The organism is Bradyrhizobium sp. YCK136 (assembly GCF_044570075.1).
In the GTDB taxonomy this organism is placed as follows: domain Bacteria; phylum Pseudomonadota; class Alphaproteobacteria; order Rhizobiales; family Xanthobacteraceae; genus Bradyrhizobium; species Bradyrhizobium diazoefficiens.
This window is the reverse complement of record NZ_CP172424.1, coordinates 4435321-4541685: the sequence shown is the minus strand read 5'-3', so window position 1 is coordinate 4541685 and position 106365 is coordinate 4435321. Positions and strand designations below refer to the sequence as shown.

The 106365-nt window shown below is 64.6% G+C and carries 124 protein-coding genes, 1 tRNA gene and 3 pseudogenes (1 of these 128 only partly in view); 43 read left to right on the top strand and 85 right to left on the bottom strand.

Annotated elements, in window-relative coordinates:
• On the bottom strand, positions 1 to 275 hold the 5' end (the start) of the coding sequence (locus ACFLEY_RS21840) for a recombinase family protein (protein ID WP_049810452.1). Its footprint begins 1813 nt before the window's first position; only the first 275 of its 2088 coding nucleotides appear in the window; it begins with the start codon at positions 273 to 275; the stop codon falls past the left edge of the window.
• A gap of 588 nt (positions 276 to 863) precedes the next feature.
• Here ACFLEY_RS21840 and tnpC point away from each other — a divergent pair.
• Positions 864 to 2408 (top strand): IS66 family transposase, encoded by a 1545-nt coding sequence (gene tnpC / locus ACFLEY_RS21835; RefSeq protein ID WP_224517700.1) that lies wholly within the window; start codon positions 864 to 866, stop codon positions 2406 to 2408.
• Between the two features lie 503 nt (positions 2409 to 2911).
• On the opposite strand, the gene ACFLEY_RS21830 is transcribed toward tnpC, so the two are convergent.
• Positions 2912 to 3403: a hypothetical protein gene (locus ACFLEY_RS21830; protein WP_129557579.1), complete on the bottom strand. Its 492-nt coding sequence runs from the start codon at positions 3401 to 3403 to the stop codon at positions 2912 to 2914.
• A gap of 334 nt (positions 3404 to 3737) precedes the next feature.
• On the opposite strand from ACFLEY_RS21830, the gene ACFLEY_RS21825 reads away from it, so the two are divergent.
• Together ACFLEY_RS21825 and ACFLEY_RS21820 are read left to right on the top strand one after the other, a co-directional pair.
• Positions 3738 to 4190, top strand: coding sequence for a VOC family protein (locus ACFLEY_RS21825; RefSeq protein ID WP_060911933.1), 453 nt, complete (start codon positions 3738 to 3740; stop codon positions 4188 to 4190).
• Positions 4191 to 4479: 289 nt separating this feature from the next.
• Positions 4480 to 5118 carry a glutathione S-transferase family protein gene (locus tag ACFLEY_RS21820; protein ID WP_396604795.1) on the top strand — a complete coding sequence of 213 codons (639 nt, stop codon included), beginning with the start codon at positions 4480 to 4482 and terminating at the stop codon, positions 5116 to 5118.
• Positions 5119 to 5252: 134 nt separating this feature from the next.
• Here the strand turns inward: ACFLEY_RS21820 and ACFLEY_RS21815 are convergent, their stop codons facing one another.
• Genes ACFLEY_RS21815 through ACFLEY_RS21805 form a run of 3 tightly spaced genes read right to left on the bottom strand, consistent with a single transcriptional unit; the run spans position 5253 to position 5984 of the window.
• Complete coding sequence (locus ACFLEY_RS21815; protein ID WP_011087169.1) at positions 5253 to 5420, bottom strand: hypothetical protein; 168 nt, start codon at positions 5418 to 5420, stop codon at positions 5253 to 5255.
• A 6-nt stretch (positions 5421 to 5426) separates the two neighbouring features.
• Positions 5427 to 5672: a hypothetical protein gene (locus ACFLEY_RS21810; RefSeq protein WP_060911931.1), complete on the bottom strand. Its 246-nt coding sequence runs from the start codon at positions 5670 to 5672 to the stop codon at positions 5427 to 5429.
• 57 nt (positions 5673 to 5729) lie between these two features.
• A complete protein-coding gene (locus tag ACFLEY_RS21805) occupies positions 5730 to 5984 on the bottom strand; it encodes a PilZ domain-containing protein (protein WP_028171312.1) in 255 nt (84 codons plus the stop codon).
• Positions 5985 to 6209: 225 nt separating this feature from the next.
• Between ACFLEY_RS21805 and ACFLEY_RS21800 the strand changes: the two genes are divergently transcribed.
• The 5 genes from ACFLEY_RS21800 (at position 6210) to ACFLEY_RS21780 (ending at position 8614) form a co-directional block, all read left to right on the top strand.
• Positions 6210 to 6284: transfer RNA gene (locus tag ACFLEY_RS21800), tRNA-Glu, on the top strand.
• A gap of 119 nt (positions 6285 to 6403) precedes the next feature.
• The gene (locus tag ACFLEY_RS21795) at positions 6404 to 6622 is read left to right on the top strand and encodes a hypothetical protein (RefSeq protein WP_396604794.1); all 219 of its coding nucleotides are present in this window, start codon (positions 6404 to 6406) and stop codon (positions 6620 to 6622) included.
• Positions 6619 to 6873, top strand: a complete 255-nt coding sequence (locus ACFLEY_RS21790; RefSeq protein ID WP_396604793.1) for a hypothetical protein — start codon at positions 6619 to 6621, stop codon at positions 6871 to 6873. The genes ACFLEY_RS21795 and ACFLEY_RS21790 overlap by 4 nt, the downstream gene beginning before the upstream one ends.
• Positions 6874 to 7629: 756 nt before the next feature.
• Positions 7630 to 7992: a hypothetical protein gene (locus ACFLEY_RS21785; RefSeq protein ID WP_396604792.1), complete on the top strand. Its 363-nt coding sequence runs from the start codon at positions 7630 to 7632 to the stop codon at positions 7990 to 7992.
• 253 nt (positions 7993 to 8245) lie between these two features.
• Complete coding sequence (locus tag ACFLEY_RS21780) at positions 8246 to 8614, top strand: hypothetical protein (RefSeq protein ID WP_304553207.1); 369 nt, start codon at positions 8246 to 8248, stop codon at positions 8612 to 8614.
• 77 nt (positions 8615 to 8691) lie between these two features.
• Here ACFLEY_RS21780 and ACFLEY_RS21775 read toward each other — a convergent pair whose 3' ends face one another.
• The 8 genes from ACFLEY_RS21775 to ACFLEY_RS21740 all read right to left on the bottom strand — a co-directional run bounded on the left by ACFLEY_RS21775 (position 8692) and on the right by ACFLEY_RS21740 (position 12436).
• Positions 8692 to 9051 carry a septal ring lytic transglycosylase RlpA family protein gene (locus tag ACFLEY_RS21775; protein WP_396604791.1) on the bottom strand — a complete coding sequence of 120 codons (360 nt, stop codon included), beginning with the start codon at positions 9049 to 9051 and terminating at the stop codon, positions 8692 to 8694.
• Positions 9048 to 9413, bottom strand: a complete 366-nt coding sequence (locus ACFLEY_RS21770; RefSeq protein WP_028174106.1) for a DUF1515 family protein — start codon at positions 9411 to 9413, stop codon at positions 9048 to 9050. The genes ACFLEY_RS21775 and ACFLEY_RS21770 overlap by 4 nt, the downstream gene beginning before the upstream one ends.
• A 59-nt stretch (positions 9414 to 9472) precedes the next feature.
• Complete coding sequence (locus ACFLEY_RS21765; protein WP_396604790.1) at positions 9473 to 9763, bottom strand: hypothetical protein; 291 nt, start codon at positions 9761 to 9763, stop codon at positions 9473 to 9475.
• Positions 9760 to 10176, bottom strand: a complete 417-nt coding sequence (locus ACFLEY_RS21760; protein WP_396604789.1) for a hypothetical protein — start codon at positions 10174 to 10176, stop codon at positions 9760 to 9762. Before ACFLEY_RS21760 ends, ACFLEY_RS21765 begins: the two co-directional genes overlap by 4 nt.
• Before the next feature lie 9 nt (positions 10177 to 10185).
• On the bottom strand, positions 10186 to 10539 hold the full coding sequence (locus ACFLEY_RS21755) for a hypothetical protein (protein ID WP_060911922.1): 354 nt from the start codon (positions 10537 to 10539) through the stop codon (positions 10186 to 10188).
• A 63-nt stretch (positions 10540 to 10602) separates the two neighbouring features.
• On the bottom strand, positions 10603 to 10728 hold the full coding sequence (locus ACFLEY_RS21750; RefSeq protein ID WP_283815093.1) for a hypothetical protein: 126 nt from the start codon (positions 10726 to 10728) through the stop codon (positions 10603 to 10605).
• Entirely contained in the window at positions 10728 to 11501 is a 774-nt protein-coding gene (locus ACFLEY_RS21745; protein WP_396604788.1) for an N-acetylmuramoyl-L-alanine amidase, read from the bottom strand. Before ACFLEY_RS21745 ends, ACFLEY_RS21750 begins: the two co-directional genes overlap by 1 nt.
• A 32-nt stretch (positions 11502 to 11533) precedes the next feature.
• The gene (locus tag ACFLEY_RS21740; protein ID WP_396604787.1) at positions 11534 to 12436 is read right to left on the bottom strand and encodes a hypothetical protein; all 903 of its coding nucleotides are present in this window, start codon (positions 12434 to 12436) and stop codon (positions 11534 to 11536) included.
• A gap of 52 nt (positions 12437 to 12488) precedes the next feature.
• Here ACFLEY_RS21740 and ACFLEY_RS21735 point away from each other — a divergent pair, with 52 nt between their 5' ends.
• A complete protein-coding gene (locus ACFLEY_RS21735) occupies positions 12489 to 13298 on the top strand; it encodes a hypothetical protein (protein WP_396604786.1) in 810 nt (269 codons plus the stop codon).
• Here the strand turns inward: ACFLEY_RS21735 and ACFLEY_RS21730 are convergent.
• The 41 genes from ACFLEY_RS21730 to ACFLEY_RS21530 all read right to left on the bottom strand — a co-directional run bounded on the left by ACFLEY_RS21730 (position 13288) and on the right by ACFLEY_RS21530 (position 44664).
• Positions 13288 to 15435, bottom strand: coding sequence for a hypothetical protein (locus ACFLEY_RS21730; protein WP_396604785.1), 2148 nt, complete (start codon positions 15433 to 15435; stop codon positions 13288 to 13290). The two genes, ACFLEY_RS21735 and ACFLEY_RS21730, sit on opposite strands and share 11 nt — an antisense overlap.
• A 35-nt stretch (positions 15436 to 15470) precedes the next feature.
• Entirely contained in the window at positions 15471 to 16919 is a 1449-nt protein-coding gene (locus ACFLEY_RS21725) for a hypothetical protein (RefSeq protein WP_396604784.1), read from the bottom strand.
• 9 nt (positions 16920 to 16928) lie between these two features.
• Positions 16929 to 20708 carry a host specificity factor TipJ family phage tail protein gene (locus tag ACFLEY_RS21720; protein ID WP_396604783.1) on the bottom strand — a complete coding sequence of 1260 codons (3780 nt, stop codon included), beginning with the start codon at positions 20706 to 20708 and terminating at the stop codon, positions 16929 to 16931.
• On the bottom strand, positions 20705 to 21103 hold the full coding sequence (locus ACFLEY_RS21715) for an NlpC/P60 family protein (RefSeq protein WP_396604782.1): 399 nt from the start codon (positions 21101 to 21103) through the stop codon (positions 20705 to 20707). The genes ACFLEY_RS21720 and ACFLEY_RS21715 overlap by 4 nt, the downstream gene beginning before the upstream one ends.
• Positions 21104 to 21117: 14 nt before the next feature.
• On the bottom strand, positions 21118 to 21621 hold the full coding sequence (locus ACFLEY_RS21710) for a DUF1833 family protein (protein ID WP_396604781.1): 504 nt from the start codon (positions 21619 to 21621) through the stop codon (positions 21118 to 21120).
• The gene (locus ACFLEY_RS21705) at positions 21618 to 21917 is read right to left on the bottom strand and encodes a hypothetical protein (RefSeq protein ID WP_129557577.1); all 300 of its coding nucleotides are present in this window, start codon (positions 21915 to 21917) and stop codon (positions 21618 to 21620) included. Before ACFLEY_RS21705 ends, ACFLEY_RS21710 begins: the two co-directional genes overlap by 4 nt.
• A gap of 59 nt (positions 21918 to 21976) precedes the next feature.
• Entirely contained in the window at positions 21977 to 23896 is a 1920-nt protein-coding gene (locus tag ACFLEY_RS21700) for a hypothetical protein (protein ID WP_396604780.1), read from the bottom strand.
• Between the two features lie 64 nt (positions 23897 to 23960).
• Positions 23961 to 24146, bottom strand: coding sequence for a hypothetical protein (locus tag ACFLEY_RS21695; RefSeq protein ID WP_182871722.1), 186 nt, complete (start codon positions 24144 to 24146; stop codon positions 23961 to 23963).
• Positions 24143 to 24547 carry a gene transfer agent family protein gene (locus ACFLEY_RS21690; RefSeq protein ID WP_182871721.1) on the bottom strand — a complete coding sequence of 135 codons (405 nt, stop codon included), beginning with the start codon at positions 24545 to 24547 and terminating at the stop codon, positions 24143 to 24145. Before ACFLEY_RS21690 ends, ACFLEY_RS21695 begins: the two co-directional genes overlap by 4 nt.
• Positions 24544 to 24963 carry a phage tail tube protein gene (locus ACFLEY_RS21685; protein ID WP_060911911.1) on the bottom strand — a complete coding sequence of 140 codons (420 nt, stop codon included), beginning with the start codon at positions 24961 to 24963 and terminating at the stop codon, positions 24544 to 24546. The genes ACFLEY_RS21690 and ACFLEY_RS21685 overlap by 4 nt, the downstream gene beginning before the upstream one ends.
• 42 nt (positions 24964 to 25005) lie before the next feature.
• Complete coding sequence (locus ACFLEY_RS21680; RefSeq protein WP_060911910.1) at positions 25006 to 25473, bottom strand: hypothetical protein; 468 nt, start codon at positions 25471 to 25473, stop codon at positions 25006 to 25008.
• Between the two features lie 40 nt (positions 25474 to 25513).
• Positions 25514 to 26014: a hypothetical protein gene (locus ACFLEY_RS21675; RefSeq protein ID WP_396604779.1), complete on the bottom strand. Its 501-nt coding sequence runs from the start codon at positions 26012 to 26014 to the stop codon at positions 25514 to 25516.
• Between the two features lie 37 nt (positions 26015 to 26051).
• Positions 26052 to 26468, bottom strand: a complete 417-nt coding sequence (locus ACFLEY_RS21670) for a DUF3168 domain-containing protein (RefSeq protein WP_060911908.1) — start codon at positions 26466 to 26468, stop codon at positions 26052 to 26054.
• Positions 26468 to 26842, bottom strand: a complete 375-nt coding sequence (locus ACFLEY_RS21665; RefSeq protein WP_060911907.1) for a hypothetical protein — start codon at positions 26840 to 26842, stop codon at positions 26468 to 26470. The genes ACFLEY_RS21670 and ACFLEY_RS21665 overlap by 1 nt, the downstream gene beginning before the upstream one ends.
• A 4-nt stretch (positions 26843 to 26846) precedes the next feature.
• Complete coding sequence (locus ACFLEY_RS21660; protein ID WP_060911906.1) at positions 26847 to 27299, bottom strand: hypothetical protein; 453 nt, start codon at positions 27297 to 27299, stop codon at positions 26847 to 26849.
• Positions 27262 to 27573, bottom strand: a complete 312-nt coding sequence (locus ACFLEY_RS21655) for a hypothetical protein (protein ID WP_060911905.1) — start codon at positions 27571 to 27573, stop codon at positions 27262 to 27264. Before ACFLEY_RS21655 ends, ACFLEY_RS21660 begins: the two co-directional genes overlap by 38 nt.
• Entirely contained in the window at positions 27573 to 28193 is a 621-nt protein-coding gene (locus tag ACFLEY_RS21650; RefSeq protein WP_396604778.1) for a hypothetical protein, read from the bottom strand. Before ACFLEY_RS21650 ends, ACFLEY_RS21655 begins: the two co-directional genes overlap by 1 nt.
• Before the next feature lie 63 nt (positions 28194 to 28256).
• The gene (locus tag ACFLEY_RS21645; protein WP_060911903.1) at positions 28257 to 28706 is read right to left on the bottom strand and encodes a hypothetical protein; all 450 of its coding nucleotides are present in this window, start codon (positions 28704 to 28706) and stop codon (positions 28257 to 28259) included.
• Positions 28707 to 28833: 127 nt separating this feature from the next.
• Positions 28834 to 30150, bottom strand: coding sequence for a phage major capsid protein (locus tag ACFLEY_RS21640; RefSeq protein ID WP_396604777.1), 1317 nt, complete (start codon positions 30148 to 30150; stop codon positions 28834 to 28836).
• A 96-nt stretch (positions 30151 to 30246) separates the two neighbouring features.
• Positions 30247 to 31101, bottom strand: a complete 855-nt coding sequence (locus tag ACFLEY_RS21635; protein ID WP_396604776.1) for a S49 family peptidase — start codon at positions 31099 to 31101, stop codon at positions 30247 to 30249.
• Positions 31098 to 32435, bottom strand: coding sequence for a phage portal protein (locus tag ACFLEY_RS21630; protein WP_396604775.1), 1338 nt, complete (start codon positions 32433 to 32435; stop codon positions 31098 to 31100). The genes ACFLEY_RS21635 and ACFLEY_RS21630 overlap by 4 nt, the downstream gene beginning before the upstream one ends.
• On the bottom strand, positions 32435 to 34186 hold the full coding sequence (locus ACFLEY_RS21625) for a terminase TerL endonuclease subunit (RefSeq protein WP_396604774.1): 1752 nt from the start codon (positions 34184 to 34186) through the stop codon (positions 32435 to 32437). Before ACFLEY_RS21625 ends, ACFLEY_RS21630 begins: the two co-directional genes overlap by 1 nt.
• Complete coding sequence (locus ACFLEY_RS21620; RefSeq protein WP_396604773.1) at positions 34186 to 34677, bottom strand: hypothetical protein; 492 nt, start codon at positions 34675 to 34677, stop codon at positions 34186 to 34188. Before ACFLEY_RS21620 ends, ACFLEY_RS21625 begins: the two co-directional genes overlap by 1 nt.
• 79 nt (positions 34678 to 34756) lie before the next feature.
• Positions 34757 to 35065 (bottom strand): hypothetical protein, encoded by a 309-nt coding sequence (locus ACFLEY_RS21615; RefSeq protein ID WP_396604772.1) that lies wholly within the window; start codon positions 35063 to 35065, stop codon positions 34757 to 34759.
• Between the two features lie 35 nt (positions 35066 to 35100).
• Entirely contained in the window at positions 35101 to 35376 is a 276-nt protein-coding gene (locus ACFLEY_RS21610; RefSeq protein WP_028174135.1) for an HNH endonuclease, read from the bottom strand.
• 240 nt (positions 35377 to 35616) lie between these two features.
• Positions 35617 to 36276: a transcription termination/antitermination protein NusG gene (locus ACFLEY_RS21605; RefSeq protein WP_396604771.1), complete on the bottom strand. Its 660-nt coding sequence runs from the start codon at positions 36274 to 36276 to the stop codon at positions 35617 to 35619.
• A gap of 2 nt (positions 36277 to 36278) precedes the next feature.
• Positions 36279 to 37430 (bottom strand): helix-turn-helix domain-containing protein, encoded by a 1152-nt coding sequence (locus ACFLEY_RS21600; RefSeq protein WP_396604770.1) that lies wholly within the window; start codon positions 37428 to 37430, stop codon positions 36279 to 36281.
• A gap of 70 nt (positions 37431 to 37500) precedes the next feature.
• Positions 37501 to 37779: an ABC transporter substrate-binding protein gene (locus ACFLEY_RS21595; protein WP_396604769.1), complete on the bottom strand. Its 279-nt coding sequence runs from the start codon at positions 37777 to 37779 to the stop codon at positions 37501 to 37503.
• The gene (locus ACFLEY_RS21590) at positions 37772 to 38275 is read right to left on the bottom strand and encodes a hypothetical protein (protein WP_396604768.1); all 504 of its coding nucleotides are present in this window, start codon (positions 38273 to 38275) and stop codon (positions 37772 to 37774) included. Before ACFLEY_RS21590 ends, ACFLEY_RS21595 begins: the two co-directional genes overlap by 8 nt.
• On the bottom strand, positions 38272 to 38508 hold the full coding sequence (locus tag ACFLEY_RS21585) for a cytochrome C (protein ID WP_396604767.1): 237 nt from the start codon (positions 38506 to 38508) through the stop codon (positions 38272 to 38274). The genes ACFLEY_RS21590 and ACFLEY_RS21585 overlap by 4 nt, the downstream gene beginning before the upstream one ends.
• Positions 38505 to 40088: a DNA cytosine methyltransferase gene (locus ACFLEY_RS21580; RefSeq protein ID WP_396604766.1), complete on the bottom strand. Its 1584-nt coding sequence runs from the start codon at positions 40086 to 40088 to the stop codon at positions 38505 to 38507. Before ACFLEY_RS21580 ends, ACFLEY_RS21585 begins: the two co-directional genes overlap by 4 nt.
• Positions 40085 to 40282 (bottom strand): hypothetical protein, encoded by a 198-nt coding sequence (locus ACFLEY_RS21575; protein ID WP_396604765.1) that lies wholly within the window; start codon positions 40280 to 40282, stop codon positions 40085 to 40087. The genes ACFLEY_RS21580 and ACFLEY_RS21575 overlap by 4 nt, the downstream gene beginning before the upstream one ends.
• Positions 40279 to 40782 carry a hypothetical protein gene (locus ACFLEY_RS21570; protein WP_396604764.1) on the bottom strand — a complete coding sequence of 168 codons (504 nt, stop codon included), beginning with the start codon at positions 40780 to 40782 and terminating at the stop codon, positions 40279 to 40281. The genes ACFLEY_RS21575 and ACFLEY_RS21570 overlap by 4 nt, the downstream gene beginning before the upstream one ends.
• A 14-nt stretch (positions 40783 to 40796) precedes the next feature.
• Complete coding sequence (locus ACFLEY_RS21565) at positions 40797 to 42734, bottom strand: hypothetical protein (RefSeq protein ID WP_396604763.1); 1938 nt, start codon at positions 42732 to 42734, stop codon at positions 40797 to 40799.
• Positions 42727 to 43236 (bottom strand): HNH endonuclease, encoded by a 510-nt coding sequence (locus ACFLEY_RS21560; protein WP_396604762.1) that lies wholly within the window; start codon positions 43234 to 43236, stop codon positions 42727 to 42729. Before ACFLEY_RS21560 ends, ACFLEY_RS21565 begins: the two co-directional genes overlap by 8 nt.
• Positions 43236 to 43496: a DUF2312 domain-containing protein gene (locus tag ACFLEY_RS21555; protein WP_396604761.1), complete on the bottom strand. Its 261-nt coding sequence runs from the start codon at positions 43494 to 43496 to the stop codon at positions 43236 to 43238. Before ACFLEY_RS21555 ends, ACFLEY_RS21560 begins: the two co-directional genes overlap by 1 nt.
• Entirely contained in the window at positions 43493 to 43693 is a 201-nt protein-coding gene (locus ACFLEY_RS21550) for a hypothetical protein (RefSeq protein ID WP_396604760.1), read from the bottom strand. Before ACFLEY_RS21550 ends, ACFLEY_RS21555 begins: the two co-directional genes overlap by 4 nt.
• Entirely contained in the window at positions 43690 to 43884 is a 195-nt protein-coding gene (locus ACFLEY_RS21545; RefSeq protein WP_060911884.1) for a hypothetical protein, read from the bottom strand. The genes ACFLEY_RS21550 and ACFLEY_RS21545 overlap by 4 nt, the downstream gene beginning before the upstream one ends.
• The gene (locus ACFLEY_RS21540) at positions 43881 to 44102 is read right to left on the bottom strand and encodes a hypothetical protein (RefSeq protein WP_396604759.1); all 222 of its coding nucleotides are present in this window, start codon (positions 44100 to 44102) and stop codon (positions 43881 to 43883) included. Before ACFLEY_RS21540 ends, ACFLEY_RS21545 begins: the two co-directional genes overlap by 4 nt.
• Positions 44099 to 44266, bottom strand: a complete 168-nt coding sequence (locus ACFLEY_RS21535; RefSeq protein WP_396604758.1) for a hypothetical protein — start codon at positions 44264 to 44266, stop codon at positions 44099 to 44101. The genes ACFLEY_RS21540 and ACFLEY_RS21535 overlap by 4 nt, the downstream gene beginning before the upstream one ends.
• The gene (locus tag ACFLEY_RS21530) at positions 44263 to 44664 is read right to left on the bottom strand and encodes a hypothetical protein (protein ID WP_129557574.1); all 402 of its coding nucleotides are present in this window, start codon (positions 44662 to 44664) and stop codon (positions 44263 to 44265) included. Before ACFLEY_RS21530 ends, ACFLEY_RS21535 begins: the two co-directional genes overlap by 4 nt.
• Before the next feature lie 279 nt (positions 44665 to 44943).
• Between ACFLEY_RS21530 and ACFLEY_RS21525 the strand changes: the two genes are divergently transcribed.
• Together ACFLEY_RS21525 and ACFLEY_RS21520 are read left to right on the top strand one after the other, a co-directional pair.
• Positions 44944 to 45564 carry an XRE family transcriptional regulator gene (locus ACFLEY_RS21525; protein ID WP_396604757.1) on the top strand — a complete coding sequence of 207 codons (621 nt, stop codon included), beginning with the start codon at positions 44944 to 44946 and terminating at the stop codon, positions 45562 to 45564.
• 114 nt (positions 45565 to 45678) lie between these two features.
• Entirely contained in the window at positions 45679 to 46152 is a 474-nt protein-coding gene (locus tag ACFLEY_RS21520) for a phospholipase (RefSeq protein WP_396604756.1), read from the top strand.
• Positions 46153 to 46301: 149 nt separating this feature from the next.
• On the opposite strand, the gene ACFLEY_RS21515 is transcribed toward ACFLEY_RS21520, so the two are convergent.
• Complete coding sequence (locus ACFLEY_RS21515) at positions 46302 to 46607, bottom strand: hypothetical protein (protein WP_396604755.1); 306 nt, start codon at positions 46605 to 46607, stop codon at positions 46302 to 46304.
• 125 nt (positions 46608 to 46732) lie between these two features.
• Here ACFLEY_RS21515 and ACFLEY_RS21510 point away from each other — a divergent pair, with 125 nt between their 5' ends.
• Genes ACFLEY_RS21510 through xerC form a run of 4 tightly spaced genes read left to right on the top strand, consistent with a single transcriptional unit; the run spans position 46733 to position 48664 of the window.
• Positions 46733 to 46933 (top strand): hypothetical protein, encoded by a 201-nt coding sequence (locus ACFLEY_RS21510; RefSeq protein WP_396604754.1) that lies wholly within the window; start codon positions 46733 to 46735, stop codon positions 46931 to 46933.
• Positions 46930 to 47223: a hypothetical protein gene (locus ACFLEY_RS21505; RefSeq protein WP_396604753.1), complete on the top strand. Its 294-nt coding sequence runs from the start codon at positions 46930 to 46932 to the stop codon at positions 47221 to 47223. The genes ACFLEY_RS21510 and ACFLEY_RS21505 overlap by 4 nt, the downstream gene beginning before the upstream one ends.
• Positions 47220 to 47483: a hypothetical protein gene (locus ACFLEY_RS21500; protein ID WP_396604752.1), complete on the top strand. Its 264-nt coding sequence runs from the start codon at positions 47220 to 47222 to the stop codon at positions 47481 to 47483. Before ACFLEY_RS21505 ends, ACFLEY_RS21500 begins: the two co-directional genes overlap by 4 nt.
• 14 nt (positions 47484 to 47497) lie before the next feature.
• Positions 47498 to 48664, top strand: coding sequence for a tyrosine recombinase XerC (gene xerC / locus ACFLEY_RS21495; RefSeq protein ID WP_396604751.1), 1167 nt, complete (start codon positions 47498 to 47500; stop codon positions 48662 to 48664).
• On the opposite strand, the gene ACFLEY_RS21490 is transcribed toward xerC, so the two are convergent.
• Positions 48651 to 49247, bottom strand: coding sequence for a hypothetical protein (locus ACFLEY_RS21490; RefSeq protein ID WP_396604750.1), 597 nt, complete (start codon positions 49245 to 49247; stop codon positions 48651 to 48653). The genes xerC and ACFLEY_RS21490 overlap by 14 nt on opposite strands.
• Before the next feature lie 5 nt (positions 49248 to 49252).
• Positions 49253 to 50266 carry a hypothetical protein gene (locus tag ACFLEY_RS21485; protein WP_396604749.1) on the bottom strand — a complete coding sequence of 338 codons (1014 nt, stop codon included), beginning with the start codon at positions 50264 to 50266 and terminating at the stop codon, positions 49253 to 49255.
• Positions 50267 to 50570: 304 nt separating this feature from the next.
• Between ACFLEY_RS21485 and ACFLEY_RS21480 the strand changes: the two genes are divergently transcribed.
• The 8 genes from ACFLEY_RS21480 (at position 50571) to ACFLEY_RS21445 (ending at position 58321) form a co-directional block, all read left to right on the top strand.
• Positions 50571 to 51221 carry a hypothetical protein gene (locus tag ACFLEY_RS21480; protein ID WP_211434460.1) on the top strand — a complete coding sequence of 217 codons (651 nt, stop codon included), beginning with the start codon at positions 50571 to 50573 and terminating at the stop codon, positions 51219 to 51221.
• 206 nt (positions 51222 to 51427) lie between these two features.
• Positions 51428 to 52054: a pilus assembly protein PilZ gene (locus ACFLEY_RS21475; protein ID WP_060911875.1), complete on the top strand. Its 627-nt coding sequence runs from the start codon at positions 51428 to 51430 to the stop codon at positions 52052 to 52054.
• A gap of 122 nt (positions 52055 to 52176) precedes the next feature.
• Positions 52177 to 53181, top strand: a complete 1005-nt coding sequence (locus tag ACFLEY_RS21470) for an acyl-CoA desaturase (RefSeq protein WP_060911874.1) — start codon at positions 52177 to 52179, stop codon at positions 53179 to 53181.
• 134 nt (positions 53182 to 53315) lie between these two features.
• On the top strand, positions 53316 to 53558 hold the full coding sequence (locus tag ACFLEY_RS21465; RefSeq protein ID WP_038967122.1) for a hypothetical protein: 243 nt from the start codon (positions 53316 to 53318) through the stop codon (positions 53556 to 53558).
• Positions 53559 to 54194: 636 nt separating this feature from the next.
• On the top strand, positions 54195 to 55235 hold the full coding sequence (locus ACFLEY_RS21460; RefSeq protein ID WP_011087163.1) for a PrsW family glutamic-type intramembrane protease: 1041 nt from the start codon (positions 54195 to 54197) through the stop codon (positions 55233 to 55235).
• A gap of 77 nt (positions 55236 to 55312) precedes the next feature.
• Positions 55313 to 56377 (top strand): IS630-like element ISRj1 family transposase, encoded by a 1065-nt coding sequence (locus tag ACFLEY_RS21455; protein WP_026192128.1) that lies wholly within the window; start codon positions 55313 to 55315, stop codon positions 56375 to 56377.
• A 47-nt stretch (positions 56378 to 56424) separates the two neighbouring features.
• A complete protein-coding gene (locus ACFLEY_RS21450; RefSeq protein WP_011087162.1) occupies positions 56425 to 57003 on the top strand; it encodes an HdeD family acid-resistance protein in 579 nt (192 codons plus the stop codon).
• A gap of 232 nt (positions 57004 to 57235) precedes the next feature.
• Positions 57236 to 58321: a 3-deoxy-7-phosphoheptulonate synthase gene (locus ACFLEY_RS21445; protein ID WP_011087161.1), complete on the top strand. Its 1086-nt coding sequence runs from the start codon at positions 57236 to 57238 to the stop codon at positions 58319 to 58321.
• 56 nt (positions 58322 to 58377) lie between these two features.
• Here the strand turns inward: ACFLEY_RS21445 and ACFLEY_RS21440 are convergent, their stop codons facing one another.
• The 3 genes from ACFLEY_RS21440 to epmA are packed head-to-tail and all read right to left on the bottom strand — an operon-like array spanning position 58378 to position 60831.
• Positions 58378 to 58632, bottom strand: coding sequence for a hypothetical protein (locus ACFLEY_RS21440; protein ID WP_060911873.1), 255 nt, complete (start codon positions 58630 to 58632; stop codon positions 58378 to 58380).
• Positions 58633 to 58675: 43 nt separating this feature from the next.
• Positions 58676 to 59770, bottom strand: a complete 1095-nt coding sequence (locus ACFLEY_RS21435) for a lysine-2,3-aminomutase-like protein (RefSeq protein ID WP_060911872.1) — start codon at positions 59768 to 59770, stop codon at positions 58676 to 58678.
• On the bottom strand, positions 59767 to 60831 hold the full coding sequence (gene epmA, locus ACFLEY_RS21430) for an EF-P lysine aminoacylase EpmA (protein WP_060911871.1): 1065 nt from the start codon (positions 60829 to 60831) through the stop codon (positions 59767 to 59769). The genes ACFLEY_RS21435 and epmA overlap by 4 nt, the downstream gene beginning before the upstream one ends.
• A gap of 162 nt (positions 60832 to 60993) precedes the next feature.
• On the opposite strand from epmA, the gene efp reads away from it, so the two are divergent.
• From efp to ACFLEY_RS21415, 3 genes are all read left to right on the top strand, one after another.
• Positions 60994 to 61560 carry an elongation factor P gene (gene efp / locus ACFLEY_RS21425; RefSeq protein ID WP_011087158.1) on the top strand — a complete coding sequence of 189 codons (567 nt, stop codon included), beginning with the start codon at positions 60994 to 60996 and terminating at the stop codon, positions 61558 to 61560.
• A gap of 24 nt (positions 61561 to 61584) precedes the next feature.
• On the top strand, positions 61585 to 63207 hold the full coding sequence (locus ACFLEY_RS21420; RefSeq protein ID WP_011087157.1) for a peptidoglycan DD-metalloendopeptidase family protein: 1623 nt from the start codon (positions 61585 to 61587) through the stop codon (positions 63205 to 63207).
• A 168-nt stretch (positions 63208 to 63375) separates the two neighbouring features.
• Entirely contained in the window at positions 63376 to 64284 is a 909-nt protein-coding gene (locus tag ACFLEY_RS21415) for an amino acid ABC transporter substrate-binding protein (protein WP_011087156.1), read from the top strand.
• A gap of 106 nt (positions 64285 to 64390) precedes the next feature.
• Here the strand turns inward: ACFLEY_RS21415 and ACFLEY_RS21410 are convergent, their stop codons facing one another.
• Entirely contained in the window at positions 64391 to 64894 is a 504-nt protein-coding gene (locus tag ACFLEY_RS21410) for a cupin domain-containing protein (protein WP_028171302.1), read from the bottom strand.
• Positions 64895 to 64923: 29 nt separating this feature from the next.
• The gene (locus ACFLEY_RS21405) at positions 64924 to 65403 is read right to left on the bottom strand and encodes a carboxymuconolactone decarboxylase family protein (RefSeq protein WP_211434366.1); all 480 of its coding nucleotides are present in this window, start codon (positions 65401 to 65403) and stop codon (positions 64924 to 64926) included.
• Between the two features lie 54 nt (positions 65404 to 65457).
• On the opposite strand from ACFLEY_RS21405, the gene ACFLEY_RS21400 reads away from it, so the two are divergent.
• Positions 65458 to 65988: a MarR family winged helix-turn-helix transcriptional regulator gene (locus ACFLEY_RS21400; protein ID WP_211434365.1), complete on the top strand. Its 531-nt coding sequence runs from the start codon at positions 65458 to 65460 to the stop codon at positions 65986 to 65988.
• A gap of 25 nt (positions 65989 to 66013) precedes the next feature.
• Here ACFLEY_RS21400 and ACFLEY_RS21395 read toward each other — a convergent pair.
• Positions 66014 to 67053, bottom strand: a pseudogene (locus ACFLEY_RS21395) (IS630 family transposase).
• Entirely contained in the window at positions 67050 to 67238 is a 189-nt protein-coding gene (locus ACFLEY_RS21390; RefSeq protein WP_060913082.1) for a hypothetical protein, read from the bottom strand. The pseudogene ACFLEY_RS21395 and the gene ACFLEY_RS21390 overlap by 4 nt, the downstream one beginning before the upstream one ends.
• Positions 67239 to 67375: 137 nt before the next feature.
• On the opposite strand from ACFLEY_RS21390, the gene ACFLEY_RS21385 reads away from it, so the two are divergent.
• Positions 67376 to 68599: a lytic murein transglycosylase gene (locus ACFLEY_RS21385; protein ID WP_060911870.1), complete on the top strand. Its 1224-nt coding sequence runs from the start codon at positions 67376 to 67378 to the stop codon at positions 68597 to 68599.
• 122 nt (positions 68600 to 68721) lie between these two features.
• On the opposite strand, the gene ACFLEY_RS21380 is transcribed toward ACFLEY_RS21385, so the two are convergent.
• The 3 genes from ACFLEY_RS21380 to recJ form a co-directional block, all read right to left on the bottom strand.
• Positions 68722 to 69519, bottom strand: a complete 798-nt coding sequence (locus ACFLEY_RS21380; protein ID WP_211433958.1) for an aldolase — start codon at positions 69517 to 69519, stop codon at positions 68722 to 68724.
• A 108-nt stretch (positions 69520 to 69627) separates the two neighbouring features.
• Entirely contained in the window at positions 69628 to 70437 is an 810-nt protein-coding gene (locus tag ACFLEY_RS21375) for an SDR family NAD(P)-dependent oxidoreductase (RefSeq protein ID WP_060913081.1), read from the bottom strand.
• A gap of 31 nt (positions 70438 to 70468) precedes the next feature.
• Complete coding sequence (recJ, locus tag ACFLEY_RS21370; protein ID WP_396604978.1) at positions 70469 to 72310, bottom strand: single-stranded-DNA-specific exonuclease RecJ; 1842 nt, start codon at positions 72308 to 72310, stop codon at positions 70469 to 70471.
• 287 nt (positions 72311 to 72597) lie between these two features.
• Between recJ and ACFLEY_RS21365 the strand changes: the two genes are divergently transcribed.
• Complete coding sequence (locus ACFLEY_RS21365) at positions 72598 to 73674, top strand: methyl-accepting chemotaxis protein (RefSeq protein ID WP_060911867.1); 1077 nt, start codon at positions 72598 to 72600, stop codon at positions 73672 to 73674.
• Positions 73675 to 73868: 194 nt separating this feature from the next.
• On the opposite strand, the gene ACFLEY_RS21360 is transcribed toward ACFLEY_RS21365, so the two are convergent.
• The 7 genes and pseudogenes from ACFLEY_RS21360 to ACFLEY_RS21330 all read right to left on the bottom strand — a co-directional run bounded on the left by ACFLEY_RS21360 (position 73869) and on the right by ACFLEY_RS21330 (position 81282).
• Entirely contained in the window at positions 73869 to 74876 is a 1008-nt protein-coding gene (locus tag ACFLEY_RS21360; protein ID WP_060913080.1) for a L,D-transpeptidase family protein, read from the bottom strand.
• Between the two features lie 145 nt (positions 74877 to 75021).
• Complete coding sequence (locus ACFLEY_RS21355) at positions 75022 to 76026, bottom strand: 4-hydroxythreonine-4-phosphate dehydrogenase PdxA (protein WP_060911866.1); 1005 nt, start codon at positions 76024 to 76026, stop codon at positions 75022 to 75024.
• Complete coding sequence (locus ACFLEY_RS21350; RefSeq protein ID WP_060911865.1) at positions 76023 to 77564, bottom strand: tripartite tricarboxylate transporter permease; 1542 nt, start codon at positions 77562 to 77564, stop codon at positions 76023 to 76025. Before ACFLEY_RS21350 ends, ACFLEY_RS21355 begins: the two co-directional genes overlap by 4 nt.
• 11 nt (positions 77565 to 77575) lie before the next feature.
• Entirely contained in the window at positions 77576 to 78058 is a 483-nt protein-coding gene (locus tag ACFLEY_RS21345) for a tripartite tricarboxylate transporter TctB family protein (RefSeq protein ID WP_060911864.1), read from the bottom strand.
• Positions 78059 to 78178: 120 nt separating this feature from the next.
• A pseudogene (locus ACFLEY_RS21340) lies at positions 78179 to 79171 on the bottom strand (Bug family tripartite tricarboxylate transporter substrate binding protein).
• 48 nt (positions 79172 to 79219) lie between these two features.
• A pseudogene (locus ACFLEY_RS21335) lies at positions 79220 to 80478 on the bottom strand (CaiB/BaiF CoA transferase family protein).
• Between the two features lie 9 nt (positions 80479 to 80487).
• Positions 80488 to 81282, bottom strand: a complete 795-nt coding sequence (locus ACFLEY_RS21330) for an enoyl-CoA hydratase/isomerase family protein (protein WP_060911862.1) — start codon at positions 81280 to 81282, stop codon at positions 80488 to 80490.
• 117 nt (positions 81283 to 81399) lie between these two features.
• On the opposite strand from ACFLEY_RS21330, the gene ACFLEY_RS21325 reads away from it, so the two are divergent.
• From ACFLEY_RS21325 to ACFLEY_RS21305, 5 genes are all read left to right on the top strand, one after another.
• Positions 81400 to 82065, top strand: a complete 666-nt coding sequence (locus ACFLEY_RS21325; RefSeq protein ID WP_161535028.1) for a GntR family transcriptional regulator — start codon at positions 81400 to 81402, stop codon at positions 82063 to 82065.
• Positions 82066 to 82144: 79 nt separating this feature from the next.
• Positions 82145 to 82627, top strand: a complete 483-nt coding sequence (locus tag ACFLEY_RS21320; protein ID WP_074076982.1) for a VOC family protein — start codon at positions 82145 to 82147, stop codon at positions 82625 to 82627.
• A 298-nt stretch (positions 82628 to 82925) separates the two neighbouring features.
• Positions 82926 to 83897, top strand: a complete 972-nt coding sequence (locus tag ACFLEY_RS21315) for an MBL fold metallo-hydrolase (RefSeq protein ID WP_011087139.1) — start codon at positions 82926 to 82928, stop codon at positions 83895 to 83897.
• Positions 83898 to 84162: 265 nt separating this feature from the next.
• Complete coding sequence (locus ACFLEY_RS21310; RefSeq protein ID WP_011087138.1) at positions 84163 to 84906, top strand: SDR family oxidoreductase; 744 nt, start codon at positions 84163 to 84165, stop codon at positions 84904 to 84906.
• Between the two features lie 49 nt (positions 84907 to 84955).
• Positions 84956 to 85378: a cupin domain-containing protein gene (locus ACFLEY_RS21305; RefSeq protein ID WP_011087137.1), complete on the top strand. Its 423-nt coding sequence runs from the start codon at positions 84956 to 84958 to the stop codon at positions 85376 to 85378.
• 31 nt (positions 85379 to 85409) lie between these two features.
• Here ACFLEY_RS21305 and ACFLEY_RS21300 read toward each other — a convergent pair whose 3' ends face one another.
• From ACFLEY_RS21300 to ACFLEY_RS21280, 5 genes are all read right to left on the bottom strand, one after another.
• Positions 85410 to 86129: a haloacid dehalogenase type II gene (locus ACFLEY_RS21300; protein ID WP_028171285.1), complete on the bottom strand. Its 720-nt coding sequence runs from the start codon at positions 86127 to 86129 to the stop codon at positions 85410 to 85412.
• 145 nt (positions 86130 to 86274) lie between these two features.
• Positions 86275 to 87276 carry a class II fructose-bisphosphatase gene (gene glpX / locus ACFLEY_RS21295; protein WP_027542637.1) on the bottom strand — a complete coding sequence of 334 codons (1002 nt, stop codon included), beginning with the start codon at positions 87274 to 87276 and terminating at the stop codon, positions 86275 to 86277.
• Positions 87277 to 87436: 160 nt separating this feature from the next.
• Positions 87437 to 88753, bottom strand: a complete 1317-nt coding sequence (locus ACFLEY_RS21290) for a homoserine dehydrogenase (RefSeq protein WP_011087134.1) — start codon at positions 88751 to 88753, stop codon at positions 87437 to 87439.
• Positions 88754 to 88782: 29 nt separating this feature from the next.
• A complete protein-coding gene (locus ACFLEY_RS21285) occupies positions 88783 to 90003 on the bottom strand; it encodes an LL-diaminopimelate aminotransferase (RefSeq protein WP_028171284.1) in 1221 nt (406 codons plus the stop codon).
• A gap of 216 nt (positions 90004 to 90219) precedes the next feature.
• Complete coding sequence (locus ACFLEY_RS21280) at positions 90220 to 90495, bottom strand: hypothetical protein (protein WP_028171283.1); 276 nt, start codon at positions 90493 to 90495, stop codon at positions 90220 to 90222.
• Positions 90496 to 90749: 254 nt separating this feature from the next.
• Here ACFLEY_RS21280 and ACFLEY_RS21275 point away from each other — a divergent pair, with 254 nt between their 5' ends.
• The 3 genes from ACFLEY_RS21275 (at position 90750) to ACFLEY_RS21265 (ending at position 93443) form a co-directional block, all read left to right on the top strand.
• Entirely contained in the window at positions 90750 to 92558 is a 1809-nt protein-coding gene (locus ACFLEY_RS21275) for an alpha/beta hydrolase (RefSeq protein WP_060911860.1), read from the top strand.
• Between the two features lie 62 nt (positions 92559 to 92620).
• Positions 92621 to 93019 (top strand): MAPEG family protein, encoded by a 399-nt coding sequence (locus ACFLEY_RS21270; RefSeq protein WP_011087131.1) that lies wholly within the window; start codon positions 92621 to 92623, stop codon positions 93017 to 93019.
• A 79-nt stretch (positions 93020 to 93098) separates the two neighbouring features.
• A complete protein-coding gene (locus ACFLEY_RS21265) occupies positions 93099 to 93443 on the top strand; it encodes a hypothetical protein (RefSeq protein ID WP_038967113.1) in 345 nt (114 codons plus the stop codon).
• A 157-nt stretch (positions 93444 to 93600) separates the two neighbouring features.
• On the opposite strand, the gene argC is transcribed toward ACFLEY_RS21265, so the two are convergent.
• From argC to ACFLEY_RS21250, 3 genes are all read right to left on the bottom strand, one after another.
• A complete protein-coding gene (gene argC / locus ACFLEY_RS21260) occupies positions 93601 to 94584 on the bottom strand; it encodes an N-acetyl-gamma-glutamyl-phosphate reductase (protein ID WP_060911859.1) in 984 nt (327 codons plus the stop codon).
• A complete protein-coding gene (locus tag ACFLEY_RS21255) occupies positions 94581 to 95249 on the bottom strand; it encodes an FMN-binding negative transcriptional regulator (RefSeq protein ID WP_060911858.1) in 669 nt (222 codons plus the stop codon). Before ACFLEY_RS21255 ends, argC begins: the two co-directional genes overlap by 4 nt.
• Before the next feature lie 225 nt (positions 95250 to 95474).
• Positions 95475 to 96005, bottom strand: coding sequence for a DedA family protein (locus tag ACFLEY_RS21250; protein WP_011087128.1), 531 nt, complete (start codon positions 96003 to 96005; stop codon positions 95475 to 95477).
• Positions 96006 to 96278: 273 nt separating this feature from the next.
• Here ACFLEY_RS21250 and parE point away from each other — a divergent pair, with 273 nt between their 5' ends.
• The 4 genes from parE to ACFLEY_RS21230 all read left to right on the top strand — a co-directional run bounded on the left by parE (position 96279) and on the right by ACFLEY_RS21230 (position 100827).
• The gene (parE, locus tag ACFLEY_RS21245; RefSeq protein ID WP_060911857.1) at positions 96279 to 98324 is read left to right on the top strand and encodes a DNA topoisomerase IV subunit B; all 2046 of its coding nucleotides are present in this window, start codon (positions 96279 to 96281) and stop codon (positions 98322 to 98324) included.
• 416 nt (positions 98325 to 98740) lie between these two features.
• The gene (locus tag ACFLEY_RS21240) at positions 98741 to 99538 is read left to right on the top strand and encodes an outer membrane protein (protein WP_211433956.1); all 798 of its coding nucleotides are present in this window, start codon (positions 98741 to 98743) and stop codon (positions 99536 to 99538) included.
• A 311-nt stretch (positions 99539 to 99849) separates the two neighbouring features.
• A complete protein-coding gene (locus ACFLEY_RS21235) occupies positions 99850 to 100035 on the top strand; it encodes a hypothetical protein (RefSeq protein WP_027542625.1) in 186 nt (61 codons plus the stop codon).
• Between the two features lie 21 nt (positions 100036 to 100056).
• Positions 100057 to 100827 (top strand): SDR family NAD(P)-dependent oxidoreductase, encoded by a 771-nt coding sequence (locus ACFLEY_RS21230; RefSeq protein ID WP_060911855.1) that lies wholly within the window; start codon positions 100057 to 100059, stop codon positions 100825 to 100827.
• A gap of 96 nt (positions 100828 to 100923) precedes the next feature.
• On the opposite strand, the gene ACFLEY_RS21225 is transcribed toward ACFLEY_RS21230, so the two are convergent.
• The gene (locus ACFLEY_RS21225) at positions 100924 to 101685 is read right to left on the bottom strand and encodes an outer membrane protein (protein ID WP_060911854.1); all 762 of its coding nucleotides are present in this window, start codon (positions 101683 to 101685) and stop codon (positions 100924 to 100926) included.
• A gap of 179 nt (positions 101686 to 101864) precedes the next feature.
• Positions 101865 to 103040, bottom strand: a complete 1176-nt coding sequence (locus tag ACFLEY_RS21220; RefSeq protein ID WP_060911853.1) for an FAD-dependent oxidoreductase — start codon at positions 103038 to 103040, stop codon at positions 101865 to 101867.
• A 179-nt stretch (positions 103041 to 103219) separates the two neighbouring features.
• Here ACFLEY_RS21220 and ACFLEY_RS21215 point away from each other — a divergent pair, with 179 nt between their 5' ends.
• Positions 103220 to 103495 carry a hypothetical protein gene (locus tag ACFLEY_RS21215; protein ID WP_060913079.1) on the top strand — a complete coding sequence of 92 codons (276 nt, stop codon included), beginning with the start codon at positions 103220 to 103222 and terminating at the stop codon, positions 103493 to 103495.
• 28 nt (positions 103496 to 103523) lie between these two features.
• Here the strand turns inward: ACFLEY_RS21215 and ACFLEY_RS21210 are convergent, their stop codons facing one another.
• Entirely contained in the window at positions 103524 to 105038 is a 1515-nt protein-coding gene (locus tag ACFLEY_RS21210; RefSeq protein WP_028171273.1) for a caspase family protein, read from the bottom strand.
• Between the two features lie 206 nt (positions 105039 to 105244).
• Between ACFLEY_RS21210 and ACFLEY_RS21205 the strand changes: the two genes are divergently transcribed.
• The gene (locus ACFLEY_RS21205) at positions 105245 to 106225 is read left to right on the top strand and encodes a helix-turn-helix domain-containing protein (protein ID WP_060911852.1); all 981 of its coding nucleotides are present in this window, start codon (positions 105245 to 105247) and stop codon (positions 106223 to 106225) included.
• Positions 106226 to 106365: the final 140 nt, after the last annotated feature.

The window sequence follows — 106365 nt, the reverse complement described above, 5'->3', positions numbered from 1 at the left end:
ATCGACAGGATGAGTCCCACTTCACTCAGGCCAACACGGCCAACGAGTTCCTTGAAGCCGTTACGCTGTGCTATAGACGCGCCGCTCAACCCGAGATCGGCATCAATCACGTCGATGGCCGCCTCACGCCATCCGAGTTCGCGGGCGCGCTGGCGAAGCGCGTATTGAAGGCGCAGGCTCTCCTGATTGCTTACGACCTGATGGGGCGTCGACTGCCGGATGTAGACTACGGCTTTGCGCGCCAAGTGGCTTGGTGTGACCAGCTCGGACTTCATGAGGGATCTCCGCCAAAATTGCGGCGACGTCTTCGACGATCTGGCGTCGGAGCGCGGGCGTCAGCGTCGACCAAAGATCGGCTGGATCCATGCTCATGTGCGTCGGGACAATCCGCTGTCGATAAAAGCTCGAGTAGAGCCTCCATACTCAGCTTAATCTGATTTGCCTCTTGCTCATAATATTCGATTGCGGTTGCTTGAATCAGAAGACTGCTTCCTGCGCGATACTCAACTTCATACGAAGCGGGAATGCCTCGGCCTCGCTGACCGATCTTCCTAATCACTCGATATGAGCGCCCCCACAAAGGATGGTGGGGGTCCCGAACCTCGACCACCTCCGGAAATGATTCGTCAGACTCACTATCAGGGACATTCCTCAATCCCCTCGTTTGAAGGGCTGAACTGGAAGCGAGTGGGCGAACGGATTGTCGCGACGCCAGCTGCGGCGAACTGACTCAGACCCGACAACCTGTTTCGCGCGGGGCTTTGGGATGATAGCTTGCGGATGTGCCGCCGTCCCCCATTGATCCCGCCCGTCTTGCAGCGCTGCCCGCCGATTTGCGCGCGCTCTTCCGCGCGCAGGAAGCGATGATTGAAGCCGAGCGTCGTCGCGCAGACGATGAATGCTCGGCGCGCCTTCATGTCGAGAGTGAACTGGCTGCGTCCAAAGAGAGCGTCGAACGCCTCGAACTGCTCGTGAAGGAGTACGAGCGCGCACGTTTCGGTAAACGCTCGGAAAAGTTCAATCCCGATCAGATGCAACTGGTTCTCGAGGACATCGAGATTGCCATCGCCGAAGTCCAGGAACGCCAGGACGATCGTGCGCGCCGCGCCGGCACGGCGCCGTCCAGCCGCCGGACCAGGCGCGCTGCCCGTGCCTTTCCCGCGCACCTGCCGCGCATCGAGCAGGTGATCGAACCCGAGAACCTCGAGTGTCCCTGCGGCTGCGGCCGGATGGTCCAGATCGGCGAGGATCGCTCCCGCCGTCTCGATGTCATGGCCGCCCAGTATCGTGTGATCGAGACGGTGCGACCGCGCTACGCCTGCGCAAAGGGCTGCACCGGTGTTGCTCAGGCGCCGGCGCCCGCCCATCTCGTGGAGGGTGGCATCCCCACCGAGGCGCTGCTGGCGCAGGTGGCGGTCGCCAAGTTCAGCGAGCACATGCCACTCTATCGTCAGTCGCAGGTTCTGGCTCGGCATGGCATCTTCATCGATCGCGCCGTTCTGGCAGACTGGATGGGAACGGTCGCCTTCCACCTCGCGCCGCTGGTCGAGCGCATGAGCGTCGTGATGAAGCAATCGGGCCGCTTGTTCATAGACGAGACCAGGGCGCCTGTGCTCGATCCGGGCCGGGGCCGAACGAAGACCGGCTATCTGTGGGCTGTCCTGCGCGACGATCGCGGCCACGGCGGCGCTGATCCACCAATCGTGGTCTACCACTACGCGCCAGGACGCGGTGGTGACCATGCTGAGCGCATCCTCGAGGGCTTCGACGGCATCCTTCAGGTCGACGGATACCAGGGCTATCATCGGCTCGCACGGCCCAAGCGCAAAGGCGGCGTGCCGCTGCGGCTGGCCGCATGTTGGTCCCACTCAAGGCGCAAGATCATCGCAGCGACTCCGAAAGCCGGCTCACCCATCGCCGAAGCCGTTCTCGCGCGCATCGCCGCACTCTATGCGATCGAGAAGGAGATCCGTGGCGCCGACGCCCCGGCTCGGCAAACGACCCGTAACGAGCGATCACGGCCGCTCGTCGCTGAACTCGAGAGGTTTCTGCGCGAGCAAGCCGCTCGCCTGTCGCCGGGCAGCGAGATGGGCAAGGCGATCGCCTATCTCCTGAACCATTGGGATGGCCTCACCTTGTTTCTCGACGATGGTTGCGTTGAGATGGACACCAATCCCGTCGAAAATCAAATCAGGCCGCTGACTCTGACGCGTAAAAATAGTTTATTTGCTGGTCACGACGAAGGTGGTCGTTCATGGGCGCGCATAGCTTCGCTCATCGCCACCTGCAAAATCAACAGCGTGGAGCCCTACGTCTGGATGAAAGCGACGCTCAAAGCGATCGCAACCGGTCACCCGCAGTCCCGGATCGACGAGCTCCTGCCCTGGTCGTTCGGCCGCACCTCGTAATTCTCCGTCGTTGCCGCCTCCATACCCCCCGCCAACGATTTGCAAACACGTTGATCAACAGACTGCAATCCCCACGCCAAACCTTTGCGAATGGGACGCGAACGTCGCTTACGTTGGAACTGATTTCGATCAGCGAGGCGGCCCGGAAGTTCGGGGTCAACAAAGTCCAACCTGAACCGTCAGGTTGAGAGCGGCGCCGTCCGGTCGCGTGGCAGAAAAGTCGCGTTAACTGAAATAGTTACGGATCGCTCTGCTGCCGTCAATTGAGCGCGGCCCCACCGCGGGCCAGCCAAGCACGTCTCCGTTCCCCCGGAGGGGGCCTTGGGCGAGACCTCCGTTAAGATCAAGGCACTGTCGGCAGCGGCAAACCTATCGTAGTCATTTCTTGGCGCTCAGTATCAGTCAGCAGGCAACCATTCACCGCGGAGTTTGCCTTCAGCTTATCCCAGTTCACCGTGAGATAGCCCCAATAGAGGGCTCGCGCGTCCCACCGCGTGAACACCTTATAGAACATGTCGAGCATTCCGCTGCACATACTTCCTAGGTTGTTCGACAGTAGCACCAGCGATCGGCGTCGCCTCGGTACCCCCTGTGAAGAAATTCGTCAAAGCTGAGCCGACGTTAGTAAGGAAGTCGCTCTGCTTGACAGGTTGATTGGGCGTCTTCTGGAAGGCCGCTATCAGCTTCTGCGCGACAGGCTTAGTACAACCGGAAGAGTCGCACAGATCAAGCGTGATTATGAACGTACCGCCGGGCTGTTGACTTCCGAAAGCTTTTTCAAACAGCACGTTGTACCACTGCGCGCGCTTTTCCGGTGCACTTGTTCCAGCCCCGGTATAGCTGATCACCTTGAACGTCACCCTCCCGTAGTGCCAACCAGTTGAGTATTGTCCGGCCATTGGCTTTTCGGTGACCGCGGGCGTGTAAAACTGCTGCCCTTGTGCAAGGGTTGCTCCGAGCAAAGTTAGTGAAAACCCCAAACCGACAGATCGCATGAAAGCCCCCAAAATAAACGAAAAGGAAAATTTGATTTCAACCGTAGATTACAACCAATTACGATAGGTTGTCGCTCTCCGCAACTCAGATTTCATGCCTTCGACATGACTGCACGATCGCAAATGCCGGTAAGGCAGCCGCTCTCGTGGTAGACATCGATATTGGCTTTCTCACTTCGGCAAGCTCTGTAAGATCTCTTCGTGATGCAGCTCTCGGGCTGTTTTGCACTCACGCGCATGTGCACGCGCCCCCTGCCCCTCATCCCATTTTGCTGCTATTCATCGCTCCCGCCCGAAACCAAAAACCCTCCATCCGTTCAAGGGAGCAACAACCATGCGATACCTCCACACCATGCTGCGTGTGCGCAATCTCGATGTCGCGCTGAAGTTTTATCAGGATGCGCTGGGGCTGAAGGAGGTGCGGCGGATCGAGAACGACAAGGGGCGTTTCACGCTGGTGTTCCTGTGCTCGGCTGACGATCTCGAGGCGCTGAAGAAGCAGCCGCAGACGCGCGGCGCGCCGCTGGTCGAGCTCACCTACAATTGGGACGAGGAGAAATACGGCGAGGACCGTTTCTTCGGCCATCTCGCCTATGAGGTCGACGACATCTACGCCACTTGCGCGCAGCTGATGAAGGCCGGCGTCACCATCAACCGTCCGCCGCGCGACGGCAACATGGCCTTCGTCCGCTCGCCCGATCTGCACTCGATCGAGCTCTTGCAGAAGGGCGAGCCGAAAGCGCCGCAGGAGCCGTGGTCGTCGATGCCGAACACCGGCCACTGGTAGGGCCTTTTCCATAGGAACAAGCCCTCGCCGCGCACGTTCACTCCTCGACAAGATGATTGGAGGAGGACGCAATGGGACGAGGATTGTTGTTGTGGATGCTGGGCGTGCCGATCCCGGTAATCCTTCTGCTGTGGCTGTTCTTCGGCCACTGACGAGCTGGTTCAACCTGCAATGAAGGCTCTGCCGATGGCGGAGCTTTTTGCATGAGGGGCGCGCCGCAAACGCCGTCGTCCGGCACAGGAAATTCCGCTATCACCCGCACAATTGAAAACGCCGCGGGAGACGCTTCATGCCTGACACCAAGCTGACGATCTGGGGCCGCGCCAACTCGGTCAACGTGCAGAAGGTGCTGTGGTGCCTCACCGAGCTTGGCCTTCCCTACGAGCGCATCGATGCCGGCATGCAATACGGCAAGACCCGCGAGGCCGAGTATCTCGCGATGAACCCGAATGCGCGGATCCCGACGCTGGTCGAAGGCGACTTCGTGCTGTGGGAATCCAATTCCATCATGCGCTATCTCTGCCTCGCGCATGGACGCGGCACGCCGATCTATCCGGACGCGCCGAAGCAGCGAGCTTCGGTCGACCGCTGGCTCGACTGGACACTGTCGGCGGTGCAGCCGGTCGACCGCCCGGTGTTCTGGGGCGTCGTGCGCACGGCGCCCGCCGAGCGCGACATGATCCAGGTGCAGCGCGATGCCGATGCCGCCGTCGAGGTCTGGGCGATCGCCGATCGCCTGCTCTCGACGCGCCGCTTCATGGAGGGCGACCAGTTCACGCTCGCCGACATCGCTGTTGGATCCTATGCGCGGCGCTGGCTCGGCGTCGAGGGCATCACCCGGCCGGCGCAGCCGAACCTGACCCGCTGGCTCGCCGAGCTCGGCAAACGCCCCGGCTTTGCCCAGTTTGTCGCACCGCCGATGTCGTGAGCCGCTGGCGCGGCTTAAGCTGCGAAGAGCGCGCAAGGAATCGCCATTTTGGCGCACGCGGCCGGCGGCATCGCCGCACTTGACGGCTACTGTGCATGGGGTTGTTTTCGCACTTTTTGTTTTGACGGCCGCGCCTAGAGCCAGCCGCGCTCGACGAGCAGCACGCAGATGATCAGCACCAGCGTCACGACAGCAGTGGCGAGCCGCGCCGGCCAGCTCAGGCCGCGGCCGACCCACCACAGCAGCGCGCAATACATCAGCACGGGGACGACGATATCGAGCCGCAACAGATCCGGCGGCATGCGGCTTTAGCGCCGGACCGCGCCGTCGACGCTGATCGAGCCGCCGATCTTCACGCAGGTGCCGGTGCCTTCGACCATGTGGTAGCCACGGCCATAGGACGCGCATGCGCCCGCCTTCGCCGTCCCGCCCGTGCCCTTCAGCGGCAAGGTCTTGCCCGCCTGCCGCGGCTCGGCAGCCGGAAGGCGCAAGGGCTCTGCCGCGGCTGCGGACGTGGCCAGCAACGAGATCAGGATGAGGAGCTGTGTGCGCATGCGAGCGTTCTAGCCCGGCGAGGTGCCGCGCGCCATCCGGGTCGCACTAGGTGGATGTCAGATGAACTTGATCCCGGCCGACTTGCCGCGGCGCCAGACCACCTGGCAGTTCCGCCCGGTGCGGGCATCGCGCGCGAAGGCCAGCCGGATCACGCCCGGAAGCTGGCTTGCGTCCTCGTCCAGGGTGATCTTGGCGCCCGAGCTCGAGATGTCCTGGACCAGGCAATGCCGCGCCGCGAACCCGCCGTCGAGCGTGATCCAGGCGTGCTGCGACAGCAGCTTGCGGTCTGCGCGCTTCTTGGGCGGTGGCATTGGCGTGAAATCTCCCGCTCCAGCGCTACCTCAGGGAGCCCTAAGAAACCGTTGAAATCGGGTCCGAATCATCCCCTCGCCGGCGCTGTCCACGGTTCCAAAAGACCGTTCCCGAACGGCTTGCCCACGGGCCGAAAGGACACTATACGTTCGCCCGCTGCAAGCCGCCGGGCACGACTCGCGCGGCCGCGGCCGTGCCGTCAAAAGCGGCGGGGCTTAGCGTTTGCTCCCTTCGTCTATCGGTTAGGACGCCACCCTTTCACGGTGGAGAGAGCGGTTCGATTCCGCTAGGGAGCGCCACCATCAGAATTTTCCCTTGATTTTGCTGCCGAAAAGCACTCCCAGCGACCCACTTTTTGGAACGTCTGTTCCGGTGGGTCACATTGGCATCTCTCAATCACTTTCTTAAGATCGTTCCCATGAGCGCGCCGATCACGATCAAGAAGCACGAAGCCGTTCCCGACGCCGGCAGCTATGAGGTCCGCTTCGCCGACGGCCGGCCGAGCGTCTATTTCTACTGGGACGACCTCCCCGGCCGTCGACTTCGGCCGGATCTGCTGGCGCGCAGCGAGGCTGAGGCCAGGGCCAAGGAACTGGCCCGCGTCGAGCGTGACAAGCTCGCCGGCGCCAGCGCATGAAGCACGTCGAGGCCCGCCCGTTCGCTGATCCGCAAGCCGCCGCGCGCAAGCTCCTCGAGCTCGCCGCCGGCATCGAGCCAATCAACGGGCGGATTCACATCGAGAAGATCAACGGGCCGTTCCTCTCAAAGAACGGCTGCAATGGCACAGGCGCGGAATTCGGCGCCGGCATCCGCTACGCGGTCGAGAAAGGCTGGCTCGACCTGCATGAGAGCGGGACTTACGTCCGGCTTCTGGTTCCGCGTCAGTAAAGCAACATTACCGACATCCACGTCGCCAGCGACGCGCAGAGCCAGCCTGACGGTGGGAGAACCGCCAGATTGAAGAAAAACCCGCCGACCTTGTGAGCCGGCGGGGAGTAACCGCTCACTTCTTCAAGCAGAGTCCAACCGTTGGTGATGTCCCACACTTTGCGCCGTCCGCGCCGCCGCCGCTTGGGCAGAACACAGAAACAAGCGTTTCGCTGCTGTCGCAGTTGACCGCGCCATCAGCCTGCACTGCGCGGATGTTAGGCCCGCCCTGGTCCCCCTTATCGCCCTTCGGCCCTTGAGATCCCTGTGGACCTTGAGCGCCGACGGCTCCTTGGGGACCAGGGACGCCCTGAATACCTTGGGCGCCTTGCGGGCCGGCGGGACCTTGTGGCCCGGGATCGCCCTTCGGTCCGGGATCTCTCCCGCATCCTGCAAGTGCCAGGGCAGCGACGAGCGCTACAGCGGTTGTCAATTTCTGCATGTTTCTCTCCCTCTCAGCGGCGCCATTAAACCGGTTGGAGGTAGCTGCCGCAATAGAACGCCCGCCAGGCTAGACGGGCGGGGCCGACCAGCGGGGCGACGCCACGCGCTCGCACGATGGCTCGACGGAAGCGCAGGAACTAAGGCCCCCAGGTCAGCGTAAGAATCTCGCTGGCTCGCAGCCCCGAGCTGGCGGAGCGGCCTCGGCCTGCCTCAAAAGCCCCCCCCCTGAAGCCGGGGCCGTCTCTCCGCCATTGTTTGTGTTGGAGTTTGCGTATGCGTTCCTCGCCCTCGATCGTGCCGACTGATCGCCTCGACCGCGACATCTATCTGGTTCTCGAGGACTTCGGCGTCCGCGCCGGCTGCGCCTGGCGCGAGACCGACGAAACCGACACCGACCTCGAGACTATTCTCAGGCATCTGCTGTCCGGCCAGTACGCCTATCCGGTCCGGATTGTGTGCTTCAATCCGGGTGAAGGCTGGTCACGGGACGCCACATCCGACGTCGCAGACGCCCTGGCGCAGCGCGCAACTGATACCGACACAGAAGTCCCGTCCGCGCTGCAGGACTTCATCGCCGCCAACGCCACCAGGCGCATCGACGTGCAGCTCGCGCTGCCGCTGCCAGGTGCCGCGTGATGCCAGCTCGAGGAAAGAGCCGCACGACGCTGGCAGGTTTCCGACTTCGGGGCATATTGCGGGCGCCCCTCACACGCCGCGTGTCACGGCGCGACGTTCACAATAATTGGATCTTGACCGAGCCACCGTTGCCGCACCGGGTTAGTTCCCGTATAGGCTACCGGCTGCCCAATCTCTCAGTGTGCCAATGCGTTTCGTCCCCCTTCTATTCTTGCTCCTGTCAGGCTGTTCTTCAATTTGGGCAGACACCTCGTTGCCGACGCCCGAGGCCCCGCACGAAACGTCGCTATCAGATAAGACTTTGCGGGAAGGGATTGCCCAGGCTGCAGATGACGCGCACCTGCAAGGCCCAATCGAAACATCCTCGCTCCGAAAAACCAATCTCGGTCTGGGCTCATCTTTTGTCTGCCTGAGAGAGGCAAAACCGACCGCTGGCAAGCCGTCTTCACCCTACTCCGTGTTCTATGAAGGCGACACCTTCAAGGGTGCCCGACTATCCGCCATTTCGGAAGAATGCGAACGGCAGGCCTATGTGCCCACCGAAAAGGTCGACCTTCAGGCTGCAAAGTTGAAAGGTTGCGCAATGCCGGACAAATCTTGCGCGCCCGCGCGGCGGTCCTGATTTTTACTGCCGCGCGCTGGCTAGCTCGCGTTGAAATCGACGTAGTAGTTTTCGCCGATTGAGGACATGATGCCAATTCAATCCAGCCGCTCGACGCGCACGAGGCCGAGCCCACCAATCTGAAGTGTATCGGCGCCGGCGCGGCCGAGGTCGACGCAGCGGCCGGCGATGAACGGCCCGAGGTCGGTCGAGAGCGCCTCGATCGAAGCGCCATTGCGCAAATTCGTGATGCGAAAGCGCCGGCCGAGATCGGCGCGCGAGGGCCGCGCGATGGTGTAGGGATCGCTCGCATAAGTGTTGAAGATTGCGCCCGAGGCGGTGCGGCGGCCGTGATACCCATCACCGACGCCGTATTGCGAGGCCACGCAGACCTCGGCACGCGCAGGCGCGAGGAAGGTGACCGTCAGCACGGTCGCAATGATGACAGATGACTTCATTTCAAAGTCACCGTCACGAAATGCGAGGCGATCCAGAGCAACGTCATGCCGCCACCGCCGGACAGCACAACGTAGATCCAGCGGCCGGCCTTGACCGCGCCCTGCGCCTGTAGCTTGGCGGCCTCGACACTATCCACGATCGGCTTCATGAAGGCGATATCCGAGATCGCCGCTTTGACCAGACCGTCGAGCGTCCGCAGCTCCTTGAGAACGCCGTCAATCTTCTGATGCAGATCGCGTCGGCCGAGCGAGGCCTTCTCGTCCTGATCGCGCCATTGATGGGTCAGGGTCTTGACGGTCGATTCCAGCGCCCCGATCGCGCGCGCCATATCGCGGAGCGCTGCTTCCGTCGTCTCGGTCATCCTGAATGTTCCTTGGCAAGAAGGCCGCGCGGCGCGCGATTGCGCCGCGCGGGACGTGATCAGCTCGCGCCGTCCTCGGCGATCGCGGCGGCCGCAGCCGCCTCGAAATCGGCGTCCCATTCGACCTCGAGCTGCTGCAGCTGCTCGAGCTGCGCCGCCGTGGTCGACGGGTCCGCCTTCAGTGCGCCGATGATGTTGCGGACGATCGGGACCAGGTCCTGATATTCCTTCACCACCACGGGCACGATCTGGATCAGCGCCGCGACGATCTTCTCGATCAGCGCGGCGTTGGTGCCGGCCGGGACCAGCGCGGAGATCAGGCTCAGGATCGTTGTCAGCATCGCGGTCAAGACGCACCTCCAATCTGGTATTTGGCGTAGGCAGCCTGCAGTGTGGCAATCGACGCCTGCAGCGCGTCGTAAAGGCCGCGCGGGCCGAGCTCGCCCGGATGGTCTTTGAGAAACTGCTGCAGATTGTTGCGGGCGACCCGGCCGGAGCGAACGGCCGGGATGATGACCTTGGTCGCCGACGGATCACGGCAGACCGGCGTGGTGCCATTGCATTTGGCCAGCCGCAGATAGTTGGTCGCGGTCACCTCGAGACCATCGAAGATGTTCGAGGCGACCAGCACGGCCTGCGGATTGACGGTGGCGCCGGACACGGCGCTGACGACGGCCCCGACCTTCTGCTCGATCGCCTGCCATTGCGCGCAGCCGCCGAGCGCAAGCGCGAGGCTGGCCACCATCAGGATGCGTTTCAGCATGGATGCCCCCTACCCTTGCCGCTGCGCATCGAGCGCAGCCCTGGCCATGTCGGGATCCAGCACCTTGATGGTGGCGGTGCCGCCAGCGCCGGGCTCGACGATGGTCGAGGCACTGGCCCCGACCGCGGCCGCCTGCGCCTTCGGATTGGCCGTGCGTGAGGCATAGAGCCCTGCGATGATCGGCGTCGCCATCGTGATCAGGACGACCACGTCATTGACGACGGCGCCTGCCGCGGCGATCGCCTGTGTCAGGGCCGCGGTGTCGATCTTGGAGCCAAGACCGAGCATCAGAACGGCGCCGGCGGCGCCGCTCGCCAGGTTGCGCGTGAACGCATTGACCTGGGCTTGCGTGGGAAGCCACATCTTCAAAACCTCCGATTTGTCAGGTGATGCGCGAAGCCGTCGCGCCAGCGGTTCGAGCCGGGCTCAGAGCAAGAGGAACGCGGCGAGACAGCACAGACCGGCGATCATGGCGACCGCGGGCAGACCGATCGCGGCAATGATGCCGCCGGCAATCAAGGAAAGACCAAGCAGGAGTACCGCGGTCCGCATCAGGACGCCGCGACGTCGACGAAGCGCGCGGCGACATAGCCGCCGGCGATGCGCAGCCATTTGCTGTCGCCGTTCATGATCTCGGCGGCGATCTCGACGTGATCGCCCTTGAACAGCACGCCGACGATGGTTGATCCGGCCGAGGCATTGGAGCGCACGTTGAGGCCGTCGATATTGACGACGCCGGCGCGCGCGGACCGCCCCAGTGCCGGTAGCGGCCTTTTGTCGAGCAGCCGCGCGACACCGGCGCGGAACATCACCATGTCGAAGCTTGGATCATTCTTGCGGCCGAGCGGCCGGGCATATTCCTTGTGGCCGGCGACCATGGCGACGCCGATCCCGACATGCTCCACGATCGCGGCACAGACGCGCATATAGGCCTGCATCTGCACGTCGGGCCATGCCTCGGCGCGCGGCCCCGTGGTCTCGCCGGTGTTCTCGGCCTCGATCCCGATGAAGTGCGAGTTGCCGTCGGTGACGCCCTGCCAGGATCCGGCGCCGGCGTGCCAGCCCTTGCCGGCGGCGATCATGTAGACCTTGCCGGAGCGCCCCAGCCCAATGTTGCAGAGCGGGCCGCCAAGATCCGGCCGGCCCTCGACCAGTACATTGATATCGGGCAGATCGCCGTGCAGCGGCCCACAGGTGTGGTGACACAGCACGCCCTGCACGGTCCCCATGTCGCCATGACCGCGGGTCTGCCAGCCGGGATGCTCGAGCACTTCCAGCCCGGCATCGCGCAGCACGCCAGGCAGCCAGGTCAGGCTGTAGGTCATTTCGGATTCTCCTTTAGTGGGAGTGGCAGGGATCAAGCCGGGAAATTGAACTTCGCGAACAACTGCGCCTTGGTTCCGTGGAACAGGCAATTGTGGATCTCGCCGCGGTCCACTTCGTTGGACATGAAGTAGACGCCATAGACGCAAGGCTGGCCGTTCAGCGTCCACTCATCGTAAGAGACATTCCCATCGTAAAAGGGAATTCCACCAGAGGCGCCCGCCGGCGGATGCACGTCGATATCTGGCCCCAGAAAGCCAAAAGCGTCGGTCGCGAACTTGAACCTCGACGTAAAGTCCGCGTCGAAAATCGCCGGCGCGCGAGCGATGCGACAGTGGCCGGTGCTGGCATCAGATGTGGCGTAGACAAAGCCGTCCGGCATGTAGCGCAGACATGTGCGGCCGGTGAAATCAACGCTCTGGCTGTAGAGCGCCCCCAGCGGCTGTCTCACCGCAAAATCCGGTGTCGTCGAAAACGAATAGGTCTCGGCCTTGTAACCCGAGAACTGCTGCTCGACGCACATGACATAGCCGCCGGGGACCGGACACGCGCCGATATTGTTGAAGCCACAACCGGAAGGCCCGAGGATGACATTGGGTTGGGAGAGGTTCCAGCCGGCATCCACGGACATGTGCAGGATGCTGTTGAACGGCGATACATTCTGCGCCGGCGGAGAAGATACGATGATGTGACGAACCCCGCCCGCATCGATAAATTGAGCCCCCATCGCGCCGGGACATGACCTGCGGGCCTTCTCTATCGGAGCAAGCGGATTTGAGATGTCGCTGAAAACGACCTCGGATGCGAGCGGCGCCCGGTTGAACGTTGCACTGATCAGCTGAGCGTCGGCGCAGATATCCGTCTCATTGGAGCTGTTGACGGGAAACAGGCTACCGCCCCGCTTGTACCATGCGGGCATGCTTGGGAGAGCGACCATTGAGCTTCCTTGATGATGACGCTATAACCCGCAACCTTCACGGGAGAGCGATATGGGCAAAACGCTGTTTGACTATCGGGACGCGGGCTACAGTCAGTCCGGCGAGGAAGGGATCCTGCTGCGGATCATGGAGATCCTCGGCAAGTCGACCGGGCTGTGTTGCGAATTCGGAGCGTGGGACGGAATTCACCTTTCCAACACGCGACGCCTGATGGAGCGCGGCTGGCGAGGCCTCATGATCGAGGCCGATGCAACGCGGTTTAACGATCTGCTCAAAACCTACCCGGAAGGATCAGCCGCGAAATCCGTCTGCGCGCTGGTCGACGATGGTGACAACTCACTCGCCAACATCGCCGCACGCGCCGGCGTCTCGGAGCGGCTTGACCTGGTCAGCATTGATATCGACGGCCTCGACTTCGAGGTGTTCTCAACTCTCGACCAATTCCCGCAGCCGCCGCTGGTCGTGATCGTCGAAGTGCACACCTGCCACAAGCCCGACGACACCAAGCCCGTGCCGCGCGAGATCGCCCTGCAAGGCTGCGGCCAACCGCTCGGCCTTTTCGTCCAGCAAGGGCGCAAGATGGGTTATCGCCTCGTCAGCTTTGTCGGCACCAATGCGATCTTCGTGCACCGCGATGCCGGCCACGACAGCGAGCTGCCGACCATGACCGGCGAGCAAGTCGCGCTGCAGAACCTGCCCGTGATCAAGGCGAACAAGTTTGCTCGCGAGTACCTGTTTTTGGTCAACCGCGGCCAGCAGCAGCCGGGATATCGGTTCGACAACCCGCTGTTTTCGTGGCGGTCGCTCGGCATCGGCCCGTGGCGCGCATGGCTGCTCGCCACTGGCCGCGCTACCCCATGATTTCCTCGACCTCGAGCAAGCCCTGATAAGAGTTCGGCAGGACCGAGATGTTGGTCGCGTTGTCGGACGAACGCCCATAGAGCGAGTATGTGGTCGAGCTCGTCGAGTTCGGCAGATCGTATCCGAGGGCATTCGCCGACGAGTAGACCGCGCCCGTGTTGCTGATGTTGGCGACACCGAAACTGCCGAACATATTCGCGTTGGAGTTTCGGCCGAGCTGCACGATCGCGACCGTGGCGGATCCGCCCGACAAAATGGCCGCCGAGGCAAACACCCGGATCGGGTTGGCGGCCGACGTCGGCGTGATCGCCTTGGTCAGCGTCGTGATCGTATAGGTGCTGCTGCTGATCGAGGTGCCGACGGCCGACGTCATGGAAACGCGCTGCACGCGCTCACCTGGCAGCCTGACGCCAGGCCCGAACGACTGCAGAGTTAGCAGATTTGTCGTGGTCCAGGTGCCAGCGGTTAAGCCCGAGGCGCTCCATTCGATGTAGCCGAGAACGCGGTAGGCCTTCGATGCGATCGCCGTGCCGGTATAAAACACGCCGCCGCTATCCGCCGCGCCAGCACCGCCCTCGGCCGTGCTGCTTGCGGGAATATTCTCGGTCAATGGAGAGATACCGCCGCTGACGGCGCAATTGATGACGCCAAGGCGGAACGTGCCCGCATCGTTGAAGCCCACCACCCAAAGCCGGAACGCGGTCGACGACGTCACGCCGAGCGTCGAGCCGGAGGACACCACCAGCGACGTCGCCGCCGTCACCGACAACGTCGCATAGGTGCCCGTCGCCGCCGTCGCGCTGCGGAAGTTGATCGCACATGGCGAGCCCGCGGACGGATCCGATCCCGCGGCATCTTTGAGCGCGATCGTCAGCGCGCCGGAGGCCGCGCTGACCGATAGCGAGCAATTCTGCAACGCCGACAGATCCGTGGTGACCGATCCGGTCGCGCCGTTGATCGACGCCACAGATCCGGCCGAGGAGACGGACCCAACCGTCGCCTTCTTCCAGGCCCCGGCTGCCGCCTGGTCCGACAGCATCACATAATCGCCCGCAGCAGGGCTGGCTTTGGTGGTCAGCGCCGCAATGTCGACATCGGTCGGCGCGGCCGCGCTGCCTGAATTGTTACCCTTGAACGTATAGGCCGCCATCGTGGCGAGCTCGGAATTGGCAACCGCCGTGCCGACCGACCAGGTATCCGGCGCGATCCGCCGCGCGATGCCCGTGCCGCTCAAACCCTCGAGCGCCGCCAGGTCATTCGCCAGCGCCAAGGTCGGATTGCCGGCGATGCCGTCGCCGTTGCTGATCGAGATGCCAGCCGCCGGCGCCGTAACCGTCCGCGTTGCACAAGCTCCCGATCCTGTGCGCGCGACCACGCCGCTGGTGGCGAGCGCCGCGAGGCAATCAAGGTCACTGTCCCAGGCCTCGACATTGGTGCCGACCACCAGGCCGAGATTGCTGCGCATCGTTGCGCCATTGCAGTCGGTCGGGTTGGCCGCTCCCGCGGTCGCGTTGCACTTGGTGGTGTTCGCCGCCATCGTGGCGAGCTGCGCGTTGGTCACCTTGCCGGCGCCGATCGCCGAAACCCCACTCGCAAAAGTGATATCGCCGCTCACGGTCATGCAAAGCGGAGTGTTGCTGCTGCGCCCGAATGCGACCTGATCATCCGAGCACGCCGCGATCGAGGCCGGCGCGGCGCCGGCGCCACCCCCGACAACAAAGCCATTTTGCGCCAGCGCTGCCGAGCTCGCCATCACGCCGGCGCTGGCGAAATACGGCACGCCGCCGGAGGTGCCGCCGGTCAGATACGGCGACCAGGCGTGCGTCGTGGTATTGAGCGCGCCGATCGCGACCCAGGACGCGCCGTCGTACATCTTCACGATCGCCGGATTGGCCGTCGTGTCGCACCAGAATTGAAACGCCAGCGGCGCGCTGCCAGGCCCGTTCGCCGGCGCGCTCGATCCGTTGTGACAGGCCGCGATCGCGCGCAGCGCCGGGTTGAGGTGATTGGTCACGAATGTCGCCATCGACATCGGACCGGCCCCAGGCGTGACATAGCTGGATTGCTCGGCCGCCAGCGCAGTCGAGACGGACATGACGACAGCGCCGATCGCGCCGAGAAGGCGTTGCAGTTTCATCGGATCAACTCGCTTTTAGAGGAAAGGTCGCCCGCTCAAGGCGTGACGCGCACGACGCAGTCGGCGATCAGCGTCGGCGGCATCTTGTTAAACGCCTGCTGCGTTACACCGCCATTGATGGCGACCGTGGCAGTGATCGCACCCGAGGACAGGCCTGGTTTAGACGAATAGTTTGTCAACCCGCCGCCACTCGAGCCGCCGTTAAATATGCTCGTGACATAACCGAATGAGCCGCTGTTGCCTGCAGTCGTGACACTCGAACCGGCAGCAACCGTATTCCAAACAGCGGTCGACGCATCGACTGAAACTGTCCGCGTGACGTTCGGAAGGTGGATATCCGCGATGCTGCTGCTCTGCACCCCACCATAAGCATTGAATACCGCCCCGTTGATGCCGGATCCCGCGCTGGTGATGTTGGCGCCAGTCGGATCGCGCCCGGCTAGCATGCGCCCCTCGCAGCCCGGCAGGCCCACCGTCGTGGTATCGCCGCCGACCCCGTAGCCGGTCAGGAACACGCGCACGGTTGAGGTGCCAGACGAGGTGACACAAGATCCGGAATTGAGCGTGATCGAGGTATTGGCGACCAGGCTGGCAATGGTGCATCCGGCGCCGATGCCCGTGCCCTCGACCGGCATGCCGGCGCCGAACCCCGTGGTATCGGCGACGGCCGTGATGGTGGCATTGCCGCTCGTGCGCGTGCCGTTTTGCGCGCGCGTGACCTTGGCGAAATAGGCCGGATAGGTCGCCCGCGAGATCGCCGAGCCGTCGCCGCGCAGATGCAGCGGCGGCACCGTCTCAGATCCGCTAAAGGCGTATTTGCCGACCGCCGCGACATCGATCGGCACGCCGCTGGCGCGCGTGTACTGGGTTATTTCCCAATTGCCGGCGCCGAGATGCGTGACGACAGCGCGGTCGCCGGCGGCCGTGGTCAGATCATAGCCGCCCGGCACGGCCAGCGCGGTCGAGTTCACCAGCTTCAAGGCGCCGCCGAACCGCACGAACTTGATCGACCCATCCGGCGCGCTTGCACCAAAGCCATTGATCGTCGTCGTCCCCGTGATGCTCACGGTTGCCTGCGCGACACTGCCGAGATCCGTGGTCGACGCCGCGGCGATCGATCCGAGGCCGCCGCCAACGATCCCGGCATAGCTGCTGTTGGCGGGATCGAGATAGCCTGTCACCGCCCAGCCGCCATTGACATACTGCTTGACGACCCAAGGCGATCCGGAATCGTCGATCCAGCACAGGCCGTCGACCGCGGATCCGTTGACATTGGCCGGCGCGGTTGCGCCCTTGTTACAGCTCGCCAGCGAGCGGAAGGCGTCGCCGAGCTTCTGGCTGTATTGCACGCCGGTAAAAATTCCAGACGTCGGCGGCACCAGCTCATTCTGCACGGCGAAGGCCGACAGCAGCGATTGCATGGCGCCGGCGGCGATGCTGCCGGCGATCGCCGCAACTACCAGAACGGACAGATTGCGTTTCATGGATATCCCTCAATAGCCTCTAACAAGCAGGTTGACGCCGCCGCGCGTGACGTTGGCGCCGGCGTTGACGACATGGACAGTGCAACCCGTCAGCGTCAGAGCCGTGATCTTGACCTCATCGCCATCGCTGCCGCCGACGATTGCGCGCTGCACGTGCGGCACGGTTGCGCCATTCGGACCGCCGGCGAACGGCAAGGCCGCGACGCCAGGCGTCGGCGTCTGGTCATAGCCGCCGGGATAGAATGTCAGCGCCAGGCCCGTGTCGGGCACCTCGAGCTCGGTATAATCATCGGTCCGATCGGGCACGTCGACGAACCACTCGAACTTCGTCCCGGTCGCGTCGGTATCCTCGCGGTTTGTGATCAGAACGAAGCCAGGCTGAAAGAAGCGCGCCACCCGCGTGCCTTGCGCGATCCGAACCCAATCGTTCCATTCGATGCCAGCGCGAAACACATCGGTCGGAGCGAACACGTCGGACGGACCGAATACGTCGACGTCGCCGCTCGAGGCAAAGCGCCAGATCGGAAACGCCTCGATATAGCGCGTCGGCGAGGTGCCGAGGATATCCTGCGATCCAAGCACGTCGGCTTGAGCCAGGAAGTCGTCGCCCTGCAACACGCCGGAGGCTTCGAACAACGTCCAGAACCGGCACTCGGCGGCGCGGCCGATGTCGACCGTGGTCGGCGCCAGATAGATCGCAATATGCAAACCGTCGAGCTCGAGTTGACTGACGATCTCGGCCGCCCACGCTTCCGAGATGCTGCCGATCGGATCGGTCTTGATGAAACTCCCCGAGATCACGCCGCCCTCGAGGCCGCCCGGCCATCCGGAGGCCTGCTCGTCATTGCTGACGATGATGTTGCGCGCGATCACGGAGTCCGCGACCGTGATCGACGTGGTCGCCGTGCTGTAGATCCTGGCGCCGAACGGCGACAGCACATAGGCACGAACGTGATAGGTGCCATCGCCCGTCACCGCCCAGGGCGGTTGCGCCACGGCATCGGCGACGACCAGGCCCGTGTCCCAGCTGGTGCCCTTGCGGATTTCATAAGTAATGGTGCGCGGATCGACGACCGTGGTCCAGTCCAGCACGGTCTGGCCGTCCAGCGTGCGGATATGCAGGTTGGTGACGTCACCTGGCGCGCTCGACAGCCCCGCTAGCTGCAGGCCGATCAGCGAAGCCCAATCCGAGGCCGTGCCATCCGTGAAAAGGCAGCGAACCCGAAAACTCCAAACGCCGGCCGAGATCAGCGCAACGTCCGCCGTGGTCTGCGGCGCCGGAACGGTCGCGACCGTGACAAAGGCGCCGCCGGCGTCGTCGTCGCGCTGCTGCACCTCGAAAGAGGCGATGTTACCGAACCGCGGCACCTGCCAGGACAGCCGCACCAGCGCGCGCACCGAGGCATCCTTGCCGTCGACGACCTCGAGATACGTGAGATCGCGCGGCGGCAGCGCGAACGGATCGGCGGGAACGCTGACATGCGGATCATAGGCCGGGATCTCGCCCTGGTCGGCCTGCGAGATCTCCGGCGCATCGTCGACCAGCGTCAGCGTCGCCACCAGGTCTTTCTGATGCTTGATCCCCTGCACGCGGTAATTTGCCGACACCCGCTCGCTTTCGCCAAAGCCGAACAGGTCGCCCGCGGCGAGGCCAGAGAGATCGCCGACCAGGGTCAGGCTGAAATAATCGCCGGCCGCGGTCGCCTCGTCGACCGCGCGATCGACGATCCTGGCATCGGCGGCGATGCGAAACTGCATCGCATAGCTCTTGCCGGCCTCGATCGTGACCTGCTCGTCGAACGTCACCACCTGGCCGGCAATGGACTTGATACGGCCGGCGGCAAGGCCGATCAGCAGCACGTCATGGGTGACGCGCACGCGATCGCCGCGCGTGCAGACCAGGTGTTCCCAGCCGACGTTGAGGCTGATCTTTTCCGGCCTTAGGCGCGACTGCGCGAGATGGAACCGGCCGAGCTTCCAGATCTGGTCCGGATCGGTAACGCCGGGAAACTGCAGGCCCTCAAACAGCGTCGCGTTGGTCTCGTCATAGCCGTCGTCATAGACAATCCGCTCATCTTGCGTGTAGCCGTTCGCCTCATTGATGAAAGCGACGCGCCAGCCGTGCGGCTTTTGCGCATAGGGCTTTTGCCCCTGGAACCCCCAGGAGTTGCGCGGCGTGAAATGCTGCACGATGGAATCGGCCGGCCGATCCCAGATCACCCCCCATTTGCCGTCGACGAACGTGACGACGGCGCGGCCCGCGGCGGCGATGTCGGCGAGCTTGTCATAAACCGAGCCGGCCGCGGTCAGCACCTGATTGAATTTGAAGCCGTTGGCGACGCAATAGGCCGACCATTCCTGCAGGCCTTCGAGATCGATGCCAGCGTCGGCGACCGGCCGCGCATTGGCCGGACCCTGCAGCACGTGTCGGAACAGATCCGGCGGCCATTGCGACACGGTATTGTCGACCCAGGCCGCACCATTCCAGGCCTTGACGCGCGAGCTGCAGATCCCGTTCAAGGTCGCGACGACGCCGTTAAGCTGGCCGGTCGCTTTGATGCGCAGCGCCGTCAGCGCCAGCGGCTGCGGAAAATTCAACGGCGCGACCGTCCGCATCGAGCGCAGCGCGGTCCAGGTGACGGCTTCCTTGATGTTCTCTTTGTTGGTGTCGTCGGTGACCTTGCGCGCGCGCACCTCGTATTGCCCGACAGCAACGGCGGCGCGCGTGCCGAGCCGCGCCGGGCTGGTCGAGCGGCCAAAGGTCAGCGTGCCCAGCGGGAAAAACGGCCCGCTGCCGACCGGGCGATATTCGAAATCGATCCGCACCTGGAACGGATCAAAATTGCCGGTCTCTTTGTTGACCTGGAAAATCCCCTCCGGCGCCAGGAAGTCGAGCGAGATCTCGGTCGTATCCGGCACGGTCAGGCGGCTCTGCCAGCTGTCAACGGATTTAAGGTCGATCGAGAGCGCCTGCTCGTCGACCTGCGACGGATACAGCGTCGGCGCCGGCTCCCAGACATAACCGGAATAGGTCTGGATCTCGACGTCATCGAATGATGCGAGCGGCGTCTCGCCGATCCTGATGTCGTCGATTGCGAGCGGGCCATAACCCCAGCAGAACAGCAGGCGCAGATATTGATCGTCGCCGACGATTTCGGTGTACGGCCGCGCGGCATAGAACGGTGACTGCCGATGCGTCCCGAGCACGACCGGGATCGCGGCGAACGGCGCCGCCTGATTTTGCGCGCCCTGGATCGAGTTCAATGACGTCGATTTGGCGTTGTCAGCGACCTCCTGCGGCCGCACCGGGAACAGCGCATTGATCGCCAGCGTCCCCGCCAGCATGATGCCGCCGGCGACCACAGCAGTCGCGATCGCCAGAGCGGTCCCCGTGATGGCAAAGCCGGCGATGGTCAAGCTTCCGGCGATCGGCCCGGCAAACGTATAGGCCGCGATGGCAACGACGATGGTCAGAATGCTGCGCCAGATGTTTGCGCCGCCCTGCAGCCGCGGCACAAAGGTCACGGTAACGCCGCTCTTGACCCGGATGCGATGCCAGTTTGCCTCGGCGACGACATGGCCGTCGAGATGCACGACGAAATCGCGCCGCGCCTGCAGCTCCGGATGACTTGCCAGCGCCTCGCGCAGGATCTCGACGATCGTCAATCCGGACGGCAGCAGCACGTCGACGCGCCCGCCGTTGAGCGGATGCGTCTTGCCGACGACACGCACCTGATCGCGCGGCGTCAGGATCTCGCCATTTAAGGCGCGTTGCGTGATCGCGTTCATGCCGCCCGCAATCTGTAGAAGCCGACCATGCGAAGCCGGAGCGGACCAGCGCGATAACGCTCGATCACCGAGGTGCCGCCGCGCTGCACGTGCAGCACCAAGCCTGGCTGCGTCACGACGCCGATATGCCGAGGCAGCCCGTATTCCTTCATCAGCACGCAGTCGAAAGGCTCCTCGGCGCCTTGCGCGACCGGCTGCCACGGCTCGAGCTCGCCGGCGACCAGGCGCGCAATCGCCCTGGCATCCTCGGCCGTGGCATAGGCCTCGGCATAGGACGGCAGCGCGATGCCGCGCAGCTCGAGGAACACCCGGCACACCAGCCCCCAGCAATCGACCGCATCGCCCCTGCCCTTGTCGGCATAGGGAATGCCGACGAAGCGATCGAACGCCCCCACTTGCGCCAGCATCGCTAGTAGAACAGCCCAGGGAACGACGCTGGCGAGAACGTGCCGCTCGGATAAGGTTCGGTCACCAGCGCATCCATCGTCAAATCGAACTGCAGAAACGACGCGTCATAGGTCAGATTCGACATATCCATCGCCGGCCAGATCATCTCGACGGCGTCGGGCGCCGAGGCGAGCACCGCCTCGATCTTGACCGACGGCGGCGTCGACACCGACCGCGCCAGCGGGATCAATTCGCGCGTGACGTTGGCGATTGTCAGTTTTGATGCCGGCGGCGCCTTGTCCTGCTCATCGGGCAGCGTCACATCGATGCCGGCATAAAGAAACTGCACGCCGCGGCTCATCGTGCCATAGACCAGCGGCACGTCGGAAAACCGCGTCGTCGGATCCGTGGTCAGGTGGATCGGATCCTCGAGCTCGGCATGCGTGATCGTCAGCAGGAAGATCGGCACCTCGCCGGTTTCCTGCGAAAACAGCGCCTGGCGCATGTTCAGCGAAAGCACCCTCACGGCAGCACCGTCAACGTGATGCCGACACGATAGACGCCGGCGGCGACCTGCTGCCAACTCGGTTTGTCGCCCTTGGCGAACTTGACCAGCAAAGTCTCGCCGACCTCGGTCGGATCCGGGAATTCGAACGGCAGCGCACCCCGATCGAGTGTCACCTCGACGAAGGCCTTAAGCGTCGCGATCTGCGCGCGCGTCATCCGCATCTGACCGGACAGTGGCCGAGCCATTGCGCTCGAGCGCCCGCGCGAGATCGGCGGCCCGATATCCGGCGTCACCTCGGCGACGCCATCGGGCAAACCCTCGGAGTATCCGACGACGAAACACTGCGGGAGAGTATCGGGCCAGGGATCCGCCATTAGCGTGATGCTAATCTGCCGGCCATGCCGAGCGTTTGCCGGGTTGCACTACCGGGATTGCCGATGTTCTTTGCCGTGATCGAGTCGACAAACACGGTCAGGTCAAAGCCGTCGCTGCCGTTGTTGCGCTTCTGCGTCTGGCCGGCGCGGCTTGCATCCTCGATCAGATTGACCGTGACGTCACTGCCGCCATGCTGGCGAACGATGTCGTTTGGAATGACCTGCGACCCACGCGGCAAATTCACCAATTCCTTGCCGTTCTCACCGACCCAGGCAAGGCCACCTGGCGCAGAGTCAGTGCCCTCGGCAAAGCCAGGGATGAAACCCCGAAACAGCGACGCGAAGGCAGACGGCCCGCCGGCCGCCGGCGCATTGAATACCGAACTAAACAATGAGTTGATCGCCGCCTTTTCCAGGGTTTTGGCGAGATTTGAAAGCACGTCGTTAAGGCTCTTGCCCTCGACGACAGCGTCAGCGAACGCGGTCGACAGCGCATTGCCGACCTGCGCGCTGGCGTTATTGATGTCAGTCAGGGCTTTGCGAGCCGCGTCGTAAGAGGCCGTCGCGCTGGCGATTGCCTGCGACGAGCTAATGAACTTCGCCGCATGATCGGCCGTCAGGGTGATTCCGGCCGCCTCAAGTGCCTGCTGCGCCGACATCGTCTTGCGCAACTCCTCGTACTTGTCGATTTGCTCCTGCGTCACCTCGCCATTGTCGCGCATGATCGCGGTCAACTCGCGGAATTCTGCCCGCATCTGCGCCTGCGCCACATTGTTTTCGAACATGGCCGCAGTATCGGCTTTGATCGTGGCCGTCCGCTTGGTGATGTCGTCGACCGCGATGTCGAACTGGTCGCGCGCCTCACTGGCCTTTTTGCGGACCGGCAACTGCGCCGCATTCGGATCCGGCGCATCGGCGGCCGCCGGCCTGGCGCCAGGCAGCGGCACGCCATCCGGAAATTCGGTTTTGGCCGCAGCGGCTTGCGCCTTCTCCAATTCCATGCGGAAAACCTGCGCCTTGAAGCGCGCCGCCTCCAGCCCCGCGATGATGTCGGGATCACCGCCGGTCTTAGCCATACGATCGATCACGCGCGTCAGCTGGTCGACGTCCTGCGCCAGGCCGAGCGCTTCCTTGCGCGCCACGTCGGCGGCGTCGGCCAGCGCATTGAACTTGTCCTGGCCGCTGCCAGGCGCAGCGCCATTGGCGGCCGCGAGCCTGGCGATAACGTCGGCGGCCTGATCGATCAGGCCACTGAGCGCGACTGCAACGTCGCCGGCGACGGCCTTGAACTGGCGCCCCCAAGCATCCATCGATTGCGACCAGGCGCGCTCGAATAATTCGGCCTTGGCGACCGTGGCGCCGTCGATTACGACGCCGGCGGCATCAGCCTTGCCGGCCAGGGCATCGAACGCGGCGCCCCCATCATGCAGCGCCCGTACCCAGCCCTCGGATAGGCCGAGCATCTCGGCGGCCTTGACCTTCTCCGGCAGCGATGGAAAGCGATTGATCAGATCGCCCGCCGCCTTAATGGCTTCATTGGTGCTGATGACCTGGCCGGCGCGATCCTTATATTTGACGTTGTTGGCGTCGAGCAGCTTCGTCAGCGAGTTTTCATTTTGCTTGGCGTCGGCCAGCAGGCTGGCAAGGTTGCGCAAATCGGTCGTCGCCTGCTTGTCGGAGACGCCGCCCTGCCCGGCCGCGAACAGCGTGCGCTGGAAGTCCTCGACTGTCTGGCCGACAAATTCTGCGTTCCTGCCGATGGCGGCGACCTCGGCATTGATGCTGGTCAACGCCGCGAACAGCGCGCCCGCGGCAGCCGTGGCGCCACCGAGCACGGCGCCGAGACCGGACAGGCCAGCAAAGCCGGGGTTCAGGCTATCGAAGGCAGATTCGATGCGCGAAATCGCGTCATCGGCCATGTTCCCCGCCTGATCGAGATCAGACGAGAACTGGTCGAGGCGAGCCCCGAGCACAGCGACAAGATCAGCCGACATTCAGGTTTCTACCTTCGAGGAGCGCATCGAACTCAGCATCGGTCGGCGGCGGGATGACTTCCTCGGCGCCGTTCGCCTTGTTGAAGCCGTCGATGCAGGCGCGGAACTGCCAGAACGACATGTGGTCGACCTGGTCTGGCGAGAAACCCATCGCCGCGCCGTTGCCGTAGATCACGGCGAAATCGACGGCGCCGCCTTCGGGTCCGGCGTCTTTTTTTTTGCCTCGTCACCGCCCTCGGCCGCCGGCGGCCCGACCAGGCCGGCGAGCAGCACCGCGAGCGCCGGCTTGACGTGCTCGAGCGGCGGCGTGTCGTCGAACGACTGCGTCATCTCGAGGTGCGCATCGCGCGGCGCCATACCGCCGCCGATCAGGCCGATCCGCAGGATGTCGCGCAGATCGTCGGGCCAAACATTCCGCGCCTTTAGCGCCTCGACCAGGTCCATCGGGCCGAGTAGCGGAGCCCCGATCGCAAGGCGCCGCCGGTTGACGTTCTCCTGGAGCGCACGAAACTGCCCCAACCCAAACTTGAAGGACTGGAGACCGCTGCCCCAGGTCAACTCGATCGACCCGCTCATTGCAGGGCGATCTCACCATCGCTGTCGAGCGTGGCCGAGAAGGTTACGCGCTGGCCACGCTGAGCGGTAATGTCGAGCTTTGACAGTATCGCCTTGCCCTGCCAGGTCCGCGTACCCAGTGTGACCTGGACCGTTTTCGACACACCGGATTCGAACCAGGAATTCCAAATGTCGAAATCCTCGTCGGCCACGACGCCGGAGCCCGTCATCTGGCCGGAAAGCGAGACGACATCGCGCTCGAGCCAGGACGGAGCGTCGGGATTGTCGCAGTCCGGCACGTTGGTGTCGTTGGTTGCGGCCGTCCGCGAGAAGCCGCGCGAATTCAGACCGCACGGCGCCGAAAATACCTCGGGTGCGGCACCATTGCCGAGCTTGATCAGGAACTGCGAAAATTTCAGCGTCGAGGCCTGCGTCATGGCAGCGGTTCTCCTAAGTGCGGTTTCGGGTGAAGATTTCGATCAGCGACGCAGCGTGAACGCGCCGCGATAGGCGCCGGAGTGGCCGGCAGTCCGCGTGGCGCGGACCTTGTTGTTCTCGGCGATGGTCTCTTCGAAGGTCTCACGCACGCCTTCGCGAAAACCGTTCTTGTACATGCGCACGGTCGAGTAGAAGAACGGCCGCGCCGTCTCCTTGACGGTACCGAACTCCTCGGCCAGCGCATAATCGAACGGCCCAGCCGCGGTGTATTTGGTCGTTTTCGACCCGCCGGCGAGCACAAGGACTGTCGGCTTGGTGTCGGTCGAGACGTCCTTCATCCGCACGGAATCGTGCAGGTGATAGGTTTCGTTGTGCTCGATCGCCAGCTGGATGTTGCCGACGAGCTCGGTGCCCTGCGCAACAAGATCATTGCGCATGTTGCGCTTCATCTGGGCCGCCAGCGATTGCATGTCGGTCTTGAACTGCTTGACGCTGGCGTTGTTGCCCATGGCGAGAACTCCCCCCGCTGTGATCGAGTGCGCCGAACGATTACGCCGACGCCGCGATGATCTCGATGTTGTAGTTGACGCTGCCGCCGGCGCCATTGGCGACCTTGAGGATGTCGCCGGTCGCAGGAGTGACGGGCCATCCGGTCCGGCTGGCGAACAGCACACGGTCGCCAGGCTTGATGTCGACCGAATGGGTGGCGCTGGAGAACGGACCATTGAAGGTGTTCGAGGCTGCCGCGCCGACCGTCAGGGTCGAAAGCGACGCTTCCGGGTTTTCGATCATGATCGCCTTGACCTTGGCGGCCACGATGGTGGTACCGAAGGCATCGACCAGCGCGCCGGCGAGATCGAGGTTCTCGCTGGTCGAGGCCGCCAGCGTGCGGGTGTCGATGAAGGCGATATCAGCCTTGCCGTAGCCGGTACCGCTGCCGAGCTGGATATCGGCCGCATCCGGCATGCGGTCGACGACATCGCGGCCGTCGAGGGTCTTCTTGTTCACAGACGCTATCGAGGCACGCACGATGGTGTTGAGGGACGTCATGGCTAGCTCCAGTTTGAGAGGGACGCAGGAAAAGAAATCAGAGCGCGTTGGCGTCGGTCAGGATCGAGAAGGTCAGCACCGCATGGTTGGTGACGCCGTCCGGATCGCGCAGGTAACTGGCGCTTTCGAGCAGGACCGATTGCGTGCCGCTGCTCACCGTCTGCAGCTGCTCGTCATGCAGCAGATTGATCACGGCGCCGCCGACCTGGCGCGACTTGTCCACCTGCTTGAACTGGTCCCAGACGTGGATGGTGACGGCGGTTTCGGCCGCATCGACGCCATCGGCCGATTCCGGGATGACCTGCATGTTGCCGATCGTCACTAAGGGATAGTCAGGCTTGGCGGGGACGCGATCGAAGATGCGGCCGTCGATCATTGCAGTGAGCACCTGATCGGCGCGCAGCTTAGCCTCGATCACAGCTCGCAGGTCCGCCGCCGGGTCCGTGAACGACATCAGCCGGAGATCCTGAGGTCGATGCGAACGACCTGGTTGTTGATTTTCTTGGCATCGACCCAGACCACCGTCTGCCGCCGCTCGGAGCCATCGAGCGCGATCTTGTCGCCCTCGTTCTCGCGCGGCACGATGTTGGCGGGATCGCCATCCGGCCACCCCGCCGCGAGCAGCGGCGTCGGAGACAGGATCAGGTTGAAGCCGCTCCGCTTGATGCCGGACGGCGCATCGTCCGCCTTGGTGCGATCAGGGCGCGCGCGGCAGGTGACGGTTGCGATGATGTTGTTGTCGTCATCCTCCCGCGTCAGCACGATGTCCTCGCCATAGGCGGCAAGGAAGCGGTCGAGCTGCGCGATCGAGGCGGCCGCGGACATCATCGGGTCAGCCCTCGCCCTTGCCGGTCTCAGACGTGATCACCTGCCCGACATCGCCGGTCGAGCCGCTCGAGGAGTCCCCACCATCGTTTGGGCCGCCGTTGCTCCCGGCCGTCATGCGAGCGATGACCTGGTCGAGCGCCGAGCGGGTAACCTCGAGCGATCCAACATGGGTTTTCAGGGCGGCGTGCTGATCGTCGATGTCGGCCAGCACCGTGTCATAGCGCTGGCCGGTGACGGCGAGATCGGCCTCCTGCCGCTCGGCGCGCGCCAGGCGGCCGGCAAAGCCCGCCAGCTCGATCGGGCGCTTGATGGTCCGGTTCATGTCGATCACCTCCAGAATTGACGGGTCGCGCTCGACCGCGACGAGCAGCCGGCGCAGCTGCAGGCGCCGGAGTGCGATGGCGACGAGCGCATCGATATCAACGGGTCTTGACCCGTAGGCGGATCGCCTGCTCAAGCTCGGCGCCCTTGGCCGTGGTGACGCGGTTGACGATCTCGTAGGCCTGTCCAGCCGCTCCGCCGGAGATCTGCACGGTCGCGACCTTGTCCGTGTTGCTGGCATTCTCGGCGACCAGGCCGGACGGCAGCGCGAAGGTCGAGGCCGCCAGCGCATCGCCGTCGGCAAGGCGCGCGGTCCAGTCGACCGCATATTCGATGCGGCGCTCGGCCGGGTCTTTCGGCGGCCAGACGTGACGCGCGGTACGAGGCAGTAGAACGACACTTCGCGACATCACCAGACCTCGTCGAGCATCAGGTTGCGAACCGCGTCGGGGATCAGGGTTGCAAGGTTGGCCGGCACGGAGAATTGCTGCTGCCCGACGCCGAAAACGGTCTCGCTCGTCAGCGTCAGACTTGCCTCGCCCATGGTGTAGAGATGGCGCAGCATCAGGAGGATAGCGACCTTGACATTGCCCGGCAGGTCGGCGGGGTCCTCATAGCCGGCATCGAACCGGATCACGACGGGCTCCGGCGAGCGGGCAAACAGCGGCGGCCAGTAGGTGCCGAATTTCGGGACGATCTGCACGCTATCGCCCTTGGTCTGTACCACATAGGCGGACGGATCGAGCGTCGCCTGCGTCTCCGTGCTCCAGTCCACATATTTGATCGAGGCAACCTGGTCGGCGAGGACGGGCGCGATCGGCAGCTCGAGCGCGGCGCGCCAGCACGGCAGCACCCATTCCAGCGTCTGCAGCACGAACACGCGCTGGACCAACGACTGGCAGAATTTTGTCGCCGCCGGAATCAGCGCCCCAATCATCAGGTCATTGCTCGAGTCCGAGACACGCAACTGCGCCTTGGCTTCAGCCAGGGTCACAGGGTAGCCCGCCGGCGGGGTGACGATGCGGAGCATTGACGGCCTCGAGGAAGATATGCGGCCCGGCACAAGCGCCGAGCCGCTAGTCTTGCAGCGAAATCAGGCGTTTTGCACCACGGAGACCAAGTCGTTGTCGGTGCCAAAACCGTAACGCGGATCGAATCCGAGCACGGTGGCATCGACCAACGATGCCGCGGCGCCGACGGTCACCGACACGCGAAACCACTTGAAGCCGTTGTTGAAGTCGAGATCTTCCTGCTTGAGATCGATCGTGACCTGGTTGTTGTCGTTGGAGGCCTTCACCAGCTGGGTTATCGCCTTGCCCGTGACATCCTTGGCGCCGGTGCCAGCATTGTCGGTCGCCTGCTGCAGCTTGGCATCCACGGTCGCCGCAGCACCGAGCACGCCGGTTTTCAACGCAACCAAGAAGTTGTGAAACGTGGTGGCATCCATCCACCCCGACGTGACGGTGCCGGCCGCCTGCGATACGGGACTGATGAAGCCGACAATGCCGACGCGCTGCGACGGCCTCAATGCGGGTCCAGACATTGTTTTTCCCTATGCTCTGGAAGGTTGGAAACAAGGCAGGCGCCGATTGCGCAAGCCTCTACCCTAGACAGCAAAAAGCCGCCCCGTTTCCGGGGCGGCCTGTTTCTGGTTGGACGACAGGCGGGATTTAGCGGCTTGCCAGAGCGACGAAGTGCGACTTGCTGCTGGCGCCCTTCGCGGCCGCGACGGGGCCGGACAGATAGGGCTGGCCGCCCGCGCGGAGGATCCAGCGGAACGCCGTCAGGTTTTGGTCGAAAAACAGGTGGATCGACGCAGCAAAGTCGATGCCGCCGCCCTGCTTGGTCGCCAGCGCGTAGCCGGAGAGATCGGCCAGCACGATATCGCCCTTGGTGCCCAAGGTCTGACAGTGTTCATTGAACAGCAGCGGATCGCCCGCCAGGATGTTCTTGAACGGCGATCCGGTCAGCGCCTGGTTGATCGGCAGATAGGCCGCATTGTTGCCGATGGTCATGAGGCCGAGCTGCGGGATGGTGTCGCGGTTCGCGAGCCACATCGGGTTGCCGCCGGGCATCTCGAACAGGCGCGCCATCATCTTGAGGATGTTGGCCGCGACAATGGTGGTCGCGGTCTGGCCGCCTTCGGCGGCGACCGTAACCAGCGCCGGCGAGTTCATAAAGCCGAGCGGCTTGCCGTTGCCGTCGCCCCAGCACACCGCCTCGAACAACTTCCAGCGGATCGCGCGGGCCGCCTGGACGGTGATGCGGTTCTGCAACCGCGGCGCGTCCTCCAGGACTTCGTTGGTCGCGAGCACGAAGGCGTAGAGCTCGTGCAGCTGGATGATCTCAGGCGTCAGGGCCGCCTTGCTCGCGATCATCTGCGTGCCTTCCGAGCGCCAGGCCGCCTGGACGCCGGCCGCGCCCCACGGCGTGGTCTCGTCCTTGACGATGCCGACCGTGTTGCCCTGCGTCGGCTCCGGGTTGCAGAAGCCAAGCAGATCATTGTCGGCAAACACCAGCGACCAGATCTGCTCGCGCCATTCGGTCGGAACCAGCACGCCCTCACCCGACGATCCCTGATTCTGCTGATAGCCAGTCGCCGCGGCCGCGAAGCGCGGATCCGCGACACCATTGACCTGCAGATTGCGCACGGCGACGGCGAACTCGGCGAGACTGCGGAAGCCCGCGGTCCGCGCCGGATCGGTATCGTTCACGATTGTCGCGAGCGCCGGGCCCCCACCGAGCGACGAGGTCGAAAACAGGGTGGCGCGGCGCACGGCCTTTTCCTCGGCCGAAATCTCGCCGTCGAGCGCGGCAACCTCAGCCTCGAGCGCATCGACCTGCCCCTCGAGTGTGGTGATCTGCGCCTTTTCCGCGTCAGTCGCGTTGTCCTTGCCGAGCAGCGCATTGAGCTGGTCGAGCGCGATTTTGCCAGCCTTCGCCTTCTCGGCGCGGGCATGGCGCAGCTTCTTAAGATCCTTTTTCATGGGATCAACAACTCCTGTTGTGATGACGCCGGACAAGAGAGCCCGCACTCCCGCTGTCCGGCGACGCGGGTGGGCAACCGAGATTTTCGGAAAACGCTAGTCGAACATCAGCGCCGAGCGCCGGCGCGAGGCCGCGCGGGTCGGCATTCCCGCGACCATGCCGGCGATGACGCTGTCGAGCGTCGCGACGCGGTCGACCATGCCGCGGGCCATGGCTTCCTTGGCGCCGAACACGCGGCCCTGGCCGAATTCGTCCTTGACCTTGGCCTGCGAGACCTTGCGGCCGGAAGCCACCGCCTTCACGAAATCGGCGCCCGCGGCGTTGGCACGACCCTGCAGGAAGTTGCGCGCGTCATCCGAAAGCGGAGCAAACGGATGCGCCTCGTTCTTCATCGGCGACTGCTCGGACCGGATCAGCGTCATCTTGAGGCCGATCTGCTCCAGCCAGCCGGAAATGTCCTGATGCATGATCATCGCGCCGATCGAGCCCACGTCGCCGGACGGCGAGATCACCAGCTCGGAGGCCTGCGATGCGATCCAGTAGGCCGCCGACGCCGCCAACGTATTGACCACGGCCACGACCGGCTTTTTGGAGGCCGCATAGGCAAAGGCCGCAGCCGCTTCCGCCGTGCCGGACACCGTCCCACCAGGGCTGTCGACGTCGGCGATGATGCCGGCGACATCGGCGTCGTCGGCGGCCCGTGTCGCGCTCGCAGCGATGCCCGACAGGCTCGACCCGTACCAGGAGCCCCGCGGCGTCAGGCCACCGTAGACGCCGATCAACGCGATCTTGCTCGGCTGCGTCGCAACCGTCTGCGTGGTCGCAGCGAGCGTAGCCTCGCGCGCCTCGATGCTCGACAGGCCGTTGAGGATTGCGGAAACCTCGATCGATACGACGGCATCGATCGACGTGATCTGCGCGATGACCTGGCAGCTCGGCGCGGTTGTCATTTGCCATTGTCGTCTTGCTCCTGGTCGGAAGACTGGTCGGCGTTTTCGTCGCCAGCAGCAGCGGCCGCGGCGCCGGAGTCCTTGGTCAGCGGGTTTTTGTACTCGTCGCCGCCGGGGTCGGTCCGCAGCTCCTCGTTTTCGCGGCGCAGGATGTCGTTGGCGGACAGCCATTCGCCCTGCCGGCCCATCAGATAGGCCGCGTAGCGGGTCTTGAGATCGCCGCGCAGCAGGCCTGCGAAGTTGAACTCGACAAACAGACTGTTGTCGTCGTTGTCGAGGAGGAGATCACCCTCGGCACCCTGCTCGAGCGCGATGGCGAGCGGCGCCAGGCAGTAGATGACGAAATCGAGCGACTGCTGCTCAATATTGTTGTTGGTCGAGCGCTTGAGGCGACCGGCGCGATGCGGCGGATAGCTCCACAGGCCGAACACGGCGGTATCGGCGGCGTCCTCGGTCTCCAGCAGCTGCGCCTCGGAATTGGTGACCTTCAGCTGGACGTATTTGCCGCCGTATTTCAGCAGACGATCGCGGTGACGGTTGCGCCCCGTGCCGTTGCGGCGCCAGGTTTCGAGGAAATCGCGCTCGGCGTCCTTGTCCTTGAAGGTGCCGGGATGCTCGATAATGCCGCCAGTGCCACCGTAATTGGCGAACCAGATGTCGCCATATTCGTGCACGGCGATGGCGCGCGCGAACACGTTGCGCGCGGTTTCCCAGACCGGCTCGCCGAGCAGCCCATCCTCGCGCAGCGGGTTGCCGCGCAGGTGCCAAATCTCGTCCTCGCGATAGGTGACCGGCGCCAGCGACGCGTTCTGGACGATCGTCGCCGGCGGATTGAATGTGTAATAGAGCCGACCGTCATAGCGGCGCTCGATCTGCGCCAGGCGGCGCGGATGCAGGATCTCGAGGCCGCCGAGCCCGTAGGGTTCGAGGCCGAGCCGATCACTTGGCGGCAAGATCCGGCAGAACGCATTGCGATAGTAGGACAGATGCCAGCCGACCTCGGAAATGAACTCGCCGGGCTTGGTGACTCCGTTCGGCTTCGCCGACAGCAGCCGGGTCAACGGATGGTCCGGCAGCGCCGTGCGCGAGCCCTTGGGCCCCTTGCGATAGACCGAAACCGGCAGCGTCGACAGCGCCGACGACATGCCATAGCGGACCGACTGCACGGCGCCAAGCTGCGACACGGTCCGGTCATTGACCACGACGCCGGCAGCCGAGAAATCACCGCCGAGAGCGCCCCAATATTGCGGGTCCAACTGGTCGCGCGGCTTGGTGATGTCGATCGTATCGGCCATCACCCGCAGCGCGTTGCCGAGACCGGAAAGCAAGCCCATCAGATCACCGTCAGCATGTCGGCGCCGGTCACGAGCATGCCGGCCGAAGGATTCCAGCTCATGAGGATCGTCGCCTGCAGGAGCGCGATCAGCGGATCGATCTTGGCGCGGCCGGCGACCTGCTTGGTGATCATGTCGGCATTGCCGCGCTGCTCGACCTTGGCGTTGCCGACAACCCACGTCATCAGCGCCTGGTCGGCGTGGAAATAGGTCGCATCGGCGAGCTTGATGTCGAGCCCGTAGACCGCCGGTGCCAGCGCCGGGCCTTGCAGCAGCCGGCGGATCATGTCCTCGGTGACTCCGGCGCCGAACAGCGCCTCAAACAGAGCCGCGGCCCGGTTCGGGTCGATGCCGACGGCATTCTTGTCCGGCAGGAGCCCGCTCGCGACGACCGTCGCAACCATGCTCGCGAGATCCGCGTGCGCCGCCCCGATGTCGAGGATCTTAAATGACTCCTCCTTGACGAAATCGTCGAGCTGCGCGGCGATTTCCTTGCGCCGCTGCAAAACGATCGGGTCGGCCCAGCCGTAGCACCACGACAGCCAATGCCGCGTTTCCTTTTCACGGCCGATAACGGCCAGGCCGAGCAGATCGTCGCGGCCGCCGCCGTCGACGCCGATCGTCACGACCTCGCAGCGGGCGAGCAGCGAGTCCAACGTGAGTTTCTCGTCAACCTGCTGATCCCAAAGATCGGCGCCGCTCCAGCCTTCATTGCTGATGCCCTGCCCGATCTCGATGTTGAGATGCTGCGATGCCCAGATGCGGATGGCTTCCTCGCCCTTGTCCCGCTCACCCTCCCAATCGGCGATCAACTCCGGCAACGAAGAGCCGGACCGGCCGAGGTTCGGCATCACCATCGGCCAGTTAACCGGGTCTTTCCAACGGTGCTCGACACCCTGCTGACGCTCCTCGCGCGTCAAGGTCGCGATGTCAGGCGGAAATTCGTACAAAATCGGCAGCATCGGCCGGATGACCCGCCCCCGATACTTGCCGTCCCGGACGTTGCGCGCAAATTTCAGCTCCGACTTGAAAATGCCAGCCGGAACATCGTCGCTCTGCGTCGTCGTCATGACGAGCAGTCCCTCCGGAGTCTTGTCCAGGCCGCCGCGTATCTGGCGCAGCACCTTCGCACCCTTCGGGTTGTTGCCGAGTAGGTGAATCTCGTCGAGCAGCACGAAGAACAGGCCCATCGCGCCGGTAAGGATGTTGACATCGAAGGTCTTGACGCTGCACTCGGCCTTGGTGACGAGGTCCTCAATCATCATCTCATGATCGTGCGTCTTGAAACGCCGCTTGAGGTCCTGCGACTCCTCGATCATGCCGACCGCCTGGTCGTACGCGCGGGTCGAGATCGCCTGCGTCGGACCGACGAACAGCGCCTTTCCGCGGGGCCGCTTGTTCATCAGCATCGCCACGATCAACAGCGCGGCGGAATTCGTCGTTTTCGACGAGCCTTTGACCACCATCGCGAGGATGTCGCGAATGTGGCGCACTTTGTTGATCGGGTCCCAACTCCCGAACGACGCGCGCACGATCTCGCGGAACCACTCCCCCGAGGCGTCCCGCATTTTCGGCTTGCCCGGAACGTCCGGCAGCTGGATCTCGTCATAGAACGCCTGCCCCATGTCCGCCTCATCCGCGAACAACGGCAGCGATGGCATCAGCGACCGCCCCTCGCGGATACGATCCTGCCAGTCGACGCAGGAGAGGTCCCACGGCTGCGGCTGCACGATCTGTTCCGGTGCGAGCACTAGTGCTGCGTTCCCTGTCGGCGCATCATCAGCTCGCCCATCGGCGAACCCACGTCGGGCGTATGCGCGGCCGCCAGCGCGGCGGCTTTCTTCCCGACTTTCTCCGGCTTCGCAGCCTTCTCCGCCGGCGTCGCCTTCTGCGGCTGCTGCGTCTGCCCGTAGAGCATCAGGTCATTCCGCTCCAGGTACTTCAGGAATTCGCGGATCGCCGAGACGTTGCCGGCGTTGACGCCATCGAGCAGCTTCATACCGAGCTGCGCGACCAGGCGATCGCGTGAGACATCGGCAAACTTCAGCTCGGAAAAATAATGCTTCCGCAGCGTCGGCGGCGTGACGTAAAGCGCCGCCGCGATCCGCGGCGCGCTCCAGCCGAGCGCGACTAAGAGGCTGACACGATTCCGGTTTTGCTGCGTCGGCACATGCTCAGGCCGACCGCGCCCGCCCCAGTTGGACGGCACGGGATCACCAAAGAGGTCAAAAACTTCAGCCAAGACGAAAAAAACCTGCGAATGAGAGAGGGGCCGGTCCGTGGAGCGAGGGGCTGCGAGGATTTAACCACCCCCCACCCCTTCACTGCTCGATGATGCCTGGCGGCGCCGGCCACTGCTCAATGAAGCGGTTCATGTCGGCTTCGTTGGTGAAACCCATCCACGTCCAGCCGTTGATGGTTGCACTGCCTCGATACCAGAGGCCGGGCTTGCCATGGATTGGCGAGGACTGCTCGCCGATCTGGTCGATGCACCACGTCAGGATGGCATACTCACGATCGCGACCGCTCGAATGCCCGCCCGTGTACGCATTGACCATCCACGGGTGACAGCTCCACACCTTGCGCATCAGCTCGGCGCGCTCAGCGTCGCCGTGATCGAACGCGAGCATTCGTTCGTACAGAGCAGTTGCCATAACCGTTCCGATCAGTGCCAGACGCCGCGGGTGTGCAGGCTAGCCTGCTCCTCGGCCTGCTTGAGCTTATCGTGGCAACCCTTGCAGAGCGTCTGCAGGTTAGCCTCGCACCAGAACAGCTGCGCATCACCACGGTGCGGCTTGATGTGGTCACACACGAGCAGCGAGCTATCGCCCTCGACCAGCCCGCACTTCCTGCAGGTGTAGAGATCGCGCAGGAAGATGCTGAGACGAAGCAGCCGCCAACGGGCGATCTTGTACCAGGCTTTCCAGGGCGGCTGCGGCATCTACAAAAGGAAAGGCCCGACCACACCGCGGGGAGTGATCGGGCCTTGGCAACGCGCCACGAAGTCAGGGAGGAAACGCCCAAGGAGGGCAGCGGTAACGCACAGGCGCGCTACCGCACACCTATGCATGCAAAAGCCCGGCGCGATGGCCGGGCTTTGTGTCGGTTACGCTTCGCGCGTCCGCCTGGAATCAGGCTCTGCGCTTTTAGCCGAGCTGCCGCGAATGCACCGCACCGCGAATTAGTCGATCAGCTCGATCTGCGTCTCGGTCAAACCGTTTACCTTGACGCCGCGCTTTCCGTCTTTGACGTAGACGCTGAGTCGGCCACTTGAGTCAATTCGCTCGATCAGCGCGAGGAAGCCGGAGAATAGGCCATCAGCGACGCGGACTTCACGACCAACCTTGAGGCTGGTCTCCTCCTCGGCGACTGCTTCCGTGACGAAACCGTATTTTACGAACAGCTGCATCAGCGCAGGCTTGCGTCGCGACGGCAGCATGCTCTCGATTGCAACGATCTCGCGCACGAACTGCATCTCGGATGGGTAGAGCCACGATCGCAGTTTGCCGAAGTCGAGCAGGTTGTCGACATCAGGGATGCTGCGGATCTCACCCATTCGACGTAGCTCGAATTCAGGCAGGAAGATCAGACCGGGAAGAAACGGCTTTTCGACGCGCCGGCCCAAGTGAGGCTTACGCGCGAGATCGCGAGTGCCTCGCTTGATGAAGCTGACAATCGTTGGAGACCATCCGCTGATGCAGCGCTCGCGAAAGGCCTTCATCACCTTGGCGTCGCGCCCCGGCATCACCTGCAGAATGCTCCAGGTGCGAGGCACTGCAGGCACAGATTGCAGCTCGCTCGCCGTCACATAGCCCACGAACTGCCCGATCTCGTAATGCATGTTCATTCGTCTCCCCCTGCCTGCGATGCCTCGACGTCACACCACGTTCCGTCCTTGCGCGGCGGCCATGGCGCCGGCGCATGGAAGCCATCCTCGCCGCCCCGACGCTCGAGCAGCGGCGATCTGACGCCGAACACGTTCGCCCCAATGAACGCCTGCCAGGCCGCGACCTGCTGACGGTTGGTGATCCAGTGCCAGGACGCCCTGTCGGCGACGCCGCCAAAGGCAAGCAGCTGCGGCGTGATGCTGCCGCGATAGATCACCTTGCCGGCGTTGACGAACAGCCGCGCCTTGGCCACCGCGTACAGCACCTCGAGCGCGCGGTGCTCCTCGCCCCCGACATCGAAAGCCGTTCGCGAAGCGCCACCCTCCGCAGAGCCCTCGCCCTGCTTCAGCAGCGTCCAGCGCTTGTCCTCGAGGTAGCGCCAGCCGGACGGAATGGTCTTACGGCCCTGCCGCTTTAGCTCCTCGAGGAACGGCTTGACGCCGTCGAGCGCAGCTTTCTCCTCCTCGGCCGAGAGCGCATCGGCCGCATAGTCGGTGCGCTGGCGATCGTCGACGGCAGAGGTCGGCCATCGCTCACGGAACTCGGCCTTGAACCGATCCTTACGATCCCTCGCGCGCGCACCCGCGTCTCTCTCAATCGTTTTAAGGGGTCGTTCTAAGGGGTCGTTCTTGGTGCCCACGTATGTGTGGGCACCCGTGCCCGCGTATGCATGGGCACCCGTGCCCACGGGCGGGCACCCCTGCCCACCAGCGGGCACCCCCTCCCCGTTTTCCTGCACTTCCGCGCTTTCTGCATGGCTCTCGTCGTCGACATCATCAGCATCGCGCGCGAGGCTTTTCAGGTCGAAATCATCCCGGTCGAGCTTCACGCGATACGCATAGCTCGACGACGGCGTCGAATCCTCCGGCCGCCAAGTGTCGCGCCGGCGCTTCTCCACCCAGCCGGCCTCATACAGCCGATCGAGCGAGCGCTGCAATGTGGCGCGACCGCAGCCGATTTCGGACGCCATGCGCACCTGGCTGCGCGTGCACCAGCCGGCGCGATCGATGTGACGGCCGAGCAGACACAGCGTTTGCAGGTCGCGCGGCTCGAGCGAGCGATCAGTCACCGCCCCCGCGGGAATGATCGATAGACGAGGATTGGACACGTGATGCCTTGAGAGATGGAGTCAACTGGACGCGGTAAGCAACAGAACGCTAGAGACAATCGCGGCTTGCCTACGGCCGGTCGTGATCGATCATGACGTCGACGATCGCCTGCACCGAGAGGCGCTCGATTGCGCCCGTCTCGATCGCGCGGCTGAGACGCGGCCACCAGCGATCCGGGAAGCGCGCGCCGTTGACGGTGCGGCCGAAGCTGACGACCTGATACTTGTCGAGCCCGTCGACCTCGCGATCCGCCACCTTGACGACCAGCTTGGTGATGACCGTCGCCAACTTGAGGGCCTGCGGACCGCCAGAGCCGAGCGTGCGCAGGACGACGCTTGTGTCAGCCATCAGACCCTCCGCCCGCCAATGATGGCTGAGGATGCCCTGCAGAGCCGCTGGCGCGCTTGTCGAGTGCCGACCGGCCAGGCGGCGGGTCGCCGAACCACGCCGCTGTCAGGCCCTGCCTATCGATCCGCAGCTGCAGCTCGGCGCGCTCGCGCAGGTGATCCAGCAGCGGCATCCGCTTGCGTTCGACGACAGGCATCGGCAGCACGGGCGCCGCGGGCGCAACGATGGCGGCGACCTCTGGCACAATGCCGGCAGCCGCAACGCCGCGCTTGCGCCAGGACACCGCAGGAACGCTCGGTTTCGGACCGCGCGGCCGGCGCGAGCGGTCACGGGCGCCCTTCAGCTTGCCGTAATAGCGCTGTTCGCATGCCGGTCCCGACCGCCCTGGCAGCGCGGCCGCGATCGCCGGCCAATCGAGCCGCTCGACGTCGCGCAGCCGCAACAAGTCGGCATCTTCGCCGGCAGACCAGCGCACGCAGGTTCTGTCGGGATTCATGCCGGCACCTCCGCCGCTTCGCGCAGCGAAGTCGGCACGGCCTCACACACCGGCGTGTTGCCGCCGACCTGGATTTTCTCGCTGCCGCGATACCATTCCTTCCAGTGATCCTGGCGGCCGTGGCTGTCGGCGCCATGGCACGAGACGCAGATGATCTCGCAGCCCTCGCGCGTGCATACCTTGCGGCTGTCGCCGTTCGGGGCGCGGGTCTTTTCGCTCCATTTGTGCTTCATTCCGCCGCCTCCAGGAATTCCGGGGCCGCGCGTTCGTCCTGCATGATGGCGAAGACGTTCGCCTCCATCTGCGCGACGGAGACGGCATTTCCGATCTGCTTGACCTTCTCGGTCTTGGTGCCGGCGAAGCGGTAATCGGGACCGAAGCCCATTGCCGCCGCCAATTCGTGCGGCTCGAGCATGCGGAACAGGATGTCGTACTCGAGTCCGGGCTCGACCAGATTGACATGGCCGCTGGCGCAGACGGCCGGCGCCGGATCGGCGAGATCGTGCACGCGCGGCGCCTGGCCGGGACGCTCGCCGAACTGCGCCGCGATGAACGCCAGCTCGCCGCGGTTGGCCGTCGTCAGCGTCGGCAGCGGATCGGCCTCGACGTCGCGGGCACGATTGGATGCATCGGCATGGGTGATCGGCACCACAAGCCCGAACCGTGCCTTGGCGGTCGCGGTCGGCAGCGGGTCCTCGCCGCTGCGCAGCGTCTCGCCAGAGCCAGAGCCATAATAGGGTGAGATCAGGCAGTGCGAGTGTTTTGCGACCTGCGTCGGCGTCGGCTCGTCGACGCCACGCGGCGCACCGTCGCCGTGGCGCGAGAGCACGAACGGCTCGACCAGGTAACCGGCGCCCGAGGTTGTCGCGGTCGGCGCGGGCGCGTCGATAGAATGCGCCCTCGCTTCCCCACGCCCCTCGCCTGCCCGGTTGATGATCAGCGGCTGCACCAAGCCGACATGCGTGCCCCGCGCCGTCAGCGCCGGCAGCGGCACGTCGATGCCTTGTGCGGCCATATGCCGACGCAGCACGATGATGAACGGCTCCGGCCAGCCGAACTTGACGATGCCGGCATAGATTCGCTTGAGCGTCTTTGGCGCGAGCGGCTTCTTGCGGGCGTAGATCGAGCGGCCCTTGATCGACCAGTCGATGATCTCGCGCGCCGGGCGGTACGGTTTCAACGCCGTCGCCGGCGCGACGTCGCGCCTCGCATGCGTAGCAACCGGCAGCGTCAGCCGCCGATCATCGAACCGGAAGAACCCGAAAAACCGCTGCCGCGTCGTCGCCTCGCCGACGTCAGCGGCATTGAGCTTGCGCCACTCGATCGACGTCGCGCCCAGCCGGCGGATGGTCTCGATCCATTCGCGGAAATACAGGCCTTCCTTGTCTTTGATCGGCCGCCGCGTCTCAGGATCAACCGGCCCCCATTTGGTGAACTCCCAGACGTTCTCGATCAGCATCCGCTTGACGCGCAGCTCGGTCAGCCAGGTGATGACGTGCCAGGGATCGCTGCGCTGCTGGTCGCTGGTCGGCTTGCCGCCGCGCGCGATCGAGTGATGCGTGCAGGTCGGTGAGGCCATCAGCAAATCGAGATAGCCCTCCGGCACCACCTGGTGCGGACGTACCTGGCTGATATCGGCGCAATAGTGCCGCGCGCGGGGATGATTGCGCTGATGCGTTTCCAGCGCCGTGCCCCAATGATTGACGCAGACCAGCTCCATCTCGAGTCCGAGCCGCGCCAGCGCGCGCTCGGCGCCCGTGGAGGAGCCGCCGGCGCCGCAGAACAGGTCGGCGACGAGGATCTTTCGCGTCACCGCTGCGACCTCCGGAAACGGGTCTCGAGATCGCCGACGACAAGCGTGGTGATTTGCGGCTCGGCCACGTCCTCTAGCGCCTTGTCGAGATATCGGCCGCGCTGCCACCAGGCGATGGTGTAGCCGAGCATGAAGCCGGCAAAGAGAAGAATCGAGCCGGCGCCGACGGCGACGTTGGTGCTGATGTCGATCACTTGCGCCCCCGATTGCGATCGAACTTTTCGCCCTCGGCAACGACCAGCGCTGCAGCACGGACCAGATCACGGCGATTGCCCTGCGGCTTCCACCACTCAAGCGACCACGGCCAGACCATCGGCGGTTCCCGCCCGAAGTCGTCATCCGCACGCCGGCGCCACGTTGGCATGATCGCGTAGCACGAGCCCGCGGCAGCGAGTTCACCAACCGGATGCGCGTCGTCGTGCGTAGTCGACCAGCCCTCCTGCTCGATCTGGCGGAAGCGCTCGGCAATGACGGCCTGCATGAACGAAGACAGAGGCCGGCGGATATGTAGCGCCTCGAACACTCGCCGCAGCAGATACGAGCGCGCGATCGAGATCACAGTCATGATCAGCGCGAAAAACAGGTTCTGCCGGAATGACACAGTGACGCCGAGCAGCGGGAGAAAGTACATCTGCGCCGCAAGGCTGATCCCGAACCCAACCGCGATGTTGATGACGCTCTCGACGAGCGACATGATTTTGCTCTGTTTCACACTTCTGCCCCCTGCTGTTGAACGGATGCCGGCGCGACCAGCTGCGCCAGCAACGCCCTGCCCTCGTCAGTGACGAGCACGCGATCGGTCGTGCAGTGCGCGAAGCCGCGCGCGCCAACGAGGTGGCGGATCATGTCGGGCTCGACCGAGTCCCAGCGGCCGGCGGAGATCTCGAGCAGCGCGAGCTGCTCGGCGAGCTCGTCGGCATCGACCGGCAGGCGCGTCTGCAGGACGCCGTCGACGACCTCGGCTGGCGGTGCGTCGTCGAGCTGGCGGGCCGCGTCAAACAGGCTCATCTGCGGTGCGCGGTAAGGCTCGGTCAGGTCGGCCTTCGGCGCCGGCGGCAGCTCGGCCGCCTCCAGCTCGCGCAGGCGATCCCAGCCGGCGCCGCGCAGCGCCCATTGCTCGCCTTGCTGGCAGGCGTAGCCGCGCGCCAGGTAGAACGCGCCGAGCACCGGCGCGAGATCACGGCGCGGGTGGCAGAAGTCGGAGAGGATCTTCAGCGCTTCACGCTCGCCAATCGAGGCGGGATCGAATTCGGGCACCTCGGTCGCAGCCAGCCATTCCGAGCCCGCCAGCTGGTCGATGGTGATGACGTCGCCGGCATCATAGGTCGCCCTGTCCGCGACGGCCGCAGCGGCGCTGGCCCCGTCAGTTGCTTCCGCTGCGGCCGCCTCGGTCTCACCGGAGGGCACCGGGAGGTCTGAATCCGCATCGCCCGCCGATGACGGCGAAGCCGCCACATCGGTCGGGTTGGCGATCGCACTGCTTTGCAGCGCGACGCCGGCCTGATTGCCCCAGGCGTCCCAATTCTCCGGCAGCGGATGCTCTGCATCGACGCGGGCAAACAGCTCGAGCACGGGCAGCGGCGCTCCGTCGCTGTCCTTGCCGACCATGGTCGCGATCATGTGGCGGTAGTGGTCGGGCTTGCGCGAATGCTCACGCGGCCGCTCGCGATGATTGGAGCCGAACTTTTCGTCGCTGGCTGGTTTCGGCAGGCCGCGGCCGCGCTTGAACTGCAGCAGCAGCTCGTCCTGATCCCACGCGAGCAAGCCCGTTCCACTCTGGTCCGGATGCTCCTCGTCGGTCTTGGTCCAGACGTAGCAGGTCGAATAGCTATCCATGCCGAGTGCGAGCTGGCAGGCATAGGCGAGCGGCAGATCGGCGGTGGCCATGGCGATCTCGCCGTCGGCAAGTGTCACCTCGATCAGATAGGAGACTTTTGCGAGTAGATGCGCGCGCGGAATCCACATCCAGAACCACGCGTCCGGCTGCAGCGCCTCACCGACGCGCTTGAGGTAGTCGAGGATGTCCGGCCAGGACATGGTGGTGTAGTGGTTTTCATAGGCACGGTTGCCGATCCCCGCCTTGCGTGCCCAGGGCGGGTCGCCGTAGCCCGCCGGATACTTTTTGCCCGACGGCGTCAGCGACGAGGCGGAGGCCAGCACCGAGGCCAGGTTGCGGCGATGAACCCGCCCCTCCTCCTCGGTATTCACCTTGAGCAGGTCGGTCGCGACCTTGGCCTTGCCCGACCGGACCTCCTCGGCGTGTGCCGTCAGCAGCGCCTCAAATTTTTCGGCCGGCACGCGCGCCAGCTTTTGCGCGCGCATGCTTTCCTTGGGCGCAATCCCGGCCTCGCGCAGCGTCGGCACGGAAACCGATTCCTCGCCGGAATCGGTTTCCCTCTCCGCCTTCTTGGGCCGCCCGCCGCGGTTGAGGCCGACCGTCTCGCGCTGCTTGATCACCAGCTCGCCGAGCCGGCGTTCCGCGCGAAAGCGGATCTGCATCGCCCGCAGCTCGAGGTCGAGGTTCTTCATGATCCGCGAGGCGGCCTCTATCGCCTTCCACTCGTCGCGGATGTACTGGACCTCGTCGACCGCGAGCGCCTCGGCGATCGCGAGGCAGGCGGCCTCGTATTTCACCAGCTCAGTCAAAGGGAATCTCCTCGAGCTGGCGAGCCCCTGCGAGCGCATCGGCCATGATCTGGCGCACGATCGCGTCGAGCGTCGGCGCGGTGCCGCGCGTGCGGCGGCTGATGGCGTTGTCGCGCTTGGTGGCCCAGCGCAGATTGCAGCGCCGGTTGTCGAGCGTCTGGCCGTTGATATGGTCGACGACATGGGCGGCGAGGAACGCATCGTCCCGGCCGGGATCAGCCGCGATCATGATCTCGCGATGCATGCGCACGGTGGAGCGCTGTGGCCCGACATTGCGCTTGGCGTAGAGCATCCAGCTGTCGCCGCGGCCGTTGCCGGCGTGCCAGACGTTCCACATGTTTTCCGAGAGCCAGGCGAAATCGACGGCATCGACCAGCGCCCAGATCGGCTCGCGCTGCGACAGCCAGATCCGGCGGCACGGCGTCAGCGAAAGATCAGGCAGCTCCGAAAGGTCGAAGGCAATCGCGCGAGCATCCGTGGTGTTGACCGGGGCCTGCATCATCACAGCATCCCCAGCGCTTGCATGTAGATCTCGAGGATGGTCTCGAACTCCGCGCGCTCGTTCGGGTCTTGGGCCCGCATCCTCACGATCGTCTTGAGCGCCTTGGTGTCGTACCCGTTTGCCTTGGCCTCGGCGTAGACGGCGGTGACGTCGTCGCCGATCGCCTTCTTCTCCTCGAGCAGTCGCTCGATCCGCTCAACGATCGATTTCAGCTGATCCTTGGCGATTTTTTCCGCGCTGGTTTTGGCCTCCCTGCTCACGACGACAGCCCCCGCTTCCAGAGCTGCGCGACCGAGACCAGCCGCGTGTAATCGCAGCCCTCGAAATCGGCGTCATAGCGCATCAGGTCATGCGCTATGCGATGCGCAGTCCAGGTCTTGAGATCGTGGCCGTTTTCGAGCGCACGCGCGGCGGCATCGGCAATCATCTGCGTGGTGGCGATGGTGCGGCCGTTCATGGCGCCCTCACCAGCATGGTCTTGACCGCGCGCCAGCCGTTGCGATTGTTGGTCTTGTCGTCAGCGTTGAGGGTGCGGACGAGCCGCACCGCGTCGTCGATATCGGCGAAGGCGACCGCGCCGTCGTAAAAATGCGGGATCTCGAAGCCGTGCCGCGGATGCCAGGCGGCCCAGACAATCTTGCCGGTCATGGCACCACCTCGAGGCGGCCCTCATCAGCGCGGAAGGGCGGCTCCTGGCCGTAGGCGAGAACGGCCTTGGCGTCCCAACCGGGCGGCACCGGCATCGGCAGGAATGCGTCGGCGCCGAGCAGGATGATTTTCGGAGCGGCATCGGTGATGACGACGCGCACGGCGCCGACGATCACGCGCCGGTCGAGCCCGAACAGGATGGCGCGCGCGACCTTCATCGCCGCCTCGCCCAGCGAAAGCCGAATCCGCCATCGGCGTCCCACGGCAGCATCTGCGCGCCGGTCACAACGGCCAGCACGCCGACGATCAGCACGGCCGCCAGCATAATCAGGAAGCGCAGATCGTCAGGATCTGCGATACGCGCAACGACGTCCTCGATCATGGTTCGAGCCCCCGCTCCAGGGCAGCCAGACGCCGCTCGGTGTCGGCCTGCAGGCTGCGCAGCTTTGCGATTTCGTGCGTGCGGCGGAGCGCCTTGGCCCACGCCTGCGTATTGTTGCGGGTCAGGATGCGGATGACGTCGTCACCGACGTCCGAGTTGATCAAGGCGATTAAAGCCTCGGCGTCGGGCGCGTGCTTTCCGGTTTTCCACGATTTACAAACGTCGGGATGCCGGCCCGTCCGAACGTGCAATTCCCAAGCAAAACCAACCTTGAAACGGCGTTGCAGGAATTGCAGGACGGGCTGCCAGGAGGGCGAACTTCGCCCCTTTCTGGCGGGGACTTCACCCCCTGCGAGAGTTGGCGATATCGCCGGCTTGCCCGTAGCCTTCTGCCCCATGACAAACCGCCCTAAGCCATGCCCGGCGCGGACCGCGCCCCGATACGCGAGATCTCACTCTCAAGCGCGCGGCGAGCGGGACCGCGCGTCGGCGGCCCCTTGGTCTCCCAGCGATGGACGGTGCTCTGGTCGACGTCGAAACGCGCGCCGAAAGCCGCTTGGCTCTCGCCGACCATCTCCCGCGCCCGCCGAATCACGTCTCCGCCCATGACGCAACAATGCGTTTTGCATTATTCACGTCAATGCCTTTCGCATTACAACCCAATGCAAAATGCATTTATGGCTGAAATGCATGAAAGGTTGGCCGCAGCCCGGAAAGAAGCCGGGTTCGGCACGGTAAGGGCTGCGGCCGACGCTCTAGGCGTCAAAGAGGTCACTTACGCCCAGCACGAAAACGGCACCCGTGGGTTTCGACGGGACGCCGCAGACAAGTATGCGCGGAAGTTCCACGTCGGCCTGGAATGGCTGCTGACCGGAAAAGGTCCGAAAGAGCGGCGGCCGGCCAAGCTACCGGCGAGCGAGCAGCGCTATGTTGCCCTAGTCGGGTACGTCGGCGCCGGCGCCGAGACCCACTTTTTCGCGAACGATGCGCCCCTCGACGAGGTCCCCGCCCCGAACGGCACGACCGAGGAGACGGTCGCGGTGGAGATCCGGGGAGACAGCCTAGGATCTTTCTTTGATCGATGGCTGGTCTTTTATGACGATGTCCGCCGGCCAGTCACCACGGACCTGATCAACCGCCTTTGCGTCGTCGGCATCGAGGACGGTCGAATCCTGATCAAGAAGATCCAGCGCAGCAAGTCGCGCGGCCTGTTTCACCTGCTATCCCAGACTGAACCGCCGATCCTCGACGTTCGGATCGAGTGGGCCGCCGCCGTGAAGAACATGGTGCCCAAGTGAAGATCTGACCATAAGCGAAGGGGCTCCAAAAATCGACTAATGCAATACGCATTGACGAAATAATGCAATTTGCATTACTGCTTCCCGTGAAACATCTCACGGGAGACTGCAGCCGTGCCGCGCCCAAACGACTTGACCGCCGCCGCCTTTGACCAGCTACTGAAGCTGCACGGCTTTTTCCACATCCGCGCCGAGGGCCGCTTCGCAGATGTCCGCGCCCGGGGATGCCCTCGGACCGAGCCGGTGATGCGCGGCAAGCGCCTCAACCGCCAGGCCACGCTCGACGCGCTCCTCAAGGACCGCAAGACCCGCCACGACGCAGCTGCGGCCGCCGAGGCCGTCCAGATCGAGCGCGAGCGCATTGCCGCACTGATCGCGCCGCCCGCGCTGCCCGCGGCCCGCGCCAACCTGGAGGGCGCCGCCGCGATCGCCCAGCTTGCCGACGACTTCATCGTCCTCACCACTCGCAGCGATGGCGCCGCCCTGCCCGACCTAATGCGGATGGGCTGGCGCAAGTCGCAGATTTTCGAGCACACCGACGCAGCCCGCAGCCTCGCCTATAGCCGGCAGAATGGGGCGGCGGCATGATCCGGCAGATCATCCCCTCGTTTATCCGCAGGCTGATCGAGACGCGATGGCCCGAAGGAGAGCCGCTGGTTGCCGACGACGGATGGCGTTACGGCACCCTCCTACCCAACGCTTGGCTCGAGCTGGCGCCGGGCGTGGGAGCGGTTTCGCTAGACGACGCCGGCGATCAGGCGATAAATGCCGAGACCGGCGAGGACGAGGCCGGCAGCGTCCATCAGCAGGCCGAAGATCTTCGGCCGCCAGGGATGCCCCGTGATCTTGAAGCCGAGACCCACCTTCGTCTGCAGCGGGTGATTGAACCATTCGCCGACGCCGAACAGCAGCAAGCCGACGCCAAGCAGGACCGCGGGCGTGAACTTGGCTGCGACTGCGGCGACGGTGATCGCACCGCCGGCGGTCGCGATCACCTTCCACCATTCATCGAGGCTGATTTTGCTGAGATCGAAATCGGACATGCTCCGTTCGATAGCAGATCTTCCGGTGCCGCGCGATGGCGCGAGCTGCTGGCCAGCCACCATTTTGTCGCGGTCGCGATCGAGGCCCCGCTGGCGGCAACGCCGGTCATCCAGAGCGCATGACGATGGGCACGCGCGCCAACACCCACACCGAAACCTATTTCCTTCGCCTGCTCGAACTCAGCCCGTTCGAGCGGCGCACGCGGGGCGGCTGGCGGTTCGGCACGCGGCGAATCAGCGACGGCGTCGCCGATCGCCTGATCGCCAGCGGCCGCGCGGAGATCCGGGGCGAACAGCTTCACCACAAGACGGCGGAGGCAATATGAGCGGCGTCAGCATCATCATGGCCGGCGCGCTCTGGCGCGACCTCAACGCCCGCGGCGTCAAAAGCCTCGACATCGGTCATTGCGAGGCGATCGTCGCGCGGATGCTCGAATGCGTCCACTCGATCGAGCGCGCGACGCACGGTGACGGCACCCCGCCGCGGCGCTGCGAGACCGGCGAGATCGACCTCGACGGCGCCTGCATGGTCTGCGGCGCATGGCAGGGCGAGATATGCCGGCAGCTGGAGGCGGCGCCGCCGTTCCGGACGGCTCCGGAGGAGGATGGTCATTGAGGCAGGTCGCCGATCACCGCGAGCGCGCCTATGCCCCGCGCGGCCTGCGCCGGGCGGCCGCGGCCGACTGGGTCGGCATGTCGCCGAGCAAGTTCGACGAGCTGGTGCGCGAGGGACTGATGCCGCGCGGCAAGCTGGTGCGCGGCTGCCGGGTTTGGGATCGCTACCTGCTTGACATCGCCTTCGAGAACCTCCCCGATGAGGACGACGAAGCCGCGCCCCTCGCGCCCGACACGGATGCCTGGGCCGGCGTGAGCTGAACCAGGCCAAGGCCGTGCCAGAGATCGACCAGCGCTATTACTACGAGGATACGGATCGCCACGGCAAGCTGCGGCGCTATTTCCGCAGGCGCATCACCGGCACCGCGAAATATCGCAAGGTCCGCCTGCGCGAGCAGCCTGGCACGGCAGAATTCCTTGAGGAGTTCGCTGCAGCCATGGCCGGCCGGCCTTATCTGCGGCAGGGCGAGACGCCGAGGCCGGCACCGCCGAAGGTGGTCGAGCGGTCGCTGCGCTGGCTGATCGAAAAGCGGTACTTCCGCGAGAGCCTGGAATTCCGCGCTTATGACGAGGAGACCCAGAAGGTCCGCCGGCGGATCCTGTCCAACATCTGCGATGAGTCCTGGAGCGAGACCGACAAGCGCGAGATCGGTGACCTCCCCTGCGATATCCCGGAAGAAAAGATCAAGGTGCTCATCCGCCGCAAGGCGGCGACCTCGATCGACAGCGCCAACGCCTGGCTTAAGGCGCTGCGTAAACTGTCCGAGTGGGCTGTTGCCGAGAAGCTGATCCCGGTCAACCGCGCCGCTGGCGTCGACCTGCTGCCGCGCGTCGAGACCGGCGGCTGGCACACCTGGACGCTAGAGGAGATCGAGCAGTATCGGGAGCGACATCCGGTCGGCACCAAAGCGCGCCTAGCACTGGCGCTGTTCCTATTTTCCGGACAGCGGCTGTCCGATGTCGCCCGGCTCGGCAAGCAGTTCATTCGCCGGCCGGAGCACATCGCCCCCGCGATGCGCGAGATCCATCCCGGCCGCTGGCTCGCCTTCCGGCAGTTCAAGAACCGCAAGCGCGCCCCGATCGACGTGGTGATCCCGATGCTGGCCCAGCTCGAGGCCGAAATCGCCGCCGCACAAGGTGCAGGGGTGCTCGGCGCCATGACCTTCATCGAGACCGAGTTCGGCAAGCCGTACAGCACCAAGGGGCTCGGCAACTGGTTCGAGCGGCGCTGTCTCGAGGCCGGCGTCCCTGGACGCGCCCACGGCCTCCGCAAGGCCGGCGCGACCATAGCGGCGGAGAACGGGGCGACGGCGCACCAGCTGATGGCGATCTTTGGTTGGAAGACGCTGGCTCAGGCGGAGCTGTACACGGAAAAGGCACGGCGGCAGCTGCTGGCTGGCGGGGGGATGGGACTGATCTCCCCCCCTATCAGATCACTTTGATCTTGTTGACCTTGTCGAACAAGAAAGTGATCGCATAGACGGTCAGCGTCACATAATGAAAGACGAAGAAGAAGGATACGAAGAGAACGGTGTTGTAGGCGAGCGTGAAATGCCCCGCCCCTGTAAGCGCGTTCGATAGATCAATGCCTGCGGCGAACATGTAGATTAGAACGTACGCGATACCCAGAGAGCAGAGATAGCCGAAAAGCAGGCTTGCATACTGCCGAAGCGTCACCTGATGATAAAAATAACCATTGTCGACGTTGCTCCAGAGACGCAGCTGCGCCTCTGAGCCGGGAAGCTTTTCGTTCAAACCAGCCGACTGATAGGTCGACAAAGCGGCGAGCGCCGCCAAGTGAAAGGGGACGACGAATACCATCACCTGAAAAACGCTTGCCGAGAAGTTCTTCAAGAACGACGGAGCGAAGATAGCGGGAAAAGCGAAGTAGATAGCAAAAGCGCCGATGGCCGCCATACCCGGCAAAACGAATTCATACACGCGTTTTGATTGAAAAAATCCCCGATTGCCGGTGATGGCAATGAATTTGAAACAGGACAATAGCTCTCGGAGCCACCAGAACATCTGTGTTATTTCCAATGCTCAGGAGTCTGAAGGCACTTAATGGCGAACTGTTTGGTTGGGAGGTGGAAGGCACTATAGCACTCAGCCTCCTCTCCGTCATGGTCCGGCATAGTAACAGTCTTGCAGTAGCGCATGTCAGCGTCATCGAGATTCGCGATGTTGACCGTCGCCGTCGACACGCTTTCCAAATGATGGCCACTGTCGTCGACGAGTTCGACATTCAAGGATTCGAAAGAGATCACATTCAACGTCTGGCGCACGTGATCGACGAGCCGCTTCACCTTCAAAAAATCTCGAGTTGGAGCAATTCGAGCCTGCAACTGTACGTCAAGCCGCTCGACTGATGGTTCATCAGCTTCGCCTCGAAATTTTGTTGAGCCCCGCGTGAGCTTGAACCCCCCAATGCGCCCCTCCTCCAGGTCCTTCTTCAAATTGCCGTTCATTTGAGGATGGAACCGCACCGTCGGTCGGTAGGACACCGATTCGGGCTTATCAGCTTTGCGCTTTCTTTTCTTTTCGGCGACAAAGCGATCTGGATGGTCCTCGCTAAAGCGCATCAAAAGCAGGGTAAGAAAATCCTTCGCTAAGGTGCGGCCGATCCCACGAGTTTGTTGCATGACCATCCGGAAGCGACCCTGGTCGGCCCCCGCGGCGATCTCCTGTTTGGAAATGATTAGGTGACAGGATGCGCCGGGCACATAACCGGGATCATCTGGCTTCGATTGTTTCACCGTCCGGGAGCGCGGGTTCACAAAGGCCGGGATTGCTCGTTTTGGATCTCCACGAACCAACAGAAGCGAGTGAAACTGAGGAGTGTCTTCTAAATCGGCGATATAGATCGCATTTGTAGGATCGACCATTGAGTTCGCACTAAGGGCCGATCCGACCACGTACGCAATCGCGCTGTCATCTGCGTGATATTTCTTACAAGCTTCAAACAATACGGTTCCGGGAACCACCGCGTCCACAGCTGGGTAGCGGCCCATCGCCATCTTCATTAAAACAACTTGCCCGGACATTCCCCACCCCTTGGTGCAACCATAGCACATCACAACCAAGCCGGCAGGCAGGCGAAAGTCTAGGAACCAGGCCAGTTTACCCCCTAAAAAGTGGGTCACACCGAATGAAATCCATTGGAATTTGTGGGAGGCAGGAGGCGACCCACTGGGGTACAACCCGTTGAATTACTTTAAGATATGGCTCCGCTAGGGAGCGCCATCCGCGCGACGGTGTGCGGACGATGCGGCGAAATTCACCGCCCTGCCCGTGAACCTCTCCGGCCCTCACCTCCGACCAACATCCTGTTGGAACCGGTGTGGACCCATGGAGCAGCGCAAATCCCCCTCGGACGGCCAATCCGGCATTGCCTCGCCGGCACTGCCGCCCTGGATGCAGCGCACGACGCCCTATACACCGGACCGCCGCGCCAGGATGCTCGAGCACATGGCGCGAGCGAGGTCGCTTCCGCCGCGCCAGGCCGCGACCGTGCCCGAGCCCTCACGCGTGCACATTCTCGGCGACGCCTACGGCTACACGGTTCTGTTCGGACTGATGGCCCTCCTCTTCATGTCGCGGGTTCCGCTCTACCTCGGCGCCTTTCTCTTCTTCGCCGACGGTGAGCGCATCGAGCGCGCGCTCGCAGCGATCGGCATCCGGCTCGAGCCCGATGCGGTCGGACCCGACATCATCAAGAGCTTCGCATACCTGTTCGGCTGGTTCGCGCTGCTCGCGTCCTTCAAAGGCTCGGTGCCTGCCTGGCTGGCGCCGTGGATCCCCCCGGCCGAATCATGGGCGTTCCTTGCCGGCATCGCCCTCGCGCTCGCCATCGTCGAAGCATTCGCAACGCGCGCGCTGCGGCACGCATTGCCGTGGTTCGGATTGAAGGTCGGTGCGGAGAGTCTGGCCTGGAAAACGACCAGGCTCCTCGTTGCCGTGGCCGCGCTGGCCTGTCTCGTTCTGCTCGGCTCTCTCTGAACGCCACGACCGAGCCGTCGCTCTCAATGACGGTGTTGTGAACTTGCGTGCCCCATAATCGGGACCTTATGCCGCTTTCGCCGGTGCGTGACCGGGCCACGCGTTTACCGGAAATTTACCCCTGCTCCTGAGCGGCGGTATCATTTACTTAGAATTTGACCGCTACCGTGGAAGTACGGAAATACTCCGAAACCCGATTGGCGCGGATGTCCATCGCAGAATTCCTCAGGCAGCGTGCAGTGGAAGTCACCGTGAACGGCAGCTACTCGCTGCCGCGCTGGTACGATTGTGAGGGCAAGCTCCGCACCTTCGCCTGCCGGACCAAGCGCGTCTCGCCGTTCCGCATGATCGTGGACGTGCCTGTCGTCGGCAAGATCGGCGAGCGCGTGACCTCGTACTTCCAGGATTTCGGCGAATTCCAGTGCACGATCAGCGCGACGCTGAAGTCGGGCTTCCTGATGGAACTCGACATGACGCGGGCGCGGCGCGCCTGGATGTCGGAGAAGCTGACCTGGCTGGAGAAGAAGCAGAGGGACGCCAGCGTCCAAGAGCTGCGCAATGACGCCCGCTTCGTTCCGCAGGTCTCGCACACCTTCCTGACGCTCGCAGACGGCAGCACCCATCCCTGCTTCATCATCGACGTCTCCACCGCCGGCGTCGCGATATCCTGCGAATACGATCCGCCGATCGGTATCCCGCTTGCGGTCGGCGCTTGCGTCGGCCGCGTCATCCGCAAGTTCGACAACGGCTTTGCGGTCAAATTCGCCGAGAAGCAGCAGTGGGACGACGTCGTCCGCCTGATCGTGCGCTCGCCCGTGCCGCAGCCGGCCTGAGACCGGCTGGCTCCATCTTAACTCTTTCTTAACGAAACGCTGGAGGTGGCGAGCCCTGCGCGATAGGGTGTGATCCAGTACGTCCGCAATCATTGCGGGCCTAACGTATTGGAAGTCCCGGAATGTCTATCGCTGACGCTGAGTTCGCCCAGGCAAAGACCGCTCAGAGCGCGCCCACCGCCGCCAAGCCGCAGCTTCCCCCCGGTGTCGTGACCGAGGGACCGCTCGTCAAAGCCAAGCTGCGCGAGAGCTATCTCCTCCTCGGCATCCTCTATGTCGGCGCGGTCGCGGGCATCATCTGGGCCGTCACGCAGGGCGTCGGCAAGGTGGAGCTGTTTACGTTTGCCTGGATGTTCATGCTGACGACATTCGGCATCGGCGCCGGCATGCACCGTCTGTTCGTCCATCGCAGCTTCCGCACCGGCCCGATCATGCGCGTCTTCTTCTGCGCCATCGCCCAGATGGCGGTGCAGGGCTCGATCGCCAAATGGGTCGCAAACCACCGCCGCCACCATCTCTATGCCGATGACGTGGGCGACCCCCACAGCCCGCAATTCGACGGCTTCGGCAATCGCTATGTCAGCGCGCTCAAGGGCTTCCTGCACGCCCAGGGCAGCTGGGTATTCGACCAGGCGACCACCGACAACGAATACTATGCCAAGGACATCCTCGCCGACCCCATCGCGATGTTCTTCGTCCGCACTCGCTGGGTCTGGTACGGGATGTCGGCCGTCTTCATCCCCGGCTTCATCGGCTACGTTTTCGGCGGCGTGCACACCATGATCGGCTGCGTGCTGTTCTCCGGCCTGCTCCGGGCCTATCTGCTGATCCTCGTCAGCCAGCTCACCGGCTCGGTCTGTCACGCCTACGGCTATCGCCGCTTTGAGGTCGACGACGCCTCGACCAACGAGTTCGTGACCACGATCCTCACCTTCGGCGAGGGCCTTCACAACAACCATCACCGCTTCCCGCGGGACGCCTATATCTCGCACGCCTGGTGGGAGATCGATCTCAACGGCCTGATCATCTTGGGCATGGAGAAGATCGGCCTTGTCCACGACGTCTTCCACGCCTCGCACCGTCAGCTGGAGCGGGCGTCGGAAGCGCAGGCGGCCTCGACGCGGTGACCGGCAGGCGGCGGCCCTCCGGGGTCGTCTTGCCTCCGCATCTCTGCCCTATCGCGGCCCCATTGCGGGATCAGCTTTTGAGGGTCTGTGCCTCGCGCCGGACCTCATTTGCAGATTTGCGATCGGGGGACCGAATGGCAGTCGACAAGATCACCTGGGACAGGGTCGGCCGGGTTACCGAGCCCGGACGCTACATGTACACGTTCGGCTGGCTCACCATCACCGCCGGCGATCTCGAGATCTGGAAGCAATACCCGCAGGCCGCGTTCACGCTGCTCGCGCAGCACGCCGAGCCGGACGAGTCCATCGGGGAGGAATTCCATCTCGGCGCCTTCGACATCGCCCCCGAGGCGGCGCCGCCGTTCACCACGCACTGAAGGCTGGCAGCGGCAGCCCCGATCGCCCTGCGCCAACGCGCCGATTCGAGCCTCCGCAAGCAACGCCTGGTAGGAGGCGCGGTCGCGCCGAGCGCAGGCCGCTGCAGGAACGCATGGCATGCACGTTGCCTGGCTATCGCCATGATCCATGTCGCCGCCGTCGATCAAGCCCTCCTGCTGCTGTTGATCGTGTTCTGCCTGGCTCGTGCCTCGTGCGCGTCTTCTGGCAGCTGGAGCAGGTGCGGGCTCGCCGTACCGCCACATCACCCCGCCGGCGCACAAGGAAGCGTGACTAGGCCGATCTACCCGGCCGCGCGTTGTTCTGGCGGACGGCACGCCTGCCAGACTCGCCGCCGGGAGACGTGCATCGTGAATCGAAGAAACCGGTGCATTTCCTTGATTTGGCTTGCCAATCGCGGCCCGATCCTGGACATGCGATCGCGACCATCCAGGACCAACAGGCGCGTTGATGACCAACAGGCCCGATACGCAAATGATTGTGCCTGCATTCGGTCCCAGCGGTGCGTATGAACGGGAGCTGTCACGCCCGTTAAGCGAGGCGACAGCAAGCGCATGACACATGGTCGCAGCGGTGATTGTAGATAAGCGGATCAAGGGAACCTATTTTCGGCGCCGATGTATCTGATTGAAGCTTTACCCACCGTCATCGGAACTGCCGCCATCGCCCCGGCGCTGCTGATGCTGTGGCTCGTCATTGCCGCCGAAGAGCGCCCGGGACCACCGGCCCAGGTCTGGACCGCGTTCCTGCTCGGCGCGGCCAGCATCTCGCTGCTGGGCCTCGCCCGCGCCCCCTTCGCCAAGATGGTTGCAGCCCCCGACAATCCCTGGGCGGCGCTGGCGATGCATTCGATCTTCGGCGTCGCGCTGCCCGAGGAGGCCGTCAAGGTGGTCGCCATCGTGCTGGTCTCCTCGACCAAGCGGCGGACCTTCGCCAATCCGATGGACACCGTGGTCTATGGCGCCGCGGTCGGCCTCGGCTTCGCCGCCTACGAGAACCTCGCCTATCTCGTCCAGCATGCCGAGATGTGGCGCTCGCTTGCCGCCTTGCGCAGCGTCCTCACCGTGCCGTTCCACGGCGCGCTCGGCATCATCGCCGGCGCTTACCTGACGATCGCCCGTGCCGGCACGGCGCTGGGCGCAAACCGGCACCATCGCGACTGGGCCCGTCTCTCCAGCCGCCTGCTGATCTTCGCCGGCCCGCTCGCGCTGCACTCGGCCTTCGACTTCCCGCTGCTGACCCTCCAGCGCATGCCGGATCTGGACCCGACGCTGCGGATGTGGCTGGGCGCCGCGAGCCTCCTGGTCGGCTTCAGCTCGATCGCCTTCGCCATCCGCCTGGTGCGGCGCGTCGCGCGCCACCACGCGCCCCGCACGGACGTTGCGCGGGAGCGGCTCAGCCAGTTGCGCCGGATGTGGGCGCTGCTGCTGGCCGGCGGCGGCGTCGGCTTTCTCGGCCTCGCCTTCGTGCTGACCTCGATCCACCACTGGCTGATCAACCCCGAGCGCAATCTGACGCTGGCCCTGATCCCGATCGGCTTCGTCTCGATCCTGCTCGGCCTCGCGCTTCTGATTGTCACAACGGCGATCTATATTCTCGGCCGCAACCGCATTCGCACCAGCGGCGAAGGTTTTTCGTCCGCGCACGGCGGCGGTTGAGCCACGGGATGGCAAGCCCGCTGCGCGCATACTAGTACCCACTTTTCTTGGAACGTGAGTCGTGATTCAAGGTCGGGATGATACCCGAAGCAAGAGAAGTCCACCTTTCGAGGAAAGATCGCAAGGTGCTTGAGGCGTGCTGTCGCTCACCGGTGACGTTGCAGCGCGATTTGAAGCGGGCGCGGATAGTTCTGTTGGCGGCGGATGGGCGCAGCACCCGGTCGATCGCCAAGGAAGTTGGGGTCCAGCCGCGGATTGTCAGCCTTTGGCGGCATCGCTATGCCGACCATGGCCTTGAAGGGCTGCAAGACAAGCCGCGGCCTGGCAAGCAGCCGATCTATACGAAGACGACCGACAAGCGGATTCTGAAGCTGCTGGATAAGCCGCCACCGCAAGGGTTTGCGCGCTGGACCGGCCCCCTGCTGGCCGAGGCGCTGGGCGATGTCGATGTCCAATATGTCTGGCGGTTCCTGCGCAGCCACAAGATTGACCTGGTGGCTCGCAAGTCCTGGTGCGAGAGCAACGACCCGAACTTTACGGCCAAAGCCGCCGATGTTGTCGGCCTCTATGTCGCGCCGCCGGCGAAGGCCATTGTGCTGTGCGTGGACGAGAAGCCCTCGATCCAGGCTTTGGAGCGAGCGCAGGGTTATCTGAAGTTGCCCAATGGCCGCGCCTTGACCGGCCAAAGCCACGATTACAAGCGGCATGGCACCACAACATTGTTTGCGGCGCTCGAAGTCGCCACCGGAAAGATCATCGCGACCCATTCAAAACGCCGGCGCCGCGTCGAGTTTCTCGATTTCATGAACAGCGTCACCGCGGCTTTTCCGAACCGCAAGCTTCACGTCATCCTCGACAACCTCAACACCCATAAAAAGAACGAGGACTGGCTCAAGGCCCACCCCAACGTGCAATTTCATTTCACGCCGACAAGTGCGTCATGGCTCAATCAGGTCGAAGTATGGTTTTCCATCTTGCAGGGGCAGTCGCTCAGCGGCACCTCCTTCACGAGCCTCAAGCAGCTTCAGGAACACATCGATGCCTACGTCAACGCATACAACGACAGAGCCGAGCCCTTCGTCTGGACCAAGAAAAAGGTCCGTCAACGCCGTTTCAAAGGCCGCCGTATCACTCAGCTCTGATTCCGGGTACTAGATTGAGCACACACCCTTCGATCCGGAGCCTGCCGATGACATCGCCTGAAGATCTTTCACGGCTGCAATCCGCGATGAGCAAGACTGTGAAGGCGCATTGGAAGGCCTTCCTGTTCGAGGGCATCCTGCTCGCCGTTCTCGGCGTCGCCGCACTGATCCTGCCGCCGCTCGCAAGCCTTGCCATCGCGATCTTCCTCGGCTGGATGTTCTTGATCAGCGGCATTGGCGGGCTGATCGTGACCTATTGGGCGCGCAGCACGCCGGGCTTCTGGTGGTCGCTAATCTCGGCCGCGCTGGCCGTGCTTGCCGGCATGCTGCTGCTGGCGCGGCCGATGCAGGCCGTGCTGACGTTGACCATCGTGCTCGGCGCCTATTTCCTCGCCGAGGGCGTCGCCACCATCATGTACGCACTCGAGCACCGCCGCGAACTGAGCGGCCGCTGGTCGTGGCTCCTGATCTCCGGTCTCGTCGACATCGCGATCTCGTTCATGGTGATCACGGGGCTGCCGAGCTCGGCGGAATGGGCGATCGGCGTGCTCGTCGGTATCAACCTGCTGTTCGGCGGCGCCACCCTGATCGGCATGGCGCTGGCGGCACGCAACAGCAACACCTGAGGGGTCTCGTCGCCCGCCAAGCCGATTGGGGGGTGACAACCCGCCAATGGCACGCTATATGGCCTGCCATGATCACCGTTGCCACCAGCTATTTTTGGTACTTTAGCTACGACAGCTCGCTGGCGGCAGGAGGATCGCGCTCAATCTGAAATATTGAAGCAAACGTCCGAACAGCCGCCAGACCTGGCGGCTTTTTTATTGGCCGGCAGGTTCAAACAAGCAGGAGCCCGCCGTGCTGAGCACGACTGACGATCTTCGTATCCGTGAACTGAAAGAGCTGAGCACGCCGGATGAGGTGATGCGAGAGGTCCCGCGCACACTCACCGCAACGCGTGTGGTGATGGCGGCGCGCAACGCCATCCATGCCATCCTCACCGGCCAGGACGACCGCCTGCTGGTGGTGGTCGGCCCGTGCTCGGTGCATGATCCCCGGGCCGCGCTCGACTACGCCGAGCGTCTGACAAAACTGCGCGAGGACCTCGCCGACCAGCTCGAGATCGTGATGCGGGTCTATTTCGAGAAGCCGCGCACCACCGTCGGCTGGAAGGGCCTGATCAACGACCCCGATCTCGACGGCAGCTTCGACATCAACAAGGGCCTGCGGCTGGCGCGCAACGTGCTGTCAGCGGTGAACAATCTCGGCCTCCCGGCCGGCGCCGAATTCCTGGACATGACGACGCCGCAATACATCGCCGACCTCGTGTCCTGGGCCGCGATCGGCGCGCGCACGACCGAGAGCCAGATCCATCGCGAGCTGGCCTCCGGGCTGTCCTGCCCGGTCGGCTTCAAGAACGGCACCGATGGCAATGTGCGGATCGCGGCGGACGCGGTGAAGTCGGCCTCGCATCCGCATCATTTCATGGCGGTGACCAAGCTCGGCCGCTCGGCGATCGCCTCGACCGCGGGCAACGAGGACTGCCACATCATCCTGCGCGGCGGCAGCACGCCGAACTACGATGCGGCAAGCGTCGCGGCGGCCTGCAACGAGCTGGCGAAATCCGGCGTCGCGCCGCTGGTGATGGTGGATGCGAGCCACGCCAATTCGAGCAAGAAGCCGGAGAACCAGCCGCTGGTCATGGCCGACATTGCCGGCCAGATTTCCGGTGGCGAGAGCCGCATCATGGGTGTGATGATCGAGAGCAATCTCGTCGCCGGCCGCCAGGACGTGGTTCCGGGCAAGCCGCTCACCTACGGCCAGAGCATCACGGACGGCTGTATCGACTGGGCGACCACGGCAACTGTGCTCGAGCAGCTCGCCGATGCGGTCGAAATCCGGCGCAACGCCCAGCGCGCGGGGCTGCACGAGCGCTCGGCGTAAGGCCAAAGCAAACGCGGGCGGGGCGAGCTGTCGCGCCCTGCCCGCACCGACGCGGCCTAGCAGCCGCGGCAGATGCTCTTGATCTTCTTGTCGAGCGCCTGGTTTTCCTTGCTGAGGGGATCGTTCGGGTCGCTCAGATTCTTCTCGTTCGGCACGTCGCCGGCGCGCGGCTGCCGATGACCGACGGGTGCAGGCGGCAAATTGCCCGCCGACGGTCCCGACGTGGTGGTCGATCCCTTGCTGCCGGTCTGCGCCACTGCCGCGCCGCCGAGCAAGATCACGAGCGACACGGCCACGGTGATCCTCTTCATTTCCGTTCCTCCATGCTCAAACCGGCGTCCACTCCGTCACCACTCACGTCTCGGGCGGATAGAGATGAACGTCCCCGCAATAGTCCACGATACGATAGCGCGTTTCCGTCGCCGCTTCACGTGCGTCGGGTGCGGTATTTTGTGCCGCCAACACATAGTTCGGCCCCACCGGCGACTTGCCGGCACCCCCGGGAATGTCGATGACGTAGTCAGGCTGACAGAGTCCTGACACCCGTCCGCGCAGCTGCCGCATCAGCTCCTGCCCCTCCGCCAGCGTGGTGCGCAGACGCGCAGTGCCCGGTGCGAGATCGCCGTGATGCAGATAGTACGGCTTGATCCGGCATTCGACGAAAGCTCGCATCAAATCCGACAAGGCCGTGACGTTGTCATTGACGCCGCGCAAGAGCACGGACTGGCTGACCATGGGAATCCCGGCATCGACGAGCCGCGCGCAGGCTGCGCGGGCGCCTTCCGTGAGCTCGCGTGCATGGTTGGCATGCAGCGCAACCCAGGTGGTCGCGCCCGCAACCTTCAGCGCTGCGACCATCTCGTCGCTGACGCGCGCGGGGTCCGCGACGGGCACGCGGGTGTGAAGGCGGATGATCTTGACGTGATCGATGCCGGCGAGATCGGCCATGATCTCGCTCATGCGGCGCGGCGACAGCATGAGGGGATCGCCGCCGGTCAGGATCACCTCCCAGATCTCGTCGTGCGCGCGGATGTAATCAATGGCAGCACGATAAGCGCTGTCCGAGAGCGCGTTGTCCTTGCCGGGTCCGACCATCTCGCGGCGGAAGCAGAAGCGGCAATAGACCGCGCAGACGTGAACGAGCTTGAACAGCACGCGATCGGGATAGCGGTGCACGATGCCCGGGACCGGCGAATGCGGGTGATCTCCGATCGGATCGGCACTCTCGCCCGGCTGCATCTCGAGTTCCGCGGCGGTCGGCACGAACTGGCGGGCGATGGGATCGTCAGGATCGGATGTGTCGATCAGCTCGACCAGCGCCGGCGTGATCGCGACCGCATAGCGCGCGGCAACGCGCTCCAGTGCGGGCAGCGCCGCGGCAGGCGCGAGGTGCTCGGCCACGAGCTCGGCCGGCTCGCGCAAGGTGCGTGCAAGATTGGTCTTCGTCATGTTTCACTTAGCGTTTCATTTGCAGGGGGTGTCCACACCACCTGATCAATCCGCGTTGCGCCGCTGGCCAGCATCACCAGCCGGTCGAAGCCGAGCGCGACGCCGCTCGCCTCCGGCATTGCGGCGACCGCAGCCAGAAAGTCCTCGTCCAGCGGATAGGCTTCGCCGTAGCGGCGCTGCTTCTCCGCCATCGATTCGGTGAAGCGCCGGCGCTGCTCTTCGGCGTCGGTCAGTTCGCCAAAACCGTTGGCGAGTTCGACGCCGCAGGCATAGACCTCGAACCGTTCGGCGACCCTGGGATCGCCGGCCTTCACGCGCGCCAGTGCCGCCTCGGGAGATGGGTATTCGAACAGAATGGTCAAACGCCCCTGTCCCAGATGCGGCTCAACATGCTCGACCAGAACCTTGCTGAAGATGTCCGACCAGGTGTCGTCCCCGGCCACGCGGATCTTGCCGCCAGCCATTTGGGCGAGCGCGGCACGGTTACCCTCGTCACCCGAGATTGTCGACAGCAGATCGATGCCGGCGAACCGTTCAAAGGCGCCTGCGACCGTCAGGAGCTCCGGCTCGGCGAAGGGATCGGCGGTCCGGCCGCGGAAGGAGAAGGTCCCGATCCCGGTCGCCTGCGCCGCGCGGGCGATGACCACGACGGTGTCGGCCATGATGGCGTCATAGGGCGCACCGGCCCGGTACCATTCCAGCATGGTGAATTCGGGCAGATGCAGGTCACCACGCTCGCGGTCACGGAACACCCGGGCGAACTCGAAGATTCGGGGCTCGCCGGCCGCCAGCAGCTTCTTGCAGGCAAATTCCGGGGAGGTCCGCAGGTAGCGGCTGGCCCGGCTGCCGTCGGGCCGCACGATCTCGGTCCGGGGGGCGTGCAGATGGGTCTCATTGCCCGGGGAGACCTGAAGAACGGAGGTTTCGACCTCCATGAAGCCCTGCTCGACGAAAAAGCCCCGTAAAGCCCCGGTCACGGCTCCCCTCGCCTGGAGGAACGGCCGCCGGTCGAGGTGGCGCTCGGGCGACCAGAACGGCGAAATCGGCTTGTCCCCAGCCATTAACCGACCACCCCAGCCATCAGCAAAGTGCTGGCATCCAACGGCAAAATCAGTATGTTGCGGCCCGAAACGGGCGCCGAGGTCTGATTTGAGGCCCCAAGTCCCCCATCAATTTGACCACGTCCTGGCCAGAGCCGGGCCAAGCAAGCAGGAAATACAGCTTTGAGAGTCATCGCCAGTTCTATTCGCAAGGGCAACGTGATCGAGCAAGACGGCAAGCTCTATGTCGTCGTGAGCGCCGAGAACATCCATCCCGGCAAGGGCACCCCGGTCAGCCAGATCGAAATGCGCCGAATCTCGGACGGGGTAAAGATCTCCGAGCGCTACAAGACCACCGACCAGGTCGAAAAGGCGACGATCGAAGAGCGCAACTTCACCTTCCTCTATGAAGACGGTGACGGCTACCACTTCATGAACCCTGAGACCTACGACCAGGTCCAGGTCTCCAAGGACGTGGTCGGCGACGCGGCCGCCTATCTTCAGCCAGACATGACCGTCAAGCTGTCGACCCACGACGTCAACGTGGTCTCGCTCGCGCTGCCGCAGCGCGTGACGCTGGAAGTGGTGGAGACCGAGCCGGTGACCAAGGGCCAGACCGCCTCGTCTTCCTACAAGCCCGCGGTGCTTTCCAACGGCATCCGCACCACCGTGCCGCCGCACATCGCCGTCGGCACCCGCATCGTGGTGATGACCGAAGACGGCTCCTACTCCGAGCGCGCCAAGGACTAAGCCAGGGATCGAGGATCGGAACAGGTGCCGCCGGGGGGCGAGACAGTGGATAGGAAGAGTTTCCGCTTCGTCTCGCTTCTTTTGGCGTCGCTGTCGCTCCTCACCGCCACTCCGCTCGCTGCGGACGAATTCCGCAGCCCCTCGCTCACGGCCCTGCGCGTCGATTGGCGCGCAGCGCTCGACCAGCTCCGCACCGAGATCAACAGCCACCCACGGGCCGCGGACGATTTCATCTTCGTGCCTCGCCGTTCCGTGCCGCGCTACGATCCGCGCGCGATGCCGGCGCTGGTGCAGCTCAACGCAATCTCCTCCCAATTCTTCACCGGCATTGCCCGCAGCTCCGTGCCCGTGCTGCTGCCGTTCGACGCCGGCGCCTATCGCGAGGCCCAGCGCAACGGCGCGCCGCCGAGCCTGTCGCTGTCGCGCTATCAGGCTGATTTCAACCCCGTCGATATGTTCGACGCCGGCCCCGCCGGATACAGCGCGAGCTTCTCGCTCGAGCCCGGCGCCGGTGACGGCATGCCGACGCGTGTCTTCGCAAGACCCGTCGAGGTGCAGATCACGGGCTCTGCGCTGCTCTATGACATCGCCGATCCCGCCGGCGGCAAGGGTGAGCCGGTCAAGCCGCTTGCAGCCCATTATCCGGACCTGCGCAGGTTCATCCGCGAAGGCTATGTGCGCTACGCCTTCACTCGGTTCGGCGTCGCCTATGTCGTCTCCATCCAGTGCCTGGACAGTGTCGCAAAACCGCGGCGGCTTGCCTGCAAGGAGGCCTATCCGGTTGCCGAACGCTTCCTGAAGGCGCTGCGCGTCGCCGGCGGCCAGCGCATGCGGCCGCTGATGGACGTTGCCTCCGACATCATCGATCGTCCTTCAGGGCGCTCGGCCGATTTCAGCTACCGGCCGAGCGGCGACATCATCCCGAACACCGGCTACCGCAACAAGAGCGGCCATCCGGACGTGATGGCCTATGCGCAGATCCGCTTCCCGCTGGAGAAGGCGCCCGCTTTCGTGCGCTCGCAATCCTACGGCAGGCGCGACAAGAACGAGAGTCCGACGGCCTACCCCTGGCGCGACAATTTCTGCGAGTCCCGCAGCTTCGAAGTCGGGCAATGCGGCGGCGGTTACGGCCACCAGGGCGAGGACATCCGCGCCGCCGAGTGCCCGCCGCCCGGCGAAGGTCGCGCCCCCTGCGATCCCAAGCAGCGCGCCGTCGTCGCCGTGCGCGACGCCATCGTGATCCGCGCGTCCAAGGACCAGGCCGCGACGCTCGAGATCAACAGCCGCACCGAGCACATGCGCTTCCGCTACATGCACATGAACCCGCAGGTGATGAACGCCGACGGCGTGCTCAACGGCCGCATCGTGACCGAAGGCGAGAAGATCGGCGTGGTCTCGAACTATCTCGACCATCCCGCCGGCACGTCGATGCATCTGCATTTCGACGTCCAGGTGTTCACCCGCGACGGCTGGATCTGGGTCAGCCCCTACGTCACGCTGGTCTCCGCCTATGAGCGGCTGATCCGTGCCCGCGGCCGCGAGGTCGGCCCGGAGATCGCGGGCGGCCCGCAGCCTGTGGCACATGCGCTGCCTGAGGACGTGATCAAGCCGGATCAGCGCGAGGGCTCGAGCAGCGAGGAGAATTGAGGCAACTCGCGCCTCACCGCGCGGCGCGCCTCGATGACGATCTCATGACGCCCCTTTCGGCGCACGAGGCTTAAGCGGATCGGCGTCCCGACCTCCCCGAACGACCCGGCCTTCTCTGGCCCCAGAATTGCTTGGCTTCCGGCAAGCAAACTGGAGAAAGGGAAGCACATGCGTTGTCTTACCACGGCGGTCATCGTGGCCGTCGCATTCGCCGTGCCGGCTCATGCGCAGGAATTGACCGGTACGCTGAAGAAGATCAAGGAGACCGGCGCGATCACGCTCGGGGTGCGCGACAGTGCAGTGCCCTTCAGCTATATCGACGAGAAGCAGAAGACCGTCGGCTACGCCATCGACATCTGCATGAAGATCGTCGAGGAGATCAAGGCCGAGTTGAAGCTGGACAAGCTCGCGGTCAACGAGAACCTCGTCACCTCGTCCAACCGCATTCCACTGATGGCGAACGGCACCATCGACCTCGAATGCGGCTCGACGACCAATAACGCCGACCGCCAGAAGCAGGTGTGGTTCACCAACACGCATTTCCTCACGGCGAGCCGCTTCGTGTCGAAGAAGGCTTCGAAGCTCGATCAGGTCGATGACCTCAAGGGCAAGGCCGTCGTCTCGGTCGCGGGCACCACCAACATCACCCAGCTCAACAAGGCCAACGCCGCGCGCGCGCTCGGGATCAACGTCATGAATGCAAAGGACGTCCCCGAGGCGTTCCTGATGGTCGAGACCGACCGGGCCGAGGCCTTCGTCATGGACGACATCCAGCTCGCGGCCATGATCGCCTCAGCGAAGGATCCGTCGCTCTACGCCATCAGCTCCGGCGCCTTCTCCGATCCGGAGCCCTACGGCATCATGCTGCGCAAGGACGACGCACAGTTCAAGGCCGTGGTCGATCGTGCCACGGCAAAACTCTACAAGAGCCCGGAGATCGAGAAGATCTACAACAAATGGTTCATGGAGCCGGTGCCGCCGCGCGGCCTGAACTTCCACGTGCCGATGCCGGTGTCGATGAAGAAGTCGTTCGAGCACCCGTCCGACAATCCCGATCCGGCGTCGTATGGCGGCTGACGAGATCGCGGAGCACGCCGATCGTATAGTCGGGATGCGCGAAGCGACATCCGGGATGTTCACGACAACTGTTCCCGGGTGTCGCTTCGCTCGCCCAGGCTACGAACTAGTCCAGAAACGTCGTTAGCTGCGCGCCCTCGTCCGCCACGAACACCGCGATCAATTCCGCCGGCTGCGTGGCGCTGGCATTCGCCGACACCAGATGCGTCGCGCCGGGCGGCTCGAAGAAGGACTGGCCGACGCCAAACGTCTCGACCGGGCCGCCACCGAGCTGGGAGCGGATCTCGCCCTTGGTGACGTAGGCGGTCACCGAGCCCGCGTGGCGATGCGGCCGCGTAAATCCGCCGGGGCCGTAGAAAACGCGCACGATGGTCACGCGCTTGCCCGGCACGTTCGGCAATGCATAGGAGCCGATCGGCTCGACCTTGTCGAGCGGCGAACTCTCCGCGGCTGTCGCGCAGAGCGGCGCGAGCGCGCCGGATACGGTCTCCATCGTCAGCGGCAGCGCCTTGCCGATCGCGAGTGCGCAGGCGAGCCCGCCGACAACGGCCAGCGCCATTGAACGCGACGGCACCGGGCGTTGCGTGGTGGCCAGACTCATTGCTGTCATGACAACCTCCCCTTTTTCCCTGATGGCAATCAGGATGCGGCGGCATTCGTTGCGACCGGCCGCTTCGCCGGCGTCCAGCGATAGGCCGCGCCAAACCGGTTCCAGACGTTGATCGAGGCGACCGCCGAGGTCAGGTACATCAGCTCGGACTCGGAGAATTCGCTGGTCACTTCCGCGTAGACCTCGTCGCTGACGCCGTCGGGCAGGAAGGTCAGGGCTTCGGTCCAGGCCAATGCCGCACGCTCGCGCGCCGAGTAGATCGGTGCCTCGCGCCAGACCGCGACCAGATTGAGCTTGTCCACGGGCACGCCGATGCGCTCCGAGAGCAGGATATGATGCTGCACGCAGAAGGCGCAGCCGTTGATCTGCGAGGCGCGCAACTTGACCAGTTCGAGAAGCTGCTTGTCGAGGCCGGCCTTGGCCGCAACCTGGCCCAGCGCCAGCACCAGATCATACGCGTCGGGCGCAATCCTCTTGAAATCCTCATATTCGCTGCGGGCGTGTGACATTGCCGTGCACCTCGTGTTATTGTAAGAGCACTTATACTGTATAAGAGCTCTTATATGATGCGCAAGGCCGCTGACTTCACAAGATCGAAAAGCCCGCGGAAGGCCTCCGCCGCTTCCGACGGGAGCGCGGTCCGCGTGCCCGCCCCGGGGGAAGGCAAACGCGGCGAGCAAGGCTATCTCGGCTATCTGCTGCGTCAGGCCCATGCCGCGGTCCGCCTGACGATGGAACGGACGCTCGCCGATCTCGGCGTGACCTCGCCGCAATTTGCCGTGCTGACAATGCTGAACGCCTATCCGGGCCTGTCGGGCGCCGACGTCGCCCGCCTCACCTTCCTGACGCCGCAGACGGTCGGCGTCATCATCCGCAACCTCGAACGCGACGGCGCGATTGCGATGACGCCTCATCCCGTCCACGGCCGCATCCAGCAATGGACGCTGACGCCGCGCGGCGCGACGCTGCTCAAGGCTTGCCGGGATCGGGTAATCGCGCTGGAGAAGCGCATCGCCCGGAATCTGGATAGCAAGGCGGAAACAACGGTCCGGCGCTGGCTCGCCGGAATCGCGGCCGATTTGCAGGACGACTAGACCGCGCCGGGACTAGTACCCGGAATCAGAGCTGAGTGATACGACGGCCTTTGAAACGGCGTTGACGGACCTTTTTCTTGGTCCAGACGAAGGGCTCGGCTCTGTCGTTGTATGCGTTGACGTAGGCATCGATGTGTTCCTGAAGCTGCTTGAGGCTCGTGAAGGAGGTGCCGCTGAGCGACTGCCCCTGCAAGATGGAAAACCATACTTCGACCTGATTGAGCCATGACGCACTTGTCGGCGTGAAATGAAATTGCACGTTGGGGTGGGCCTTGAGCCAGTCCTCGTTCTTTTTACGTGAAGCTTGCGGTTCGGAAAAGCCGCGGTGACGCTGTTCATGAAATCGAGAAACTCGACGCGGCGCCGGCGTTTTGAATGGGTCGCGATGATCTTTCCGGTGGCGACTTCGAGCGCCGCAAACAATGTTGTGGTGCCATGCCGCTTGTAATCGTGGCTTTGGCCGGTCAAGGCGCGGCCATTGGGCAACTTCAGATAACCCTGCGCTCGCTCCAAAGCCTGGATCGAGGGCTTCTCGTCCACGCACAGCACAATGGCCTTCGCCGGCGGCGCGACATAGAGGCCGACAACATCGGCGGCTTTGGCCGTAAAGTTCGGGTCGTTGCTCTCGCACCAGGACTTGCGAGCCACCAGGTCAATCTTGTGGCTGCGCAGGAACCGCCAGACATATTGGACATCGACATCGCCCAGCGCCTCTGCCAGCAGGGGGCCGGTCCAGCGCGCAAACCCTTGCGGTGGCGGCTTATCCAGCAGCTTCAGAATCCGCTTGTCGGTCGTCTTCGTATAGATCGGCTGCTTGCCAGGCCGCGGCTTGTCTTGCAGCCCTTCAAGGCCATGGTCGGCATAGCGATGCCGCCAAAGGCTGACAATCCGCGGCTGGACCCCAACTTCCTTGGCGATCGACCGGGTGCTGCGCCCATCCGCCGCCAACAGAACTATCCGCGCCCGCTTCAAATCGCGCTGCAACGTCACCGGTGAGCGACAGCACGCCTCAAGCACCTTGCGATCTTTCCTCGAAAGGTGGACTTCTCTTGCTTCGGGTATCATCCCGACCTTGATCCCTGGTCGCCGAAGCCTCCGTCGCCGCCATCGGCATCCGACAAGTCGCCGACGGCGCCATCGCCCTGAATGCCTCGGCCAAAGTTTTCCGCAAGGATCATCAGGATCACGACGAACAGCCCTGCGCCGAACGGCCAGGGATTGGCACGGATGATGTCGAACAGCTCCCGCATGCGCGCATTCTGCATGACAAGAGCGAACCGACCGTAAAGCGGCTGACCGAAAAATCGGGGAACGTGCGGCGGGGCGCCTGTTCCCTACGTTCCAGGAACCGGCTCACAGGAGCCTTGTTTCCCGCTACAATGTGTCCATGAAACAAGCTGATTCCTCGCCCACCCGCCGCACCTTGCTGAAATCCGCGCTCGGCGCGGCAGCCTTCGCCGCGTCACCCACCTACGCCCTCGCCACGCCGCCAGGCTTCGACGAATGGCGCGAGTCTTTTCGCGCACGCGCAATGGCGAAGGGCATTTCGGCCGCGACCTGGCAGCGCGCAATGGCGCGGGTCGAGCCCGACATGAGCGTGTTCAAGCAGATGCGCAACCAGCCCGAATTCCACGAGCAGGTCTGGCAATACATCAACCGCCGCGTCTCCGACTGGCGCATCATCAACGGCAAGATCGCGCTGAAGAACAACGAGGCCCTGCTCGCCCGCATCGAGCGCGACTTCGGCGTCGAGCGCGGCACGCTGCTGGCGCTGTGGGGCGTCGAGTCCGCTTATGGCGATCCGCTGGTGCAGCAGAACCACATGACGCCGGTGTTTCCCTCGCTCGCCGCGCTCGCCTGGAACGAGCCGCGCCGCAAGGCCTATTGGGAGACCGAGCTGATCAACGCGCTGCGCATCGTCGACAAGGGCTGGAGCACGCCGGAGGAGATGAAGGGCTCCTGGGCCGGTGCGATGGGGCATTCGCAATGGATGCCCGAAGTCTGGCTCAATGTCGGCATCGACTATGACGGCGACGGCAAGGTGTCGCCATTCGGCAAGCCCGACGACGCGCTGGGCTCGACGGCAAAGTACCTGGTCATTCGCGGCAAGTGGCGCCGCGGCGAGCACTGGGGCTACGAGGTGCGCGCATCCGGCGACATGAGCGGGAGCCGCACCTATGCGGCATGGCAGGCTGCCGGCGTCACCCGCGCCGACGGCCTGCCGTTTCCGCAACCCTCCGCGACCGCGCAGATCTGGACGCCGGTCGCGGGCGGACCGACGTTCCTGCTGGGGCCGAATTTCTACTCGGTGAAGAGCTACAATCCCTCGATGAACTATGCGCTGGCGATCTGCCATCTCGGCGACCGCTGCCTCGGCGCACCGCCCTTCATCCAGCCCTTCCCCGGCTCCGAGCGCGCGCTGACGCTGGCCGAAGTGCAGGAGATGCAGACGCGGCTGACAAAGGCAGGGTTCGACACCGGCGGCACCGACGGCCGCGTCGGCAACGACACCATGAAGGCGATCAAGGATTTCCAGCAACGCGCGGGGATCACGCCGGCGGACGGCTATGGCGGGCTGAAGGTGCTGGCGCGGCTGCGGCAGGGGTCGTAGCAGCCGGTCATTCCGGGGCGCGCCACTCGGCGCGAGCCCGGAATCCATTCCTCCACGTCGCTCGCTGCGCGATGGATTCCGGGCTCGCGCTTCGCGCGCCCCGGAATGACGGCCCCAAGAGATCAGTGCCTGTACTGCGGCTCCTCAGCATCAAGCTGTCTACGGATCGCAGCCAGGTGCAACCGCGAGGATTCGGAATCGCCCTCGCGCATCTGCTTGTAGGTCTCGGCCGCAATCGCGGGATCGACGGGCAACACCTTGCGCCCCGTCGACATCGCCAGCACCTGCACCTCGGCGGCGCGCTCGAGGTAGTAGAGATCGTCCCAGGCTTCCGCGATGGTCGGCGCCAGCACCATCACGCCGTGATGCTTCATGAAGACGATGTCGGCATCGCCGACGGCGGATGCGATCCGCGCGCCTTCGCGGTTGTCGAGCGCAAGGCCGTTGTAGTCGCGGTCGACCGCGGTGCGGCCGTAGAATTTCAGCGCGGTCTGGCCGGCCCAGATCAGGGGATCGCCCTCGGTCATCGACAGCGCGGTGGCGTAGGGCATGTGGGTGTGGAACGCGACCTTGGCGCGCGGCAGGCGCTTGTGCATCTCGGCGTGGATGTAGAACGCCGTCGCCTCGGGTACGCCCTCGCCGTCGAGCACGTTGCCGTGGAAGTCGCATATCAAGAGCTTTGACGCGGTCAGCTCGCGGAAGGCGTAGCCGTAGGGGTTAACGAGGAACAGGTCGTCGTGGCCCGGCACCACGGCCGAGAAGTGGTTGCAGATGCCCTCCTCAAAACCGTTGCGCGCGGCCATGCGGAAGCAGGCGGCGAGATCCTCGCGCGCGGTGCGGATCGCGTCGGTGGCAAGGTCCGGCCGGTTCGAGCGGAATGGCGCCGGCGTGGATGACGAGGAGTGAAGGGTGTGCGCCATGGCGAAGGACACCTTTGTCGGTCGAGAGCTGCCCGCCTTGTACAGGGCCGACGCCTGCGCGTCAGCCCCCGCGGGCGCCACCCTGCCCTTCGCAGCCCGCGCGGCGGCTTATTGCCGCCGCGGCACGCCGCCGGCGTTCATGCCGCCGTCGATCACGAGCTCGCTGCCGGTGACGTAACGCGAGGCATCTGACGCCAGATACAGCACGCCGGAGGCAATCTCCGCGGCCTGCCCGGCGCGGGCAAGCGGCGTGACGACCCGGGCCCGTTCCTCCGGATCGATCGGCGCATTGCCCTGGTTGCCGGTCGCCCCCGTCGGGATCTTGCCCCAGATCGGGGTGTCGATGATGCCGGGATGAACGGAATTGACGCGAATGCCATCGCCCACGGCCGCGCACTCCATCGCGATCGATTTCGCAAACAGCCGCACGCCGCCTTTGGTCGCCGAATAGGCCGACAACCCCGGCGCGCCGCGCAGGCCCGCCAGCGAGGACATCATGACGATCGAGCCGCCGCCGGTCGTGCGCATCAAAGGCAGGCAATGCTTGACCGAGAGAAACACGCCATCGAGGTTGATCGCGTTCTGCTTGCGCCAGTCACCGAGCGTCATGTCGACGATCGAGGGCACGGCAATGCCGATGCCGGCATTGGAGACCATGATGTCGAGCTGGCCGTAGCGCTTGGCGATCTCGGCGACGATCTCGATCCAGCGTTCCTCGCTGCTGACGTCCTGCTCCAGGAAGATCGCCTTGCCGCCGGCCTTTGTGATGCGCTTGGCGAGCTCGGGGCCGCGCAACTCGTCGACGTCGGTTGCGATGACGGTGGCGCCCTCGCGCGCGAACAGCTCGACGATCGCCTCGCCGATGCCGGAGGCGCCGCCCGTCACCAGCGCGACCTTGCCCTCAACCTGCCCTGCCATGTTCACTCCCTTTTCTTGTTGTTTGAGGCCGCTACTTAATCACGGATGGCCCCTGGTCCGGTAGCGCGACGTCGATGACGCGGAACTGCACACGCTCGGCGCCCTGATAGCGGTCGACCGACAACGATCCCGCGACATGCAATTGCTGACCGCGATTGGCGACCAACGCGTTGCCGAGTTTTTGTCCGACCGAACGGAAGGCGATGCCGTTGACGATGGCGCCATCGCCGGACTTGAAGCGCAAACGCAGATGCGCCTGGCCGACCTCATCGGCATAGACGAGCTGATGCGCCGGCAGCGCCAGCACGGCTTCCGGATTGCCGCTGCCAAAGGGCCCTGCGCGGTTGAGCGTCGCCGCAAGCTCCCTCGTCACTGCGCGCGCAGAGACGGCGCCGTCGATATAGAGCTCGTTGACGTGGCGCGCCTCCGCGACGTCGCGCGCCAGCGCATTTTCAAGATAGGCGCGGAATTCGGCGAGCTTCTCCTTGCGCAGCGTCACGCCCGCGGCCATCGCATGGCCGCCGCCTTTGAGCAGGATGCCGTCGGAGACCGCCTGCCGCACCGCCTTGCCGATGTCGACGCCGGCGATCGAGCGGCCCGAGCCGGTGCCGATGCCGCCGGGCTCGAGTGCAATCGCAAAGGCGGGCCGCGAAAACTTCTCCTTCAGACGGGAAGCGACGAGGCCAACCACGCCGGGGTGCCAGCCTTCGGACGCCGTGACGATGACGCCGAGCTTGTCCTCCAGTCCGATCGAGGCCAGCGCCTCGGCCTCGGCTTGCGCTTCCGCGGCCTGCTCGATGACACGGCGTTCGGTGTTGAGGCGATCGAGTTCAGCCGCGATCCGCGCGGCTTCGACGCTGTCGCCTTCGAGCAAGAGCCGCACGCCGAGATCGGCGCGGCCGATCCGGCCGCCGGCATTGACCCGCGGCCCCAGCATGAAGCCGAGATGCCAGGCCTCCGGCGGGCCGTTGAGCCGCGCCACGTCCATCAGCGCGGTGTGGCCGACATGATCGCGCCGCCGCATCGCGATCAGCCCCTTGGCGACGAAGGCGCGGTTGAGTCCGATCAATGGCGCGACATCGGCGACCGTGCCGAGCGCGACGTGATGCAGCATGCCCAAAAGGTCTGGCTCGGGCACCTCCGCATTCCAGAAGCCACGCTGGCGCAGCTCGCGGTTCACCGCGACCAGCGTCACCAGCACGAGGCCCACGGCGGCGAGATGGCCAAGGCCCGAGAGATCGTCGAGCCGGTTCGGATTGACCAGTGCGTCGACCACCGGCAGCTCCGTGCCGGCCTGATGATGATCGATCACGACCACGGACATGCCGAGGCGCTTGGCCTCAGCCAGCGGCTCGATGCTGGTGGTGCCGCAATCGACGGTGACGAGCAGCGTGGCGCCCTTCGCCGCCAGCCCCCGAACGGCTTCGACGTTCGGGCCGTAGCCCTCGAAAATCCGGTCGGGAATGTGGATCAGCGGATCGAGCCCGCAATGGCGCAGGTGCCAAGCCAGCAGCGCCGCCGAGGTCGCACCGTCGACGTCGTAGTCGCCGAAGATCGCGACCTTCTCGCCCTTCGCCGCGGCATCGGCGATGCGCTTTGCGGCGGCCTCCAGCTCCGTCACCGTGAAGGGGTCCGGCATGAGCTTGCGGATGGTCGGGTCCAGGAAGTCCGGCACAGCGTCGATATCGACTCCGCGCCCCGCCAGCACCCGCGCCAGCAGTTCCGGCAACTGGTGCCGCTGCACGATGGCGAGCGCCTGGGCCGCCCCGCGGGCGTCCAGCCGGTCGCGCCAGAGCTTGTCGGTGAGCGAGCGCGTCACCCCCAGGAACGCCTGGGGCGCTTCGACGGGCAAGGCGGTGGCGGGCGGCGTCATGACGAGCGGCAATCTGTTAGGAACTCGAGGTTCGGGCGAACACGCGAGGCGCCCGGTCACTGGCTTAAGGGGATTGGCCAGGAAACCCCGGCGATTTGCAACGGCCGGGCTGCACAAAGCGGTGGATGGCCAGCCGACGGGCCGGAGTGACTATCATTTGGGCATTCCACCGAACAGCAAATTAAGCAGGCGTTAGGCGGAATCCTCGAAAAAGAATCGTATTCGATCTGTAAGCGATTGTTCCGGGTTCATTGCAGATCAGGCCTCATTGCCAAGGGAACTCCCCGATGTCTGCTGCGCTGGGTCTGAAAGCCAAGCCGATTGCCGCCGAACCCGCTGACGACGATTCCGACATTTCCGCGCTGATCAACCGCCTCACCGCGGAGGTCAACCAGATCGCGGTCGACAAGACCAAGGCGATCCAGCAGATCACCAACCAGATGAAGATGCTGGCGCTGAACGCGCTGATCGAGAGCTCGCGCGCCGGCGCGCAAGGCGCGGGCTTCGCGGTGGTGGCGCAGGAGGTGCGCGGCGTCGGCCAACAGGTCGAGACCATCGCGCGCGAGCTCGAAACCCAATTGACGAAACGCACCGGGGATCTCGTCGCCTCGATCGACCGCATGAGCCAGCGCTCGCGCGGCGAGCGCATGGTCGATCTGTCGCTCAATGCGGTCGAACTGATCGACCGCAACCTCTATGAGCGCACCTGCGACGTGCGGTGGTGGGCCACCGACTCCGCCGTGGTGGATTGCGCGGCCTCGCCCGCTCCGGCGGCAGTCACCTACGCCTCGCAGCGCCTCGGCGTCATCCTCGGCGCCTACACCGTCTATCTCGACCTCTGGCTCTGCGACCTCGACGGCAACGTCATCGCCAATGGCCGCGCCGACCGCTTTCGCGTCGTCGGCCAGAACATCGCCCACACCAAATGGTTTCGCGAGGCGCGGACCTTGCGCTCCGGCGACGACTATGTCGCCGGCGACGTCGAGAACCAGCCGCTGCTCGGCAACGCGCAGGTCGCGACCTATTGCGCCAGCGTCCGCGCCGGCGGCCAGGCCAACGGCACGCCGATCGGCGTGCTCGCCATCCATTTCGACTGGGAGCCGCAGGCCCGTGCCATCGTCCAGGGCGTGCGCGTCGGCGACAGCGACAAGGCGCGTGTGCTGCTGGTCGACTCCAATTTCCGCGTGATCGCGGCCTCCGACGGCCAGGGCATTTTAAGCGAGCGCATCTCGCTGTCGCTGAACGGCCAGCGCTCCGGCTTCTATCACGACCGCTCGGGCACGATGATCGCGTTCCATGCGACACCCGGCTACGAGACCTATCGCGGCCTCGGCTGGTATGGCGTGATCATCTGTGGAGCCTGAGGCCAGGATCCGTCCGCTCGATAAAAAATCGCAAAACAACCCCATACACAGTAGCCGGGCGTTGTTTTCATTAGTGTTTTCCTGCAGCTCAAGCTGTTTTGACACGTCGGGCAAAACAGTGGCATTATGCGACTATTCCGAAATCCGAAAACGCGCTCGTTGCCTTGGGCCGGCGACCGCCGTGTGAGCGCCCCTCACTTGGCGCCCTCCACAAAGGCGACCGGCGTGCCTTTCGCGACGTGACCTGCGACGCGTTCGGCGTCCCAATTGGTGAGACGCACGCAGCCGTGAGATTCCGCTTTGGAAATCTTGTCCGGCGAAGGCGTGCCGTGAATGCCGTAGCCTTCGGCGGACAAGTTGATCCACACCGTCCCAACCGGATTGTTCGGACCTGGTTTGATGGTAAAGGGCTTGCGCGAACGGACGCCCTTGAAGTGATAGGCGGGATTGTAGCGATAGAGCGGATTCTTGCTGACTTCGGTGACCTTGAGCGTGCCTGAGGGCGACGGCTTGTCCTCGCTTCCCACAGTCGCCGGATAAAATCCGATCAGCGCATTCGACTTGTCGAACAGTTTGACGGTCTGCCTGACCTTGTCGACCTCGACCCTGTCTGCCTTTGCAGGCGCACCCTCTCCCGCACTGGCAGTGTCCACCACGACGATGGTGTCGCCGGCGCGATCAAAACGGCGCCCGGGGTTGAGCGCCGCCAGAAGCTGCTCGCTCATGTGAAATTTCTCGGCCAGGGCTTCGCGCGGACTGGTGAAGCCGAGCTTCGGGATGTCCTTCATGTCCTCCATCTTCGACGGCAGCTTGTTCAGGAAAGGACCCGCCGCGTCCCGCTCGGTGATGGTGTAGGTCAGCGTGACCGGCCGCTCGTCCGCCCGCAGCGCCTTCCAAACCTCCTCCATCGGAGCCTCCGAGCCCGGCAACTGCCGGGCTTCCGCATAGGCGCGTAGCGCCTTCTTCGCATTCTCCCCGAACCTGCCGTCGATCTCGCCGGGCGAGAAATGCGCCCTGTCCAGAAGCACTTGCAACCGCACGCCCGCCGGAGTCGGCTTTTCGTTCGAGAGAGTCTTCTTCGATGGCTCGGCGGACTCGATGACGGCCGGGCTGATCTCGGCCGCGAACGCGGGTGCTGCCGCCAGAACAAGGATCAGAACGATGCAGAATACCTGGGCGCGATCGACCGACCGGGCGCTCATCATCGTCCTTCGCGACCCGCGATCGCCCATGTGCCAGCTCCGGGATGGAGACATTCACCGAATTGGCAACTCGGAGCGACCACGGAAGTTTCTAGTTTTTCCCGAGGGCAACTGGCGCAGCCGACGAGCTAGTGCCCGTGGTCGATCACCCAGCACGGCGCCCGGCCATCTCCGCCGCGAGCAGCAGCGCGGCGCGGCTGGCGCCGATCGATGCGATGCCCTGGCCTGCGATGTCGTAGGCGGTGCCGTGCGCGGGCGTGCAGATCGGGAATGGAAAGCCGCCGAGCAAGGTCACGCCGCGATCGAAGCCCATCAGCTTCATCGCGATCTGACCCTGGTCATGATACATCGTCAGCACCGCATCGAAGGCGCCGCCCTTGGCGCGCAGGAACACGGTGTCGGCCGGGAACGGCCCCTCCGCGGCAATGCCCTCGCGCTGGCCGACCGCGACCACCGGCTCAATCATGTCGATCTCCTCGCGGCCGAAATTGCCGCCGTCGCCGGCGTGAGGATTGAGACCCGCAACCGCGATGCGCGGGCGCGCGAAGCCGGCGTTGCGCATGCAAGCATCGGTCAGTTTCAGCGCGCGGTGGATGCGTTCGCTGGACAGCTTTGCAGCCACATCCCTAAGCGGGATGTGGGACGTGACCCGCGCGTTCCAGAGCCGGTCCAGCACGTTGAACTCGCTGGCCGGCGTCTTGAGGCCGACCACCTCCGCGGAAAACGCGATCTCGTCGTCATACTCGGCGCGGGCAAGGCGCATCGCCTGCTTATTGAAGGGGGTGAAGCAGACCGCATCGACGCGGCCGTCGCGGCCGAGTTCGAGCGCGTGCCGGTAATTGGTCAGCGCGAATTTTCCGCCGGCAAGCGTCGCGGTCTTCGGCTCGACGTCCCTGGGATCGAGGTGGCGAAGATCGACAAACAGCGCGTCGCCCTGCGCCGATCGAAGGTCGGCCCCCTGCTCCACCATGGTCAGGTCCGGCTTGACGCCCGCAACGTGCGCGCCCTCGTCGAAGATGCGGCGGTCGCCGATCACCACGAGCCGGCAGCTCGCGCGGATGTCGCCCTCCACCACGAGCTTCGCCGTCAGCTCCGGGCTGATGCCGGCGGGATCTCCCATCGCCAGTGCAATGAGCGGCTTTGCGGTCATATGATCACCTTCTCCTGAGCTGTCGTCTCATTCCTGTCGGATGGCGTGGGCTTGCGCAGCAAACGCGCGAGCTGCAACGCGAGCGGAAGCAGCAGCAGCGCGATGCCGGCCACGATCAGGCACGTCACCAGCTTGTTCGCAAAGAAGATCCCGAGCGATCCCTTCGACATCAGCATCGACTGCCGGAACGCATCCTCGGCCTTGTCGCCGATGACGATCGCGAGCACCAGCGGCGCCAGCGGATAGAACAGCTTCTTGAAGAGATAGCCGACGATTCCGAAGCCGAGCATCATCACCACGTCGAGATAGGAGTTCGACACCGAATAGGCGCCGACGACGCAGATGATCACGATCAGGGGCGCGATGACCACGAACGGGATTCGCATCAAGGCGGCGAAGACCGGAACGGTCAGCAGCACCAGCGCAACCGCGACGATGTTGCCGACATACATCGAGGCGATCAGGCCCCAGACAAAATCCTTCTGGTCGACGAACAGCATCGGCCCTGGATTGAGGCCCCAGATCATGAGCCCGCCCATCATGACGGCCGCGGTCGCCGAGCCTGGAATGCCGAGCGAGAGCATCGGCAGCAGCGCGCTGGTGCCCGCGGCATGATCGGCCGTCTCCGGCGAGATGATGCCTTCGACCTCGCCGGTGCCGAAATATCGGCCGCGGCGCGAGAAGCGGCGGGCGATGCCGTAGCTCATGAAGGATGCGGCGGTCGGGCCGCCCGGCGTGATCCCCATCCAGCACCCGATCGCGGCGCTCCGCAGCAGCGCAACGCTATGCCGCGGCAGGCGGCCGACTGCGCGAAACACCTCGCGCCAATCGATCTTCGAGGAGACGGCGCGGGCATGGAATTCCTCCTCGACGGCAACCAGCAGTTCGCCGATGCCGAACAGACCCATCACCGCGACGACGAAGTTCACCCCTTTGACCAGCTCGTCGATGCCCATGGTCAGCCGGACGCTGCCCGAGACGGTGTCGATGCCGATGGCGGCGATCGCAAAGCCGATCGCGAGCGCCACGACGGTCTTGATCGGGGCCGCCCTGCCCATGCCGACGAAACTCGCAAAGGCCAGGAAATAGACCGCAAAATATTCCGCCGGCCCGAAGGCGAGCGCGACCTGCGCCACCCAGGATGCGAGGAAGGTGATCAGGATGACGCCGACCAGCGCGCCGAACGCAGCCGACCCGAAGGCGGTCGCGAGTGCCGTCGTCGGCCGGCCGTCCCGCGCCATCGGATAGCCGTCGAAGGTGGTTGCGACAGAGGACGGCTCGCCGGGAATGTTGAACAGGATCGAGGTCACCGAGCCGCCGAACAGCGCACCCCAGTACATGCTCGAGAGCAGGATGATCGCCGACACCGGCTGCATGCCGAAGGTCAGCGGCAGGAGCAGCGACACCCCGTTCGGCGCGCCCAGCCCCGGCAGCACGCCGACGAGAATGCCGAGCAGCACGCCGACCGCCATCAGCAGCAGATGCGGCACGGTGATCGCGATGGTGAAGCCGTGCAGGAGTTCCCCAAGATTGTCCATCGGCCTCTCCGTCAGATGCCGAACGCGGCGGCGAGCGCGCCATGCGGCAGGCTGACCTGGAACATGCGCTCGAACACGACGTAGAGCGCGAGCGCCGTTGCCGCCGCCATCGCCAGCGCGCGTGGCACGGATTGGTGTCTCGGGATCGCCAGCACCGCGAAGACGTACAGGCTTGAGGCGAGGTACATCCCGACCAGCGGGATCGCGGCAACGAAGATCGCGGCCGGCACGAACAGGCCGGCAAGCCGGCGCAGCTCGATCGGTGTGATCGCGATGGGAACGCTTGCGAGCGTCGTCGCCGGCAGAAGACCTCTCACCAGATTGTAGAGGCTTCCGAGCACGATGATGATTCCGGTCAGGAACGGGAACGTGCCGGCGTCCACGCCCGCGCTCGACCAGCCGATGCCGTTGTCGAGGCTGGAGACGACGACGGCCACACCAAAGCTGCCGGTCAGGATAGCGGTCGCAAGCTCAAGCGCGCGGCGTGAGATCATCGAGGGCTCCGTTCGAGCGGCGTGCCACGGCCAGTGAATGACGCACGCGTTTTCCAAGCCATCAAGTGTCGTCCCGGCGTTCGCCGGGACGACAGTGGAGATTGTGGCACGATGGTCGCCTCACTTGACCAGCCAGCCCTGCTCACCCGCAACCTGCTTGACGTGCTCGAGGTCCTCCTTGATGAACTTGTCGAGCTCGGCGCCGGTCAGGAACGTGTCGACCTGCGAGGTCTTCTCGATGTAGTCCTTCCATTCCGGCGTCGCCTGCACCTTCTTCATGAGGTCGACATAGAACGCGGCCTGATCCGGCGTGACCTTGCCGGGCAGCCACACCGTCCGCGGCTGCTCATATTGCTTGATGTCGAGCCCCTGCTCGGCGCAGGTCGGAACGTCGCTCCAGCCTTCAGTCGCGGTGACCTTGGGACCCTGCGGCAGCCGTTTCGGGCTGAAAACGCAAAGCGGTCGCTGCGTGCCGCCACGCCATTGCCCGAGGCTCTCGCTGGGATTGTTGACGTGGGAGTCGAGGTGTCCGCCGGCGAGCTGCACGGCGGTCTCGGCGCCGCTCTTGAAGGGGATGTAGGTCAGCTTGACCTGACCGGCCTTCTCGATCATGCGGGTCAGCACCTCGTCGGTGTCCTTCGACTGCGCGCCGCCCATCTTGAATTCGCCCGATGCGGCCGCCTTCAGATAGTCCCCTGCCGTCTAGTAGGGCGCATCCTGCTTGACCCAGAGCAGGAACTCGTCCTGCGCCATCGCCGCGATCGGGGTGAGATCGGTGTAGTTGAAGGCGACCTTGGAGACGAGCGGCTGCTGCCAGGCGTTCGACGTTCCGAAGATCACCTTGTAGGGATCGCCTGCGGACGCCTTGCCGTAGACATAACCTTCGGCGCCGCTGCCGCCGCCCTTGTTGACGACGACGATGGGCTGCTCCGTCAGCTTGTACTTGGTGACGATGTTCTGCACCGCGCGGGCGAGATTGTCGGTGCCGCCGCCCGGTCCGGCGGTGGCCACGAACTCGATCGGCTTTTGCGGTTGCCAGGCCGCAAACGCCGGGACCGTGCCGGCGAGCACGGTCGCGGCTGCGGAAAGCAGAAGTGTTGACGTCCGACCCATGATTTCCTCCAGCTCTTATGTTCTGTTTTATTTGTTGTATCGAACCGGTCAGGCGACGCGTTCCTCGCGTCTGTCTGCGGCTGAAACGATTGCGCCTTCTTGCTCGAGCGCTTCGATCTGCTTCTGGTCGAACCCATGTTCGGCCAGCACCTCGCGGGTATGCTCACCGTAGACCGGCGCGCCCGAGAGCACTTTGCCTGGGGTCTCCGAAAACTTGACGGGAAGCCCGATCGTCTTCACGGGACCGAGCGTGGAATGCTCGACCTCGACGACCATCTCGCGCGCCAGCGTCTGCGGATCGCGGAGCGCCTCCAGCATGTCGTGCACGGGGCCGCACGGCACGCCCTTCTCGTCGAGTGCCGCAAGCCAATACGCCCGCGACCGGGTGCGGAAGCGCTCGCTCAGGACGGCCTCGAGCTCCTTCAGATGCGCCATGCGGTCGGCCCCGGTGACGAAACGCGGATCGGAGGCAAGCTCGCTCGCACCGAGCGCTTCCAGCATCAACAGCCAATGCTTCTTGTTGGCGCCGCCGACCACCAGCCAGCCGTCCGAGGCCTCGAAGGCCTGGTACGGCGCGTTGAGCGGATGCGCCGAGCCCATCGCGCGCGGTGCGGTGCCTGCGGCCAGCGCGATCGTGGATTGCCAGTAGGTCTGCACCAGGGCCGCCTCGTAAAGCGAGGTCTCGACCCACTGCCCTTCGCCAGTCTTGAGGCGATGCGTATAGGCGGCAAGGATACCCATGCTCGCGAGCAGGCCGGCGGTGATGTCGGACAGCGGCGGGCCGCATTTGACGGGCGGACCATCCGGGCGTTCGCCGGTAAAGCTCATGATCCCGCTCATCGCCTGCGCGACGAGGTCAAAACCGCGGCGGTGTTTGTAGGGGCCGGTGCGGCGAAGCCCGACAGCGAGCAGTAGATCAGCGTTGGATACTGCTTGTGCAGGTCTTCATAGCCGAAGCCGAGGCGCTCCATGGCGCCCGGAGCAAAATTCTCGACCAGCACGTCGGCGTCCGCGATCAGCCGCCGCAGCACCTTCTTGCCGCCATCGGTCTTGAGGTCCAGCACGATGCCGCGCTTGTTGCGGTTCATCATCAGGAAGGAGGCCGCCTCATCGCCGATCTTGGGCGGCACCGAATGGCGGGTGTCGTCGCCGTTCGGCCATTTCTCGATCTTGATGACGTCCGCGCCCATGTCGGCGAGCATCAAGGTGCAGGTCGGCCCCGCCATGACATGGGTGAGATCGATGACCTTGAGGCCGGCAAGCGGTCCCGAACGGCGAGAGGTGGATTGCGATCGATCGCTTTGCATCGGCCCGTCCTATTGGCCGCGCCATTGCGGCGCGCGCTTGTTGAGGAAAGCATCGAGCCCTTCGCGAAAATCCTGGCTCGTGTAGCACATCAGGATGAGGTCTTCCCCCTCGTCCCGGGTCAGCCGCCTTTGCAGGCGCGCCACCGCCTGCTTGGTCGCGGTCAGCGTCAGCGGCGCGTGGCTGGCCAGCAGGCGAGCGACCTCGTCGGCACGCCTGTCCAGGGCCGCGATATCCTCGACGACCTCGCCGAGCAGCCCGACGCTGGCGGCTTCAGCGGCGTCAATGAGGCGCGCGGTGAAGATCAGATCCTTGACGCGCGCAGCGCCGATGAGCGCGGTGAGACGGCTGACATTGGACATCGACAGGCAATTGCCGAGCGTCCGGGCGATCGGAAATCCGATTTTGGCGCTGTTCGTGCCGATGCGCAGGTCGCAGGCCGCGGCGATGCCCGCCCCGCCGCCGGTGCAGAACCCGTTAATCGCGGCGATGGTCGGGACCCGGCACTGCTCGAGCGTGGTGAGCACGCGGTCGATGCGGTTCTCGTAGTCGATCGCGTCCTGCGGCGTCTTGAACTCGCGGAACTGGTTGATGTCGGTGCCGGAGGCGAAGGCCTTGTCGCCGGCCCCGCGCAGCACCAGCACCTTGAGCGAATGATCGCGGTCGGCCTCTTCGCAGATCGCCGCGAGCCGTTCGTACATGGCGAAGGTGAAGGCATTGCGCGCCTGCGGACGGTTGAAGGTGATCCGCCCGATGCCGTCCTGACGTTCAAAAACGAGGTCGTCCGCCTCCGCAGCGTGGTCCATTTCCTCATGCCCTCTTGTTTTTTACATTTTTGAATGCAGAATCTGCGATTAGCAAGCTGGAACTTGCATATTTCGACTGATTACTGCGTTTTTGCATTCAAATTGGAGCCGCCTGCCATGCTTCATGAGGAGGTCGTCGGCCGCATCCGCGCCATCCTGCTCGACGGCGAAATCCCGCCGGGCGCGCGGATTCCCGAGCGCGAGCTGTGCGACCGGCTCCAGATCTCGCGCACGCCGCTGCGGGAAGCGCTCAAGGTGCTCGCCGCCGAAGGTCTCGTGCAGCTCCTGCCTCATCGCGGCTCGCGCGCAGCGAAGCTGACCGACAAGGACATGCGCGACCTGTTCGAAGTCTGCCAGGGGCTCGAAGCGCTTGCCGGCGAGCTCGCCTGCGAGCGGATCAGCGACGCCGAGATCGACGAGATCGCCGCTGCGCACACGGACATGGTGCGGCACTATCGCGAGGGCGACCTGATCCAGTACTACCGCGGCAACCGCGCCATCCACGAAGCCATCGTCGCCGCGGCCGGAAATCCCGCACTGACCGGGCTCTACGCCTCCGTGACGGCGCGCATCCGCCGCGCGCGCTACGTCACGCCGATGACGCCGCAGCGCTGGGCGTTCGCCGTGAAGGAGCACGAGGCGATCCTGAACGCGCTGCAGCGGCGCGACGGCGCCGGCCTCTCGCACATCCTGCGTGCGCATCTCCGCCACAAGCGCGAAGAGGTCTTGCAGGCCGGCTTTGCCGAAACGGAAGCAAGCGACCTCGCGCTGCGGATCGCGTGAGGCATTCGGCTTCTGGCCATCGCGCCGTTTCGCTGCGATAACCGCCTGGCACGTCGATCACGCCATCAGGCCCGCCGCAATGAACACGCCGCTGCTTTCAGACCCCGGCGCACGCGCCAGCTCCGACAGCACCGGAGGCGCGCCGCAAGGCGGCTTTGCCGACCTGGTTCCCGAACTCAGCGTTTCCGACATTCAGGAGAGCCTGTCGTTCTGGCGCGACCTGCTCGGTTTCGAAGTCGCCTATGACCGCCCCGATGCGCGGTTTGCGTATCTCGTCAGAGGGCGATTGCAGGTGATGCTCTGCGAATTGAACGGACGCTGGGAGACGGCCGAGATGCAGCGGCCGTTCGGGCGCGGCATCAATTTTCAGATGGCTGTCGATCGCATCGAGCCGATGCTGAAGGCTCTCGACGATGCCAGATGGCCCCTCTACGAGCAGCCGAACGAAGTCTGGTACCGGGTCGGCGACCTCGAAGTCGGCCAGCGTGAATTCCTCGTGCAGGATCCGGACGGCTACCTGATGCGCTTCGTCGAACGCCTGGGGACACGCGTGCCGTCGTGACGCGAAAAGATTCCTGCAGTCCTGCCGCGTCGGGCGGTCAGGAGACACAATCGCGACACAATCATTGATTGCATTGCGGCACCGCGTGGCTGGATCGTGCTGACGAAAGCAACGTCGGCAACCGGTGTCTTTTGTCGCGCGCCGGAATTGCATCGCGCACTTTGACAAGCCGCGCTGACCCGCAAATCAATTCCACTTGCTAGCTTGTCTGAACCGGCGCAGCATTCCACCGCTGGCCTCAGGCCGAACACAACGCGCGAGACAATCGCGCAGCTCAAAAGAAGAATGGAGGAAACGAATGACACTCGATGTCTCACGTCGATCCCTGCTCGCACTCGGCGCCGGCCTTGGCGCCAGCGCAATGCTCGGCAGCAGTGCGATGGCACGCGCTCCCAAGCTCGGCACCCAGACTCCCTATTGGCACCGCTTCATTCTCGGCGACGCCGAAGTGACCGTCGTCTCCGACGGACCGTTGCCGCTCGGCGATCCCTCCGGCACCTTCACCGGCGTTTCCAAGGAAGAGGTGAAGAAGATGCTCGCCGACAATTTCCTGTCGCCGGACAATGTCGTGCTCGAGCAGAACTCGCCGATCGTGAACACCGGCGACAAGCTCATCCTGTTCGACACCGGCATGGGCAGCTCCAAGATGTTCGGCCCCACCACCGGCCGGCAGCAGAAGAGCATGATGGAGGCCGGTATCAAGCCGGAGGACATCGATGCCGTGGTCTGCTCGCACGCGCATATCGATCACATCGGCGGCATCGTGGATGCCAACAACAAGCCGCTGTTTCCGAACGCGCAGATCTACATCTCCCAGACCGATTTCGATTTCTGGACCGATGAAGGCAAGATGGGGAGCCCGGCAAAGGACTTCGTCGTGCACGCCCGCAAGAACCTGCTGCCGGTCCGCGACCGCATCGTGTTCTTCAGGGACGGCCAGGAATTCCTGCCCGGCGTGCAGGCCATCTCCGCGCCCGGCCACACCGTCGGCCACACCATCTTCATGGTCAGCTCGGCCGGCAAGTCCTTCGCCTTCCTCGGCGACCTCTCGCACCATTCCGTGCTGCTGCTGGAGCGGCCGCGGATGGAATTCTCCTACGACACCGACCCGAAGCAGGCAGCCGAGTCGCGCGTCAAGCTGCTCACCATGCTCGCGGCCAACAAGACGCCCGTGATGTCCTATCACTTCGCCTGGCCCGGCTACGGCCACGTCGCCAAGGCGGGTGACGGGTTTCACTACTATCCCGAACCGATGCAGATGACGTTGTAGCCGGTGATACCAAGCCCGGGTCGCGCATGTGCGGCCCGGGCCGTTCGCTTGATCTGACCGACAGAGGGGAATGATCCCTGACCGGTTCCTGTCGCGTCGCAACGACACTTCTGGAGCATTTTTCGGCAAGGCAGGCCCGTTCCAGGCAAGAGCTCGCCTCACTGCTCGGATAAGAGTCCCCTCGCATCACTTTCGTCGACGAGAGCTCGTGACGCCCCTTTGGCCTGACGCCGCTCACGCTCGCAAAATGCTCAGGAGACATGCCATGAAGATCGTCGTGATCGGCGGCAGCGGATTGATCGGATCCAAGCTCGTGTCGAGACTCAAGCAGCAAGGCCACGAGGTCATAGCGGCCTCTCCAAAAACAGGCGTGAACGCCGTGACCGGGGAAGGCCTCGCTGCCGCGCTGGCAGGCGCGGATGTCGTGGTCGACGTCGCCAACGCGCCGTCCTGGGAGCCGGCCGCCGTGCTGGAATTCTTCCAGCGTTCGAGCCAGAACCTCGCCGCGACCGAGGCCGCAGCAGCCGTCAAGCATCATGTCGCGCTGTCGATCGTGGGAACCGATCGCTCGCCCGACATCGCCTATTTTCGTGCCAAGCTCGCGCAGGAGACCATCGTCAAGGCATCTCCGGTCCCCTACTCGATCGTTCGCGCCACGCAGTTTTTTGAATTCCTCGGGGCCATCGGCGAAGCGGGAGCGATTGACGGCAAGATCGTCGTGCCATCGGCGTCGTTTCAACCGATCGCATCCGACGACGTGGTTGCTTCCCTCGCGGAGGTCGCGACGGGACGGCCGCTCAACGGCACGATCGATATCGCGGGACCGGAAAAAGCTCCCTTCAACGAGTTCGTCGCGCGCCGCCTGAAAGCATCGGGCGACAGCCGCCCGGTGGTGGGAGACGCCAAGGCAGGATATTACGGTGCCCCCATCGAGGACACCTCGCTGGTCCCGCTCGGCGAGGCGCGGCTCGGGAAAACGTCGCTCGCAAAATGGCTCGCGACGGCTTGAGGATCTGCGATCCCAAGGTCGCTGCAACCACGGCAATGAAGGAAATCCCATGCGCAGATTGCTGATCGCAACGGCGGCTTACGCCGCATTCGTCCTGGCGGCCCAGGCAGCCGAGACGCAGCCCGCAGCGAAGTCGGCCAAGGTGACTGTCGTGTTTGACCAGGTCCTGCCGAATGCTCCCGGCAAGAGCATGAAGGGCGTGCTGGTCGAGTATGGTCCCGGAGGCTCCTCACCGGCCCACACCCACGCGCGCTCCGCGTTCATCTATGCCACGGTGCTCGAGGGAGCGATCCGCAGCCAGGTCAATGACGAGCCCGCCAAGGTCTTTCACAAGGGAGAGAACTTCTCCGAGAAGCCCGGCGATCGCCATGCCGTCAGCACCAACGCCAGCGATACCGAGCCGGCGAAGCTGCTGGCCGTCTTCGTGGTGGACACCGCCGATACCGAGTTGACAACGCCGATCGCGAAGTAGCGCGCGGGCCAAGGCGCTTCGGCGCAAGATGTCAGCAGCCGAGCCTGTCGGCGATCCCGCCGAAATCCTTGGCGACGATGTCCCAGTTGCCGGTGGCTTCGAAGTCGACCTTCTGCAACGGCCCGTACTCCGTCGGCCGCGCCACGAACGCGGTCTTCAGGCCGTTGTTCTGCGCGGCGGCGAGATCGCCGTTGTGGGCGGCGACCATCATCACCTCGCCCGGCTTGAGGCCGAGCAGGCGCGCAGCGCCGAGATAAGTCTCGGGATCGGGCTTGTAGTGCTCGAACAGCTCCGCGGACATGACGAGGTCCCACGGCAGGCCGGCGAACTTCGCCATGTTGGTGAGCAGCGCGACGTTGCCGTTCGACAGCGGCGAGATGACGAATTTCGACTTCAGCCGCGTCAGGCCGGCGACGCTGTCGGGCCAGGGATGCAGGCGATGCCAGCCCTTGGTGAGGTAATCGAGATCGGCTTCGGTGAGGCCCTTGATCGAGAATTGCGCGACCAGCTTTTCCAGCGAGCGGCGGTGCAGATCGTCGAGCATGACATAGCCGCGCTCGGGATGTTTGCGCACGTCGTCCATCGAGGCCATGTACATGCCGCGCCAGCCGTCCACCAGGGCGGTCCAGTCGGCGCTGATGCCGCGCTGCCTGCTCCACCACATGAAGTCGGTGATCAGGCTGGTGCGCCAGTCGACGACGGTGCCGAACACGTCGAAGACCAGGGCTTTGACGGCGGAGAGATCGGACATGGGCGCTTCCTCTTTTTGCTTTTGTCTTTGTCATTCCGGGGCGCGCGGAGCGCGAACCCGGAATCCAGAGGTTGTCGGCGCGAGATTCCGGGTTCTCTGGGCCGCGCTTCGCGCGGTCCCGTTCGCCCCGGAATGACGGCAAACGTCAGTCCAGGTGGAACTTCGCCAGCTCGCGGTGCTCGGCCTTGATGTAGCGCACGGTGCCGGTGACGGAGCGCATCACCACCGTCTCGGTCTCGATCACGCCGTCCTTGCGGAACTTGACGCCCGACAGCAGCGAGCCGGTGGTGACGCCGGTGGCGGCGAACAGGCAGTCGCCGCGCGCCATGTCCTCGATGCCGTAGATCATCTTGGGATCGTTGACGCCCATCTTGGCGGCGCGCTCGCGCTTCTCGTCGGAATCGAGGATGAGGCGGCACTGCATCTGGCCGCCGATGCAGCGCAGCGCCACGGCCGCGAGCACGCCTTCCGGCGCACCGCCGGTGCCGAGATACATGTCGACGCCGGTGTTGTCGGGGTCGGCGCAATGGATCACGCCGGCGACGTCGCCGTCGGTGATGAGGCGCACCGCCGCGCCGGTCGAGCGCACGCTCTCGATGATGCTGGCATGGCGCGGGCGGTCGAGCACGAGAACGGTGATGCCGTCCGGTTGGACACCCTTGGCCTTGGCGAGGCGGCGGACGTTGTCAGCCGGGCTCGCATCGAGATCGACGATGCCCTTGTCGTAGCCCGGTCCGATCGCAAGCTTCTGCATGTAGACGTCGGGAGCGTGCAGCAGCGTGCCGCCGTCGGCCATCGCCATGGTGGCGATCGAGCCCGGCATGTTCTTGGCGCACAGCGTGGTGCCTTCGAGCGGGTCGACCGCGATGTCGACCTGCGGGCCGGCATTCATGCCAACCTTCTCGCCGATGAACAGCATCGGCGCCTCGTCGCGCTCGCCCTCGCCGATAACGATGGTGCCCTCGATCGGCAGCTTGTTGAGCTCGCGCCGCATCGCGTCCACGGCGGCCTGGTCGGCCGCCTTCTCGTTGCCGTGGCCGCGCAGCCGCGCCGAAGACACCGCCGCCCGCTCGGTCACCCGCACGATCTCCAGCGTGAGGATGCGCTCGAGCAACGCGTGCGGCGGGACTGAAATATGGGTCGACATCGGCTAACTCCTTCGAAACGGTTCTGGACGGAAATCTCCGCCCGCATCAACTCGTAACACCCACAGTTCGTTCGAACCGTGTCATTGCTTGAGCCTGCTCTTTCCGGAAAACCGCTTCACACTTTTGCGCGGGCGCGGCCCTCCGGGTCTGGAGCATGCTCTAGTTCTTCTCGATCCGGATCACCTGCGGCCGTCCGCTGATCACCTTGTCGCGCTGCACGGCGGCGAGCGCGCGGCGCACCGCGTCCTCGTGCGTCGCATAGGTGATCAGGATGACGGGCACGGGGACCGCCTTGCCGTTCGCCGACGCAGTGCCGCCATTCGGATGACGCTGCACGATCGACTCGATCGAAATCTTCTGTTCTGCCAGCCGGGTCGCGATTGCCGCCGCAGTGCCCGGGAAATCGCGCGCCAAAAGGCGGATGTAGTAGCCGCCCTCGTGGCGCTCCATCGGCGCCTTTTTGGTGTCGCGCAAATGCGAGATCGGCCGGCCGAACGGATTGGCGCGGATGCCGCGCGCGACGTCGGCGATGTCGGCGACAACGGCGGATGCAGTCGCGGCACCGCCTGCACCGGGGCCGACCAGCGTGATCGGCGGAATGCCCTCGCCATCGATCGTGACCGCATTGGTGACACCCATCACCTGCGCGATCGAGGAGGATTTCGGAACCATGGTCGGGTGCACGCGCTGCTCGATGCCCTTGGCGGTGCGAACGGCAACGCCGAGCAGCTTGACGCGGTAGCCGAGATCGGCGGCCGCGCGAAGATCTTCCGGGGCGATGGAGGAGATACCTTCGACATACACCGCGCTTTGAGCAACTTTCGTGCCGAAAGCGAGGCTGGCGAGAATGGCGAGTTTTTGCGCGGTGTCGTGGCCGTCAACGTCGAAGGACGGATTGGCCTCGGCATAGCCCAGCCGCTGCGCGTCCTTGAGGCATTCGGCAAACGACAGCCCCTCCTGCTCCATCCGCGTCAGGATGTAATTGCAGGTGCCGTTGAGGATACCGTAGACGCGGTTGATGCCGGTTCCCGCCAGGCCCTCGCGTAACGTTTTGATGACGGGAATCGCGGCGCCGACGGCTGCCTCGAAATTCAGCGCGCCGCCGTGCTTTTCGGCGGCCTTGGCGAGCTTGAGGCCGTGCTTGGCCAGCAGCGCCTTGTTGGCGGTGACGACGGACTTGCCGGCATTGAGCGCAGCCTCGACCGCGGAGAGCGCGGGATCGCCGGCGCCGCCCATCAGCTCGACGAAGCAGTCGACCTCCGGATGGGTGGCGAGCGCCATCGGATCCTTCACCCATTCGACGCCGCGCAGGTCGACAGCGCGCTTCTTGGCCTTCGAGCGCGCGGTGACGGCGACGACGCGGATGCCGCGGCCGCTGCGGCCCGCGAGCACGCGTCCCTGCGTTTCAATCAAACGGACAACTTCGGCACCCACGGTGCCGAGCCCCGCTATGCCCACTTTCAGGGGTGCGACCATGATGCTTATCGAAAACCTGTCGAAGAGAATTAGCGCCGATTGGCGAGCGGAACGACGTTGTGCAACGTTTCGATGCCGCTTTCAAGGAAGCGGCGCACGCCGCGCGCGGCTTGCCTGATCCGTTGCTCGTTTTCCACCATGGCGATGCGGACATATCCTTCACCATGCTCGCCGAAGCCGACGCCGGGCGACACCGCGACGCCGGATTTCTCCACCATCAGGGTCGCGAACTGCATGCTGCCGACGCTGCGGAACGCTTCCGGCAGCGGCACCCAGGCGAACATCGAGGCCTCCGGCGGCGGAATCTCCCAGCCGGCGCGGCCGAACGACTCCACCAGCGCATCGCGGCGCTTGCGGTAGGTGTCGCGCATCTCCTTGATGCAATCGTCGGGGCCGTTCAGCGCCGCGGTCGCGGCAACCTGCACCGGCGTGAAGGCGCCGTAATCGAGATAGGATTTGACGCGGGCGAGCGCCGCGATCACGCGCTCATTGCCGACCGCAAAGCCCATGCGCCAGCCGGCCATCGAATAGGTCTTCGACATCGAGGTGAACTCGACGGTGACGTCCATCGCGCCCGGCACCTGGAGCACCGAGGGCGGCGGGTTGTTCTCGTCGAAATAGACCTCGGCATAGGCGAGATCGGACAGGATCAGGATCTCGTGCTTCTTCGCGAACGCCACGAGGTCCTTGTAGAAATCGAGGCTCGCGACATAGGCGGTCGGGTTCGAGGGGTAGCAGACGACGAGCGCCAGGGGCTTGGGGATCGAATGCACGATCGCCCGTTCCACCGCCTCGAAGAACTGCGGCGTCGGCTCGGAGGGTACCGAGCGGATCACGCCGCCCGCCATCAGGAAGCCGAAGGCGTGAATCGGGTAGCTCGGGTTGGGGCACAGGATCACGTCGCCCGGCGCGGTGATCGCCTGCGCCACGTTGGCAAAGCCCTCCTTCGAGCCCAGCGTCGCCACCACCTGGGTGTCGGGGTTGAGCTTCACGCCGAAGCGGCGCGCGTAGTAGCCGGCCTGGGCCCGGCGCAGGCCGGGGATGCCGCGGGAGGCCGAGTAGCGGTCGGTGCGCGGCTTGCCGAGCGTCTCCTTGAGCTTCTCCAGCACGTGCGGCGGAGCCGGCAGGTCCGGATTGCCCATGCCGAGGTCGATGATGTCGGCGCCGGCGTTCCGCGCGGCCGCCTTGGCCCGGTTGACCTGCTCGAACACGTAAGGCGGAAGGCGGCGGATGCGGTAAAACTCTTCCATGGCTCTCTGGGCTCCGGGCACCCGGTCAGGACAGAATCGACAGGCTAGAACGGCCGTTCGGAGACGCGCTCGCCCCTTTCGCAAAAATTGCTCAAAATCAAACGTTTAGAGCAACATCCGACGACGGGGGCTGAAGTCGTTCGCCCTGACTCTCGGCTGAACTGAGGTCTTTTTAGCACGCCAAGGCGGTCGCGCCAGCGATTACCTTGCACCGCCTCATTTGGCGTCCTTGGCGGCGACCGCCTGGCGGTCGCGCGCGGCGGCAAGCTCGGCCTCGATCTTGGCGCGCTGGTCCGGCGGGATGACCGCCTGATCGCGCTCCGGCGGCAGATCATGCACCGGCAAATAGGTGCCGGGCTCCCTGGAATGCGCCTGCGCATCCGCAGGCGTCATATCCGCGAGCTGACTCGAGCAGCCGCCCAGCGCGAACGCCACGCTCAGCAGCGCGCCGCAGATCAGCAGCGACTTTTGCAGGTCCCTCAACGCCAACACTTGGGAAAATCCCCTACTCGTCCCAAAGCACGGCCCCGGGCAACCTTACCCAAGACCACGCCCAAGCTCAAACCATTGCTGCCCAAATGGTCCGAGCGAGAAAACGCCTCGGCACTACCAAACCGAGCGGTGCGGCTCGATTGTGACGGAACCAAGAAAATTTGTCGCAGTGCAACACATCTTCGAGAGTGTTTAGCGTCAAACATGCGAGCTTCGCGGTGACGAATACGGAATGAATCGTTACTGTTCTGCTCATGAGTATGGCCACGACCGACACGCCCAAACCCGAGACGAAGTTCGATGCGGAAGCCTTCGCGATGAATGTCGCGCGGGCGATGGAGAGCGGCGGCAAGGCGCTGGCCGCCTTCCTCAAGCCGCGCGAGAGCGGCGAGGTGCAGGACCGCCCGCCGGCCGAGCTTGCCGAAGTCGTCAAGGCCTTCACATCGGTCGCCGAATACTGGCTGTCGGACACCTCGCGCTCGTCCGATCTCCAGACCAAGCTCGCCAAGGACTATCTCGACCTCTGGGGCGCGGCGGCGCGCCGCATGGCCGGCCAGGACGCCCCGCCCGCGATCGCGCCCTCGCCGCGCGACAAGCGTTTCGCCGATCCGGAATGGAAGTCGAACCAGTTCTTCGATTTCGTGATGCAGCTCTATCTGCTCACGACCAAATGGGCGCAGGAGCTGGTGCGTGACGCCGAGGGGCTCGACCCGCAGACCCGCCGCAAGGCCGAGTTCTACGTCCAGCAGGTCACCAACGCGCTGTCGCCCTCGAACTTCGTGCTGACCAATCCGGAAGTGCTGCGCGAGACGGTGGCGAGCAGCGGCGAGAATCTGGCGCGCGGCCTGAAGATGCTGGCCGAGGACATCGCGGCCGGCAAGGGCATGCTGAAGATCCGCCAGTCCAACCCGGACAATCTCGTCGTCGGCGTCAACATGGCGACGACGCCGGGCAAGGTGATCTACCAGAACGAGATGATGCAGCTCATCCAGTATTCTCCGACCACGGAGAACGTGCTGCGCACCCCGCTCCTGATCGTGCCGCCCTGGATCAACAAGTTCTACATTCTCGATCTCAAGCCGGAGAAATCCTACATCAAGTGGTGCGTCGACCAGGGCATCACCGTGTTCGTGATCTCATGGGTCAATCCCGACAAGCGGCTCGGTAACAAGAGCTGGGAAGACTACATGAAGGAAGGCCCGCTCACGGCGATGGACGTGATCGAGAAGGTCACCGGCGAGATGAAGGTGCACACCGCCGGCTATTGCGTCGGCGGCACGATGCTCGCGACCACGCTGGCCTGGCTCGCCGAGAAGCGCCGCCAGCGCGTGAGTTCGGCGACGTTCTTCGCGGCACAGGTGGACTTCACCCATGCCGGCGATCTCCTCGTGTTCGTCGACGAGGATCAGATCGCATCGCTCGAGCACGACATGAAGACCGCCGGCGTGCTCGAAGGCTCCAAGATGGCGATGGCCTTCAACATGTTGCGCTCCAACGATTTGATCTGGTCCTACGTCGTCAGCAATTACCTGAAGGGCCAGCAGCCGAGCGCGTTCGACCTGTTGCACTGGAATTCGGATGCGACGCGCATGACCGCGTCGAACCATTCCTACTACCTGCGCAATTGCTATCTGGAGAACCGGCTGTCCACGGGCACGATGGTGCTCGACAACACGCTGCTCGATCTCTCCAAGGTCAAGGTGCCCGTCTACAACCTCGCCACCCGCGAGGACCACATCGCGCCGGCCGAGTCGGTGCTGTACGGCTCGCAATTCTTCGGCGGCCCGGTGAAATACGTGCTGTCCGGCTCGGGCCACATCGCCGGCGTCGTCAACCCGCCCGCCTCGAACAAGTACCAGTACTGGACCAACGACACCATCAAGGACGTCAACGTCGCCGAGTGGATGAAGGGCGCGGTCGAGCACAAGGGCTCGTGGTGGCCGGACTGGCGGCAATGGCTCGGCGAGCTCGACCCCGAGGAGGTCCCGGCGCGCGCAGTCGGCAGCGAGGCGCTCCCCCCAATCGAGGATGCACCCGGCAGCTATGTCAGGGTTCGCGCATAGCGGAATCTCCTGCGCTTGTATAAGCTCGCCTTCAGCACAGTGATGAATGAGGGGACCGGGTTATGACGCGTGAATTGTTCTGGCTGACACTGACGGTGATTTTCACTGGCATCCTGTGGGTCCCCTACATCCTCGACCGCTGCCAGGTTCGCGGGCTGTCGGGCGCCATGGCAAACCCCTCCCGCAGCGACAAGCCGCAATCGCCCTGGGCGACGCGACTCATGTTCGCGCATGACAACGCCGTGGAAAATCTCGTGATCTTCGCACCGCTGGTGCTGATCCTGAACGCGATCGACTATTCGTCGAAATGGACCGTTCTCGCTTGCGCGGTCTATTTCTGGTCGCGCGTCGCACATCTGATCGTCTACGCGATGGGAATCCCGGTGTTCCGCACCCTGGCCTTCACCGTCGGCTTCCTCGCGCAGGCCGTGCTGGCGCTGGCGATCTTCAAGGTGCTTTGAGCATCCGAAAAGCAGGCGCAGGCCCCTGCGATCTGCGATATTGTCACGCGGGCTGAGGCAACCGAAGCGAGGATTCCGGATGCGGACCCTTCTTTCAGCCATCGCGATGATCGCGCTCGCCGGATTTGGCGGCGAGGTGCAAGCGCAATGCTCCGAACTGATGCGCCTGCGCAGCGAAGCCATCGAAGCCACCAAGCCGATGAACCGTGGATTGATGCCGGACCGCTGTAACGCTTACATCCGCGCATCGCTCGCCTGGAGTTCCCTGCACGCCTACGCGCAAGACCATCAGGAGGCGTGCGACATCTCCAGCCGCTCGCTCGGTGAAATCGAAAAGTCTCACCACGACGCGGTGGTGGCGCGTGACAATGTCTGTGCCGGCCGTCCCGTTCGGCCGTTTCCGGCGGACGTGATTTTGCGCTGAGTTTTGGCGCGGCACGAAGAGCCCCGGCAGCCGCGTATCTTGCTGCCGAGCATTCCCGGCGTCATGGCGAGGCGCGAAGCAATCCAGACTGTCGCCGCGGAAAGATTCTGGATTGCTTCGCTTCGCTCGCGGCGACGGTGGAGAGAGAGCCTTGCCCCTACTCTTCCGGCAGCCCCAGCATCAGCCGCATGTTCTGCACGGCCGCGCCCGAGGCACCCTTGCCGAGATTGTCGAGCCGGGCGACCAGCACGGCCTGGTGATATTTGTCGCTGACGAAGACGTAGAGCTCGAGCATGTTGGTCTCGTTCAGCGCCTCCGGCTCGAGCCGGCCGCCCTTTGTCGCCTCGTTCTGGAGCGGCATCACCGAGACGTATTTCGAGCCGGCGTAGCGTTTCGCCAGCGCGGCCTGGAGATCGGCACCGCTGGGCTTGCCCGGCAGCATGTCGAGCTGGAGCGGCACCGAGACCAGCATGCCCTGCCGGTAGTTGCCGACCGAGGGAATGAAGATCGGCCGCCGCGTCAGGTTCGAATAGAGCTGCATCTCCGGCAGATGCTTGTGCTCGAAGCCGAGGCCGTAGAGCTCGAAGGACGGCGCGCTGCCGTCTTCGAAGCTCGCGATCATCGACTTGCCGCCGCCGGAATAGCCGCTCACCGCGTTCACCGTGACGGGATAGTCAGATGGCAACAGCCCGGCATCGACGATCGGCCGCAAGAGCGCGATCGCGCCGGTCGGATAGCAGCCGGGATTGGAGACCTTCTTCGCGGCCTTGATCTTGGCGGGCTGATCCGGCGTCAGTTCCGGAAAGCCGTAGGCCCAGTCGGGCGCAACCCGGTAGGCGGTCGAGGCGTCCAGCACCTTCGGGCCCGACGGCCCCATGCTGTCGATGAGCGCAACCGTCTCCTTGGCGGCCTCGTCGGGCAGGCAGAGGATGACGAGATCGACCTCCTCCATCAGCGCCTTCTTCACCGCGGGATCCTTGCGCTTGTCGTCGGCGATCGTCTTCACCGCGACGACGCTCTGGAGCTTCAGCCGCTCGTTGATGCCGAGCCCGGTGGTACCGGAGCCGCCGTCGACGAAGACGGTGGCGGGCTTGGTCGCGGCGCCCGCCGTCGGGGCCTGTTTGGTATCAGTAAGGCTCATGGCACGCTCCTTTCGAGCTTGTTGGTTTCGGCCGCGAAGGCTTCCGGCCTCACGTCCTGCATCAGTTGCGCGATCTCCCTCGCGTCGGCGGCGGGTTGCGCACCGAGCGCGTTGGCGATCGCCGTATAGTCGGCGTCCGATTTGTGCTGGTTGAGCTTGAAGCTGCCTTCGACCTCTTCAACCGTCATGACCAGGCCCACGATCCCCTTCTTCATTGCCTCGAGCCGGCCCGCCGTCATCTTGCCCGACGTCCACGGCTTCTTCGGCAAGAGCCAGCTCTCGAACTTGTCGCTGAGCGTATCGATCTGCACCGACAGCTCGTCATCCGACAGCAGCCGCACCGACCCGGTCAGATGCACCGACTGGTAGAGCCATGTCGGCACCTGGTCCGGCGAGACGTACCAGTCCGGCGATACATAGGCATCGGGGCCGTTGACCACGAGCAGCCAGGAGGTCGCGCCGTCCGCAAGCTTTAGCAGCGGATTGTGACGGGCGACATGAAAGGCGGCCTGCGGCGTGCCGTCGGCGGCATAGGTCAGGTAGAACGGCAGCGGCGAGGCGACCGGCTTGTGGCCGTCGAAGGCGCACATCGTGCCGAAGCCGCGCTCCTCAGCGAATTTCAGGCTCGCGGCGCGGTCCTGCTTGAAAAAAGGTGGGGTGTACATCGTGGTCTCCTGCTGGGCCTCCTTGGGGGGCCGCCGGATCAGATCGCGCTGACAGGAGAAAGAATGCCGCGGATCGGGTCCAGCGGCAAAGACGATGATCTCAAACGCGATCGACCGCCCAAACCGCTAACGAGCGGCGGCGGCGACGGGCGAACAGGATGGTCGCGGCGTTGATCATGGCGCGGGGCTATAGGGCCAGATCCGGTTCCCGTCAAGGTTCAGGCGTCAGATCACGCGCCAGATCCATTCCATGATCTTCGCGATCACGTCGCCGAACAGCAGCAGCGCCGCCGACCAGACCAGCGCCGAGACGAAATTGGCGGCCTGGAAGCTCCAATAGGGCATCTCGAAAATGCCGGCAGCAAGCGGCACGGACGCACGCAACGGGCCGAAGAACCGGCCGATGAAGATGCTGGGCACGCCCCAGCTCCGCACGAAGGCCTCACCCCTGGGCAGAAGTTCCGGATAGCGCGAGAGCGGCCACATCTGCGCGACATGCTCCTTGTAGCGATAGCCGAACCAGTAGGAGACCCAGTCGCCGAGCGCCGCGCCGAGGCCACCGGCAATCCACACCGGATAGAAGCTGATGCCGCTGACCCCGATCAGCGCGCCGATCGCCACCAGTGCGCCCCAGGCCGGAATCAGCAGCGAGATGAAGGCGAGCGACTCCCCGAACGCCAGCAGGAACACGATCGGAGCCGCCCAAGCCTCGTGAGCACGCACGAAGTCGGCCAGTGCGTGCGCAAACTGCTCCATGCCAGAATAGCCTTCCCGCCCCGTCTCAAGGTCCTGCTCAGTGAAAAAGACTGGTAAGCCAGGGACTTGTGTGACATCAAGTCACAAAACCCGGCTGAGCGTCGACCTCACCGTCAAATTGCCGGGAACGGAGCGGCCCGCGGCGTAAAATCGCCGGGATTAGCTCCCAACCCCAGCCCCCGCCGGCCCTGCGGTGACCTTTCCAGGCCAGCCGTGTCATAGTCGCCCGAACCGATTCGCCGCCCGCGCGGCCCTCAAAACACATCAAAATTCATGTCCAAGCAGTTGAAACCCAAAGCAAAAGACGACTTTTTCGGCGGCAACGAGCCGAAGCCCCGCGCCGCCGCCAAGGCGTCGCCACGCGCGGGCGGCGCGGAAGCCGACTACACCGCGGCCGACATCGAGGTGCTCGAAGGCCTGGAACCGGTGCGGCGCCGACCCGGCATGTATATCGGCGGAACCGACGAGAAGGCGCTGCATCACCTGTTCGCCGAAGTCATCGACAACTCGATGGACGAGGCGCTCGCCGGGCACGCGACCTTCATCGGCGTCGAGCTCAGCGCGGACGGCTTTCTCACCGTCACCGACAACGGCCGCGGCATCCCGATCGATCCGCATCCGAAGTTTCCGAAGAAGTCGGCGCTCGAAGTCATCATGTGCACGCTGCACTCGGGCGGCAAGTTCGACAGCAAGGTCTACGAGACCTCGGGCGGCCTGCACGGCGTCGGCATCTCCGTCGTGAACGCCCTCTCCTCCCTTCTCGAGGTCGAGGTCGCGCGCAGCCAGAAACTCTACCGCATGACGTTCGAGCGCGGGCACCCCAAGGGCAAGCTCGAGGATCTCGGCAAGATCAACAACCGCCGCGGCACGCGCGTGCGCTTCAAGCCCGATACCGACATCTTCGGCGCCAAGGCCGCGTTCAAGCCGCAGCGCCTGTTCAAGATGACGCGTTCAAAGGCCTATCTGTTCGGCGGCGTCGAGATCCGCTGGAACTGCGCGCCCGAACTGCTCAAGGGCATCGACGACGTGCCGGCGGAAGCGACTTTCCACTTCCCCGGCGGCCTGAAGGATTATCTCGCCGCCGCGATCCACGCCGACACGCTGGTGCATCCCGACATCTTCTCCGGCAAGTCGGGCCGCAACGGCGCGCATGGCGCCTGCGAATGGGCGGTCGCCTGGACCGCGGATGCCGACGGCTTCCTCTCGTCCTACACCAACACGGTGCCGACGCCCGATGGCGGCACGCATGAATCCGGCCTGCGCACCGCGCTGCTGCGCGGCCTGAAGGATCACGCCGAGCGCGTCGGCCAGGGCAAGCGCGCCTCGTCCATCACGTCGGAAGACGTGATGGTGGGTGCGGCGGTGATGCTCTCGGTGTTCGTGCGCGAGCCTGAATTCCAGGGCCAGACCAAGGATCGGCTCGCTACCGCCGAAGCGCAACGCATCGTCGAGCAGGCAATGAAGGATCCGTTCGACCATTGGCTGTCGGGCAATCCGAACCAGGCCAACAAGCTGCTCGACTTCGTGATCGACCGCGCCGAGGAGCGCCTGCGCCGCCGCCAGGAGAAAGAGACCGCGCGGAAAACCGCGGGCAAGAAGCTGCGCCTGCCCGGCAAGCTCGCCGACTGCAGCGACGCCGGCACCGAAGGCTCCGAGCTGTTCATCGTCGAGGGCGACTCGGCCGGCGGCAGCGCCAAGCAGGCACGCGACCGCAAGACCCAGGCCGTGCTGCCGCTGCGCGGCAAGATCCTCAACGTCGCTTCTGCCGGCAAGGACAAGCTGACGGCGAACGCCCAGCTTTCCGACCTCGTGCAGGCGATCGGCTGCGGCACGCTCGCGCAATATCGCGAAGAGGATCTGCGCTATCAGCGCATCATCATCATGACCGACGCCGACGTCGACGGCGCCCATATCGCCTCGCTGCTGATCACCTTCTTCTACCGGCAGATGCCGCGGCTGATCGACGAGGGCCACCTCTTCCTCGCGGTGCCGCCGCTCTACAAGCTCACCCACGGCTCGAAGTCGGTCTACGCCCGCGATGACGCGCACAAGGAGGCGCTGATCAAGAGCGAGTTCAACGCCAACGCCAAGGTCGAGGTGAACCGCTTCAAAGGCCTCGGCGAAATGATGCCGGCGCAGCTCAAGGAGACCACCATGGATCCGGCCAAGCGGACCATGCTGAAGGTGGTCCTGCTGGCGGACGACCGCGACACCACGGCCGATTCGGTGGAGCGTCTGATGGGCACCAAGGCCGAGGCACGGTTTGCCTTCATCTCGGACAAGGCCGAATTCGCGAACGAAGACCTGCTCGACGTCTGAATCCGCGCCCCGACGTCGTATCGCGCGTCCGACAAAGGCCCCGGCATCGTCCGGGGCTTTTTTCGTCAGGCCCAGGCCCTTTCCAGCGACGCCTCGGCCGCTTCGGGCGGGCGACTCGCGGGTACCAGAACCGAAACACACCTTGCCTTCATTTCGGACAACCTTGAACTCGCCAATGGAAGCGTCCCTGGACATCCAGCGACATCATCCGAGTACATTGTAATTCCAAGAGAATTTCGCCTTTATCGCTTTGTCGGCCAAGGTGTGTCTGTCGTACAACTACGGAGGCTTTTCAGACGATTGTGTCCGCGCAGCAACAGCTTTTCGGCAGGAAGCGGCTATAGTCCGGGCATCAGATGACTCGGACTTCAGTGCGCTCGCGTCTGCCACACAGACCAAAGGTTGGGGATTTCAACATGAAGAAGTTTTTGCTCGCTTTGACCGCGGTGGCGGCGATGACGGGATCGGCCTCGGCGGCCGACCTCGGTGCGCGTCCCTACGTTAAGGCCCCGGCCCCGGCCCCGGCCCCGGTCGCCAGCTGGACCGGCTTCTACATCTTCGGCGGTGCCGGCGGCGGTCTGTGGAATGCCGACAGCAGTGTCCAGACCTTCCCTGGTGCTGTTCTCTCCTCGCGTGACCAGCGGCTGGGCGGCAGCGGCTGGTTCGGAACCGTCGGCCTCGGCTATGATTGGCAGTTCAACGGACGCTGGGTGGCTGGCCTCTTCGCCGACGGTCAGTTCGGCGACATCCGCGGCTCTCTCAGCGATCCCAACTTCGCAACCGAAGGTCGCGAAAAGCTGCGCACCAGCTACGCTGCGGGCGCGAGACTGGGCTACCTGGTCGCTCCGAATGTTCTTTCCTACGTGAATGCTGGTTACTCGGGTTCGGAGTGGTCGGGCACGACCCAGTCGTCCCTGTTCACCCCGTTCGCTGCGGTTGATACCACGAAGTCGTTCCGTCGCGACGGCTGGTTCATCGGCGGCGGCGTCGAGAACAATCTCGACCTTTTCGGCATCTCGGCACCGGGCTGGTTCATGAAGACCGAATACCGTTCGGCTTTCTACGATCGCGTGACGCTGCCCCAGACCTTTACCGCCGCCAACGGCGGTGGTCCGACCGGCACCGCCCTCACCTTCAAGCCGTGGGTCCAGACCATCAGCACGTCGCTGGTCTACCGCTTCAACTGGAGCGGCCCGGTCGTCGCCAAGTACTGATCCGAACGCGCGTTCAGACGTCAAAGCCCCGGTATCGTCCGGGGCTTTTTCGTTGCGGGAATGCCGACGACCGCCTTCAGCGACTTGCAGGCGCAGGCGAGCTAACTTCGATCTCTGCCCGGTCCGTATTGGTGATCGCCCTACCCCGAGCAGCGCGCATCGCCGTGGCTCCCGCTCACGCCGGATGCTTGCGCGAGCGCCGCCGTTGTATCCGAACCGCAGCTACGGTTACTGTGCGCCCAAGTTTTCGTGGCCGCGGCAGTCCTTCATGCCGTGGGCCGCGGCGGAACCAGACCAACGGGGAGGAATGCATGCGCAGATTTCTGCTGATCGCAGGCCTGTTTGTCCTCGCCGTCGGGCTGCTCTGGATCGGACAGGGCACGGGCACCGTTCCCTGGCCGCGATCGAGCTTCATGGTCAACCAGCTGCAATGGGCCGGCTATGGTGCTGCCATGGCCGGGTTCGGGCTGGTCCTGATCTGGCAAAGCAACCAATAGAAGAAACCAGGAAGTGAAAGCATGACATCCAGCCGGTTCGATCTCCGCGGCAAGGTCGCGATCGTCACAGGAGGCAATGGCGGCATCGGGCTCGGCCTCGCGCACGGGCTCGCCGATGCCGGCGCCAATATCGCCGTGGTCGGGCGCAACGAAACCAAGTCGGCCACCGCCGTTGCCGATCTCAGACAGCGCGGCGTGAAGGCAATCGCCGTCACCACCGACGTGACCGACCAGGCGGCGGTCGCAGCCATGATCGACCGCGTCGTCAAGGAGTTCGGCCGCATCGACATCCTCATCAACAATGCCGGCATGAGCATCCGCAAGCCGCCGCACGAGCTCGAGCTCGACGAGTGGAACAAGGTGATCGACACCAATCTCACCAGCGCCTTCGTGTGCTCGAAGCTGGCCTATCCGGCGCTGAAGGCGTCCGGCAACGGCAAGGTGATCAACATCGGCTCGATGATGTCGATCTTCGGCGCCAGCTTTGCGACGGCCTACGCGGCGAGCAAGGGCGGCATCGTGCAGTACACGCGCGCCTGCGCCAATGCCTGGGCGCCCGACAACATCCAGGTCAACGCCATCCTGCCGGGCTGGATCGACACCGACCTCACCCGCGGCGCGCGGCAGCAGGTGTCGGGCCTGCACGAGCGCGTGCTGGCGCGGACGCCTGCGGGGCGCTGGGGCGAGATCGACGACTTCGCCGGCATCGCGGTGTTCCTCGCCTCACCCGCCTCGAACTTCGTCACGGGCACCGCGATCCCCGTTGACGGCGGGTTCTCGGTGATGGCCTAAAACGCACGCTCGCTGCACGAAAAAAAGAGCCCCGGCAATGCCGGGGCTCTTGAATTTGTCAGTGATCGTCTTTTTTGCTGGTTGGTCGTTCGTTGCTCAGTAGCGCGCGATGGCCGGCGCGTCGAACTTGTAGCTCGCGCGCACGACGGCCCACTGGATGTCGCGCGGCTTGGCATCGAAGGTGTAGTTGCCCGCGAGGCCGCCGAGCTGATAGGTCTGGCTGCCGAAGGCCGCGTAGTTGTACTCGAGGCCGACGATCCAGTTGCGGGTGACGCCGTATTCCCAGCCGGCGCCGACGGTCCAGCCGTTGGCCCAGTGAGTCTGGCCGCCTGTAGCCGTCACAACCGGGTCGGTGACCGAGAGCCGATTGTTGACGCCCGCGTAGCCGCCCTTGATGTAGAAGAGGTTGTTCTGCACGGCAAAGCCCGCGCGACCGACGACCGTCGTCAGCACATTGGCACGCCAGGAGAACACGTCGTTCGCCGGGGCGAACGCGGTGTTCACGACCGTGCCCTTGTTGTCGAGGCCGGAGATGGTGCCTTCCATGCCGAACACATAGTTGTTGGCCTGCCAGTTGTAGCCGATCTGGGCGCCGCCCATGATGCCGGAGCCGCGCTGACGATACCCCTCTCCCGGGAGCAAATCGCCGAACGCCGCGCCCGTCCCGTTGTTGATGAACTGCTCGTTGGTCCAGGCGCCACCGATGTGGCCGCCGACATAGAAACCGGTCCAGTTGAACAGCGGCTCGACATAGGCGGGCGCCTTCGTGTAGCGCGCACCGAGATCGGCGGCGGACGCAGCGCCGGTCGAAACCAGCGCGGTCGTGCAGGCGAAGGCGGCAATCAATTTGTTACGCATGGTACACCCCGTGTCCTTTGATGGGCGCACGCTCACACGCAGGTCTTACTCAAATTTGAATCAACAAAGTTAAGACGCCGGATTGGCAGGTTGCGGTGCTTGAATCCGTCTGCGCTGTTGCACGCCCGCAACGAGCCGCGCGCGATTTAACGCGAAATTATCCCTACCCGATTGCAGCGCTACGATGCCGGCGCGGCCTTGGACTGAACGTGCTCGGGCCGCACGCCGAGCGCGATCAGGCGCGCCGGGATGCCCTGGAGCCATGGCAGCGCGGTGATGAGGCGCACGATCAGCGGCACCTTCAACGGCCGGTCGCCGCCCTGCAGGGCGCCGCTGATGATGTTGTTCTGCACGATCACCTGCATGGCTTGCGTCATCTTTACCGGGAACTCGCGCCGGCGGCGCACGGCGTCGAGTTCATCCTCGGACGGGCAGCCGTGCTGAAGCTTGTCCGCGAGCAGGTTGGCGGTCGCCACCGCATCCTGCACGGCGAGATTGACGCCGACGCCGCCGACCGGCGACATCGCATGCGCGGCGTCGCCGATGAGAAGCAGGCCCGGCCGCGTCCAGCGCGCCAGGCGGTTGATCGCGACGGTGAGCAGCTTGATGTCGTCGAAGCTCTTCACGTCGGCAATGCCGCTTCGGAGGATCGGCGCCATGCGCACGACGTCGTCGAGCAGCGCCTGCAATCCCCTCGCCTTCACCGCATCGTGCTGCCCCTTGGCGATGACGTAGGCGCATTGCCAATAGTCGCCGCGGTCGAAGGTGATCATCATCTTGCCGGGCTCGACGCGCGCGAACACACTTTCCGTCTCGTCCGCCTTGCGGCCGGCGCGGAACCACAGCACGTCCATCGGTGCGCCGATTTCCTCGACCTCGAGACCGGCGCGCTCGCGCACCGTCGAATGCCGGCCGTCGCAGGCGATGGTGAGATCCGCCTCGATGTCGATCGGTCCCTCCGGCGTCTTTGCCCGCACGCCGGCGATCGTCTCACCGCGGCGGATCAGGTCGACGGCTTCCGTGTTCATCATCACCCTGAGCGAGGCGAAGCGCTTGCCGGCCTCGCGCAGGAAGTTCAGGAAGTCCCATTGCGGCATGAAGGCGATGAACGGGTACTTCGTGTTCAGCCGGCTCAGATCGGCGATGCGCACCGGCGTACCGCCGAACAGGCCGTCCATCTTCTGCAAGCGCTGGTGCGGCAGCTTCAGAAAACCGTCGATCAGGCCGAGCTCATCCATCACCTGGAGCGTCGATGGATGCACGGTGTCGCCGCGAAAGTCGCGAAAGAAATCCGCATGCTTCTCCAGCACCACGACGTCGATGCCCGCGCGCCCCAGGAGATAGCCGAGCATCATGCCGGCGGGTCCGCCGCCGACGATGCAACACCGGACTTTTACGGAGGAACTCGGGTTCAAGGCCGCCCCTCATTTACGACTTAAGTTTTCTGTGCGGTGCAGCAAGCAAGTTTAATTTGCCGCAGCTGTGAATGCCCGTTAGCGTTGCAACGAATTTCGATTTCTTTCAGGAAATTGCGGTGCGGACTATCCTCATACTGCTCGGCGTCTGGATCCTGATCAACGTGCTTTTCGTCGTGATCATGATCCCGCCGCGGAAGTCGCATCGGCGGCAGACCGGCACGCTTGCGCCGGTGCCCATCGACCAGAACGGCTATCCGTTCGAGGAGCCGGAGAAGCTCCTGCTTCGCCACGTCATCATCTCGATCGCGATGGGCGCATTCTTCTCGCTGGCACCGCCCTTGATCGAAGCCGTCGAGTCCATCAAGCGCCGCATCAGGAAGCGCCGCGCGTAGCGGCGGCGGACGCCGCCTGCGCGACGCCTCAGTTGTTGCTGCGGTTCGCCGCGCGAAAACTCTTGATCTCCGACACGCTGCCGTCGCGATAGGTCAGCTCCACCGAGACGAACTGTGTGGCCGGAGCGAGCTTCATGTAGAGCGGCATGCCGGCGGTGATCGCGCTGGGGTCGCGCATGTCACATCCAGGCATCTTCAGCACCTGATTGGGCACCGCGGTGTCGATGCCGATGCGCACCTCGCGGATGGCGCAGCGGTAGGACACGAGGTGCGTGTAGTAGACGAGCAGCCCGTTGAACTCGCGGAATGACAGCCAGCTCGTCGCGGTCATGTCGAGGATCTTGCGCTGGTCGCGGATCAGCGCGGCCTCGGGATCGAACCTGATCGGGAACGGGCCCTGCATGTCGCCCGACTGATCGACATAGCGGACCTCGATGGTGCCGGCCTGTGCATCCGGCGGCAATTCGATCGACGGGTTCGGCATCCGCTTGCGCGTGCGCGGATCGAGCGTGTCGATGAATCCGGTCTCGCGGAAATCGCCATTGCCGGCCATGCGCCAGGAAATGCCGAGCGTCGGATCGGCGAAGGAGAACACCACGCTCCAGCCGCCATTGTGGCGCGAGAAGCTCGCGATCGGCGCGTTGGTGGTTTCCTCCTTCTGCACGCGCGGCACCGACACCGGCGGCAGCGCCGCAAGCTTCTGCGCCGGCGGATCGGCCGGCCGCGCAGCCGCGTCTTTCGCGATACCGCTCAAGAAGACGTCGTCGACCATCTGGTCGAAATAGACCGGCACCTGCCTGTGCTTGACGGTGTCGGCCATCTCGCTGACGAGACGGCGGGTGCGCTGCGCCACCTGCACGAGGTTCTCGCCGGGTTGCAGCAGCTCCTTGGCGAAGGTGCGCGTGAACACCGAATTGGGATCGGCGTCGTCGTTGGAGAGGCGATCGAGCGCGGTCTGGCGGGGACCGGCCGAGAACACGGAGAACACGCCTTCGGGCAGCTGCATCATCGGCGCGAGCCCGCCGCCGCCGGCGACCGCGCGGGTCCCTTTGCGCTCGAACGGATTGTTGCGGCAAGCGTCGAACACCAGGATCGAGGTCCGCGCCTTCTTGTTTTGAAGGCGCTCGACGATGCGGTCCGCCAGGATGGAGGCGTCGCGCACCAGCTCTTCCTGCCCTTCCGTCGCCGCCGGCACGTCGGTCGGCAGCAGGTAGTTCTGGCCCGCGATCTCGAAACCGTGGCCGGCATAGAAAAAGAAGGCGGTGTCGCCGGGCTCGATCGCCCGGTCGAACGCGAGCAGCGTCTCGGAGAATTGCTGCCGGCTCTGGTTCTCCGCGACCATCACCGAGAAGCCGAGCTGCTTCAGCGTGTCGCCCATGGTGCGGGCGTCGTTGACCGCCTTGAGCAGTTTCGGGACGTTCCTGTAGTCGTTGTTGCCGACGACGAGCGCGACGCGCTTCTCGGCGCAGGCGGGAAGCGCGAAGCCGCCAAGGCTCGCCGCGAGGCCAAGGGTCGCCAGAATTCTGAAAAGCCGACGCGTCATCGAAAAATTCCCGTTGCAGGACGGCTTACCGCCGGCGCCCCTCGTACAGTCCATTGGCGACCTTCGGCCGTTGTTGTCATAGTCGGTCCAGCCATAGCGGCGGTTCAACCGGCGCAGCCACCGGTTCCATCGTCTGGGCCTATGGCAAGAACAGCTGGAATCTGCTTTTTCTTAGGCGCAATTCCGTTCGCGGACGAGGGGCTATCGTGTATCGCTGGTGCACTGACGAGGTCGACCCGCAGGAGCGCTTCGACTATTGGCGCGAGGTGCGCGCCAAGGGCCTGTTCGGCGTCACCGCCGAGCTCGAGCGCGAACGGCGCGCGGACTTCTTCGGCGAATTCTCGCTGCGCCAGCTCGGCGGTGGCGGTCTCGTCGAGCTGAAGGCCTCGCACTACACGGTCGAGCGCAGCACCTCCGACATCGCCTACACACCCGGCGACAGCATCTGCGTCTACCAGCAGCTCGGCAGCGGCGGCTGGTTCGGCGGCATGCGCGGACCCGACTTCGCGATCGCCAATGGCAGCTTCGCCACCAGCCATACCGACCTGCCCTATCGCACCGCGCCACTCAGCGCCGGGGGCTTCCACCTGCGCATCCTGAAGATCCCGGTGAGCCACATCCCCGCGCAGGACAGGCGCATCCGCGAACTCACGCCGAAGACCTTCAATGACCATGCGCTGGCGCCCCTGCTCGCGGCCTGCTTTGCCGATCTCGGCGAGGCCGCCGCTGGCGATGACGGTGCTGCCGATGCGACCTCCCTTGTCCAGGCCTCCTTGGTTCAAGCGCTGGCCCATCTGGCGCTGATCGAGCGCGGCATCGTGCGCCCCGGCAGCCGGCTCGGACAGGCTGCGCTGCGGACCGCCCGTCTCTCGCAGGCGCGGCGCCTGATCGCGCGCCACCTGCAAAACCCGGACCTGGCGCCGTCGATGGTGGCCGACCTGCTCGGCGTTTCCGTGCGTCACCTGCACATGCTGTTCGAAGCCGCGGAGAAAAGCTTCTCGCAGACCGTGACCAACGAGCGCCTGAAGAGAAGCCGCCGCCTGCTGCGCGAGGCGCCGGAGCGGTTGATCGCCGACATCGCGACCTCCTGCGGCTTCGAGAGCCTGGCGACCTATTACCGGGTCTTCAACGCCGCCTATGGCATGGCCCCCGGCGACTTCCGGGCCCGGGTCCCAGAGGGGCATTAGGCGCCGCCTCCGCCCGGCCAATGGCCGAGGCGAAAAACCCCAGCCGGGCCCGCTATTTGGGTAAAACCTCAGGGTTTTTAGGGCCTTCCCGCGCCTGCTCCATTGACTTTGGCCAATTCCCGCCTATGTTCCGGGGCGAC

What these genes read in the sequence shown, in the direction of transcription:
- ACFLEY_RS21610 (WP_028174135.1), bottom strand. Translation starts at nt 35,376, where the DNA reads ATGCCGCAGCCGCCCTGGAAAGCCTGGTACAAGATCGCCCGTTGGCGG.
- ACFLEY_RS21480 (WP_211434460.1), top strand. Translation starts at nt 50,571, where the DNA reads ATGGAGCAGCGCAAATCCCCCTCGGACGGCCAATCCGGCATTGCCTCG.
- ACFLEY_RS21690 (WP_182871721.1), bottom strand. Translation starts at nt 24,547, where the DNA reads ATGAGCGGGTCGATCGAGTTGACCTGGGGCAGCGGTCTCCAGTCCTTC.
- ACFLEY_RS21530 (WP_129557574.1), bottom strand. Translation starts at nt 44,664, where the DNA reads ATGGGGCAGAAGGCTACGGGCAAGCCGGCGATATCGCCAACTCTCGCA.
- ACFLEY_RS21210 (WP_028171273.1), bottom strand. Translation starts at nt 105,038, where the DNA reads ATGACGCGTCGGCTTTTCAGAATTCTGGCGACCCTTGGCCTCGCGGCG.
- ACFLEY_RS21730 (WP_396604785.1), bottom strand. Translation starts at nt 15,435, where the DNA reads ATGAAACTGCAACGCCTTCTCGGCGCGATCGGCGCTGTCGTCATGTCC.
- ACFLEY_RS21360 (WP_060913080.1), bottom strand. Translation starts at nt 74,876, where the DNA reads ATGAGCGCCCGGTCGGTCGATCGCGCCCAGGTATTCTGCATCGTTCTG.
- ACFLEY_RS21525 (WP_396604757.1), top strand. Translation starts at nt 44,944, where the DNA reads ATGGCTGAAATGCATGAAAGGTTGGCCGCAGCCCGGAAAGAAGCCGGG.
- ACFLEY_RS21650 (WP_396604778.1), bottom strand. Translation starts at nt 28,193, where the DNA reads ATGCTCCGCATCGTCACCCCGCCGGCGGGCTACCCTGTGACCCTGGCT.
- ACFLEY_RS21290 (WP_011087134.1), bottom strand. Translation starts at nt 88,753, where the DNA reads ATGGTCGCACCCCTGAAAGTGGGCATAGCGGGGCTCGGCACCGTGGGT.
- ACFLEY_RS21300 (WP_028171285.1), bottom strand. Translation starts at nt 86,129, where the DNA reads ATGTCCGATCTCTCCGCCGTCAAAGCCCTGGTCTTCGACGTGTTCGGC.
- ACFLEY_RS21545 (WP_060911884.1), bottom strand. Translation starts at nt 43,884, where the DNA reads ATGACCGGCAAGATTGTCTGGGCCGCCTGGCATCCGCGGCACGGCTTC.
- ACFLEY_RS21470 (WP_060911874.1), top strand. Translation starts at nt 52,177, where the DNA reads ATGTCTATCGCTGACGCTGAGTTCGCCCAGGCAAAGACCGCTCAGAGC.
- ACFLEY_RS21490 (WP_396604750.1), bottom strand. Translation starts at nt 49,247, where the DNA reads ATGTTCTGGTGGCTCCGAGAGCTATTGTCCTGTTTCAAATTCATTGCC.
- ACFLEY_RS21760 (WP_396604789.1), bottom strand. Translation starts at nt 10,176, where the DNA reads ATGCTGAAACGCATCCTGATGGTGGCCAGCCTCGCGCTTGCGCTCGGC.
- glpX (WP_027542637.1), bottom strand. Translation starts at nt 87,276, where the DNA reads ATGTCGACCCATATTTCAGTCCCGCCGCACGCGTTGCTCGAGCGCATC.
- ACFLEY_RS21225 (WP_060911854.1), bottom strand. Translation starts at nt 101,685, where the DNA reads ATGCGTAACAAATTGATTGCCGCCTTCGCCTGCACGACCGCGCTGGTT.
- ACFLEY_RS21460 (WP_011087163.1), top strand. Translation starts at nt 54,195, where the DNA reads ATGTATCTGATTGAAGCTTTACCCACCGTCATCGGAACTGCCGCCATC.
- ACFLEY_RS21330 (WP_060911862.1), bottom strand. Translation starts at nt 81,282, where the DNA reads ATGGACCACGCTGCGGAGGCGGACGACCTCGTTTTTGAACGTCAGGAC.
- ACFLEY_RS21510 (WP_396604754.1), top strand. Translation starts at nt 46,733, where the DNA reads ATGGGCACGCGCGCCAACACCCACACCGAAACCTATTTCCTTCGCCTG.
- ACFLEY_RS21795 (WP_396604794.1), top strand. Translation starts at nt 6,404, where the DNA reads ATGAGCGCGCCGATCACGATCAAGAAGCACGAAGCCGTTCCCGACGCC.
- parE (WP_060911857.1), top strand. Translation starts at nt 96,279, where the DNA reads ATGTCCAAGCAGTTGAAACCCAAAGCAAAAGACGACTTTTTCGGCGGC.
- ACFLEY_RS21275 (WP_060911860.1), top strand. Translation starts at nt 90,750, where the DNA reads ATGAGTATGGCCACGACCGACACGCCCAAACCCGAGACGAAGTTCGAT.
- ACFLEY_RS21255 (WP_060911858.1), bottom strand. Translation starts at nt 95,249, where the DNA reads ATGTACACCCCACCTTTTTTCAAGCAGGACCGCGCCGCGAGCCTGAAA.
- ACFLEY_RS21735 (WP_396604786.1), top strand. Translation starts at nt 12,489, where the DNA reads ATGGGCAAAACGCTGTTTGACTATCGGGACGCGGGCTACAGTCAGTCC.
- ACFLEY_RS21250 (WP_011087128.1), bottom strand. Translation starts at nt 96,005, where the DNA reads ATGGAGCAGTTTGCGCACGCACTGGCCGACTTCGTGCGTGCTCACGAG.
- ACFLEY_RS21560 (WP_396604762.1), bottom strand. Translation starts at nt 43,236, where the DNA reads ATGATGCAGGCCCCGGTCAACACCACGGATGCTCGCGCGATTGCCTTC.
- ACFLEY_RS21820 (WP_396604795.1), top strand. Translation starts at nt 4,480, where the DNA reads ATGCCTGACACCAAGCTGACGATCTGGGGCCGCGCCAACTCGGTCAAC.
- ACFLEY_RS21390 (WP_060913082.1), bottom strand. Translation starts at nt 67,238, where the DNA reads ATGCGGGAGCTGTTCGACATCATCCGTGCCAATCCCTGGCCGTTCGGC.
- ACFLEY_RS21515 (WP_396604755.1), bottom strand. Translation starts at nt 46,607, where the DNA reads ATGTCCGATTTCGATCTCAGCAAAATCAGCCTCGATGAATGGTGGAAG.
- ACFLEY_RS21775 (WP_396604791.1), bottom strand. Translation starts at nt 9,051, where the DNA reads ATGAAGTCATCTGTCATCATTGCGACCGTGCTGACGGTCACCTTCCTC.
- ACFLEY_RS21440 (WP_060911873.1), bottom strand. Translation starts at nt 58,632, where the DNA reads ATGAAGAGGATCACCGTGGCCGTGTCGCTCGTGATCTTGCTCGGCGGC.
- ACFLEY_RS21725 (WP_396604784.1), bottom strand. Translation starts at nt 16,919, where the DNA reads ATGAAACGCAATCTGTCCGTTCTGGTAGTTGCGGCGATCGCCGGCAGC.
- ACFLEY_RS21355 (WP_060911866.1), bottom strand. Translation starts at nt 76,026, where the DNA reads ATGACCGCAAAGCCGCTCATTGCACTGGCGATGGGAGATCCCGCCGGC.
- ACFLEY_RS21350 (WP_060911865.1), bottom strand. Translation starts at nt 77,564, where the DNA reads ATGGACAATCTTGGGGAACTCCTGCACGGCTTCACCATCGCGATCACC.
- ACFLEY_RS21655 (WP_060911905.1), bottom strand. Translation starts at nt 27,573, where the DNA reads ATGTCGCGAAGTGTCGTTCTACTGCCTCGTACCGCGCGTCACGTCTGG.
- ACFLEY_RS21740 (WP_396604787.1), bottom strand. Translation starts at nt 12,436, where the DNA reads ATGGTCGCTCTCCCAAGCATGCCCGCATGGTACAAGCGGGGCGGTAGC.
- ACFLEY_RS21570 (WP_396604764.1), bottom strand. Translation starts at nt 40,782, where the DNA reads ATGTCGCTCGTCGAGAGCGTCATCAACATCGCGGTTGGGTTCGGGATC.
- ACFLEY_RS21475 (WP_060911875.1), top strand. Translation starts at nt 51,428, where the DNA reads ATGTCCATCGCAGAATTCCTCAGGCAGCGTGCAGTGGAAGTCACCGTG.
- ACFLEY_RS21270 (WP_011087131.1), top strand. Translation starts at nt 92,621, where the DNA reads ATGACGCGTGAATTGTTCTGGCTGACACTGACGGTGATTTTCACTGGC.
- ACFLEY_RS21410 (WP_028171302.1), bottom strand. Translation starts at nt 64,894, where the DNA reads ATGACAGCAATGAGTCTGGCCACCACGCAACGCCCGGTGCCGTCGCGT.
- ACFLEY_RS21675 (WP_396604779.1), bottom strand. Translation starts at nt 26,014, where the DNA reads ATGACGTCCCTCAACACCATCGTGCGTGCCTCGATAGCGTCTGTGAAC.
- ACFLEY_RS21285 (WP_028171284.1), bottom strand. Translation starts at nt 90,003, where the DNA reads ATGGAAGAGTTTTACCGCATCCGCCGCCTTCCGCCTTACGTGTTCGAG.
- ACFLEY_RS21745 (WP_396604788.1), bottom strand. Translation starts at nt 11,501, where the DNA reads ATGACCTACAGCCTGACCTGGCTGCCTGGCGTGCTGCGCGATGCCGGG.
- ACFLEY_RS21365 (WP_060911867.1), top strand. Translation starts at nt 72,598, where the DNA reads ATGTCTGCTGCGCTGGGTCTGAAAGCCAAGCCGATTGCCGCCGAACCC.
- ACFLEY_RS21720 (WP_396604783.1), bottom strand. Translation starts at nt 20,708, where the DNA reads ATGAACGCGATCACGCAACGCGCCTTAAATGGCGAGATCCTGACGCCG.
- ACFLEY_RS21415 (WP_011087156.1), top strand. Translation starts at nt 63,376, where the DNA reads ATGCGTTGTCTTACCACGGCGGTCATCGTGGCCGTCGCATTCGCCGTG.
- ACFLEY_RS21590 (WP_396604768.1), bottom strand. Translation starts at nt 38,275, where the DNA reads ATGAATCCCGACAGAACCTGCGTGCGCTGGTCTGCCGGCGAAGATGCC.
- ACFLEY_RS21615 (WP_396604772.1), bottom strand. Translation starts at nt 35,065, where the DNA reads ATGCTCGCGTTCGATCACGGCGACGCTGAGCGCGCCGAGCTGATGCGC.
- ACFLEY_RS21380 (WP_211433958.1), bottom strand. Translation starts at nt 69,519, where the DNA reads ATGGCGCACACCCTTCACTCCTCGTCATCCACGCCGGCGCCATTCCGC.
- ACFLEY_RS21680 (WP_060911910.1), bottom strand. Translation starts at nt 25,473, where the DNA reads ATGGGCAACAACGCCAGCGTCAAGCAGTTCAAGACCGACATGCAATCG.
- ACFLEY_RS21585 (WP_396604767.1), bottom strand. Translation starts at nt 38,508, where the DNA reads ATGAAGCACAAATGGAGCGAAAAGACCCGCGCCCCGAACGGCGACAGC.
- ACFLEY_RS21755 (WP_060911922.1), bottom strand. Translation starts at nt 10,539, where the DNA reads ATGTGGCTTCCCACGCAAGCCCAGGTCAATGCGTTCACGCGCAACCTG.
- ACFLEY_RS21485 (WP_396604749.1), bottom strand. Translation starts at nt 50,266, where the DNA reads ATGTCCGGGCAAGTTGTTTTAATGAAGATGGCGATGGGCCGCTACCCA.
- ACFLEY_RS21750 (WP_283815093.1), bottom strand. Translation starts at nt 10,728, where the DNA reads ATGCGGACCGCGGTACTCCTGCTTGGTCTTTCCTTGATTGCCGGCGGC.
- ACFLEY_RS21405 (WP_211434366.1), bottom strand. Translation starts at nt 65,403, where the DNA reads ATGTCACACGCCCGCAGCGAATATGAGGATTTCAAGAGGATTGCGCCC.
- tnpC (WP_224517700.1), top strand. Translation starts at nt 864, where the DNA reads ATGATTGAAGCCGAGCGTCGTCGCGCAGACGATGAATGCTCGGCGCGC.
- ACFLEY_RS21375 (WP_060913081.1), bottom strand. Translation starts at nt 70,437, where the DNA reads ATGGCAGGGCAGGTTGAGGGCAAGGTCGCGCTGGTGACGGGCGGCGCC.
- ACFLEY_RS21465 (WP_038967122.1), top strand. Translation starts at nt 53,316, where the DNA reads ATGGCAGTCGACAAGATCACCTGGGACAGGGTCGGCCGGGTTACCGAG.
- ACFLEY_RS21700 (WP_396604780.1), bottom strand. Translation starts at nt 23,896, where the DNA reads ATGGCCGATGACGCGATTTCGCGCATCGAATCTGCCTTCGATAGCCTG.
- ACFLEY_RS21305 (WP_011087137.1), top strand. Translation starts at nt 84,956, where the DNA reads ATGCGCAGATTGCTGATCGCAACGGCGGCTTACGCCGCATTCGTCCTG.
- ACFLEY_RS21265 (WP_038967113.1), top strand. Translation starts at nt 93,099, where the DNA reads ATGCGGACCCTTCTTTCAGCCATCGCGATGATCGCGCTCGCCGGATTT.
- ACFLEY_RS21235 (WP_027542625.1), top strand. Translation starts at nt 99,850, where the DNA reads ATGCGCAGATTTCTGCTGATCGCAGGCCTGTTTGTCCTCGCCGTCGGG.
- recJ (WP_396604978.1), bottom strand. Translation starts at nt 72,310, where the DNA reads ATGACGCCGCCCGCCACCGCCTTGCCCGTCGAAGCGCCCCAGGCGTTC.
- ACFLEY_RS21385 (WP_060911870.1), top strand. Translation starts at nt 67,376, where the DNA reads ATGAAACAAGCTGATTCCTCGCCCACCCGCCGCACCTTGCTGAAATCC.
- epmA (WP_060911871.1), bottom strand. Translation starts at nt 60,831, where the DNA reads ATGGCTGGGGACAAGCCGATTTCGCCGTTCTGGTCGCCCGAGCGCCAC.
- ACFLEY_RS21230 (WP_060911855.1), top strand. Translation starts at nt 100,057, where the DNA reads ATGACATCCAGCCGGTTCGATCTCCGCGGCAAGGTCGCGATCGTCACA.
- ACFLEY_RS21320 (WP_074076982.1), top strand. Translation starts at nt 82,145, where the DNA reads ATGAACACGCCGCTGCTTTCAGACCCCGGCGCACGCGCCAGCTCCGAC.
- ACFLEY_RS21310 (WP_011087138.1), top strand. Translation starts at nt 84,163, where the DNA reads ATGAAGATCGTCGTGATCGGCGGCAGCGGATTGATCGGATCCAAGCTC.
- ACFLEY_RS21805 (WP_028171312.1), bottom strand. Translation starts at nt 5,984, where the DNA reads ATGCCACCGCCCAAGAAGCGCGCAGACCGCAAGCTGCTGTCGCAGCAC.
- ACFLEY_RS21605 (WP_396604771.1), bottom strand. Translation starts at nt 36,276, where the DNA reads ATGCATTACGAGATCGGGCAGTTCGTGGGCTATGTGACGGCGAGCGAG.
- ACFLEY_RS21315 (WP_011087139.1), top strand. Translation starts at nt 82,926, where the DNA reads ATGACACTCGATGTCTCACGTCGATCCCTGCTCGCACTCGGCGCCGGC.
- ACFLEY_RS21825 (WP_060911933.1), top strand. Translation starts at nt 3,738, where the DNA reads ATGCGATACCTCCACACCATGCTGCGTGTGCGCAATCTCGATGTCGCG.
- ACFLEY_RS21595 (WP_396604769.1), bottom strand. Translation starts at nt 37,779, where the DNA reads ATGGCTGACACAAGCGTCGTCCTGCGCACGCTCGGCTCTGGCGGTCCG.
- ACFLEY_RS21685 (WP_060911911.1), bottom strand. Translation starts at nt 24,963, where the DNA reads ATGACGCAGGCCTCGACGCTGAAATTTTCGCAGTTCCTGATCAAGCTC.
- ACFLEY_RS21815 (WP_011087169.1), bottom strand. Translation starts at nt 5,420, where the DNA reads ATGCCGCCGGATCTGTTGCGGCTCGATATCGTCGTCCCCGTGCTGATG.
- ACFLEY_RS21645 (WP_060911903.1), bottom strand. Translation starts at nt 28,706, where the DNA reads ATGTCTGGACCCGCATTGAGGCCGTCGCAGCGCGTCGGCATTGTCGGC.
- ACFLEY_RS21535 (WP_396604758.1), bottom strand. Translation starts at nt 44,266, where the DNA reads ATGATCGAGGACGTCGTTGCGCGTATCGCAGATCCTGACGATCTGCGC.
- ACFLEY_RS21635 (WP_396604776.1), bottom strand. Translation starts at nt 31,101, where the DNA reads ATGACAACCGCGCCGAGCTGCCAGGTCATCGCGCAGATCACGTCGATC.
- ACFLEY_RS21790 (WP_396604793.1), top strand. Translation starts at nt 6,619, where the DNA reads ATGAAGCACGTCGAGGCCCGCCCGTTCGCTGATCCGCAAGCCGCCGCG.
- ACFLEY_RS21540 (WP_396604759.1), bottom strand. Translation starts at nt 44,102, where the DNA reads ATGAAGGTCGCGCGCGCCATCCTGTTCGGGCTCGACCGGCGCGTGATC.
- ACFLEY_RS21810 (WP_060911931.1), bottom strand. Translation starts at nt 5,672, where the DNA reads ATGCGCACACAGCTCCTCATCCTGATCTCGTTGCTGGCCACGTCCGCA.
- ACFLEY_RS21240 (WP_211433956.1), top strand. Translation starts at nt 98,741, where the DNA reads ATGAAGAAGTTTTTGCTCGCTTTGACCGCGGTGGCGGCGATGACGGGA.
- ACFLEY_RS21450 (WP_011087162.1), top strand. Translation starts at nt 56,425, where the DNA reads ATGACATCGCCTGAAGATCTTTCACGGCTGCAATCCGCGATGAGCAAG.
- ACFLEY_RS21345 (WP_060911864.1), bottom strand. Translation starts at nt 78,058, where the DNA reads ATGATCTCACGCCGCGCGCTTGAGCTTGCGACCGCTATCCTGACCGGC.
- ACFLEY_RS21830 (WP_129557579.1), bottom strand. Translation starts at nt 3,403, where the DNA reads ATGCGATCTGTCGGTTTGGGGTTTTCACTAACTTTGCTCGGAGCAACC.
- ACFLEY_RS21670 (WP_060911908.1), bottom strand. Translation starts at nt 26,468, where the DNA reads ATGTCGTTCACGGACCCGGCGGCGGACCTGCGAGCTGTGATCGAGGCT.
- ACFLEY_RS21400 (WP_211434365.1), top strand. Translation starts at nt 65,458, where the DNA reads ATGATGCGCAAGGCCGCTGACTTCACAAGATCGAAAAGCCCGCGGAAG.
- argC (WP_060911859.1), bottom strand. Translation starts at nt 94,584, where the DNA reads ATGAGCCTTACTGATACCAAACAGGCCCCGACGGCGGGCGCCGCGACC.
- ACFLEY_RS21770 (WP_028174106.1), bottom strand. Translation starts at nt 9,413, where the DNA reads ATGACCGAGACGACGGAAGCAGCGCTCCGCGATATGGCGCGCGCGATC.
- ACFLEY_RS21630 (WP_396604775.1), bottom strand. Translation starts at nt 32,435, where the DNA reads ATGGGCTTGCTTTCCGGTCTCGGCAACGCGCTGCGGGTGATGGCCGAT.
- ACFLEY_RS21665 (WP_060911907.1), bottom strand. Translation starts at nt 26,842, where the DNA reads ATGATGTCCGCGGCCGCCTCGATCGCGCAGCTCGACCGCTTCCTTGCC.
- ACFLEY_RS21435 (WP_060911872.1), bottom strand. Translation starts at nt 59,770, where the DNA reads ATGACGAAGACCAATCTTGCACGCACCTTGCGCGAGCCGGCCGAGCTC.
- ACFLEY_RS21505 (WP_396604753.1), top strand. Translation starts at nt 46,930, where the DNA reads ATGAGCGGCGTCAGCATCATCATGGCCGGCGCGCTCTGGCGCGACCTC.
- ACFLEY_RS21785 (WP_396604792.1), top strand. Translation starts at nt 7,630, where the DNA reads ATGCGTTCCTCGCCCTCGATCGTGCCGACTGATCGCCTCGACCGCGAC.
- ACFLEY_RS21455 (WP_026192128.1), top strand. Translation starts at nt 55,313, where the DNA reads ATGATACCCGAAGCAAGAGAAGTCCACCTTTCGAGGAAAGATCGCAAG.
- ACFLEY_RS21640 (WP_396604777.1), bottom strand. Translation starts at nt 30,150, where the DNA reads ATGAAAAAGGATCTTAAGAAGCTGCGCCATGCCCGCGCCGAGAAGGCG.
- ACFLEY_RS21325 (WP_161535028.1), top strand. Translation starts at nt 81,400, where the DNA reads ATGCTTCATGAGGAGGTCGTCGGCCGCATCCGCGCCATCCTGCTCGAC.
- ACFLEY_RS21550 (WP_396604760.1), bottom strand. Translation starts at nt 43,693, where the DNA reads ATGAACGGCCGCACCATCGCCACCACGCAGATGATTGCCGATGCCGCC.
- ACFLEY_RS21220 (WP_060911853.1), bottom strand. Translation starts at nt 103,040, where the DNA reads ATGATGCTCGGCTATCTCCTGGGGCGCGCGGGCATCGACGTCGTGGTG.